The organism is Paractinoplanes pyxinae (assembly GCF_026626335.1).
Lineage (GTDB): Bacteria > Actinomycetota > Actinomycetes > Mycobacteriales > Micromonosporaceae > Actinoplanes > Actinoplanes pyxinae.
Window position 1 is genome coordinate 515,706 of sequence record NZ_JAPNTZ010000004.1, and the last position, 110,991, is coordinate 626,696.

Sequence of the window (110,991 nt, forward strand, 5' to 3'; positions counted from 1 at the left end):
CGCGGCCCTGCACGAGCACGGCATGGCCTACAGCGAGCTGGGCCGGCAGTTCGGCGCCGCCATCGGCCTGCACGTCACCGACGCCACCGCCCTGGTCGAGATCCTGAGCGCGCACGGACGCGGCGTCCCCCTGACCCAGTCCGCCCTGGGCCGCCGGATCGGCCTCACCCCCGGCGCGACGTCTTCCCTCATCAACCGCCTCGAAACGGCCGGTCGCATCCGGCGTGTCCGCGACACCGCGGACCGGCGGGTGGTCACCCTGCACGCGGGCGAGAACGTCGACGCCCCGCTCGACCACTTCTTCGCCCCGCTGGTGACCCGCATGGGCACGGCGATGCACGGTTACTCGCCCGAGGAGCTCGCCGGGTTCACCCGCCTGCTGACCGGTCTGATCGCGGCCATGACCGGCTACACGAAAGAGCTGGACGGCCGCGGAACTGCACAGACGTAGCCCCGGCGGCGTCTGAGAAAGTGTGTGCGACCACGAGGAACGGCTCCGCGAGACGATGGAGGAGCACGAGTACCTGGCCCCCGATCCGGCCACGGTCTGGGCCCGCATCGAACTGCTCTCGCAGATCTACCGCCGCCGCAGCCTGATCCTGCGCTCGGCCGGCAGCGCCGTCCTCACCGCGGGCCTGGTGGCCGGCCTGGTCCAGATGCACACCTTCATCCAGGGCGGCGTCGCGGCCCACCCCGTCGCGTCCATCTCCGAATCCCCGGCGCCTACTGCTTCTGAGCCGCCGACGCGGACGCCGACGCCGGCGCCCACCCGCTCGACGAGCCCGACTCCGTTCCCCGGCGTGGCCGAGCTGGACGCCTTTTTCAACGCCGGCTACAGCTGGACCGAGGCCGAGAAGCTGGCCCGGCTGTGGCACTTCCGCGACCCCACCGACGCCAAGATCGAAGGCGGCCGCCGCCTCCTGGCCGGCGAAGACCTCCCGGTTCGCCCGCCGCGTTAGTCCTGCTCACGGTTCTCGTGCAGGGCCACGCCGGCGACGACCAGGACGACCCCGATGATCTCTTTCGCGGTCGGGATCTGGGTGAGCACGATGACGCCGACCACGGTGGCCGTGGCCGGCAGCAGCGACACCATCAGCGCGTAGGTCGCCCGGGGGAGCCGGGTCATGGCGAGCTGGTCACTGACGTACGGAATGACCGACGAGCAGATGCCGACGCCGGCCGCAGCCGCCAGCAGCACCGGCTCGCCGAAGGCCGGCACAGCCTGGCCGACGCCCAGGGGCAGGGCGACGACGGTGGCGATCAGCATCGACAGGGCCAGGCCGTCGATGCCGTCCACCTGGCGGCTGCGCGCGACGCGATGCCCGAGCACGATGTAGAACGCGAACAACACCGCGTTGGCGACGGCGAAGGTGATGCCGATCGGCTCGGCCACCAGCCGCACGTCGGTCAGCAGATAGACCCCGGCCACCGCGGCGGCCAGCGCGGTCACGTTGCGGCCGGTGCGGGCGGCGATCGCGGCCAGCACGATGACCGGCAGGAACTCGATCGCCGCGACCGTACCCAGCGGCAGCCGGTCCACGGCCAGATAGAACACGCTGTTCATGACGGCCAGCACGGTCGCCCAGCCGGTCAGCAGCCACCGGGTCGGCCGGTCGAGGCGTGCCCACAGCCGCCACGGCCGCCGCCACACGGCGAACACCAGCGCGGCCGTCGCGATCCGCAGCCACGCCACTCCGAGCACTTCGATGCGCGCGAACAGCAGCACCGCCAGCGCCGGCCCGAGGTAGTGGAAGACCGCGCTGACCACGAAGTAGAGGTGCGGCGGCACTCGCTGCACCACCCGCGTTCCGGCCATGCGTCTATTGTCGAAAAGCGAACCGCACGAGGCCATGAGCGATCGAAGGCGAAGGCGGCCCGATATGGCACTTCCGGAAAGCACTGCGCCGCTGGACGAGGTGAATCGACGGCTGCTCGACGAACTCGGCGCCGACCCCCGGGCCACTGTGGCCGAACTGGCCCGCCGCGTCAGCATGTCCGCTCCCGCCGTACGGGAAAGACTCGCCCGCCTCGAGCAGAGCGGCGTCATCCGCGGCTACCGGCTGGACGTCGACCCCGCCGCGATCGGCCTGCCGGTCGCCGCCTGGGTCCGCATCCGCCCCGGCCCCGGTCAGCTACCGAAGATCGCCGACCTGGCCGGCCGCACCCCTCAGGTCAGCGAGTGCCACCGCATCTCGGGCGAGGACTGCTTCCTGCTCAAGGTCCACGTCCCCGCCATCGAAGACCTGGAAGCGGTGCTGGACCAGTTCCTGCAGTACGGCCAGACCCACAGCTCGTTCATCGTGGCCACCCCGGTGGAGCCGCGCACACCCGCGGTCAGTCGCCGCGCAGCGCCTTGATGAGCTGGTCCTTCGTCATGGTGGAGCGGCCGGGGATCTTCTTGCGTTGGGCCTCGGCGTACAGCTCTTTCTTGGCGGCCTGAGGTTTCGGCTTGTCGGAGGAGCGGCGGGCCTTCGAGGGCTTGCCGAGTTCTTTCCAGCTGCTCTCGGTCATGTCCACGCCGAACTTAGCGGCGGCCTTCTTGATACGGGTGAAGGCCTCGTCGCGTTCCTTGTCGCTGACGTCTCGCACCTGGTCGAAGCGGGCGATGGCGTTGCGCACGTGGCGGGCGTCGTTGAGGGGCTCCTTGCGGACGCGGGGGAACGCGAAAGTGCTGTCCGGCATCGCGTTCCGGTCCTCGGCGTCCAGTGGTTTTCCGGTGGCCATGTTTATTGGATACCCCGCAGGTAGGCGGCAATCACCTCGTCGGCGTTGTCGACGCGGGAGCCGGCCACACGGTCGAACAGCAGGCCGTCGACCAGGGCGATCAGGCCGGGAGCGTGTCGTGCGGGGTCGGCCACGCCGGCCTTGGCCAGGGTCGATTCGGCCGCGGCCAGGAACTGGGCCCGGGCCGGCGACTCGGTGGTCAGCAGCGGATGCAGTTCGGGGTCGTCGGCCAGGTCGACCAGCAGGGCGTAGCGCACCCGGTGGTCGGCGGCCCGCGCGGCCAGCCGGTCCAGCAGGGAGGCCGGTCCGGAGGCGGGGGCCATGTCGGTCACTGTGCGGTTGGCCAGCCGGTGAACCATCAATTCGATCAACTGCCTTCGCGTACGGGCGTAGTACGACGTCGATCCGGCCGGGAGTTCCAATGTGCGGTCGATCGCCCGATGCGTCAGCGAGCGCAATCCTTCGGCCGCGACCAGGGCGATGGCCGCGTCGGCGATGGCCTCGCGGCGATCTGTGTTCGGTGACACCTTCACAGCGGTGACTCTACACGCGTAGAGTCCTCTACATGAGTAGAGTCGCGATCATCGGGGCCGGCATCGGCGGCCTCACCACCGCCATCGGCCTGCAGCGACGCGGCTGGGACGTGTCCGTCTTCGAGCGTTCCGGCGCGAACTCGCAGGTGGGGGCCGGTCTTTCGCTGTTCGGCAACGGCTTCCGGGCACTCGACGCGGTGGGTGCGGGCGATGCCGTACGGGCCATCGCCGGCCCGCCGCAGCGCCTGACCACCGGGCAGCGCCGCCGCGACGGCCGCTGGCTGGCCACTACTGCGCATTCGCTCATCTCCGAGCTGCGCGTCGTGCATCGGGCCGACCTGCACCGCGTGCTCACCGACGAACTCGAGCCGGGCACGGTGACGTACGGGAAAGAAGTTGACGGGCCTTTGGACGGCTTCGACGTGGTGGTGGCGGCCGACGGGCTGCGGTCGCCGACGCGCGGAACGGCCATCCGGTACAGCGGCTACACGAGCTGGCGCGGGGTCACGACACGCCCGGTCGACCTGCTGGGCGGCGCGGGCGAGTCGCTGGGACGCGGCGAGCGGTTCGGTCTGGCCCCGCTGCCCGACGGCCGGGTCTACTGGTTCGGCGTCGTCTCGATGCCGGCCGGCACGCCTTTCCCGGACGAGTTCGCCGAGGTGCGCCGCCGTTTCGCGAGCTGGCACGCGCCGATCGCCGAGGTGCTGGACGCCACCGACCCGGCCGCCGTCGTGCGCACCGACATCCACGACCTCGCGAAGCCGCTGCCGTCCTTTGTGATGGGCAGTGTCGTGCTGCTCGGCGACGCCGCCCACGCCATGACCCCCGACCTCGGCCAAGGCGCGAACATGGCCATCGAGGACGCCGCCACGCTCACTTGTGTGCTGTCGACACTGCCGATCAAAGACGCAATTGCGGCGTACGACGAAATCCGCCGCCCGCGTACGCAGGCGGTCGCCCGCAAGGCCCGCCTGATGGGCCGCCTGCTGCAGAGCCGCAACCCTTTGCGCGACGTGCTGCTCCGCCTGACCCCGCCGTCGGTGACCGCCCGCCAGCTGACCGCCTTGCAACAGTGGTCACCACCGGAAGTGACGCTCGCCGCCTGAACGAAGTTGCACGATTGGACAACGCCGGCCATGACGGCCGCCGGTTGAGCGAAGTTGCCCGTATGGGCGGTGCCGGCCGTTGCGGCCGCTGGTTGAGCGAAGTTGCGCGTATGGGCGGTGCCAGCCGTGGCGGCCGCTGGTGAGCGAAGTCGCGCGAATGGACACCGTCGGACAGGACATTCGCTCGTTGAGCGAAGTTGCGCGAATGGACAACGCCGGCCGTGACGGCCGCCGGTTGAGCGAAGTTGCGCGAACGGACACCGCGGAATGGCGGCCAGCAGCTAATCGTCCGGCGGGGGTGGTCACAGCCGGCGGGGCAGTCCGGTCCTAGCTGACATGACCGTCAACCACTGCCTCAGCCTGGTTCGTGCCGTCGACCGGCCCACCGCGGCCGCTCGCTACGGCCGCATGTTCGACGGGCTGGAGCCGCTGGGCACCGACCCGCAGATGCTCATGCGGGCCGGCGACGCCGGCGGGGTGTGCGACGCCGCCGCCGTGCTCGACCAGCTCGCCCCGGACGGGGACGACGCCGCCGGGGCCGCCGGATGGCCGTTCTTCGGCCAGCTGATCGCGCACGACATCACCGCCGACCGTTCGGCGCTCATGGGCGGCATCACGACCGACGCTCTCAAGAACGCCCGCGCGCCCATGCTCAACCTGGAGATGATCTATTCGGACGGCCCGGTCGGCTCGCCGTTCCTGTTCGACGCGAACGATCCGGCCAAGTTCCTGCTCTCTCCGGACGGCCACGACGTGCCGCGCAACCAGCAGGGTGTCGCGCTCATCGGCGATTCGCGCAACGACGTGCACCGCTTCGCGCTCACCCTGCACGTCGCGCTGCTCAAAGCGCACAACCGCATCGTCGACTACTTGCGCACTTATGAGCGAGCGCCCGAGTCAGAAGTGTTCGATCGTGCACGTATTGCGCTCACTTGGCACTACCAGTGGACGGTTGTGCACGATTTCCTGCCGAGGCTGGTCGGCGCCGAACTGGCCAAGGAGGTTCTGGCCGAGGGCGGGCGCTGGTTCCGGCCGAAGACGCGCGAGGCGTTCATCCCGCTCGAATTCGCCGACGCCGCCTTCCGTTACGGGCACGGCCAGATCCGGCACACCTACCAACTGGTCGAGGGAGGCCCGTACGTGCCGCTCTTTCCCGACCTGGTCGGCTTCGGCCCGCTCCGGCCCGAGCAGCGCATCGACCTGGCCCGGATCTTCGACGTGCCCGGCCGTCCGCCCGCGCAGCGCGCCAAGCGGCTCGACGGCACGCTTGCGGCCAGCCTGATCGGGCTGCCGCACCAGGTCACCGGCGACGTGGACACCGGCGCCTACCGCTCGCTGGCCGTCCGCGACCTGCTGCGCGGCGAGACGACCCAACTTCCCAGCGGCGAGGCCGTCGCCCGGCTGATGGGAGTGCCGCCGCTCGAGCTGGCTGACTGGCCGGACGGCACACCGCTCTGGTTCTACATCTTGAAGGAGGCGGAGAACGGCGACCGGCTCGGCCCGGTGGGGGGCCGGATCGTGGCCGAGGTGCTGCTGGGGCTGCTGCGGGCCGACCCGGCGAGCTACCTGAGTCTGGAACCTGACTGGCAACCTCTGCTTCCGGCCCGCGAAAGCTCCTTCGGCCTGGCAGACTTGCTCGACCCCTGATCAGGAATCGAGAAGCAGGTTGTCACACCCCCTGCCTAAGGTTTCCAGGGAAGCCGACGAACGAGGGAGCGGGGATGCACGACGCCGACAGCCACGACATGATCCGCGTGCACGGCGCACGGGTGAACAACCTCAAGGACGTCAGCGTCGAGATCCCGAAACGGCGTCTGACGGTGTTCACCGGCGTCTCCGGCTCGGGCAAGAGCTCGCTGGTCTTCGGCACGATCGCCGCCGAGTCGCAGCGGCTGATCAACGAGACGTATTCGGCTTTCCTGCAGAACTTCATGCCCTCGATGGCCCGCCCCGACGTCGACGTGCTGGACGGTCTGACCACGGCCATCCTGGTCGACCAGGAGAGGATGGGCGGCGACGTCCGCTCCACCGTCGGCACGGCCACCGACGCCAACGCCATGCTGCGCATCCTGTTCAGCCGGCTCGGGAAGCCGTACATCGGCTCGCCGCAGGCCTTCTCGTTCAACATCGCCTCGGTGAGCGGGGCCGGCGCCGTCACGCTGCAGAAGGGCGGGCGCGAGGTCAAAGAGAAGCGCACGTTCAGCCTGCTGGGCGGCATGTGCCCGCGCTGCGAGGGGCGCGGCTCGATCAACGACATCGACCTCTCCCAGCTGTACGACGAGGAGAAGTCGCTCAACGAGGGCGCCATCACGATCCCCGGCTACAGCATGGAGGGCTGGTTCGGCCGCATCTTCCGCGGCGTCGGCTACTTCGACCCCGACAAGCCGATCAAGAAGTACACCAAGAAAGAGATGGACGACCTCCTCTACCGCGAGGCGACCAAGGTCAAGATCGAGGGCATCAACCTCACGTACACGGGCCTGATCCCCAACGTCCAGAAGTCGTACCTGTCCAAAGACATCGACGCCGTGCAGCCGCACGTCCGGGCCTTCATCGAACGCGTCGCGGTCTTCAAGACCTGCCCCGAGTGCGACGGCACGCGGCTGAGCGAGGCCGCCCGCTCCTCCAAGATCAAGGGCATCAGCATCGCCGACTGCTGCGCGATGCAGATCAGCGACCTGGCCGACTGGGTGCGCAAGCTCAAAGAGCCTTCGGTCGCGCCGCTGCTCACCGCCCTGGGCGAGACGCTTGATTCCTTCGTCGAGATCGGGCTCGGCTATCTCTCGCTCGACCGTCCCTCGGGCACGCTGTCCGGCGGCGAGGCCCAGCGTACGAAGATGATCCGGCACCTCGGCTCGGCGCTCACCGATGTCACGTACGTGTTCGACGAGCCCACGATCGGGCTGCACCCGCACGACATCCAGCGCATGAACAATCTCCTTGTCCAGCTGCGCGACAAGGGCAACACGGTGCTGGTGGTCGAGCACAAGCCCGAGGCCATCGCGATCGCCGACCACATCGTCGACCTCGGCCCGGGCGCCGGCAGCGGCGGCGGCCAGGTCGTCTACGAGGGCAGCCTGGACGGGTTGCGGGCCAGCGACACGCTCACCGGCCGCCACCTGGAATACCGGGCCAAGCTGAAAGAGAAGGTGCGCCAGCCCTCGGGCACGCTCGAGGTGCGCGGCGCCGACAGCCACAACCTGCGCGACGTCGACGTGGACATCCCGCTCGGGGTGCTGACCGTGGTCACCGGCGTGGCCGGCTCGGGCAAGAGCTCACTGATCCACGGCTCGGTGGCCCCGCGCGAGGGTGTCGTGGCGGTCGACCAGGGGGCGATCCGCGGCTCACGGCGGAGCAGCCCGGCCACGTACACGGGACTGCTGGAACCCATCCGCAAAGCCTTCGCCAAGGTCAACGGCGTCAAGCCGGCGCTGTTCAGCGCGAACAGCGAGGGCGCCTGCCCCAACTGCAACGGCGCCGGCGTCATCTACACCGACCTCGGCGTGATGGCGAGCATGGCCACCACCTGCGAGGTGTGCGAGGGCAAGCGGTTCGACGCGTCGGTGCTCGAGTACAAGTTCGGCGGCAAGGACATCAGCGAGGTCCTCGAGATGCCGGTCAGCGAGGCCGCCGCGTTCTTCAAAGAGGGCGAGGCGAAAACGCCGGCGGCGGCCACGATCCTGAACCGGCTGGCCGACGTCGGTCTCGGCTATCTCAAGCTAGGGCAGCCGCTGACCACGCTGTCCGGCGGCGAGCGGCAGCGGCTCAAGCTGGCCACCCGCATGGGCGAGAAGGGCGGCGTCTACATCCTCGACGAGCCGACCACCGGTCTTCACCTGGCCGATGTGGAGAATCTGCTCGGCCTTCTCGACCGGCTGGTGGAGTCGGGCAAGTCGGTGATCGTGATCGAGCACCACCAGGCGGTCATGGCCCACGCCGACTGGATCATCGACCTGGGCCCGGGCGCGGGCCACGACGGCGGCACGATCGTCTTCGAGGGCACCCCGGCCGACCTGGTCGCCGCCCGCAACACCCTGACCGGCGAGCACCTGGCGAACTACGTAGGATCCTGACTCAACATGGAGAGCATCACCAAGAACCGGCAGTCGCTCGACAGCCTGCGAGCGATGGTGGCGCGTGCCTACGGTGACGACCAAGTTCCTTCCGGTACGTCTTCCGAGGGCGACTGGGTGCAGGAGCTCGGCCACGGCTGGTTCAACGTGGCCTACCGGCTCCGGCTGCGCGACGGCTATCAGGCCGTGCTGAAGGTCGCGCCGCCGGCCGGGGTCGAGGTGATGACGTACGAGCGCCAGGCCATGGCCAACGAGCTGACGGCGCTGTCGCTGCTGAAGCAGACGGATGTGCCGGTGCCGGTGGTCGACTTCGCCGACAGCTCCGGCGAGCTGGTCGACGCCGGCTGGTTCATGATGCGCTACGTGGATGCCGACAACTACGGCGTGATCCGCTCGACGTTGTCGGCCTGCGAGCAGGACAAGCTGGACGTGGCCGTGGGCGCCGCGACTCGCTCGCTGAACGCCCTGACCGGTCCCGCGTTCGGCCCGCTGAACGGCCCCGGCGTGCCCTCGTGGCGACAGTGCTTCCTCGGCATGGTCGCCGACGTCCTGCACGACGGCGAACGGCGCGACGTCGACCTCGACTATGCCGGCATCCACACGCTGGTCGCCGCCCACGCCGGCTACCTGGACGAGGTCACCGAGCCCCGCTTCGTCGAGTGGGACCTGTGGCCCAGCAACGTCCTGATCCGCGACGGCCGCATCGAATGCCTCATCGACCACGAGCGCGCCTTCTACGGCGACCCGCTCATCGAGGCGGGCTTCGTCGCCACCCAGCAACCCGCCTTCGGCAACCCCACCGCTTTCGTCCGCGGCTACGGCAAGGTCACCTTCACCGAGAACGAACGGATCCGCCGCCGCCTCTACAACCTCTACCTGACCACCACGATGGTGATCGAGGCCGTCTACCGCGGCCGCACCGACCCGGACCGCAACGCCTGGGCCCGGGCCCGCCTCGCCGAGGCCATGGCCCGGCTCAGCTGACGTGCGGCCCGCCGCTAGGGCTGGTCGGTGACCGCCGCGGCTTCCTCTTCCTGGACGGGGGAGCCGGTGAGGAGCTCGACCTCCCAGCGCTCGCTCAGGGTCTCGCTGTCGTCCTCGGCCTCGAGGTAGCTGCGGACCCGGACGCCCAGGCCGAGCTGGTTCGCGGCCCGCAGGTGCTCGGTCACCTCGTCGATGCTGGTCAGGTAGTACGTGGCGATCAGGTCGGTCTGCGCGGTGGTCTCGTCCAGGTCAGTCACCGCATCAGGGTATGAGGGGTGCGCGGGCGGCTTCGGCGTGGGGGCGCGGTCAGGCGCCGAGGCCGGACTGGTAGGCGAAGACGACCAGCTGGGCCCGGTCGCGGGCGCCCAGTTTGGTCATGGCCCGGCTGACGTGGGTGCGGGCCGTGGCCGGGCTGACCGTCAGGTGGGCGGCGATCTCGTTGTTGTTCAGGCCGCGGGCGACCAGGGCGACGATCTCGCGTTCCCGCTCGGTGAGGCGGGACAAGTCGGGGTGCGGGGTGAGCGGGCGGGGCGGGGCGGCGGTGAACTCGCGGATCAGCGTGCGGGTCACCGACGGGGCCAGCAGGGCGCCGCCGTCGGCCACCGTGCGGACGGCGTCGAGCAGGGCGGGCGGGCTGGTGTTCTTCAGCAGGAAGCCGCTCGCACCCGAGCGGAGGGCCGTGAAGACGTACTCGTCGTGCTCGAACGTGGTCAGGACCAGCACCCGGGTGGCGGCCAGGGCCGGGTCGGTGACGATGCGGCGGGTGGCCTCCAGGCCGTCGATGCCGGGCATCCGGATGTCCATGAGGACGACGTCCGGGCCCGTACGGCGGGTCTCGGCCACCGCGGCCAGGCCGTCGGCCGCCTCGGCGACCACCGAGAAACCGTCGGACGCCTCGAACAGGGCGCGCAGCCCCAGCCGTACGAGTTGCTGGTCGTCGGCCAGCAGCACGGTGATCATCGCGGGATCACCGCGTGGACGGCGAACGTGCCCGCCTCGGCCTCGGCGGTCAGGGTGCCGCCGGCCTGTTCGACGCGGCGGCGCATGCCGGTGAGCCCGAAACCGTCGACGTGCCCGGTGATCCGCGCCGGGTTGGAGACGTGCAGGCCGACGCTGTCCGGCCGGTGCTCGATCGTCACCCGGGCCCGCGGGTCGGCGGCGTGCTTCACCACGTTGGTGAGCGCTTCGCGCAGCACCCGGTAGGCGGTGGCGGGCAGCGGCACGGGCTCGCCGTCGACGACCAGGTCGACGTCCACCCCGGCCCGGCGGACACGGGCGCACAACTCCTCGGCCTGGGCCGGGTTCGGCGTGTCGGCCAGCCCGGCCAGGGTGGCCCGCAGCTCGTTCAGCGCCTCGGAGCTGGCGGCGCTGATCGCGGTCAGCGCCTCGACGGCCATCTCGGGGCGGGTGTCGCGCAGGTGCAGGGCGATGTCGGCCTGCATCTGGATCGCGGCCAGCCCGTGCCCGACGACGTCGTGCACCTCGTGGGCGACGCGCAGCCGTTCGGCGTCGGCGATGTGCCGTTCGGCCTCCGCCCTCTCGCGGGCCTGCGCGTCGGCGACCTGGCGGCGGGCGACCCCGATCGTGAACGGGACGACCACCCACGCGATGCCGGGCGCCAGACCGGAAAGCGAGTCTTGGAACAGGTGCAGGAGCAACACGACCAGGGCAGGAACGGACCAGGCGGCGGCGGTCCGGACGGGCCGTGCGCGGGCGACCCCGTACACACAGACGGCGAAGGACAGCAGGATCGGACCGTACGGAAAACCGATTATCAAGTACGCCGAGGTGGTGCCGGCCGCGGCGAGCACAGTGGGACCGGGCCAGCGGCGCCGCAGCATCGTGAGCGTGGCGGTGACGATGATCAGCGCGGGGGCGAGCCCGTCGACCGGCCGGTCGGTGGCCGACAGATCGTCGAGCACGGGCAGCGTGGCCAGGCCGGCCGCCACCAGGGCGACGGGAACGGCCAGGTCGCGTGCGCGCATGGAGCTACCGTGCCATGAGCGGGGCCGCGGCGCGTACGTCAGCGGGCGTACGACCGTGCCCCGACGTCACGGCCCGGCGCGCCGAGCATCCTGAAGCGCATGGTGCCCGTACATCGTAAATTCTGGCTCGTCCTGCACATCGTCTCGGCGAGCGCGTGGATCGGCGTCGACGTGATGGTGGCGGTGCTCGTCGGCGTGGGCGCATTCAGCGACGACGGCGGCCTTCGGGGCCTGGCCTATCAGGCGCTGGGGTCGTTCGTGGTGTGGCCGATGCTCGTGTCCGGGCTGATCTGCCTGGTCACGGGGGTGGTGCTGGGCCTGGGTACGAGGTGGGGGCTCGTCCGCTACTGGTGGGTCGCGGTGAAGCTGGCGCTCACCGTAGTGCTCTGCACACTCATTCTTGTGCTGCTCCGCCCCGGCATGCCGGACATTGCGGCGTACGGGGAAAGGTTGTCGGCCGGGGAGGCCGCCACCTTCGACGTGAGCAGCCTGATCATGCCGCCGATCGTGTCCCTCACGCTGTTGACCCTGGCCACGGTCCTGTCCGTCTACAAGCCGTGGGGCCGCATCCGCCGACGTCCCGTTTTCCGGCGCTCGGTGTCTCGGCGGGCGACGCCCGAACGGACAGCGACTGCCGAACGGACAGCGACTGCCGAACGGACAGCGACTGCCGAACGGACAGCGACTGCCGAACGGACAGCGACTGCCGAACGGGCAGCGACTGCCGAACGGGCAGCGACTGAGCAGGCGGCGCCGGAGCGAGCGGTCGGCGTCTGAGCCGGCGGCATCTCAGCGGGCGAGGCAGGCGACGGCGAACAGCGCGGCCAACGCGCCGTAAAGGTGGACTGTGTGGAGGCGTTCGCGCAGCAGCAACCGGTTGAGCAGCAGCGTGACGGCCGGATACAGCGAGGCGACAACCGCCGCCGGCGCGAGCGCGGCCGAGGCTGCCCCGATGAAGGCCGCGTCAGCGACGGCATCCGTGGCGCCGACGAGGAAGATCGGAACGGCGATGCCCCAGCCGAACCGCCGGGCGCCGCCGGCTCGATCGAGGCTCAACGGAGGCGGGCGCAAGCCGGGCTGTGGACGAAAGCCGACTTGTGGACAGCCCGGTTTGTCCGCTGAGTTTCGCGTAGCTTCGCCCACGTCCCTGGGTGGGCGGGGGAGGCGGTGGCGCACAACGATCATGAAAACAAGGCCAGCACGCCGCCGGTGATGCGGGCGATCGCGGTCGCCCAGATCTGGTCGGCGGCGCCGGCCTCGTGCAGCAGGACGAAATAGACGCCCAGGCCGACGGCCGCGCCCAGAGCGCACCACTGCGCCGACCGATGCGTACGGCGGTGGGCGGCGGCGACCGGCCAGCTCGCCATCGTCACGCCGGCCAGGCCGATCACCACGCCGACGCCGGCCAGGAAACCAAGTCGTTCGCCCTGGAGCAGGCCCCACACGACTGGCACCAGGGCGGCGCCGGCCGCCACCGGGGCCACCACGACCAGCGAACCGTCGCGCATGGCCCGGTAGAGCAAGCCCATCGCCGGCAGCCCGATCAGACCGGCGGCGATGCTCAGAGCCAGCCGCGGGTCATGGGGGAGGGGCACACCGCGGACGGCTATTACGACCAGCGCCAGCAGCATGGCGGCGACCTTCGAACCGATCAGGACGGTCAGCACCGGCACGCGGCGGGCCAGCAGCCCGGCCAGGAAGTCGGAGATCCCCCACGACACGGCGGCCAGCGCCGCCACGGTCATTACCAGAGCCACGACGGGGAAGGGTCCCGGTAGCCGGTGCTGGATACACAGAAGCGCATGTGGCGATGATGCCGACCGGAAAGCCGCAGGTCAGTCGCCCGCCGGAGGCCACCCGACCGGCCGACCCCGAAAGGCGGGAACGGAAACGGGCGCAGCGAAACGGCCCGCCTCCATTCGGAGGCGGGCCGTCAGATGCAGCGGATGGCGGTCAGGGCAGGGTCCAGCGCTGGTTCGCGCCGGCGAAGCAGTCCCAGATCTGCAGGCGGGTGCCGTTGGCCGACGAGTTGTTCGATGCGTCCAGGCACTTGTTGCTGCCGGTGTTGAGCAGCGTGCCGTTGGACTGGGCCGTCCACTTCTGCGCGCCGGTGCCGTTGCAGTCGTAGATCTGCACCAGCGAGCCGTTCGCGGTGCCGGCGGCGGCGACGTCCAGGCACTTGCCGAGGCCGCGGATCGTGCCGTCGGTGCCGACGGTCCAGTTCTGGGCGGTGGTGCCGTTGCAGTCGTACAGCTGCACGGCGGTGCCGTTGGCGCTGCTGGCGGCCGCGATGTCGACGCACTTGCCGGCGACGCCGGTGATCCGGCCGGTGCGGCCCGACGGCGGCGGGGTGGTCGGGCCGCTGCCGCCCATCACCGTCTCGTAGATGGCGCTGACCAGCGAGTTGGCCCCGGTCGCGTCCTGCGAGAGCTCCCAGTTCATGATGCCGCCGGCGTTGGCCAGCGCCCACTGGGTCTTGCGGCGGATCGTGGGCAGGCCGTTGTAGCACTCGCCGCTCGGGGTGCAGTCCCGGTTGGCGTTCGCCGGGTCCTGAGCGACAAGTTGCGCGTACGTCAGGTAACCGGGCCGGCTGTAGAAGGGCACACCCAGCACGGTCTTGGCCTTGGGCAGGCCCCGGTTCTTCCAGAAGTTGGCCGAGGCGATCGACCAGTCGTAGTTGGCGTGCGGGCTGCCGCCGTCGTACGCCATGATGTTGAGCCAGTCGACGTAGCCGAACACGGCCGGCTGGACGCCGTTGGCGGTGCCGCCCTCGCTGACGACGGCCGCCGTGAGCAGCTTGCCCTCGTTGTGCAGGGCGGTGCTGAGCTGCTGCATAAGCGCTGTGTAGTTGTTGCCGGAGGTGCCCGGGTCCGGGTACTCCCAGTCGATGTCGATGCCGTCCAACCCGTACTGGCGAACGGTGTTCATGACGTTGGTGACGAACGCCGTCCGGGTGCCGGAGTTCGCGGCGAGCGACTCGAAGGCGGAGTCGTTGCCGTCGTTCCAGCCGCCGATCGCGAGCGACACCTTGACGTTGTTCTGGTGGCCGAGCGTGACGAGCTGCTGAAGCTTCGACGTGTTCTCGATCGCCTGCAGGGTGCCGTTGGCGTTGGGCAGCGCGAACGAGTAGTTGATGTGGGTCAGCTTCGAGTACTGGATGCTGGTGACGCTGCCGGCCCACGACGGCATGTAGCCGACGCTCTTGAACCCGTTGGGCAGTACGGCCGCCTCGGAGGTGCCTTGGACGGCGAGTGCCGTGAGGGTGCCGACGGCGGCGACCGTGAACGCGGTCGCGGCGGCGGCCCACCGGCTTCTTCTGATTGCCATGGGGATGGTGACCCTTCGTGTCCGGCGCGGGGGATGCGCCGTGGGGATGACTCGGGTCGTTAACTTTTAGCAAGACTTACTAATAGTCGTCAATATATCTAGCGACCCCGAAAAATCGGTGAGCGTCGCTCCATGAAGGCGCGCTGCCCCTCGCGCTCGTCGTCGGAGCCCACGGTGGCCGCGATCATCTGGTGGGCGCGCGACGTCAGCGCCGGATGGGCTGCGGCTTTGATCGCTGCCTTGGCCGCCCTTACCGCGAGCGGGGCGTTGGCAGAGATCGCACTCGCCATCGCGACGACAACGGCCTCCAGTTCGGCCGCCGGCACCAGACGGTTGACGAGCCCCGCCGTCAGCGCTTCCCGATCCGCGTACGCCCGGGCAGTGAACAGCATTTCGCCGGCGTGCGCTGGCCCGACCACATGCACGAGCGTCTGGGCCAGCGCGAACGGGTAGCCGATGCCGAGCCGTGCCGCCGGTATGCCGAACGTGCTGCCCTCGGCCGCGACACGCAGGTCGGCGCTGAGCGCGAGCGCCATGCCCGCCCCGAAACAGTGCCCGCGGATCATCGCGATGAGAGGTGTGGTCAGCCCGCTCATCGTCTCGAACAGCCCGGTCAGCGTGCCCTCCCACGTCTCGCGGGCCGCTGCCGAGTCGTGGTGGGCCGCGAATTCCGAGATGTCCGCCCCGGCCGTGAAGCTCTCGCCGTCGCCTCGGAGCACGATGCTTCGAACCCCGAGGTCAAGGTCCATTTCCCGTACGGTGTTCTCGAGCGCGGCCAGCATGGCTGTCGACAGTGCGTTACGGCGGGCGGGATTGCTCATCGTCACCCAGCCGACGCCGTCACGAACCTCAGTGATGATCTCGGGCACGACGCCTGACCTTACGCGGCGGCGTTCCGCAGCGGATGGCCATCGAAGCCGCAGCCGGATTCGAACCGGCGTGATCCGCTTTGCAGGCGGCTCCCTGACCACTCGGGCATGCGACTGTGGTGCGCGTCCCTGGTGCCGACCCAGGTCTGCCATGAGGCGACGGTTTTACGGACCGCTGGACGTGCCGCCGTCCACGACGCGCACGGCTGTTCGGCTGCTGACAGCCGTCGGGTGACTGACCGGATTCGAACCGGCGACCTCCGGGGCCACGTCCCGGCGCTCTCGCCAACTGAGCTACAGCCACAGTGCCCGCACCAGGATTCGAACCTGGGACCTTCCCCGTGTGAGGGGGACGCTCTCCCGCTGAGCCATACGGACGGTGTTTCGTGCTCCGGGCTGGGATCGAACCAGCGACTTCCGCCTTGTCGAGGCGGCGCTCTCCCGCTGAGCTACCGGAACGGAGCAGGGGCGGGATTCGAACCCGCGGTTTCCGGCTTATGAGACCGGCGAGGACGACCGAACTCCTCCACCCTGCGCGTGCGCCGCCGGGGATTCGAACCCCGAACCCACGGATTAAGAGTCCGTTGCTCTACCAGTTGAGCCAGCGGCGCGTGACGTGCTTCGTGCGTGTCGCCGGGTGGGTTCGAACCACCGGCCTCCGCCTTATCAGGGCGGCGCTCCGACCTGCTGAGCTACGGCGACTGGGCCAGAATGTCTGTTCATGAGCTTGGATCTCGATGCGGCGATCTCGTTCGTGACCACCCACGCCCGCGTGCTGGAACGCCGCCGGCTGCGACACCTGCTGGGGCAGGGCTCGGCCGGCGAGGTGCTGTTCGCCCTCGACGCCCATCGCAACCCGGACGGCGGCTACGGGTGGGCACTGGAACCGGACCTGCGGTCGGCGAGCAGTCAGCCGGTGGCGGCGATGCACGCCCTCGAGGTCCTGGGTGAGGTTCGCGACACGAGTGACCGGACGGTTGAACTGTGCGATTGGCTGGCTGCGCACTCGCTCGCCGATGGCGGCATCCCGTTCGCGCTGCCCTATGCGGACACGGAGGGCAGCGCTCCGCACTGGGTCAACGCCGACCCGAAGACTTCCTCGCTTCAGATGGCGACCCAGCTGGCCGCGCAGGCACACCGGCTGGCCCGGCACCGCAAGGACGTCGCCGAGCACCCGTGGCCTCGGGCGGTGACCGACTACTGCCTGAACGGGATCGAGCAGATGTCCGCGACGCCGGCTGCCCACGAGGTGATGTTCGGGATGCACTTCCTCGACACTGTCGCGCCGGCCTCGCCTCGGGCGCGCTCGCTTCTCGACAAATTCGTTTCCCACGTACGCGTGGACGGGCCGACGCCGGTGGCCGGGGGCGCCGATGGTGAGGTGTTGCATCCGCTCGACTTCACGCCGGAAGCGGACGCGCCCTCGCGTGAGCTGTTCGACAAGGACGCCATCGCGGCCGACCTGGACCGGCTGGCCGCCCAGCAGCGACCGGACGGCGGCTGGGACGTCTCTTTCACGGCGTTCAGCCCGGCGGCCGCCCTCGAATGGCGCGGCTACGCCACCGTGCAGGCCGTCAAGGTGCTACGCGACAATTCCCGATGACGTGGACCCGGCCGGGGTCGAACCGGCCACCTCCGCTGTGCGAGAGCGGCGCTCTACCGGATGAGCTACGAGCCCTTGAAATGGTGCGTACCCGGAGCGCGATTCGAACGCGCACTGGCGCCGTCCTGAGCGGCGTGCCTCTGCCGTTGGGCTACCCGGGCGTGAGCCGGCGGCGGGACTCGAACCCGCAGCCTGCCGATTACGAGTCGGCTGCACGAGCCATTCGTGCTGCACCGGCCTGATGCTGTGCTCCTGTTGTGGTGCTGCGTTCCCCTGTGTGCGTGCTGCCCCTGTTGTGCATGCCGTGTTCCTGTCGCATGCTGCGTTCCTGTCGCAGGCTGCGTTCGTGTCGCATGCTGCGATCCTGTTGTGCCCGCCCGGCGCTGCACGGTCTGGGTCGTGCAGCGCCGGCGAGTGCCCTCGGCGCGATTTGAACGCGCACTGTCGACGTTCTCGACGTCGTGCCTCTGCCGTTGGGCTACGAGGGCGGGAAGCGGCAGGCCGGGTTCGAACCGGCGGCCTCCACCTTGGCGGGGTGGCGCTCTACCTGACTGAGCTACAACCGCATCGCTGTGCCGCGTGGACCTGGGCGGATTCGAACCGCCGACCCCCGGTCTGCCGAACCGGTGCGCTACCAGCTGCGCCACAAGCCCGCACTGAACTTCGTCCGGAGCCCCCGAGTCGAACGGGGTGTCTCACGCTCCCAAGGCGCGCGGGTTGCCGTCTCCCTCGCTCCGGATTGTTTCGTGCCATCCGCTGTGGAGTTGTCAATTAGCAATCGCACCCGGCCGCGCGGCCGGCGCAATTATCGGGGCAGCACGGAATGGCCCGCGGTGCCGTTGAATAATGATCCAGAGAAACGAAAAACCGCCGTCTCCTGTCGGGTTCGGCGGCGTGTTCTGCGCTAGCATCCGCTAGCTGCGCCACCGGGCCCGGTAGGGCTTGCCGTACAGTGCGAGGCCGCACGTCAGGACGGCACCGACATGCGGCGTAAGCAGCTGCGGTGTGATCGTGACGTTCCGCGACATCGGTCTCTCCTCTTCCCTGTCGTCCCCGGTGTGATGACTACGGTAGGCCGCCCGCCGTCGCTTGGCAACGCTATTTACTGCCACTTTCCTGGGGCCGGCTTCCGTTACTCAATAAGCTGCTCGAAGGCAACCCCGCGCCGCCGGATTGTGGATAACACGGGTCCCTGTGGATAACTCATTTCTGTCGGTCGGGCGGGATATTGTCGATCCAGCTTCCGGGCCGGCCGGCAGCCACAGGGAGGAGCCGCCGCATGAGCAGGCGTGTGTTGGTGACAGGGGCCTCGCGGGGGATCGGGCGGGCCATCGCGGTGGCCTTCGCCGAGCGCGGCGAGAGGGTGGCGGTTCACTACGGCTCAGACCGGGGCGAGGGCGAGACCACTCTTCATGCGTTGAAGGGCGAGGGGCACGTGCTGGTGAGCGGCGACCTGGGCGACCCAGCCGCGGCCAAGGCCGTGGTGCAGTCGGCTGTCGAGGGTCTGGGCGGGGTTGATGTGCTCGTCAACAACGCCGCCATCGCGCCCGGCGACAGCAATCGGCACGACATCGCCTCGGTGGATTACGAGGAGTGGCAACGGGTCTGGCGCAGCATGGTCGATGTCGACCTGCTCGGCGCGGCCAACGTGACGTACTGCGTGGCCCGGCATCTCATCGAGCGGCGGGCCGGCGGCAGCATCGTGAACGTCGGGTCGCGCGGGGCGTATCGCGGGGAGCCATCGTTCCCGGCCTACGGCGCGGCCAAGGCCGGGCTGCACGCGTTCGGGCAGAGCATGGCGGTGGCCCTCGCGCCGCACGGGATCGCGGTCGCCTCGGTGGCGCCGGGGTTCATCGGCACGGAAAGACAGCAGGCCATGCTGGACGATGCCGTGCGCGGGCAGAGTCCCTTCGGGCGGGTCGGCACGCCGGAAGAGGTGGCGGCGGCCGTCGTGCATCTCAGCTCGCCCGAGGCGGTCTGGTCGTCGGGCGCCGTCCTCGACCTGAACGGCGCCTCCTACCTACGGTGACCGTCGTTCGCCCGGTGACCGCCGTTCGCGCGGTGACCGCCGTTCGCGCGGTGACTGCCGTTCGGGCGGTGACTGCCGTTCGGGCGGTGACCGTCGTTCGCCCGGTGATCGCCGTTTGCGCGGTGACCGCGGTGACCGCGGTTCGCCCGATGCAAACAGCGGGCCGGCGCGGTTCATCCACTGGGCGGGACCGGCGGGTGGGCTGGTAGCGACGGGTCTCGATGCGCGGCTATCGTGTAGCCGGAAAGAAACTTTCACGTTTACGGGGGCTCGAGTGACTGCTGCGCGTAGGTTCGCCGCGATTTCGACGTCTGAGCCTCCGAAGGGGCAGCGGGTGCTGTTCCGGCAGGCCGTGGTGCTCGGCGGCAGCATCGCCGGGCTGATGGCGGCGCGGGTGCTCAGCGACCACGCCGAGCAGGTGCTGATCATCGAGCGGGACGACCTGGTCGAGCTCGATGTGGCCGACGAGCGGATCGCGGCCGATCCCGAGAACGCGATCGGGCCCCGGCCGGGGGTGCCGCAGGGCAGCCAGGTGCACGCCCTGCTCCCGTCGGGGCTGAACCAGCTCGAGCGGTTCTTCCCGGGATTCATCGAGGCGGCCCTGGCCGCGGGCGCGGTCAACCCGGCGCCGGACACGAACCGGTTCTACATGGACGGCAAGCTGCGCGACGATCCGCCCAGCGGGCCGGCCGCCCAGGCGCTGGTGTCCAGCCGCCCGTTTCTGGAGGCGCTGATCCGGCACCGGGTGCTGGCGCTGCCCAACGTGCGGACGGTCCACGGTCGCGCCGAGGGGATCGTGCTCGACGGGGACAGGGTCGTCGGGGTGCGCCACGGCGACCAGGAAGTGCCGGCCGACTTCGTCGTCGACGCCATGGGGCGGTCGAGCCGGCTGGGGGACTGGCTCGAGTCGCACGGCTTCCCCAAGCCGCCGATGCAGCGGATGGGCATCAAGCTGAACTACGCCACCGCCCTGTTCCGGCGGCCGGCCGACGCCACGGTGCTGACCTGCATCTCGATCGCCAACCCGGGGCCGGGCAAGGTGGCGCGGATCGGAGGATTCACGCCGATCGAGGGCGACCGGTGGACGGTGCTCGTCTCCGGGTACGACGACGACCGGCCGGGGCGGGACGCGGGCGAGTTCCGGGAGCGGTGCGTCGACGACTTTCCGTCCGAGTTCGGCGAGGTGGCCACGACGGCCGTGCAGGTCGGCGACGTCATCACCTACCACCAGGCGGACAGCCGGCGGCGGGACTTCCACAAGCTGACCCGGTTCCCGGCGCGGCTGGTCGCGGTGGGGGACGCGGTGGCTTCCTTCAACCCGGTGTACGGGCAGGGGATGACGTCGGCGACGCTGCACGCCTCAGCGTTGTCCGAATACCTGCGCGGCGGGGCGGACCTGGCCAAGCCGGCCACCTCCTACTTCGAGGATGTCAAAGTCGTCGTGGACGCGGCCTGGCAGGTCTCGACGATGGCCGACCTGGCTCTGCCGCACGTCGACGGGCCCTACCCGAAGGGCTACAAGGCCATCAGCTGGGCCAGCGGGCTGGTGTTCAAGGCGTCCATGCGGGACCAGACGATCAACCAGCGCCTGGGCCAGGTCACCACGATGCTGGCCCACCCGAGTGCGCTGACCGAGCCCCGCTTCCTGCTGCGCGCCCTCGCCATCGGCGCCCGCGCCTGACGGCGGCAGCTCGCGCCTGACGGGGTTGCCCGCGCCTGACGGGGGTTGCCCGCGCCTGATGGCGGCTGCTCGGGCCTGGCGGTGGCTGCTCGCGCCTGGCGGTGGCTGCTCGCGCCTGGCGGTGGCTGCTCGCGCTTGGCGGCTTCCTGCGCCTGGCGGCTTCCCGCTCGTGACGGCGCCTGCCCCACGCCTAAGGGTGCCTGCTCACGGCTGACGGTGGCTGCCCGCGTCTGGGAGCGCGCTCGCGGGCCGGTCGGCGATGGGCCGGCTGGGCTATGGCCCGCGCCACACGGCGTCACATCGGCTTTTGGCGTCTCGTCCTTGGTTCAGACGGATGAGACGGGTCGATGAGAGGGATGGACGCCATGAGGATCGCGGTCGCCGGAGGCACCGGCTGGGTGGGCAAGCTGGTCGTCGAGCAGGCGCGGGCGGCGGGGCACGACGTGGTGGTGATGTCGCGCTCGACGGGTGTCGACCTGATCACCGGCTCGGGGCTTGACGAGGCTCTGCGCGGCGTCGAGGTGGTGATCGACGTGGCCAACGTCGAGACGCTGAGCCGCAAGGTGGCGATCGAGTGGTTCGAGAAAGAGACCGGCCACCTGCTCGCGGCGGAGGAGAAGGCCGGCGTCAGGCACCACGTCGTGCTGTCGATCGTCGGGGTTGACCGGGTCGACTCGGGCTACTACGCGGGGAAGCGCCGCCAGGAGGAGCTTGCGCTGGCCGGGCCTATCCCGGTCACCATCCTGCGGGCGACACAGTTCCACGAGTTCGCGGCCCAGATGATCGCCCGCGTGCCGGGGCCGGTGAAGGTCGTCCCGACGATGGTGACCCGGCCGGTCGCGGCGGCCGACGTCGCTGCCGAGCTGGTCCGGCTGGCCGAGGGGCCGGCTCAGGGGCTGGGGGCCGAGATCGCCGGGCCCGAGGTTCTGAAGATGGGCGACATGATGAAGCGGATCGCCAAGGGCAAGCTGGTGCTGACCCTGCCGCTTCCGGACGCCGCTTCGCGGGCCATGGCGCACGGCGGCCTGCTCCCGACCGGCGACTTCCGGCAGGGCGAGATCACCTTCGACAAGTGGGCGGCCACCCGATGAAGCTGGGTGCCAAACGCTGGCTCGTCGCGGCGCTGGCCGTCGTGGCGGCGGTCGCGGGCACGTGGGCGGCGGCGTTTCCGATGTCCTTCTACAGCGACTTCCCGGGATTCCGCACCGGCTGGGTTTCGACGCTGGGCCCGTACAGCGAACATCTGATCCGCGACGTCGGCGCGCTCTATCTGGCTTTGCTGGTGCTCAGCGTGTGGGCCTGGCGGCGCCCCACGGCCGACGCCATGCGGGTCACCGGTGGGCCTTGGCTGATCTTCAACGCCATCCACTTCCTGTGGCACATGCTGCACCTCGAGATGTTCGCTACCGTCGACAAGGTCGGCAACGCGGTCAGCCTCGGCGGTGTGCTCGTGCTCTCGATCCTTCTGCTGCTGCCCGTCAAGAGCGGCGCGGAAGATCGGGACGTGGCATCGTCGAGGCATGGGTAACCGCGTACTCGGCCTGGTTGTTCACCCCCGCAACGACGTCAGCGAATCGGTCGCGACGGTCACGGCGCTCGCGAGCGAGCACGGCATCCGTGTCGTGGCGCGGCCGTCCGACGCCGAACGGCTCGGCCCGGGCGTCGAAGCGCTCGACGACAGCAAGTTCGCCGACGGCGTCGACTTCGTGTTCAGCCTGGGCGGCGACGGCACGATGCTCGGCGCCATGCGGCTGGTCGCCGGGCGGCCGACCCCCGTGCTGGGGGTGAATCACGGCAACATCGGCTTCCTCATCGAGGTGACGCCCCGTGAGCTGCCGCGCGCCCTCGAGAAGCTGATCGCCGGCGACTTCAGCCTCGAACCGCACAGCTGCCTCGAGCTGACCGGCCACGGCGACGCCGCGCTGGCCTTCAACGACGTGGTGCTCACGGCGACCACCCCGTGGACGGCGGTCAGCCTCGACCTCGAGATCAACGAGGTGCGGCACGGCTATTTCCGCAGCGACGCCGTGGTCGTCTGCACTCCCACCGGGTCGACCGCCTACAACTACGCCGCCGGCGGCCCGATCATCTCGCCGTCGGCGCCGCTCATCGGCCTGACCCCGGTGGCTCCCATGGCGGGGATCAGCCGCCCGATTGTGCTCGGCGGCGACGAGACCGTGCTGCTGCGGGCACCCGGCCACGAGACCCGGCTCTCGCTCGACGGCGCCACGATCCTCACCGTGCCGGCCGAGACGGACATGGTTCTGCGCATGCGCCCGAACGCGGCCAACGTCGTCCGCTTCGACCAGAGCACGCACGGCGCACGGGCCCGGGTCAAGCTGAGCGTGCTCGACCTGCCTCTGCGCCCCGACCAGCTGGTCGAGCTCGTCCCCGAGGAGCTTCGGGACAGGGCCCGTCATCTGACTGATGTAGCGGAGGACAAGCAGGCCTAACGTCGGTCGTATGACCGAGACCAGGATCCAGGTGCCCGTCGAGCGGGTCACCTTCACGACCACGAAGACGTTCGACGACGTGCTGGCCGGGATCTACGAGGGCGTCTCGCGCCCCGACCTGCCGGCCACCGTGAAGGGCTGGAACACCGCTTCCTCGTACGAGGAATTCGAGGAACTGGCGACGAAGGCGGCCGGCCCGTCGGGGTTGCTGCAGTTCCTTCGGCTCGACCAGGACGCGGTGCTCAACAAGATTCCCGGCCGGACCCCGCAGCGGCTGGTCCGCCTGCTCGTCGGCAATCCGTACACGATGACGCTGATGACCCGGCACATCGCCGAGGCCGGTTCCTACGCGCCGGTCACTCTGCTCGTCTGGGAGGACGGCGACGAGGTGCGGGTCGCCTATGACACGACGGCGAGCCTCCTCGAGCCGTACGGGAACGAAAGCGCTCTCCAGGTCGCGCGCGAGCTCGACGACAAGGTGATCACCCTGCTGCGGCGGGCTTGCGCCGGGTGACCGGCGACGGGCCTGTCCCGAGGCGGAACAGGCCCGGCCCCGATCACACGACGACGCCGCCCTGGATGACAGTCCGCCCCGAAGGCCCGCCCCAAAGCACCGACGGCGAAGACAGCGGATCGCCGTCGACGATGAGCAGGTCGGCCACCGCACCCGGCGCCACCCGGCCCAGACCCTCCCGGCCCAGCAACGCGGCGTTGACCGAGGTGGCCGACTTCAGCGCGGTCAGCGCCCCGTCCACCTCGACCTGCAGGCGCAGCCCGTTGAGCTGCTCGTCCTCCAGGACGCCCATCAGGTCGGTGCCGAAGCCGACGCGCACGCCGGCCTCCCGCGCGAGGACCACGGCCTGCCGTCCCGCGTCCAGCACCTCGCGGTTCTTGGCGCGGGACACGGCGGCCATCCCCAGCGATTCGCCGCGCCGGTCCATGGCGTCGTACGCGGCCAGCGTCGGCACCAGGAACGCCCCGGCCGAGGCCATCGCGGCCGCGGTCGGCGCGTCGAGCAGGTTGCCGTGCTCGATCGTGCGCACCCCGTTCTCGATGGCGTGCCGGATCGACTCGGGGGAGTAGGCGTGCGCGGCCACGTAACTGCCGCGCCGCGCCGCCTCCGACGTGACCGCCCGGATCTCCTCCGGCGAGTACTGCGGGATCCGGATCGGGTCGGTCAGCGACACCACCCCGCCCGACGCCATGATCTTGATGGCGTGGGCGCCCCGCCGCAGCCGCTCGCGCACGGCCACCCGCAGGTTGTCCACCCCGTCGACCACCTCGCACGTGTGCGCGTTGCAGCCGCACACGTCGGAGTCGGCCGCCCGGAAGTCGCCGTGCCCACCGGTCTGGCTGAGCGCCGCCCCCGTCCACAGGTAGCGCGGCGCCGGCAGCAGCCCTTCGCGGATCGCCCGGTCCAGCCCCGCATCGCCACCCGAGGGGTCACGCACGGTGGTGAAGCCCCGCGACAGCGCCGCCTGCAGACGACGGGCCGCCACCAGCGCGACATAGCTCAGCGGGCGCGACTCGATCTCCAGCATGTTGAGACCGATTCCGTACGCGTGACAGTGCGCATCGATGAGGCCGGGCAGCACAGTCCGCCCGCGCGCGTCGATGGTCGTGTCCGCCGCCTGCGGGGCGCCGCCGACGTCCGTGATCCGGCCGTCGACGACGTGCACCGCGCCCTCGGTCAGCTCGTCCGACACCCCGTCGAAGATCGCGGCGTTGACGATCGACAGCGACGTCATGCGCGCGAAGCCTCGAACGTTACCGGGTCGACCACGACGCCGTAGTCCTGCAGGGCGGCCGAAACCGAGACGAAGCCGTTGCGCACATCCGCGGCGACGAGAGAGACGGAGCGCTCGAACGGGTTGCCGTAACCCCCGCCCCCACCGGTGTTGTTGACCAGCACGTCACCCGTGTCGAGCAGGTTGTAGCTGCCCCCGGTGACCTTCTCGCGGTCGGTGCCCGGGTTGAGCACGATGTGGTTGTTGTCGCCCTCGGCCCCGCCGTCGATCGACCACGGCTTGGTCTTGGTCTTGTAGACGATGCAGATGCCGGTCGACGGGGCCGTGAACCGGTACGACCGCTGCACGCCGACGCCGCCCCGGTTGCGCCCGGCGCCGCCGGTGTCGGGCCGGTAGCCGTACGACTCGATGAACATGGGCGACTTGGTCTCGAGCACCTCGACCGGGTTGTTGCGGCAGCCCGGCTCCGAGATGTGCATGATCCCGTCGGCCCCGTCGCCGCCCGCGTGCCCGCCGAAGCCGACCGCCTCGTTGGTCGCCTCGAGCCAGGCCTCGCCGTTGCGCGGGTTCACGCCCAGCCCCATCATCGAGCAGACGTCGCCGCCCGAGCAGGCCGGCACCAGGTCGGGCATGCCCTGGGCCAGCGCCTTGAGCACCACCTCGCCGCCGAGCAGCCCGGTCCACAGGGTGAAGGTCGGCATCGGCGGTACGGCGTGCATGACCGAGCCGGGCTCGGTGATCACCCGCAGCGGCCGGAAGTTGCCCGCCACCACGGGGGTGTCGGGCGTGGTCAGCGACTTGAAGATGAGGCTGCAGAACGCCTCGGTCTGCCCCACCGGCAGGTTGATCGGCCCGCGGACGTCCTTCTCGCTGCCGGTCCAGTCGACGATCATCTCGTCGTCGGTGACGGTCACGGTGACGTTCATCTTGATCATGCGGTCGAGGTCGACGCCGTCCTGGTCTACGAAGTCGTACGCCGTCCAGGTGCCCTTGGGCAGCTTGGCCAGCGCGATGCGGGCCAGGCGCTCGCCGTGGTCGTTGATGGCGGCCATCGCCTCGGTCAGCGTGTCCGCTCCGTACTTCGCAGCGATTTCCTGCGTACGCCGTACGCCCGAGAAGCACGCCGAGACCTGGGCCTGCAGGTCGCCGATGGTGCGCTCCGGCATGCGGCTGTTGAACTTGACGACGTTGAAGATGTCCTCGTTGATCTCCCCCTCGCGGTACAGCTTGGCCGCGGTGAAGAAGATGCCCTCCTGGTACATGTCGGTGGAGTCGAGGACGTAGCCGGCGTCCTTCTGCTTCAGGTCGAGCACGTGGATCCGGCACGAGGTGAAGCCGATCAGCTCGCCGCCGGCGCTGTGGACGGGCGCGAACACCAGCGGGTCGAGCGTGTGGGCGGACGACCAGTACGGGTAGTTCAGCAGGATCACGTCGCCCGGCCGCAGCTTGTCGCGGCCCAGGAACTCGACGGCCTTCTTGATGCCGTGGTCGTTGCCGCGGGTGAAGACGGCGATGCCGGGGGCGTCGGCCACCACGTCGCCGTTCGCGTCGTGGATCCCGATGCCGTAGTCGTGAATCTCGTAGACGACCGTGTTGTAGGCCGTGCGGCACAGGTTGCGGGCCATCTCCTCGGCCGCGGCCAGCAGGCCGTGCCGGATGACCTCGATGGTGATCGAGTCGACGGTGCTCATGCCCCTGCCTTTACGGTGATGACCATTTCGCCGTGGTCCCCGACGCGCAGGGCGTCGCCGGCGTGGATGACGGTGGTCGCGGTGTGCTCGTGGATGACGGCCGGTCCGGCGATCTCGTCGCCGGCCAGCAGCTCCTCGCGGGTGTAGAGGGCGTACGGAACCGCGGGCTGGTCGGCCGAGACGTAGACGTCCCGGGTGCCCTCGGCCTTCAGTTCGTCCGAGCCGCGGGTGGCCAGCGCCGGGAGCGTCGGCTTGTCGACCTGGCCCGAGGCGCGCAGCCGCAGCGTGGTGATCTCGATCGGGTCGGTCATCACGTGCCCGTAGTGCCGTTCGTGCAGCTCGGTGAACTCCCGCTCGACAACTGCGGCGACCTCGGTCGTACCGGCGGGAACCGGAACCGTGACCGTGTGCTCCTGGCCGGCGTAGCGCACGTCGACGCTGCGGGTCAGCACCTGCTTGTCCGGCGCGAAACCCTCGGCCCCCAGCGCCTCCGCGGCCTCGGCGGCCATCTCGGCGTAGCTCGCGGCGACGGCGGGCGAGTCGAGCTCGGCCAGCGAGGTCACCGCCGTACGGGCGAAGTCGTGCTGGACGTCGGCGAAGAGCATGCCGAAGGCGGAGAACGCGCCCTGCCCCGGCGGCACGATCACCGTGGGGATGCCGAGCTCGTGCGCCACGTCCACCGCGACCAGGCCGCCACCGCCGCCGAAGGACAGCAGCGCGAAGTCCTTGGGGTCACGGCCGACCTCGACCGTGATGGCCCGGACGGCGCCCATGATCTTCGTCGTCGAGATCCGGATCATGCCCCGGGCCAGGCCGAGCGGGGTCATGCCGAGCTTCTCGGCCAGCGGTTCCAGCGCGCCCAGGGCGAGCCGGTCGTCCAGGCTGAGCCGGCCGCCGAGCGCCGCCGTGGTGCCCATGTAACCGACCGCCAGCGCGGCGTCGGTGAAGGTGGGCTGGGTGCCGCCCTTGCCGTAGGACGCGGGACCGGGGTCGGCGCCCGCGCTCTGCGGGCCGACCTGCAGCGCGCCCGCGTCGTCGAGCCAGGCGATCGAGCCGCCGCCGGCGCCGATGGTGTGGATGTAGAGCGATGGCGTGTTGATCGGCAGGTTCTCGAACTCGGCCCCCTGGTGCAGCACCGGCTCGCCGTCGATCACCAGCGACGCGTCCAGGCTGGTGCCGCCCATGTCGATGGTGATCAGGTTGGGCTGGCCGATGAGCTCGCCGAACGCGGTGGCCCCGATGACGCCGCCGGCCGGGCCGGAGAGGATCAGGCTGACCGGTTGCTCCCGGGCCGAGCTGGCCGTCATGGCGCCGCCGCCGGAGCGGGTCATCAGGAACCGCCCGCCGAAGCCGCCGCCGGCCAGTTCGCCCTCGAGGCGTTCCAGATAGCGGCGGACGATCGGCTTCACGTAGGCGTCGAGCACGGCGGTGCTGGTCCGCTCGTACTCGCGGTACTCGCGGGACAGCTCGTGCGAGACGGTCACGACCACGTCCGGCGCGACCTCGGCCAGAATCTCGCGCATGCGCGCTTCGTGGGCCGGGTTCGCGTACGAGTGCAGGAACGCCACCGCGACCGAGTCGTAGCCTCGCTCGGCAATGGTGGCCGCGACCGTACGGGCGGCTTCCTCGTCCAGCGGCCGGTGCACCGAGCCGTCGAACAGGCTGCGCTCGGGCACCTCAAAGGTGTCGTAGCGCTCGACGAGCGAGGCCGGCTTCTTGTACGTGATGTCGTAGTTGGTGCGGCGGTCGGTGCGCCCGAGCAGATAGACGTCCCGGAAACCGGCGGTGCCGATCACCGCCGTACGGGCCCCGGTGCGGGTCAGCAGGGCGTTGAGCCCGAGCGTGGTGCCGTGGGTGAACATCCCGACCTCGGCCATCGGCGCCTCGGTCGTGCCGAAGGCGTCCAGGACGCCCGCCGTGGGCTGGGACGGCGTGGTCGGCACCTTGCCGAACCGGATCTCCCCGGTGTCCGCGATGAGTTCGACGACGTCGGTGAAGGTGCCGCCGACGTCGATCGCGACGCGGCTGTTGGTGGTCATCGTGAGATCGCCTTTCGCCTTTCCGCTCTGTTTTCCGCGCGCGGCAGCTCGCGTACGGAAAACGCGGAAGTGACAGCTGACAGAGACGGCCCGTTGTCCGGCGGGCGGATCAGCTGGATGGACGTCGCCGGTTGGCGTCGGCGAGGCCCCGAACCTGTCACAGCCGTTTCTGGGGTGTCAATCGGCGCTGGTGAGGTGGCCGGCCGGCGTGAACAGGCGGTTGCCCGGCGCTGCACAGCGAGCCGCGCCGCCGCTGTGCTGAGCGCACATCCGTGGCGGAACGGCCACCGTCAGCATTTGCCAACTCCAACCACCCGAGACACCGGGGGTACCGATGGTTCGCAGCGTCCTCACCCTTCAGGCAGCCGCCGGCCTCGGCGGCGCGCTGGAAGCCTTCTACGCGGATCAGCGGATTCTGGAGCGGTCCCGCGCTTTCCCCGGGTGCCGCGCCGCCGAACTGTTGCGATCCGTCGACGACAGCCCCGCGACCCACCTGGTCATAGCCGACTGGGACTCGGCCGCGGACTACCGCAACTGGGTCAACGACCCGTGGCGAGCCTCTTTGTCCGAGGGGCTCTTCGCACTGCTTGACAAAAACGACGACGAGCCGCTCGTTGGCGGAGTTTTCGAGCTCGTCGAGCCTCTTTCGCGGAACTCAGAGGAGCCCCAGTGATACGAGTAGCCCGACCCCTCGCCGTCGGCCTGGCCGCCGCGGTGGCCCTGACCGCCTGCAGCAATCCCAACAACAGCGACAACGCCGCCGGCGGAGCGGCCTCGGCCGCCCCGGCCGACAAGAAGCTCAGCATCGGGTTCTTCGGCTTCGCCAAGGCGAACTCGTTCGCCCAGGCCACGTGGGCCGGCGTGCAGGAGTACGCGAACGCCAACAACGCCGAGGCGACCTTCCTCGACTCCAACTTCGACGGGCCGACCCAGGTCAACCAGCTGCAGGACGCCGTGACGTCCAAGCGCTACGACGTGGTGATCGTGCAGGCCAACGACGGCACGGCGATGGTCAACCCGGTCAAGCAGGCGGTCGCCGCCGGCATCACCGTGGTCGTCGAGTTCACCCCGGTCGGCGGCAAGTACGACACCATCGAGCCGCAGGTGCCCGGCACCGTCAACATCATCGACCCGCCCACGGTCAACGGCGACGGCCTGGCCAAGATGGCGCTCGAGGGCTGCAAGACGGTGACCGACGGCGCCTGCAAGGTCGCGTACTTCCAGGGCTTCGCGAACTACCCGCTGGACACCGCCCGCACCGAGGCCGCGGTCAACGCGCTCAAGGCGGGCGGCGCGGCCGAGGTCATCTCGAACTTCGTCGGCGGCTACACCCCGGACAGCGGCCGCGGCGCCATGCAGAATCTGCTGCAGGCCCACCCGGACGTCAACGTGGTGATCGGCTCGTCCCAGGCGCTGCAGGGCGCGACCCCGCTGGCGGCCGGCAAGAAGATCACGTTCGTCGGCAACGGCGGCTCGCAGCAGGCCTACGACTTCGTCGAGAAGGGCACCTGGTACGGCACGTACGCGATGCCCGAGAAGGCCCAGGGTTCCAAGGCGGCCGAGCTCGGCATCAAGAAGGCCCGCGGCGAGAGCGTCCCCGAGGCGACCGACGCGTGCTCCACGCTGACCGACTACGCGTGTCTGGGCACCAAGGACAAGCTGGCCGGCAAGACGGCGGACTACTCGGACTGACGGCGCGGGCGCCGGGGAGCTTCCCTCCCCGGCGCCTTCGGTGGTGAGGAGGGCTGATGAGCAGTCAGAAAGCGCCGTCGATCGCGGTGCGCGGCGTCGGCAAGAGCTACAGCGGCGTCTCCGTGCTGCGCGACATCGACCTGGACATCGCGCCGGGCGAGGTGCACGGGCTGGTCGGCGAGAACGGCGCCGGCAAGAGCACTCTGCTGAAGATCCTGGGCGGGGCGATCAGGGCCGACGCCGGCACGCTGAGCTTCGACGGCGAGCAGGTCACCGTGGGCAGCCCGCGCGACTCGATCGCCCACGGCATCAGCCTGATCTCGCAGGAGGGCGCCCTGGTGCCGGCGCTCTCGGTGCTGGACAACGTGTTCCTGGCCCGCTGGTCGCACCGTGGCGGCCTGGTCAGCGCCCGCTCCGACCGCAAGCGCCTGGCCGCGCTGCTCGAGACGACCGGGTTCTCGGTCGACCCCGACGTCCGGGTCGACACCCTGCCCATCGGCGTCCAGCAGCAGGTCGAGATCCTGCGCTCGCTGGCCCGGGGCGCCCGGGTGATCGCCATGGACGAGCCGACCGCCGTGCTGGCCGAGCACGAGAAGGACAACCTGCTCGCGCTGATCCGCAAGCTGGCCGCCGGCGGCACCACGATCATCCTGGTCTCGCACTTCCTGGAGGAGGTGCTGTCGGTCGCCGACCGCATCACCGTGCTCCGCGACGGGGCCCTCATCCGTACGGTCGATGCCTCCGATACCTCGCCCCGCGAGCTGGTCGGGCACATGGTCGGGCGCGAGATCGACGTGCTCTACCCCGATCCGCAGCCGGTCCCGGAGGGCGCGCCGGTGGTGCTCTCGGCCCGGAACCTCAGGCGCGGGCTGGTCAACGGGGTCGACCTGCAGGTGCGCTCGGGCGAGATCCTGGGCATCGCCGGGCTGGTCGGCAGCGGGCGCACGGAGACCCTGCGGCTGCTGTTCGGAGCGGACAAACCGGTCGAGGGCGTCGTCGAGGTGGACGGCGCCGCGCTGGCCGCGCACACCCCACGCGCGGCGATGGCGGCCGGGGTGGCGATGGTGCCGGAGTCCCGCAAGGAGCAGGGCCTGGTCATGCAGCGCTCGGTGGCCGAGAACGTGGCCCTGTCGTCGCTGTCCGGCCGGCGTTCCGGCCCGTTCGTCAAGCGCCCGGCCGAGAAGACGGCGGTCGGCGAGATCTCCAAGTCGGTCGACATCCGGGCCGCCAACCCCGAGGCCCCGATCGAAACCCTCTCCGGCGGCAACCAGCAGAAGGCCCTGTTCGCCAAGTGGTTGCTGCGCAAACCCAAGGTGCTGCTCATCGACGAGCCCACGCGCGGCGTCGACGTCGCCGCCAAGACCCAGATCCACCACCTGATCACCGGGCTGGCCGCCGACGGCATGGCCGTCGTCTGCGTGTCGTCCGAGATCGAGGAACTGCTGGCGCTCTCGCACCGGGTGCTCGTGCTGCGGCACGGCGAACCGGTGGGGGAGTTCCCGCGCGGCACCACACCGGAGGTCGTCGTCGCGGCCGCGTTCGGTTCGCATGAAGGAGAACCCAGTTGAGCGTCGACACCACGCCCCAGACCGCGGCGGCGCGCACGCCGGCCGCGGGCAACATGTCGCGCCTCGCGTTCCGGATGCGCGACTACGGCATCGTGGCCGCCCTGGTGATCATCGTGATCGCCCTCTCGGTCAGCACCGACACGTTCCTGACCAGCGGCAACCTGGTCAACCTGCTCGACCAGACGGCGGTGCTGGGCCTGCTGGCCACCGGCGCCACGATATGCATCATCAGCGGCGTCTTCGACCTGACGGCCAGTGCCACGCTGGCCCTGTCGGCCATCATCGGCGTGCAGGTCGGCCGGGTCACGGATGTGTACGTCGGTTTCGCCGCGGCCGCCGTGGCCGGGGCGCTGCTCGGCTTCGTCACCGGCACGGTGGTGGTGCGCAGCGGCGTCAACTCGTTCGTCGGCACGCTGGCCACCAGCCTGGTCTACCGCGGCCTGGCCGTCATGGTGACCGGCGGCGCGATCGTCTACCCCCTCACCCAAAGTGCCGAGACCTTCGGCATGCTGACCTGGCCGTCCCTGTTCGGGCTGACCTCCGCCACGATCATGTTCGTCGTGGTGGTCGCGATTCTGGCGGTCGTTGTTTCCCGTACGACGTTCGGCCGCCGCCTTTACGCGGTCGGCGGCAACGCGGAGGCAGCCCGCCTGTCCGGCATCAGGGTCGGCTCGATCCACGTCACCGCCTTCATGATCAGCGGCGTCTGCTCGGCGCTGGCCGGGCTCATCCTGGCCTCGCGGGCCGGCTCGGCCCAGTCGACGATGGCCACCGGCATGGAGCTGACCGCGATCGCGGCCGCCGTGGTCGGCGGCACCAGCATCCTGGGCGGCGAGGGCGCGGTGTGGCGGGCCCTGGTCGGCGCGCTGCTGCTCACTCTGATCGGCAACGGCTTCAACCTGCTCGGCTGGGACACGATCTATCAGCAGGTGCTGCAGGGCCTGCTGATCCTGTTCGCCGTCACCATGGACCGCTGGCTGCGAAAACGCACCCGCTGACCCGAGTACGATCATCAAATGCCTGCTCAGGGCGAGGATGTCGCCCACATCGGGGTGACCCTGCGGCCGCATCGGGCGCACGCCGCGGTGGTGCACGGCGCGACCGTCCTGCCGGTGGAACCGGTCGCGCCGGCCCGCACCGACCTCGAGGGCGTGATCGCGGCGGCGGTCGGGGTGGCGCTGCGGGCCGCACCCGGCGGCGCGGGCGCGGTCACCGTCGACCTCGCCCCGCTGCTGCTCGACACCCTCGTACGGCCCGAAGCCGAAGTGCCGCCGGTGGCGGTGGTCCGGATCGTGCCGCGTGCGGCCACCGACCCGGCCCTGGCCCGCTCGCCGGCCGAACGGGTCGAGCGCCGGATAGCCCGCCGCTGGACCGTGGCCGGCGGGCACGACCTGCTCGGCAACGAGCTCTCCCCGCTCGACCGGGACGGACTGGCCCTGCTGTGCGAGGAGCTGGCCGGCACCGGCATCCGGCACGTGGCGATCGTGGCGGCCGGCTCGCAGGCCCGGCCGGCCCACGAACGCGAGGTGGCCGACGCGATCCTGGCCGCGGTGCCGGGGGCGCGCATCTCGGCCGCCAGCGACTACGGCGGGCAGGGACTGGTGGCCCGGGAGGCGACCGTGGTGATCGACAGCGCGCTGACCGCGCTCACCGAACGGGTGCTGGACCGGTGCGAACGTACGCTGGCCCGCCTGCCCGGCTCGCTCGAGCTGCGCGTGGCCCGGGGCGACGGCGGCTACAGCACCCCCTCGCGCATCCGGGTCACCCCGGTCATGGCGTTCGGCGCCACCGACAGCCTGGAGCTGTGCGGCGCCGCCCACCTGGCCGGGCTGGACGACTGCCGTGTGCTGCTGGCCCGCGACGGGCGCCCGGTGGCCGGCGAGGTGCGGCACGGCCTGGCCGTGGTGCGCCCGGCCGAACCGCCCGGCCTCGGCACCGAGCTGGTGGTGCCGATGGCCGTGCTGACCGCGGTGCCGGAGGCTTCCCTCGCCGACAGCGCCGACGTGCCCGTCATCCGGCCCGACGCGCCGCCGCACGTGCTGGCCTGCGTCGGCGCGGCGATCAGCCAGCCCGCCTCCTGGCTCGACGAAGTCGCCTTCATCGAGTCGGCGGCCGAACTCGACCACGTGCGGCGCGAGGCCGAGGAGAGGGCCACCGCGATGGTGATGGCCAACGGCGCTGCCCCCGGCTCGACCCGGGTCGCCGAGGTCTCGACCGTGGCCGTGCCGTACAGCCCGTCGGGCACGATCCGCATCCGGGTGCGGGTGGCCGGCTCGCCCGACACGTCGCTGGCCCGCCGATGACCGGGCAGCCCGGCTACATCGGCGCCAGCTCGTCGATCACCGCCGAGGACGTGCCCGCGCTCTACGAGGGGGCCAAGTTCTACTCGCCCGCGGTGGGCGACGCCAACCGCTCGTCGATCACGTCGTGGCTGGCCGGGCTGCTCGACCGCAACGGCCCGGTGCCGCTGCTGCGGGTCGAGGGCGTCCCGCCCGAGACGCCGTGCGTGTCGGTCTGCGTGCTGGGCTCCGGCTCGGCGATGGCCGACCTGCCGCCGGCCGGGGACGAGTTCGAGATGGCCGTCCGGCAGATCGAGCGGCTGCAACGGGTGTCCTTCGGGGCCGTCTATCCGCTGGCCGCGGCGACCATCAGCGCGCTGGTGGCGGTGGTGACTGCGGCCCAGCTGCGGGTGCCGCTGCTCGACGCGGACGGCATGGGCCGGACCTTCGCGCTGATCCACCACACCGCGATGCACCTGTCCGGGGTGTCGCCGACCCCGCTGGCCGCGGTCGGCCCGACCGGCGAGAGCGTGCTGGTCGAGGTGCCGGACGGGCCGCGGGCCGACCGGATGTTGCGGGCCAACGTGGACACCGTGGGCGGCTGGGCCGCCCTGGCCGCGTACCCGACCACCGCGGGCGTGCTGCGCCGGGCCGCCCTGCCCGGCACGGTGTCCCGCATCGCCAACGTGGGCCGGCTGCTGCTCGACAGCACCGACCCCGACCTGCTGGTCACCCGGCTCGGCGCGATCACCGGGTGCCGCCGCCCGGCCCGCGGCCGCATCGTCGAGCTCGAGCACCTGAGCCGGCCCAGCGACGTCACCATCCCGGCCCACCCGTCCAGCCTGGTCGTCGAGGAACTGGGCGGGCTCGGCCGGCAGCTGCGCATCGAGCTGCGCAGCGAGATCGTGGCCGTCTTCGCCGACGGCGCGCTCATCGCCGGCGCGCCCGACCTGATCAGCCTGCTCGACGTGTCCCGCGGCGTGCTGGCCACGCTGGACAGCCTGGAACCGGGCGACCTGGTCGACGTGCTGGTGACCCCGGCCGACGCGGTCTGGTACTCGCCGCGCGGGATGGAGATGGTCGGCATGGGCTCGCACGGCATCCCCCTGGCCCATCCGCGGCGCCGATGAAACGCTCGTCGACCCTCCCCATCACGCTGGGCGAGCTGGCCCGCATCCAGCCCCTGGCCGGCGCCGAGGCGCACCTGGCCGACCCGTCCCGCCAGGTCGTGCAGGTGGTGCTGGCCGAGACGTTCGACCGGCTGCGCCGCTGCACCCCGCACAACCTGGTCGTGCTGCACGACGAGGCGGCCACCGGCGGCTGGTCGCTGGCCGCCGCCCTGCACCTGGCCTGGGAACGCAACCTGTCGGCGGTGGTGGTCTCGCGGTCGGTGGCCGGCGGCTCCAGCGTCGCGCTGGCCGAACGCCTGCACATGTCGCTGATCGTCATCGACGACGACCCGATCGAGGTCGCCCTGCAGCTCGCCGGCCAGGTCAGCGCGCCCGCCGCGGCCCGCGCGCTGCGCCAGGCCCGGCTGGCCGAACAGCTGGCCGAGCAGACCGGCATCCGCGGGGTGCTCGGCGTGCTCAACCGCGAGCTGCAACAGGTGCCGGTGGCGCTCGTGGTGGGCGGCGTGGTGATCGGCGGGCAGAGCGCGGCCCTGACCGAACGCCCGCAGGTGCGCCAGATCGAGGTCGAGGTGCACGCGCCGGGCGAGCGCTCGGCGGCTCGCCTGGTCGCCGCGGTGCCCGTGCCCGGCCCGGCCTCGGTGGAGCAGGTGGAGTCGCTGCTGCGCCTGGCCCGTCCCTCGCTGCAGGCGGCGTGGGCGCAGAGCCGCCTCGACACGGCCACCCGGGCCGCCCACGAACAGGCCGCGTTCGACCTGCTGCGGCGCCTGCCGTCCGCGCCGTCCCCGGCCGACGTCGAGGTGCCCGGCTGGACCAACGAGCTCGGCTGGCAGGTCGGTGAGGCCAACCGCGCGGTGTGGCTGGCCCCGCTGCGCCCGTCCGGCGAGCCGCCGCCCGAGATCACCTACCTGATCCGCGCCTCCTGGCAGCGCGGCCACACCACCTGGCCCCTGGTGGCCGAGGGCGACGGCTGGATCAGCTGGCACAGCGGCGCCGACCCGTCCGAGGTGACCGCGCTGCGCCGCGCCCTGGCCGCCTTCCGTGACTCGGCGGTGGCCCACCGCCTGGTCATCGGGGTCGGCCGCGCCCACGCCGGGGTGGCCGGCCTGATGCGCTCGGTGGCCGAGGCCCGCCTGGCCGCCCACGTGGCCCGCGAGGAAGGCCCGGGCGCCGTGCAGTGGTTCGACCAGGTAGGCGCCAACGCGGCCCTGGCCTGGTTGCCCACCACCGAGATCGCCCAGGTGGCCGACCTGACCCTGGAGGAGTTGATGGCCGCCAAGGACAGGGCGGCGCTGGTGCAGACGGTGCTGGCCGTCCTCGACTCGGGCGGTTCCCTGAGCCAGGCGTCACAACGTCTCGGCGTACACCGAAACACGGTCCTGGCTCGGCTGGCCCGGGCCCGCCAGCTGGGCCTCACCTACGACGAACCCGGCCAGCGCCTGGCCCTGCACGTCCTGTCGTACGCCCTGACCACCCTCTGGAGCGACACCACAGCCGACTGAGAGCGCGTCACTCGCAGACGACGCCGTCCTTGTCCCGGTCGGGATACCACGAGTACTCCGGGTCCTCGCCGCGGTAGTACGGGCCGTAGCCGGCCTTCTTCGCCTTCGCGCAAGTGGAGAACTGCGGGTCGAGGCCGCCCTCGTCGTCGCCTTCGTCCTCGTCTTCGTCAGCCGGGGCGGGCGGAGTGGTGGCGGCCGCCTTCGTGGGCTTCTTCGTGGCGGGCTTCGGGTTGTCGTCGCCGTTCGGCTCGCAGGCCTGGCCGTCACCGTCGCGATCGAGGGCGACCCGGAAACCCGGATCGGTCTGACCCAACGGGGCCGCCCCGGCGGCGGCGACCGCCGCGCAACTGGCGTAGTACACCGGCTTCGCGCTCGGCGAGGACGCGGCCGACGTCGCTGGTGCAGCCACGATGTCCTCATCGACGTTGTCGGTTGTGGACGAGGTGACTGGTGCGGCGACGGCCGCCGGCTGCTCGGCCGGACCGGCGCTGTTGTCCTCGGTGAGGGCGCCGATCGTGATGCCGACGACGGCGAGCACCCCGAAGACCCCGAAGACGACCATGCCGATCCGCCGCTGCCGAGCCTCCTCGGCCTTGCGGTGAGCCTCCTTCTCGCGGCGCTGAGCCACCACGTTCCACCACGGCGCGGAGCTGGCCACCGGCGCCACCGGGGCGCCCACGACGGTCCACCACCACTGCCGCGTCGCGGTGACGCGCCTGTTCCACCACGTTCGAAGGCCGGCGGCCGGCATCGCCCCGGTCGGCGGCGGATAGTGCGGCGGGTACGGGTTCTGCGGGGGCACGCCGGGCGCTTGCGGCCACGGATCTTCAGCCGGCGGATGTGACATGGCCCGGAGTTTGCCTGACAAGATCAACTGACGGTCTAGGTCGAACGGATCGTCAAGATCGACATCAAGTGCATCACCAGACCCGATCGGACCTGACCTGACCCTGGAAGAGCTGATGCCCATCGCCGCCGAGGCGGCGCACCGGCAGGCTTCGGATGTCGTGACGACATCGCCGCCGGCGGCGCACCGGCAGGCGTCGGAGAAGCTGGAGCAACGTCGGGCGGCCGCAGCGGCGGCGAAGCTGGCGCAGGAGCAGACGAAGCGGCATGCGGCCGCTGTTGCCGCACGGGAGGCCTAGACCGGCTGGGCCGAGAAGGCCATCGAGGTCGACGAGATCGACTCGTGGCTGGCCGATGGCTCGGACGGCAAGCCGGTCAGCATGGGGTCGGCCGTTTTCGCCGCCGTCCTGGGCGTCGTAGCTGTCGCTTCGATGGCGCCGGCAGCGCGTCGTGGCGCTGCTCGGCGGCATCGCGGCTTGGGCGCTGTGGACAGTGGGTCGTAGGTACCGCCAGCACCAGCGTGCCCGGTGGCGACTGAAACGCCATCGCCTGATGCAGGCCCGCGGATGCGGCGCACCGGGCTGTTCCCGGTGCGCCGTCAGATGAATCCCGGGTGGTCCGAGCCGCCTATGATGTCAGGCGGTTGGGGTCAGGCCGAGCACCTGGGCCAGGACGTCCACCTGGGCGGGGTCTCCGGCCCAGCAGTACAGGACTAGTTCGTCGGCGCCGAGGGCGCGGTAGGCGGCCACGGTGTCGGCAAGTTCGCCGGGGTCGGTGATCGGAATGCCCCAGTCCTCTCGGCCGTAGTAGGCGGCCAAAGCTCGTCGGGCCGGGGTGGCGGCTTCGCCGAGGGCCACGTTCACCTGGCCGACGATGCGCGGCCGGCCGGTGCGGCCGGCGGCGGCCCAGTCCTCGCGGACGGTTCGGATCAGCCGGCCGGCCCAGGCGAGAGGGGCCGCGCACAACAGGCCTCGCCGTGGCGGGCCACCCGTCGCAGGGCGGCCGGGGCGAAGGCGCCGATCAGGATGGGCGGCCCGGCCGGCGTGGCCGGTCGTGGGCCGATGCGGCCGTCCCGCCAGATCTGCCGGAGCTCGGTGAGCTGAGCGTCCAGCCGGCGGCCGCGGGCGGTGAAGGGCACACCGGCCGTGGTGTAGTCGTCCTCGCGTACGCCGATGCCGATCCCGAGGGTGAAGCGGCCGCCGGACATGACGTCGAGGGTGGCGACCTGCTTGGCCAGCAGGGCGGAGGCGCGCAGCGGGCCGAGCAACACCTCGGTCTGCAGCCGGATGCGGGACGTCGCGCCGGCCAGGACGGACAGGGCGACGAGGGGTTCCGGGTTGTCGTGGACGAGCCGGTCGAGCAGCGCGAGCGTGTCGAATCCGCACGCCTCGGCGCGTCGCGCCCAGTCGATGAGCAGGCGCGGATCGGTGATGGGCAGGCCTAGGCCGAAGTGCATGGGGTGCTCCTACGGAGATGGGCAGCGTTCAACGGCTGTCGCCCTCTCCTCCCGCGTATGGGGCGGGCCCCGGCTCTTCTGCGACGCGTTTCCCGAGCCGGGAGGTGGAGTTCCGGGTCGAAGGTTACTCCCCCCGCGTACCTGGGGAACAAGCGCCTGCCGGGTGGCGCTGCACGAAAGGTGATCAAGCCTGACCTGCGCCTTTCGTTGCTCGACCGGTCTCGTACTCGTGTGGGGGAAGCGGAATCGGCGGGGGTCCGGGGGACGGTGGCGCGGGCCGCTCGGGTGGAGCGGCTGGGGTACGACCGGTTCTGGGTGGCTGAGCATCATGGGGTGCCGGGAATCGCGGGGGCGGCGCCGGCTGTGCTGTTGGCGGCTGTTGCGGGAGCCACGTCGACCATTCGTATCGGGTCGGCCGGGGTGATGTTGCCGCATCATCAGCCGCTGGTGGTGGCTGAGCAGTTCGGGACCTTGTCGGCCTTTGCGCCGGGGCGGGTGGATCTGGGGCTGGGGCGGTCGCCGGGGTTCACGCCGCCGGTGCGGCGGGCGTTGCGGCAGGTTGATCGGGACTTCGCCGTCGACCTCGGGGAGCTGCGGGGATATCTGGACGGGACGTCCGAGGTGGGGCTGCATCCGCGGCCGGACGGGGCGGTTCCGCTTTACGTGCTGGCCACCGGTTCCGGGCTGGAGATCGCGGCCGAGCTCGGGTTGCCGGTGATCGTGGGCGGGCCGCTGCTCGGAGTGGGTGGTGATCCGGCGCGGGGGCTGGAGGCGCTGGCCGGGTATCGGCGGGCCTTCCGGCCGTCGGCGCAGCTGGCGGAGCCGTGGGTGGCGGTCAGCCTCGACGTGCTGGTCGCCGACACCGCGGACGAGGCCGCCGACCTGCTGCTGCCCGAGGCTTGGGCGATGGCTCAGAGCCGTACGACCGGGGTCTTCCCGCCCTTGCAGTCGGTGGCCCAGGTGCGGGCCGCCGGCAAGACCGCGCGCCAGCAGCAGTACCTCGAGCAGACCGCCGCGGCGGCGATCGTGGGGGCGCCGAAAGACGTGGAGAGCAGGCTGGGCGAGCTGCTGGACCGGACGGGCGCGGCCGAATTGGTCGCGGCCGGCAGCACCTTCGACCGGGACGCGCTGGCCGCCTCGGACGCGGCGCTGGCGGCACTGTTCGGGCGGTGAGCAACTACCGTGCAGCCATGCCCGAGTCCGTGGACCTCTCGAGTCCGGCTGCCCGCCGTGAAGTGCTGCGAAGCGTGGACGTCGACGACCCACGGCCGCACCACGACGTACTCAGAAGGATTTTCGACCTGGAACGGGACTGGCGGGAAGGTCGAGATCACGGCGAGGACGACGAGTTCGAGCAGATCTACCTGGCGGCCTTCCTGCTGTTCCTGATCGGCGACCCGGCCGACTCGCCGCGCCTGTACGCCGCGAAGTTCCGCACCGGCGACATGGACCTGGGCATCGGTTTCGACGCCCAGGCCATCTTCGGCGCCGGCCGGAGCGAGACGCTGGACTGGTTGCGGGCCAACGGCCACACCGACGAGTACGACCATCTCGTTCGGTGGCTGGCCGAGTCCGAGGATCCGAGGATCGAGGACTGGTCCCGGTACCGGCGCGAGTACTTCTATTCAGCGGACGGCGTGCTGGAGCTGGACGAGTTGGGCGGCCCTCACGGGAGCTCGGCCGCCGCGTCGTAACGGCGGCGCACGTCGGCCATCTCGGACTCGGTCAGGGCCTCCCGGGCGGCCAGATCGGCGTACTTGGGCGGGAACAGCTGACGCAGGCGGTCGGCGTACGTGACGTCGGCCGTGGCCTCGACGGCCTGGATGCCCGGCGGGTTCGTGGCGAGGTCGAGGATCACCGGGCCGGCCAGCTTCACCGCCACGTCCCAGGGGCGCTTCGGCTCGGCCACCCCGCACAGGTGGAAGCCGTACACCGTACGCACCTCGGCGAGGGTCGCGGCGTCGGCGGCTTCGTGACCGTAGACGCGGACGCCGCAGATCACGGGGGCGGGCGTGGCCGGCTGGGCCGAGTGCCCGGCGTGGTTGTGCTGCCCGGGGTCCGAGCTTTCGAGGGTGGTCCGCATCAGGCTCACCACCTGCGCGTCCACGTCCGGTTCGGGGTCGCCCGGGTTCGCCAGAGCGGCGGCGCCGGCCGACACCGCCAGCAGGATCGCCGCCACTCCGACGTACCGACTTCTGATCATGTTCGCCTCGTGCTCGTGTTCGCCTCGCCGGTTCAGGTGAAGGTGACGTCGCTGCACCACATGTAGGCCTGGTCCTGGTGGGAGGCCTGCCAGATGACGAACAGGATGTGGTGGCCGGTGTAGCCCGAGGTCGAGACGTTGAACGAGATGTTCTGGGCCGGGGCGTAGCGGCCGGTCTGGGTGATGAAGTCGAGGTTGCCCCAGCCCAGGCTCTGGGTGGCCGGGTTGAACCCCTGCTTGCTCACGTAGACCCGGAAGTAGTCGGCGCCGTGACTGGCCTGGTCGTACATGTTGACCGTGAAGTTGCGGCCCAGGTTGGTCGTGCGCCAGGCGCCGGGGCGGTTCAGGCTGTTGTTGCGGGTCAGGCCGTTGCTGCACAACTGCCCATCGGGCGTACGGGCCTGGAACTGGCCGCCGAGCCCGTCGCGCAGGGCGCTCATCCAGTTCCACATGGTGTCCGGGTTGGCCTGGAACGCCTGCCAGCACATCGGGTCCTGCTGCTGCATGGCCGGGTTGGTGTGCTGGCTGCCCCAGGCCTGCCAGCACTGGTAGGCGCGGGTCGCGGGGCCGACCACGGTGCCGTGGGCGTGAGCGGCGCCGGCCGAGGGCAGCAGGCCGGCCGTCAGGGCGAGCAGCACGACGAGCACCTGAGTGATTCGAGATCGCACGGTGTCTCCTCCGTTGTTCGGGGATCGGGGGATTGGGAGCGCTCCCATCGAGGGTCGCACCGATGTGCCGAAATATCAACGGTTGTCTATTCAAGCCGGGTTTCTTCAGATCGGGGTGTGACACTGGGCCGTCCGACGACAGGTAGAGGGTGTGAACCGCGACGACGCCGCCGAGCAGCGCTTCCGCGCCCTGCACGCGGCCACCTACACCGATCTGCTGCGCTTCGTGAAGCGGCGGATCCCGGACGACGACGCCGACGACGTCGTGTCGGCCGCCTTCCTCATCGCGTGGCGGCGCCTCGGCGAACTGCCCGGCGACGCGAGGCCCTGGCTGTTCGGCATCGCCCGCAACATCCTGGCCAACCAGGCCCGCTCCCGGCTGCGCCGCGGCGCCGTCGACGTCCGCATGGTGGCCGACCTCAGCACCGTCGAGGCCGACCGGTCGCCCGGCGTCGAGACCCGCATCGACCTCGTACGCGCGTGGTGGCAGCTGAGCGCGGCCGACCGCGAGGTGCTGGCGCTGGTCGCCTTCGACGGCCTCACCGACGTCCAGGCGGCGGCCGTGCTGGGCTGCCGCCGCGCCACGTTCCGCATGCGCCTCAACCGAGCCCGGCACCGACTGCGCGCCGCTCTGGAGCCGGCCACCGAACCCACTTCCCCCCTGAAAACCTGGAGCGAAGCATGAGCAGGCCGAGCCTGAACGAGCTGGACCAATTGGCCGCCCTCGACCCGATGCGCGACTTCGAACCCACCCCGGAGCGCCGCGCCCGAGCCACCGCCGCCCTCGACGAGACAATGCGTCTTGTCCCGACGTCGCACGTCGAGCGGCGAAAGATAGCCTCCGCCGGCCTCCGCGAGAGGATGCGTCTCGTCTTCGCGGCCCGTCCCGCCGGTCTTCGCGAGACGGCCCGTCCCGCCGGTCCTCGCGAGACGGCACGGTTCGTCTCGGGTTCGGCGCGCCGGCCGGTCGGACGGCGGCTGGTGTTCAGCGGCGCGGCACTGGCTGTTGCGGCGACGGTCGCGGTGGCTGCCGTGCAGTTCGTGCCGGGCGAGGACGGCAACCGGGCGTACGCCTGGACGGCCACCCCGAAGGCCGTGCCCGACGCCGACGCCCTGGCCCAGGCGAGGCAGTGCGCGGCCGGCTGGAGCGACGGGCGGCCCGCGCCGACCGCGGCTGACATCGTGCTCTCCGAGCGGCGCGGCACCGCGACCTTGCTGCTGGTGAAGAACGGCGCGGAACTGACCAGCTGTTTCGTGCTCGACCCGGCCCAGGGTCCGGCCGGCGGCGACCTGCTCGACACGTCGGCCGAGCCTCCGGCCGCCGGTCGGGTGCTCAATGACTCGATGGGCGCGACCGAGGGCAGCCAGGGGTGGTACTCCAGCCTCATCGGGCGGGCCGGGGCCGGCGTCGAGAAGGTCGAGATCGAGCTGCCGGACGGCACGAAGGTGCGCGCGAGCCTGAAGAACGGCTGGTGGGCGGCTTGGTGGCCGGGAGCCGAGGGAGGTAAGGCCGACGGCGTCAAGATCGTCGTGGACGCCGACGGCAAGACCCGCAGCTTCAAGCCGTCCGAAATCTTCGCGACCCAGCACCCCTGACCGGACCCGCGACGCGGCTCACCGGCCGGCGCAGACCAGCGCGCTGCCCATCGGCGCGGCCTTGCTCAGCGGCGTGGGTCGCGGCGCGGCTCTGGTCAGCGGCGCGGCTCAGATCGGCGTCGCGGCGAGGCCATCGGCGCGGCTCTGGTCAGCGGCGCGGCACCTATCAAAGCCGCGGCTCGAAGAGTGCGGCGCGTGTCAGGTCAGCAGGGCGAGCAGCGTGCGGGCGCCGAAGCCGGTGGCGCCGTCGATGGAGGCGTTGCCGGACCAGGCGGGGCCGGTCATGTCGCAGTGGACCCAAGGGACGGTGCGGGGGACGAACTCGCCCAGGAACAGGGCGGCTGTGATCGCCCGGCCGGAATCGTGCAGGGGGTGGTTGCGTACGCCGGAAGCGGTCCTGACCTGGTTCAGGTAGCGCTCGTCGTAGGGCAGGCGCCACAGGGGCTCGCCGGAGCGGGCGCCCGCGGCCAGCAGGCGGGTGGCGGCCTCGTCGTCGCGGGCCAGGACGGCGGCTATCTCGGGGCCCAGCGCGATCTCGGCCTGGTAGGTCAGGGTGGCCAGGTCGATCAGCAGGCCCGGCTCGGAATCGGCGGCCAGGGCCAGGGCGTCGGCCAGGATGACGCGGCCCTCGAAGTCGGTGTCCAGGATCTGGATCTCGGTGCCGTTCCAGGCGGTGACCACGTCGCCGGGGCGGGCGGCGCCGGGACCGGGCAGATTCTCGGCGAAGGGCAGCACCGCGCGTACGGGCACCGTGCAGCCCGCGCGGCGCAGGCCGGCCATCACCGCCAGCACCGTGGCCGCGCCGGCCACGTCCAGCCGCATGCTCTGCATCGCCGCGGGCGACTTGAGCGACAGGCCGCCGCTGTCGAAGGTGATCCCCTTGCCCACCAGCGCGACCTCCGGACCACCAGCTTCCGGCAGGTGGTCCAACGTGACCAGGTACGGGCCGTCCGAGGACCCGCCGCCGATCGCCGCGAGCGCGCCGAAGCCCTGCGCCCGCACCTCGTCCGGCCCGAGCACCGTGCAACTCAGTCCCGCGTTGTCCGCGATCCGGGTGGCCCAGGCGGCCGCCGCGCTCGGGGTGAGCAGGTTGGCCGGCGCGCTCACCAGCAGGCGGGCCAACCGGGCGACGTCCGCCGCCAACTGACCGCGTACGGCGGAAGGCAGTTGACTTTCGTCGACGAGCAGGGTGACCTCGTTGCCGGGCGGGGCGGCGGTGATCAGCCCGTCGATGATCGGCTCGATCAGCGCGGGCGGCGCCGAGACCGCGACCGGACCGCCGCTCAGCCGAGCCCCGGCGGCAATGGCGACCCGGCGGGCCGTCTCGACGGTCGGGGCGTCGCCCAGTTCGACCAGAAGCGTGTCGCCGTCCACCGCTGTGCCGTCGGCCACCGACCAGCCGCTCACGGGCGCCGAGGGGACGAACTCGATGCGGCGGTCCGCTTTTCCGGCATCGACAATCACCGGTCCCGTTCCGGTCACCACGGCGTCGGCGGCGGCCGCGATCTCGGCCGCCCGGTCCCGCTTGTCGCTGCTGGTCACAGAGCCTCCCAGGGGGTCACCGGTGTCCGGCCATCCTCCCGGAGGCGCCGGGAAGCCGATCGTGCGCGCCGCACCTGCGGCCGCCCGGGCGCTATGCCGTCCGCACACTCCCCGCCCACCGCCGCCCCCTAACTTGCGCCTTACCTGACCGGCCTGCACGCGAGGGAGATCACATGGGGCGGTATCGAGTCGCGATGGACATCGGTGGCACGTTCACCGATGTCGTGACGTACGACCAGCGGAGCGGGGCGTTCGCGGCGACCAAGGCCTCGACCACGCCCGGCGATCTCAGCGAGGGCGTGCTGGCCGGCCTGGACGCGGTGGTCGACGAGCCGGCCGGCATCGACTTCCTCGTGCACGGCACCACGCAGGGGCTCAACGCTTTCCTCGAGCGTCGCGGCGTGCCTGTGCTGCTGCTGGGCACGGCCGGGCTCGAGGACACGTACCACATCGCCCGCGGACCCCGGACCCGGCTGTACGACCTGCACTACCGCAAGCCGACGCCGCTGGTGCCCCGGCGCGACGTGCTCGGCATCGGCGGCCGGATCGCCGCCGACGGCTCCGAGCTCACGCCGCTCGACGAGGACGCCGTACGCGCCGCCGCTCGCACGGCCCGCGCCGGCGGACACGGCGCGATCGCGGTGGCCTTCCTGTTCAGCTACAAGAACCCGGCCCACGAGCTGCGGGCCCGCGAGATCCTGCAGGAGGAGCTGGGCGACGACGTCACGGTGTCGGTCTCGCACGAGGCGGCCAAGGAGTGGCGCGAGTACGAGCGCACCTCGTCAGCTGTCGTCGAGGCGTACACCGGGCCGATCGTCCGCAATTATCTGCTCGACCTGGAGGGCCGCCTCGACGACCGGGGGCTGCGCGTGCCGCTGCACGTCATGCAGTCGTCCGGCGGCATCCTGACCGCGGAGTCGGCCCGCCGCCGCCCGCTGCAGACGCTTCTGTCGGGCCCGGTCGGCGGCGCGATCGCCTGCGCCGAGCTGTCCCGGCAGACCGGCCGCCCGCACCTGATCGGCGTCGACATGGGCGGCACCAGCTTCGACGTGTCGCTGATCGTCGACGGCGAGCCCGACGTGTCGGCCGAGGCCCAGCTCGAGGGTCTGCCGATGCTGATGAGCGTGGTCAACATCCACACCGTGGGGGCCGGCGGCGGCTCGGTGGCCTGGGCCGAGGCCGGCGGCCTGCGGGTGGGTCCGCGCTCGGCCGGCGCCCGGCCCGGTCCGGCCTGCTACAACCGCGGCGGGACGGAACCCACGGTGACCGACGCCAACCTGGTGCTGGGCCGCATCGACCCGGACGGCTTCGCCGGTGGGCAGATGACGCTCGACGTCGGCGCGGCCGAGAAGGCGGTCGACGGGCTGGCCGAGGTGTTCGGCATGACCACCACGTCGATGGCCGAGGGCATCTGCGACGTCGCCAACTCCAAGATGGCGCAGGCGATCCGCACCATCACGGTGTCGCGGGGCATCGAGCCGCGCGACTCGGCCCTTGTGGCGTTCGGCGGGGCGGGCCCTATGCACGCGGTGTTCCTGGCTCGCGAGCTGGGCATCGCCGAGACCGTGGTGCCGCGGTTCCCGGGCGCGTTCTCGGCCTGGGGCATGCTGCAGACCCAGATCCGGCAGGACTACACCGAGCCGTACTTCTTCCTCGACCAGGACCTGGACCCGGCCGACATGGCCGCGCAGCTGGCCCGCCTGGAGAAGGACGGGCTGGACGGGCTCGGCCACGAGGGGGTGGCGGGGGACGCGCGGCACGCCTCGCACGCGGTCGACATCCGCTACGCGGCCCAGGAGTACACGCTGACCGTGCCGCTGACCGGCGCCGACGAGCCGCTGGGGGAGACGTTCCTGGCCGATGTGGCGCAGCGGTTCGCCGACCTGCACAAATCCCGGTACGGGCACGCCAACCTGGGGGCGCCGATCGAGTTCGTGGCTCTGCGCACCGCGGCCTTCGGTGATCTGGGCCGGCCGTCACCGCAGCAGTGGCCTCGCATGGAGAAATCGGACTTCGATCACGAGGTGCGGTCCGTGATCTTCGACGGTTCGCCGCAGCAGACCATCGTCGTACGCCGGGACGACCTGTTCGTCGGCCACACCTTCGCCGGACCGGCCGTCGTCATCGAGGACACCGCGACCACCGTCGTGCCGCCCGGCTACACGGTGCGCGTCGACGAGATCGGCTCGCTGGTCATCCGCATCGTCAGTGAAGGGGACACCCTGTGATCGACCCGGTAACCGTCGAGATCATCCGCAACGCGCTCAACGCCGCTGCGGACGACATGAACGCCACGCTGATCCGCTCGGCCTACACCCCGATCATCTACGAGTGCGGCGACTGCGTGGTCGCCCTGCTCGACGCCGACCACCAGGTGCTGGGCCAGTCGGCCGGCCTGCCGATCTTCCTGGGCAACCTGGAGACGTGCACGCTGGCCACCGAGGAGCGGTTCGGCCGTGAGGTGTGGCAGCCGGGCGACGTGTGGATCCTCAACGACAGCTACCTGGGCGGCACCCACCTCAACGACGTCACCATCTTCGGCCCGGTCTTCGTCGACGAGACGCTGGTCGGGTTCACCGCCTCGCGGGCGCACTGGATCGACGTGGGCTCGAAGGACCCGGGCGGCTCGATGGACTCGGTCAACATCTTCCAGGAAGGCCTGCGCCTCGGGCCGCAGAAGCTGGTCTCGGGCGGCGTCGAGGAGCGCTCGGTCACCGACACGATCGCGACGAACGTACGGTTCCCGTACCCGACCACCGGCGACATGCACGCGATGATGGCGTGCATCCAGATGGGCGAACGGCGACTGCAAGAGATCGTACGGCGTTTCGGGCTGAGCACTCTGGAGCAGGCGCGCGACGAGATCTTCCACCAGACCGAACTGCTGGAGCGCGCGGTCATCGCGAAGATCCCGGACGGCGTCTACAGCGCCGAGGGTGTGCTCGACAACGACGGCGTCGACCTCGACACCCCGGTGCCGATCCGGCTGCGGATCACGGTGTCCGGCGAGGAGATCGACTTCGACGTGACCGAGTCGGCCGACCAGACGGTGGGCCCGGTCAACTGCGGCGTCTCGCAGGCCGTGTCGGCGCTCCGGGTCGGCTACAAGCTGCTGGTCAGCCCCGACCTGCCGGGCAACGGCGGCTCGTTCCGCTCGATGACCACCCAGGTGCGCGAGGGCTCGGTGCTCGGCGCGAGGTCGCCGGCCGCCTGCCAGTGGTACTTCTCGCACCTCGGCCTGCTGATCGACATGGTGGCCCGGGCGCTCGCCCCGGCCCTGCCCGACCAGGTGGCCGGGGCCAGCCACGGCGACTCCATGATCATCCTGTCCGCCGGCACCGACCCGCGGGTCAAGCGCGAGTTCGTCAGCCTCGAGGCCACCGTGGGCGGCTGGGGCGGCTGGAACGGCTCGGACGGTGAGAGCGCGCTGATCAACAACGTGAACGGGTCGCTCAAGGACATCCCGATCGAGGTGCACGAGACCCGCTACCCGTGGCGGATCAACGAGTACCGGATCCGGCCCGACTCCGGCGGCTCGGGCAAGTGGCGCGGCGGCAACGGCGTGATCCGCGAGTACGAGGCGCAGACCGACCTGACCGTGTCGCTGTGGTTCGAGCGCTCGCGGCAGCCGGCCTGGGGGTTGTTCGGCGGCGAGGACGCGGTCGGCCCCGAGGTGATCATCAATCCGGGCCGCGAGGACGAGCGGCGGATCCTGAAGATCAACGGGATGCCGCTGAAGAAGGGCGACGTGGTGCGCTGCGCGACCGGCGGCGGTGGCGGCTACGGCGACCCGACCGAGCGCGCGGCCGACGACGTGCGGGCCGACGTGCTCGACCGCAACATCACGGCCGAGGCGGCCCGCAACCGCTACGGCATCGGCGCCTGAGGCGGTTCGGTGAAAGCTGGGCCCGGGGCAGCGTCGCCCCGGGCCCGGCCGCCATTTACTGAATTCTGATGCTGCTGACCCGCTCGAACCAGATGCCCATGTTCGGAACCTGCTGATGCAGACCGAGATTGATCGTGAACTTGCCGGCGCCGTCGTCGCAATTCTCCCAGTCGTACACGGTCAACCTTTTGCCTGTGCCGGCGGCGTTGTCCGCGAAACTGGTCGCTGAATTGTTCACAGTGGTTCCGTTGTTGAACGTGCTGCCCGACAGATTCCAGCAGGTGCCGGTGGGCCAGTTATTGACATTCGTCTGCCATTTGCCGTGTTCCCAGCCCACCCAGTCGTACAGGCAGAGGATTCCGCTCAAGCAGTCGAGGTCGACCGCGGCCTGGGCCGTGCCCGCATCCAGCGAGCCGGTCAAGCCCGTCTTGAACTTCATGCTGCGGACCTCGTGGTACCAGCCGATGTCGTTCAGATTGAGCGCCCGGTAGTGACCGGAGTCGAGTTCCGTCTCGTTCCACTGCTCGGTGTTGGAGCCGGTGCAATTGGAATTCGAGTACAGAACGATGTTGTTGATCGAGTCGTCGCTGTTGGTGTTGTTGATGAGGCTCGCCGACGTCCCGGCGACGACATCGCCGTCGGTGTACCGGCTGCCGTTCAGATTCACGCACTTGTCCTCGAGGATGCCGTCGTTCTCGATCTGCCAACGACCACCCCCCTGGTCGACCCAGTGGTAGAGACAGAAGAAGTTGTTCGGGCAGGCCGTTGCGGCCTGGGCCGGATTGGCGCCGGATACGGTGCCCAGCAACACCAGGGCAACGACGGCAAGAGCGCTGAAAATTTGCCTGAATCGGTGCGGCATTCCGCCCTCGTTTCGGTAGCAGCACAAGATCAGGGATCCCGCGATCACGCTAATCGATGATCCACGATGGAGCAATGATCGTGCGCCGAACCGGCGAACAGGCATTTACGGTGATCTCCGCCTTTACTCCGCAGGGGTTCCGAAGGCGCGGAGCGACACCTCCTGCCACTCGCGCCAGGTCTGCAAGCGGGACTCGTAGATGGCTTCGACCTCGGGCAAGACGTCGCCCAGGATGAGGCGGCGGGGCGGGTTCGGGTGGTCGACGAGAGTGAGGATCGCGGGGACAGTGGCGTCGGGGTCGCCGATGCGGAACTCCGGCGATTTCGTCGCGCGCGTGCCGTCGTACGCGGGAAGCTCTTGACTTGATTTGAGGCCCCGCGCGGCGAAATCGGTGGCGAACGGGCCGGGCTCGACGCAGGTGACGCGGATGCCGAAGTCCTCGACCTCTTGCGCCAGCGCCTCGGTCAGGCCCTCGACCGCCCACTTCGAGGCGTGGTAGGCGCCGAAGCCGGGGTACGCGCGGACGCCGCCCTCGCTGGTCACCTGCAGCAGATGCCCGGCGCCCTGGCGGCGCAGGACCGGCAGCACGGCTTGGGTGACCCAGACGGCGCCGAAGAAGTTGGTCTCGAGCTGCTCGCGCAGCTCACGCTCGGTCACCTCCTCGACCATGCCGACGTGGCCGTAGCCGGCGTTGTTGACCACGACGTCGAGGCGGCCGAAGCGTTGCGCCGCGCGCTCGACCGCCTCGAACACGGCCTCGCGGTCGGTGACGTCCAGCTCGAGCGGCAGCACCGTCTCGGGGAAGCGCTCGACCAGGTCGTCCAGCTTCTTGGTGGTACGGGCGGTGGCGACCACGCGGTCGCCGCGCTTCAGAGCGGCCTCGGCCCACAGGCGCCCGAAGCCGCTCGACGAACCGGTGACGAACCAGATTTTGCTCATGCCATCGAGTCTGGCCGCGATCCCGGTATGCCACCAGCGAATGATCGTAAAGTCAGGTATTCCTTGATGGCATGGATGTTCATCCGCAACTGCTGCGCGCACTGCGCGCTGTGCTCGAGACCGGCTCGCTGACCGCCGCGTCCGAACGGCTCGGCTTCACGCAGTCGGCGCTCTCCAAGCAGATCGGCACGCTGGAAGCCGCCGCGGGTGTGCAGTTGCTGCGGCGGGGGCCGCGCGGGGTCGAACCGACCGAGGCCGGCCACCGGCTGGCGGCGCGGGCGGCGTCGATCCTCGACCAGTACGACGCGGCGCAGCGCGAACTGGACGACCTGGCGGCGCCGCTGGGCGGGCGGGTGGCGCTCGGCGGCTTCCCGACCACGGCCATGCGACTCGTGCCGCGGGCGATCGCCCGGGTCCGAGCCGAGCACCCGTCGGTGGCGATCGACTTCCAGGAATCGTCGACGCCCGTGCAGATCCGGCGGTTGCGGGCCGGGCGGCTCGATCTGGCGTTGCTGTCGTCCGGTGAAGGGCTGCCGGAATGGGATCTGACCGGCGTCGAGGTGGAGCCGTTGCCGTCCGGGCCGCTGCTGCTCGCGGTCGCGCGGCAGCATCGGCTCGCACGCGCTTCCGAGCCGGTGCCGGTGACCGAGTTGGCCGGCGAGGACTGGATCGCGGGGCGCGGCGCGCGCGGGGAGCCGCAGTTCGGGGCGTGGCCGACCTTGGCGCGGCCGCGGGTGGTGGCCGAGCTGGCCGACTGGTCGACCCGGCTCGGGTTCGTGGCCGCCGGGATCGGGGTGACGACGGTGCCGGCACTCGCCGCGGGTGCGCTGCCCGAAGGCGTCGTCAGCCTCGAGGTCGACGATCCGGAGTGGACGGGGCGCCGGTTGCTGCTCGCCCGGATCGGCGCGCTGGGCGGGCCCGCGAACGCCGTACGCGCGGCCTTGGCCAAGGAGGCGCGAGCCGTCGCCGAACGGGGCAGCGGACCGCGATAGGAATCGATACCTTTGGATTCATGAGAGCACTCGTCGCCGCCACCGTCCTGCTTCTCACCACGGGGAGCCCCGCCTACGCTCAGGAGCAACGCGCCGCCGAGCCGTGCTCCGGCCAGATCCACCCCAACCCTGGATTCGAGCGCGGCACCACGGGCTGGACGGCCGGCCCCCGCATCGTCGTGCTCGGCGACGCCCACAACGGCCGCGCCTACGCCAGCCTGGCCGGGCTCGACGTCACCCACACCGACTCGCTGCGCACCACCGTGACGGTGCCCGCGAACTGCAATCTGACGGTCAAATTCTGGGTACGCACCACAGCCACCGACACGAGCGTCACCGACTCGATGAACGTGAGCTTCGTGGTGACCGGGGTGCCGCCCAAGACCTACTTCGCGCTGCGCTCCGACGGCTCGCCCGACTGGTACCAGTACAGCGGTTCGACCGGAACCGCAGCCACCGAACGATCCGCCACCGTCATCTTCTACGCCAGCGAAACCGCCGGTAACGGCGTGGCCGCCTTCGACGTCGACGACGTCCGTTTCACGCTGAGCTGACTACCCGGCAAGACGCAGCTCGGCGAGGCGGAGCCCTTCCCAGAACAGGGCGCTCAGCGTCGTGGCGGCGACCGTCGCGCCGAGCAGAACGGGCCAGGCCCGCCACAGGCGGTGGACGGTGGCGAGCCAGGCCAGCACGACGAGTGGCAGGACGGCTCCAGGTAGCCAAGGGGTCGGGAAATGCTGCCAGGCCTGGCCTGACAGCAACCCGCAGGCGGCCCCCGCGGCCAGCGCGGCGGTCGGCGTCCGCGCCGTGCGGGTCAGATGGCCCAGCAGCCCGAACGACGGTCCGGCGACGGCCGACACCACCAGCCAGGCCGCGGTCATGAGCGCCACCGACCGCAGTCCGTGCCAGTCCGCCGGGGACCCGTCGAAGAGCATGCCGCCACTCCAGCGCCGGCTGAGCACGAGGATCAACAGGTAGTAGACGAGGGTGGCCGACGTCAGCAGCACGGTCGCGTCCACCACCGCCCCGCGGCGGTCGGCGGCCGTCCGCCCCATCAGCAACGCCGCCGTCCCCCAGGCGAAACCGCTGCTGACCAGAGTGATCACGACCTGCCCGGCCATGCCCTCCACGCTGTCGGCCGCGAACGCCAGCAAGCCGAGCGCCACCGCGGCCCCTACTACCTTTCGGGCCGGACGCTCCACAACGGCATTAACCACGCTCGACCTCCCCGGGGCCGGTCACGCTACCAGCGAGGTGGTTGTTGGTGGCGACGACGTCCGGCCGGCCGGCCGTCAGAGGTTCGCTACCGCAGCCTCGATCTTCTTCGCCAGTGACGGTTTGACATTGCCGCTGACCCGCACGAGCCCGGTCCCGTCGGCAGTGCGGTAATGCCACTCGGTGCCCAGGATCGGGCTCTCCGCCTGCAGGCCCTTGATGTAATCGCTGCGTCGCTGGGCCAGGTCCGCGGTGTCGAAGACCTCGACGACCAGGCCCCGGTCGACCGAGTACTTCTCGCCGGCCTTGTCGCCGCCAGGCAGCTCGGCCGAGGCGCGCGTGGCGTAACCGTTGGGCCGGCCGAGCAGGTTGTTGGGATCGGTGTCCTCCGTTTGAGCGACGCCATGGGTGAGCCCGAGCTTGGCCGTCTGCAATTTCTTGACGATCGCCTCGGCCGTCAGCGGCTTGCGCGCGACCGCCGGCGGGGCGGTCGTCTGCACCGCTTCCTGGTGAGTCGCCGGCGTGGCCGGCGCCTGCGGCGTCGTGGTCGAGTCGCCGCCACAGCCGGCGGCCGAGCCGATGAGGGCCGCGGTGACAACAAGCAGAACGGTTTTGCGCATGCGGGCAGGCTAATGGTCGGTAAGGCAGCCGATCACCCGAGCGCCGGTCGACCGATAAGGCGATATTGATGGGGGCGCAAAGCGCTCGACCGGGCATTTGTCATCTCGCTTCAGTCCGAATCGAAAGCGGGCCGAAGTCGCTGCGACAGCCGAAGGCGAGAGCGAGGTCACTCCGATCACGCGAATCCGTCCGCGCCGGGTTTCCGCGATGGCGGCAACGGGTCCGCCGGGAGGGTGACGTCTGGGTTATATCGGGTCGGGCGGCTGCCCGCGATGGTTAGCGTCGAGTCCGGGGAAAGTGCCGGCGCGGCCGGACGTTCCCATTCGCTATCTAGGAGCTTTGAGTTGACCGCCACCCTCAGGTCCGTGGACATGCCGGACGGCACGACCGCCCACGATGAAACGCTCGACCGCTGGTACGTCAAGAAGCCGGCCGGGCTCTTCCCGTGGCGGGCGCCCAACGGCGAGAAGCTGACCGACTTCGAGGTCGACAACTTCCTGCGCACCGGGCGGATCAGCGTCACGCTGCCGTTCTAGCGCCGGGGTCGCGCAGGGTCCGGAACATCAGCCAGCTCACGGCCGGCATGAGGATCAGCGGCGTGAGCGCGGTGCGCAGCGAGGTCGCGTCGGCCAGGGCGCCGATGGCCGGGCCGGCCAGGCCGCCGATGCTGACGGTCAGGCCCAGGGTGATGCCGCTCGCGGTGCCGACCCGGCTGGGCAGAAAGTCCTGGCCGAGGGTGATCTGCAGCGAGAACGGGACGTAGAGGCCGGCCGAGGTCAGCGCCACGAACAGGTAGAGGGCCGGGCCGGGCGCCCAGACGACGCCGGCCACGGCGAGGACGGCCATCGCGTACGCCCAGCGGGACACCGCGACGCGGCCCCACCGGTCGGCGGCCGAGCCGCCCAGCAGGGAGCCGCCGACGCCGCCGAGGTAGAGCACGAACAGGGCGGCGGTTCCCGCGGCGGGGCTGCCGTCGAGGCGCTGCTGGGCGTACAGGGCGATGAAGGTGCTGAGCCCGACGAAGGTGATCGACCGGAACACCACCGCGACGGTCAGCCGCAGGAACGAGGGGATGTCGTCGCGTCCGGCCGTCGAGGTCTTCGCAGTAGAACCCTTAGGACGCAGAGCGTGCAGCACGGGCAGTGCCGCGGCGGCGCCGGCCAGCGCCGGGATCAGGAGCAGCGGGGTCCGGTTCAGTCCACTGAGGGCGGCGACCAGCAAGGGCGCCAGCGCGAACCCGATGTTGCCGCCGGTCGAGAACCAGGCCATGGCGGTGTGGCTGCCGGCGCTGGCTTCGCGGGCGAGCCGCGCCGACTCGGGGTGGTAGGCGGCCACGCCGATCCCGGCCAGCGCCACGAAAACCAGGGTGAGGGCGTAGTGGCCGCTCAGCCCGCTCAGCGCGATGCCGGCCCCGCTCAGCAGCGTGCTGACCGGCAGCAGCCACGGCATCGCGAAGCGGTCGGTGAGGACGCCGAACAATGGCTGCGCGACCGACGACAGCAGCGACGCGGCCAGCACGATGCCGGATGCGGCGGCGTACGTGTAGGCGCGCTCGGCCACGAACAGCGGCACCAGCGCCGCGACCGCGCCCTGGTAGACGTCGACGCAGGCGTGGCCGGCCGAGAGCAGCGCGATGGAGGTCTTCTTGCGCACAGCCCGATCGTCGCGGGCGTGGCCCCTGTCCGGCTTCCGATAACGTGACAGACGATGCCGGAAATCCGCCACGTGACGGTGGCCCCGACCCGCAGCCAGTGGCTGGCCTCCGGGGCCGGGATCGACGCGCATCGGCACGACGACCACCAGATCGTCTACGCGGCCCGGGGCGTGCTGAGCGTGACGACCGAGGCGGGGTCGTGGGTCACGCCGGGCACCCGGGCGATCTGGGTCCCGGCCGGCACGGTTCACGCCCACCGCGCGTACGGCGAACTCGAACTTCACCTGGTGGGGCTGCCGGCCACCAGCAACCCGCTCGGCCTCGGCGCCCCGACCGTGCTGCTGGTGCCGCCGCTGCTGCGCGAGCTGATCATCGAATACACCCGCGAGCCCGGGACGGAGAGCCCGGAGCGCGACCGTTTGCGGGCCGTGCTGCTCGACCAGGTGCGGGCCTCTCCGCAGCAGCCGTTGCACGTGCCGGCGCCCGCCGATCCTCTGCTACGGGCGGTGTGCGCCCTGGTGCAGGCCGACCCGGGCGCCAACCGTACGCTGGCCGACCTCGGCCGCGAGGTCGGCGCCAGCGATCGCACCCTGTCCCGGCTGTTCCGCCGCGATCTGGGCCTGAGCTATCCGCAGTGGCGCACCCAGGTGCGGCTGCACCAGGCGCTGATCCTGCTGGCCGGGCGGACGCCGGTGACCGCGGTGGCCCACCGGTGCGGCTGGTCGTCGGCCAGCGCGTTCATCGACGTCTTCCGCCGCACCTTCGGCCACACTCCCGGCGCCCACCCCAGGAACTAGGCGAGCGAACCCCAGGCGGCGGATTCGCCGGCCGGGGAGTGGTGCTGCGGGACGTTCCACGGGTTGTCGTCGCGCAGCGGGAGGGGCAGCAGGAACTGCGGGCAGTCCTGATAGACCACCGGGCGCAGGAAGCGGCCGATCGAGGCCGTGCCGACCGAGGTGGTGGTCGGGTTGGTGGTGGCCGGGAACGGGCCGCCGTGCTGCATGGCCGGGGTCACGGCCACGCCGGTGGGCCAGCCGTTGAACAGCACCCGGCCGGACAGCGCCTGCAGGTCGGTGACCAACTCGTGCAGCCAGGGGGAGTCCTCGGCCGAGCCGATGTGCAGGCCGGCCGTCAGCGAGCCCTCGATCAGGTCGATCAGCGCCGCGCCCAGGGGCTCGCCGGGGGTGTAGCGCACGACGATCGACAGGGGGCCGAACGCCTCCTGCAGCAGGGTGTCGCGGTGCTTGAGCAGGGTGGCCAGGTCGGTCTCGACGAGGGTGGGCGTCACACCGTCGTCGGTCACCGCGCCCTCGACCGTGACTGTCACGCCGGCCGTCTGCAGGATCTCGGTGCGGCGGTGGGTGTAGCCGTCGACGATTCCCGGGTGCAGCAACGGGTGCGGGGCCACCGACTGGAACGCCTCCGCGGCCGAGGACGCGAACTCGTCGGGGACGAACAGCAGGCCCGGCTTGGTGCACAGCTGGCCGGCCGAACCGGAGACGCTGGCCGCGAAGCCTTCCGCGATTCCGGCGGCCCGCTCGGCCAGCGCGGCCGGGGTGACCACGACCGGGTTCAGGCTGCCCAGCTCGCCGTAGAACGGGATGGGGCGCGGCCGGGCGGCGGCGATCTCGGCCAGGGCCCGGCCGCCGGCCAGCGAGCCGGTGAAGCTGGCGGCGGCGATGCGCTCGTCGCGCAGCGCGGCCACCCCCTCGTCCTGGCCGTGGATGACGGTCAGCGCGCCCGCCGGCAGCGCGGCGCCGACGATCTGCGCCGTGCGGTCGGAGAGGCGCGGGTGACCGGGGTGCGCCTTGACCACGACCGGGCAGCCGGCGGCCAGGGCCGAGGCGGTGTCGCCGCCGGCCACCGAGAAGGCGAACGGGAAGTTGCTGGCCGCGAAGTTGAGCACCGGGCCCAGCGGAACCAGGTAGCGGCGCAGGTCGGGCCGGGGGCCGAGCACGAATTCGGGATCGGGGGCGTCCAGGCGTACGTCAAGGAACTCGCCCGCCGCCGCGACGTCGGCGAACAGCTTGAGTTGCACCGCCGTCCGCTTGATTTCGCCGCGCAGGCGAGGCTCGGCCAGACCGGTCTCCTCCATGGCCAGCGGGACGAGTTCGTCGGCGGCGGCCAGCAGCGCGTCGGCGGCGGCGACCAAAGCCTCGGCCCGCTGGCGGGGAGCCATCTCGGCCAGGACGGGAGCGGCCGCAGTGGCGGCGGCGAGTTCAGATTCCATGCGAGAACACCTCAGAAAGCGAAGCCGGTCGGGTACGGGTCGGACGGGTCGAGCAGATACTGCCCGAGGCCGGTCACCCAGGCCCGGCCGGTGATGGTGGGAACGACGGCGGGACGCCCGGCCACTGTCGTCTCCCCGATGAGGCGGCCGGTGAAACGGCTGCCGATGAACGACTCGTTGACGAAGTCGGCGCCGACGGCCAGTTCGCCGCGGGCCCACAGCTCGGCCATGCGGGCCGACGTGCCGGTGCCGCAGGGGGAACGGTCGAACCAGCCGGGGTAGATGGCCATGGCGTGGCGGGAGAGCCGGGCGTCGGAGCCGGGCGCGATGAACTCGACGTGGTGGCAGTGGTCGACGCCGTCGATGAGCGGGTGCTTGGGCGGGTCCTGCGTGTTGATGGCGTCCATGATGGCCAGCCCGGCGTCGAGGATGTCGCGTTGCCGCGCCCGGTCGAACGGCAGCCCGACCGCCTCGAGGTCGACCATGGCGTAGAAGTTGCCGCCGAAAGCCAGGCTGTACGGCACCGCGCCGAGGCCTGGCACCTCGATCGTGGCGTCGAGGCGTTCCGCGTACGCGGGAACGTTCTCCAACGTCACCGAGTCGGCATGCCCGTCCTTCACCTGAACCGTCGCCACGACGAGCCCGGCCGGGGTGTCCAGCCGGATGGTGGTGACGGGCTCGGTCACCGCCACCATGCCGGTCTCGACCAGTACGGTGGCCACCCCGATGGTGCCGTGCCCGCACATGGGCAGGCAGCCCGACACCTCGATGTAGACGACGCCGAAGTCCGCGTCGGGGCGGGTGGGCGGCTGCAGGATCGCGCCGCTCATCGCCGAGTGCCCGCGCGGCTCGTTCATCAGCAGCAGCCGGATGTCGTCCAGGTGCTCGATGAAGTGCAGGCGCCGCTCGTTCATGGTCGCCCCGGGGATGGTGCCGAGGCCCGCGGTGACGACCCGGGTCGGCATGCCCTCGGTGTGCGAGTCGACGGCGGTGAACATCCGCGAGGCGCGCACGTCAGCGTCCCAGCGCTTCGACGGCCCGCTTGGTCTCGGCCTCGACCTGGGCCCGGTGCTCGGGGGTGAGCGGGCCGCGCGGCGGGCGGCACGGGCCGCCGTACCGGCCGATGAGATCCATGCTGAGCTTGATGGCCTGCACGAACTCCGTCCGGGAATCCCAGCGGAACACCGCCACCAGGTGCTGGTACAGCTCGCGGGCGTCGGACACCTTCCCGGCCAGCATGAGGTCGTAGAGCCGCCGCGACTCGGCCGGGAAGACGTTGGGGAAGCCCGCGAACCAGCCCACCGCGCCGTCGACCATCAGCTCGAACAGCACGTCGTCGGCGCCCGCGATCACGTCGAGGTCGCACTTCTCGCGGATCTCGAACAGCCGCCGCACGTCCCCGCTGAACTCCTTGATCGCGACCACCTGGGGGATCTGCGCGATCTCGGCCACCAGCGACGGCACCAGGTCGACCTTGGTGTCGAACGGGTTGTTGTAGATCATGATGGGCAGCCCGGCCTCGGCGATCCGGGTGTAGTGCTCGACGACCTGGCTGTCGCTGGCCCGGTACATCGTCGGCGGCAGGGCGAGAACGCCGTCGGCGCCGTCCTCACCGGCGATCTCGGCCCAGTGCTTGGCCTGGTGCCAACCCGGCCCGTGCACGCCGGCGATGACCTTGCCGCGGCCGGCCACCGCCTCGACGGCCACCTGCACCACCCGGCGGCGCTCCTCGTCGGTCAGCGACGAGTACTCGCCGAGCGAGCCGTTCGGGCCGACGCCGTGGCAGCCGTTGCTCATCAGCCAGTCGACGTGCTCGGCGTACTTGTCGAAGTCGACGGCCAGCCCGGCCGGGGCGGACGGGTCTTCCTTGTACGGCAGGGCGGTGGCGACGACAACGCCGCGCAGGTCGGTGGTCACAGGGGCTCCTTCTCTTCGGCGGCGGCCAGCTCGCCCAGCCGGACGAACGCCGCGAGGGGGCGGCTCTCGGTTCGTCCGGGATCGAGCAGGCCGCCGGTGTGGCGGTGCAAGAGTTCTTCGACGGTGCGCCCGCAGACGCGGCCCTGGCAGACGCCCAGGCCGGCGCGGGTGCTGAGCTTGAGCGAGCGCAGGCCGCGCGAACCGGTGGCCTCGGCCCCGGCGCGCAGGTCGCCCGCGGTGACTTCCTCGCAGCGGCAGACGAGCGTGTCGTCGCCGAGCCAGCCGGTCCAGCCGGGCCGGATGCCGTGGGCGGCCTCGAGGCGGGTGGCGAAACGCTGATTTTCCGTACGCTGCCGGCGTTGCACTTCCGAGGCGGAGCCCCCGGCGGCGGCGAGCCCGGCCACGACACCCTCGGCCAGGGCCAGATCGGCGCCGCCGATGCCGGTGATCTCGCCGGCCGCGTAGACCCCCGGGACGGTGGTGCGTCCGTCGTGGTCGGTCACCACGGCGCCGTACGCGTCGAGCCCGCACCCGGCCGACACGGCCAGCTCGACCCGCGGCACGAAGCCGTGGCTGACACAGACGGCGTCGACCGCCACCTCTCGAGCGGTGCCGGAGATGGGCGCCCATCGGTCGTCGAGCCGCGCGACGGTGACCGAGGTGACGCGGTCGGTGCCGTGCGCGGCGACGACGGCGGTGGCCGCGCGGTAGGGGATGCGGTGGCGGGCCAGATCACGGAGGTAACCGGCCAGCTCGCCCGCCTTGTGCCGGGTGGCGAGCAGTTCGGCGGGGCGGCGGCTCCACGCCTTGGCCAGACGCGGCCAGCCGTTGGCCTCGAGCACGGCGACCACCCCGGCGCCCGTACGCAGAAGGCTCGAAGCCACCGGAAGCAGGAACGGACCGGCCCCGGCGACCAGCACCCGGCGCCCGACGGCGATGCGCTCGGCCTTGGCCAGGGCCTGAGCGGCGCCCGCGGTGAAGACGCCCGGCAGATCCCAGCCCGGGAAGGGCAGGGTCCGCTCGTACGCGCCGGTGGCCAGAACCAGAGCTTTCGGAGCGAAGGTCCTTCGTACGCGGTCACGCCCGTCCGCCGGCCCGACGAGCACATGCAGCGTGGGCGGGCGGTCGTCGTGGCGCTCGGCCAGCCAGACCTGCGCGTCGGTCAGCACCTCCTGGCCGCGCAGGGCGGTGAAGCGATCCCAGCCGTGGTGCAGAATCCGCTCGTCGGCGGCCGGCCGCTGAGCCGGAAGGTGCCGCCAGTACTGCCCGCCCGCGTCGCCCGCCGCGTCGAGCAGCACCACCTGAGCGCCGGCTTTCCGGGCGGCGTCGGCGGCGGCCAGCCCGGCCGGCCCGGCCCCGACGACAAGGACGTCAGGCGTCTCGACGGTCATGCCTGCTCCTCGGTCGAGATGGTGTCGCCGTCGGCCGCCCGGCGCTGGCAGGCGCGCACATCGGGCAGCCCGTTCACGGTGACCAGGCAGTCGTGGCAGACGCCGATGCCGCAGAAGACGCCGCGCGGCCGCCCGTGGCGGGTGGTGCGCCAGGTGAGCCGCCCGGCCCCCATCAGCACCCCGGCAACCGTCTGCCCGTCCACGCCCGGCACCGGCACCCCGTCGACAACCAGCGTGATCGACGCCGCCGGCCTCGGCCGCACCGGGTCGCGGTGCGGTTCCAGGCCAGCCGGTCCGGTCGTTGTCACGCCAGTAGTATGTCACACACTACAGCCGCTGACGAGAGCTCTTACCTGCGGAACTTCACGCGAGCGGGCCGAGCCGGTTCTTCTTCCCAAGCGCCCGATCCCTGCGGGCGATCAACGGATGGAGATCGCGGTGACATCGAGCGAGCGCACCCTCACGCTGATCAACGGAGTCCTGGCCGGCCTCGGCGGAGTGTTCCTGCTGACCGGGTCGGTGCCGGTCACCGCGATCGCGGCCGCGGCCGCCGTGCTCATCGCGGTAGGGTCCGCGCTGATCGGCCGCCGGGCAGCGCCGACCGATGCACCCTGAACGCGCGGGAGGGCGACGTGGCCGGGAGGGCCGAGCCGTTCGAGGTCTTCTTCAAGCGCATGTACGAGCCGCTGCTCGCCTTCGCGATGTTCTGGTGCGGCGACTACCACGACGCCGACGACGCCGTGGACACCGTCATGGCGGCCATGTGCGAGAGGTGGGGCGAGATCAGGAACCCGGCGGCCTACGCGCGGCGGGCGGTCCCGCGGACGATCATCAAGATCCGCCGTGATCGCGGCGACCACCGCTTCGTCACCGTGCCGCCCGACCGGCTGCCCGAGCTGGGCGACCTGGTCCCGGACGTCGACCGGATCACCGGCGACCAGTGGGTGGAGGAACTGCTCGGCACCCTGCCGCCGATGCAGTACGCGGTCGACGCCGCCCGGGAGGCCGCCCGCAGCCGGCTCGAGGGGTCCGAACTCGACCGTCGCTACCAGCGGGCGATGCGGCGGGCGGCGGGAGACACCAGGCGCCCCGGCGGGGCCGGGCGGCCGCTCGAGGAGCTCGCCGGCATCTGGGAGGCGGCCACGGTGGATTTGGCCGGCGACGCCGAACAGTTGCTCTGTCTGCTCCTGCCGGTCACCCGGTTGAGCGAGTTCCGGCCGGCCCCGCCGATCGAACCCCAGCGGCTGGCCGCGATCCTGCTCGACCACTACGTCGCGTCCGGCGACGGCGACACCGTCGACTCGTACGCGGTCTCGGCGGCTTTGTCTCTGGCCACCCTCGAGTTCGTCTCGACCTCCGGCGTTCAGCGACCGGACCTGCGGGAACGAGCGAGCGCCCGGCTCACCGCGGCGCTGACGGGTCTGGTGCACGGGTTCCGCGTCACTGAGTTCGACGCCGATTCCCCGGCCGGGCGGGCGTTGCTGGCCACGGTGAATCAGCAGATGCGCCCCGAGCGGCAGGTGATCGCCGAGTTGCGGGAGACCCTCGGCGGATCCGGACCGGAGGCCGATCTGTTCGAGTGCGGCTGGGCGCCCGATCTCGCCGCCACGGTCGCCGCCCTCGACGCGATCGAGGACCTGCTGTCCGAGCGGACGCGCCTGCTCGGCCTGCTCGACGAGGAACAGCAGCGACTTTCCCAGGCACTGCAGCTGTACGCCGAGCGGACCCGCACCTACTGGACCGTGGTCGCGACGTTCGGGACGGGCCGGTGGCCGCTGGAGGACGTGCCGTGGCGTTCCTCGGGTGGGGAGTCCGGCTATCTGACCCTGCTGGTGGCCTCGATCGCGATGAAGGGCCTGGCGTACGGGCCCGGCTTGGTCCGGGTCGGCCGCGTGCTGACCGAACTGGCCCGGGCCGGCGACTACGGCCCGCTGCTGCTGCAGCGCACCGCCGAACTGGCCGGCCTGGTCGATGACGCCTACGAACGCGATCGGCTTCTCGCGACTGTGGACGAGCTGTGGAACCGCCTGCCGGCTGAGGCGTCGTGGCGTGAGACCGCCCGTGTCGTCCGGGCTCTGGTCGCCCTCGCGAGCGTGCTGGGCTGGCCGCCGCCCCGCGGCACCCTTCTGGCCGCGCGGGCCGCGGACCTGCTGAACGAGGCCGAGCAGCTGTACGACCGGGAGCTGGCGATGGGCAGCGGGCCACTCCGCCAGGACCAGTTGCAGGTGCTCGGCGCCACCCTGAGCCGGGCCCGGGCCGTCCTGAGGGATCGGCCCGGGGCGGCCACCGCCTTGGCGGCCGATGCGCTGCGGCGGCTTGATGCTCTCGCCGCGGAACGCGAGGCGGGACGAACCACGAAGTGACCGCGGAGCTCAGTTCTGGATGGCGGGCCAGGCGGCCTCGGGGTGGCAGCGGGCCGGGCAGGCCTGGATGTAGACCTCGTTGCCCAGGAACAGCAGAGCCTGGTTGTCGCTGGTGCCGTGGGCGTCCTTGTCGCGCATGGGCCACATGTCGAAGCCGAAGTTCTCGGGCACCTGGCACACGAAGACCATGTCGGCGCCGCACGAGCAGGTGTACATCTCGGGATACTGCGCCCACGAGGGAACGCCGCCCAGCTTGAAGCCCTGCCGGCCGCGTCCGTGCTCGCTCACCTCTTCCTCGGCGGGGTGCACGGCGAGGCGGTGCGGCTCCACGTGCGGGTCGGCCTCCGCGGCCGGGGTGCCACCGGCCGGGCGCAGCAGGAAGCGCCAGTACGGTCCGTCGTACTCGTCGGTGACCTCGTCCCAGTAGCGTTCCGGCAGCGGGTTCGGGGCGGTGGTCACGTCGTCGTGCTCCGGGCACTGGAACACCAGCAGGTGGTCGTCCCCGAAATTCGGGAGGTCGACCTGGAAGAAGAAGACCATCGGCTTGCCGCAGAAACAGGCCGGCCACGTCTCGCCCGCCGCGAGCAACGGCCATCCGCCGATGGTGTTCCGGTCACCGGCGACGGGCGGCTCGGGCAGGGTCTCGATCATGTGGATGGACATCGCGCCAACCTACTCGCGCAGGCTGGGGCGGTCGGCGGCGAAGGCGGCCGCGTCGACGTGCGGCGGGCGGTTCAGCATCAGGTCGCCCAGCAGTTCGCCGGTCGCCGTGGAGAGCACGATGCCCGCGCCCTCGTGCCCCGTCGCGTGCCACAGGCCGGGAAGCCGGGGGTCGGGGCCGATGACGGGCAGGTGGTCGGGGACGTAGGGGCGGAAGCCGCCGTACGCCCGCATCACCGCCACGTCGGCCAGGAACGGGAACAGCACCAGCGCCTTGGCCGCCACCGCCGACAGCACCCGGGCCTCGATGCGGGAGTCGAAGCCGCGCCGCTCGCGGGACGAGCCGATCAGCACGGTGCCGGCCGCGGTGGACTCGACCACGCTGGACGTCTGCAGAGCGGCGTCGTTCGAGCCGACCGCCCCCACGTAGTCGGCGTCGTACACCTTGTGGTGGATCCGCTGCCGCATCCGGGTCGTGACCAGGATCGTTCCGCGCCGGGGGCGGACGGGCAACGAGACCCCCAGCCGCGCGGCCACCTCGCCCGACCACGGACCGGCCGCCACCACCACGTGATCGCACGAGATCGAGCCGGACGACGTGACCACCCCGGCCAGTCGCTCGCCGATCTTCAGAGGGCCGAGCACTTCGACGCCCTGCTCCACGACACAACCGTGCCGCCGGGCCGAGGCCAGCAGCGCCTCGGTCGCCAGGGCCGGCTGCACCTGGGCGTCCTGCGGATAGAAGACGGCCGCGGCGTGGTCGGGGTTGAGGTCGGGCTCGTACGACAGCCCGTCCACGACCGACGACGAAACGCCGGCCGCCCTCTGCAAAGCAGCGAACTCGTGCAGTGCCGCAGCGCCCGCGGCGGTCGTCGCCACGACCAGCCCACCCTTGGCCTCGTACTCTATGTCGGAAAGATCCGACAAGAGCGAGCGCCACAGCGTCAAGGACCGCAGCGCCAGCGCGAGCTCCGCGCCCGGGCCCTTGTCCGAGACCAGCAGGTTGCCCTCGCCGGCCGACGACGTTCCCCCGGCCGACGCCGACCGGTCGAGCACGGTCACCGACACCCCGGCCACCGCCAGCTCGCGGGCGATCGCCGCGCCGACGATCCCGGCCCCCACGACGACGACCTTCACTGCTCGGCCCGCCCGCTCCACCACCCCGTGATGTGACCGAGGTGCCGGCGCATCAGCTCCTCGGCCCCCGCCCCGTCCCCGGATTCGAGCAGGTCGAGCAGCACCAGATGCTCCTCCGACGAGGACGCCAGCTCGGGTGACCCCAGCATGGTGGCCAGCCCGACCAGCCGGGTCTGCTGCCGCAGGTCGCCGACCAGGGTGACCAGCCGGTCGATCCCGGTGAGACTGAGCAGGTGCAGGTGGAACGTGGTGTCCGCGGTCAGATAGGTCGGCAGGTCGGACGCGGCCGCGCTGGTCACGATGGCCGAAGCCTCGGCCCGCAGCCGGGCCAGATCCGGCGCTCCGATGTTTCCGGCCAGCAGGCGCATCGGCGGCGCCTCGAGCCACTGGCGGATCTGCACGATCTCGGCCAGGTCCTGCTCGCTGACCTGCGTGACGCGGAAGCCCTTGTTGCGCGCGATCTCGACGAAGCCGCGTTTTTCCAAGTTCAACAGCGCTTCCCGTACGGGCGTGGCCGACACATCGAACCGGGCCGCCAGAGTGGGAGCGGTCAGCATGGTGCCCGGCGCGAACTCGCCCGAGACGATGGCGGCGGCCACGGCGTCCTCCACGTGCTGGCGGAAGCTGCCGGCGGTGCGCAGCGGGCCGATGAGCGGTGACGTCATGACTGTTGCCTCCCCTGGTGGTATGTGACATGGTACAGCGCATGATCTCGGCGGAACAGGTGAGCGCGCTCGGCTTTCCGCAGGCGATCAAGGCTCTGCGGGACGCCCTGGCCGGCGGACTCGACCCCGAGAGAGAGCCCGCCCGCTCGCGGGTCGAGCTCGGCGGCGGCGAGATCCTGATCATGCCGTCCGGCGACGACCGCATCGCCGGTATCAAACTGGTCGGCATCGCCCCGGGCAACCCGGCGCGCGGCCTGCCTCGCATCCATGGCACGTACGTGTTGTTCGACGCGCCCACGCTCGCGCCGCGGGCCGTTCTGGACGGCGCCGCCCTCACGATCCTGCGCACTCCGGCCGTCTCCGCCCTCGGCGTCGACCTGGTGGCCCCGCCGGACGCGCGTGAGCTGGTCGTCTTCGGCAAAGGCCCGCAGGCGTACGCCCATGTCGAGGCGATCAAGGCGGTGCGCCCGATTGCTTCCGTACGCATGATCGGCCGCCACGAGGGCGCCGGTGCGCACATAGAAACGGCCGACATCGTCGCCTGCTGCACCACCGCTCGCGAGCCGCTGTTCGACGGCCGGCTGCTCAAGGACGACGCCGTCGTGGTGGCGGTCGGTTCGCACGAGCCCGAGGCCCGTGAGGTCGACACCGAGACCGTCCGGAGGTGCGGCGCGCTGGTCGAGTCGCGCCAGTCCGCCGTACGCGAGGCCGGGGACCTGATTCAGGCCGGCATCAGCGAGGATGAGCTCGTGACCTTCGCCGACCTGGTCCGGGGAACCACCCCCGCCCGGCCCAGGCTGATCAAGACCGTGGGGATGGGCTGGGAGGACCTCGTGATCGCGGACGCCGTAGTGGAGGCCCTGGCATGACCGACCTGTCGGCACTCGTGCTGCCGGACCGCCACCCCACCAGCACCTGGCTGGCCGAGGTGGTCGAGGCCGAGCAGGCCGGGGTGCACGCGGTCTGGACGTACGACCACCTGACCTGGCCGCTGCTGCGCGACAACCCCTGGTACGGCTGTGTGCCGCTGCTCGCCGCGGCCGCCGGCGCCACCCAGCGGGTCCGTCTGGGCGTGCAGGTGGCCACCCCCAACTACCGCCACCCGGTGCCGTTCGCCAAAGAGCTGATGACCCTCGACCAGCTCAGCGGCGGCCGCCTCGAGGTCGGCCTGGGCGCCGGCACCGAGAGCCTGGACGCGCTGGTGCTGGGCGAGCCGCCGCTCACCCCGCGCGAGCGCATGGACCGCTTCGCCGAATGGCTCGGCCTGCTCGACCAGCTGCTGGTGGAGCCGATCGTCACCACCCGCGGCGAGCGCTACAGCGCCATCGACGCCCACCAGCTGCCCGGCTGCGTCCAGACGCCGCGTGTGCCGTTCACCGTGGCCGGCACCGGCCCGCGCTCGCTCAAGCTGGTGGCGAAGTACGGCCAGGCCTGGGTCACGTACGGCCCGTACGGTCCCGCCGTCGGCCCCGACGAGTGGTTCGCCGCCCTCGAGAAGCAGTCCAAGCAGCTCGACGCCGCGCTCGAGGGCCGCCGGATCCGCCGCATCGTCAACGTCGGCCTCGAGTCGTACTGGCCGTTCGAGAGTCGCGACCGCTACGCCGACACCGTGGGCCGCCTGGCCGCCCTGGGCTTCGACGAGGTCAGCGTCCACTGGCCCCGCCCCGACACCCGCGGCGTCCCCGCCAAGGCCCTGCCCGACGTGCTGGCCGTGCACGGCCTCTAGAAGCGGTACGGCGTCAGCCCGGCGCGGAAGAACCCGGCGGTCGGGCCGCAACGGCCGAGTTCGCGGTGGCCTAGCACCGCAACGGTCCCAAGACCTTCGACCACCCCATGGCCGGCCCGATAACCGTCACCTGCGACGCCTTCCTGGTGGCCGGGGCCGAGCTGCATGTCGCGTCACCTACACCGCAGCGACCGGTTCCGCGGACGAGCTCCGTTTCGCGCAGTTGATTCAATCCGGGCGGATACGCGCAGCCCGTGCAGGCCGAATGGTGGGGTGCAACGGTTTCGTCGCTGGTCGCGGTGGCGTGAGGAGTTACGCCGCGAGATGATCACGCTCGACTGGGAGGACGTCCGTGGCCAGCCGGCCCAGGTAGGACGAGAAGCCTAGCGGCGCCCGGCCGTCGGGGCGGGCGCTGGTCACCACCGGGCAGGTGGCGTCGGCGACCACGCGGCGGCCGGTGGCCCGGACCCGCTCGATCAGGTCGCGGTCCTCGTCGTGGTCGAGGGGCTGGAACCCGCCCACGGCGCGGTAGGTCGCGGCCGAGACTCCGAGGTTGGCCCCGTGCACGTGGGCGTCCGAGGCGGCGTACCGGCTGTCGTAGAGGCCCGGCAGCGCGGCCGGCCAGGCCGCCCAGTCGTCGACCATGACCGTGCCGGCCAGCAGGTCGGCGCCGGAGCCGGCGTGCGCCAGGTGCCACAGCAGCCATTCCGGCGCGACCCGGCTGTCGGCGTCGGTGGTGGCCAGCCACAGCCCGTCCGGGCCGTGCCGCAGCGCGTGCTCCATGCCGGCCGCGCGGGCCCGGCCGACGTTGCGGGCGTCGATGGTCAGCACGGTCGCGCCGGCCGCCGCGGCCAGCTCGGCCGTGTCGTCGGTGCAGGCGTCGGCGACCACGATGATCTCGACCGGGACGGGCGACGTGGCGTCGGTCAGGCTGGCCAGGCAGCGGGGGAGCAGGTCGTGCTCGTCGTGGGCGGGGACGACGACGGCGATCCGGTTCATGCGAGCCCCTCGCGCTGGGCCACCGAGAGCGCCTCGGGCGGCGTACGGGTGTAGACCTCGAGCAGGAAGTCGGCCTCCTCGTGCCGGGCCTGCCGGGCCAGTCCGGGGGTGGCCGCCAGCCGCTCGTGCACCTCGTCGCCGGGGCGGGCGTGCTCGTCGACCGGGCGCCGCCAGTGCACGGCCACCAGGTCGCCGCCCGGTTCCAGCGATTCCACCGCCCGCTTGATCAGCGTGTTCAGGTCGGCGTCGTCGAAGTAGTAGCCCAGTTCGGACAGCACGATCAGGTCGAACGTGTCGTCCGGCCAGTCGTGCGGCATCCGGCCGGTGCCCAGCGTGACGTGCGGGAAGGCGGCCAGGTGGGTGGCGGCCGAGGCGATCGCGGCCGGCACGGCGTCGACCGCGAACACGTGGTCGCAGCGCTCGGCCAGCCGGGCCGTGAGCATTCCGGTCGAGCAGCCGGGCTCGAACGCCGACTTGTAGCGGCGGGCGGTCAGCGAGGCCACGGTGAGCGCGTGTTTGCGGGCGTCGTACCAGCGGGTGGCGAAGCTCCACGGGTCGCTGCTGCGGGCGTACATGTGCTCGAAGTAGCTCTGGGGGGTCGTCATCGCAGCACCACCTCGAACGGGCGCGCGAACCGAGCCAGCACGTGCGGCGGCAGGATGGCCGCGTCGCCCGGCTCGGGGCCCAGGGGCGCGATCTGGCTGGGGAAGGCGTCGATGGCGGCGGCTTTCGCCTGCTGCGCGGCCGGGGTCAGCTCGATCCGGTGCGCGCGGTGCCACGGCACCCGGGTGTCGCCGGGGGAGGCCCAGTGCCACGTCCAGATCGGGTACTCCAGCAGCACCGCGCCGGTGACCTCGCACGCGCGGGCCGCGGCCCGGCCGACCGCCTCGTGGTCCGGGTGTCCGTCCTCGCGCCAGGTGGCCAGGCACCACCGGCCCGGCGCCAGCCGCTCGGTCAGGGCCTCGGCCAGCGCATCCTCGTCGATCTTGCCGTCGGGCTGGCCGAGCCGGCGTACGGGCGCGTCGCCCAGGCCGAGGCGGCGCAACGCCTCCGCCGTCTCATCGCGGCGGATCGCGGCCAGCTCGGCCTGGGTGTGCACGGTCGAGTGCGGGTGCGAGGCCTCGCCGTCGGTCACGGCGACCAGTTCGGCCCGGTCCAGCATGGCCATCAGCCCGGCCACGCCCAGGATCTCGTCGTCGGGGTGCGGGGCCACGATCAGCGGCGGCTCGGCCGCGTCGAGCGGCAGCACCGGCCATTCGGCCATGGCCGGCCACTCCCGCCAGGTCTGTTCCGGCGTGCCCTCGCCCTCGATCGGCCTCACCACGGCGACTTCTCCGTCCGTACCAGGCCGCCCAGCTGCTCGAGGTCGGCCTCGGCGTGGCTCTGCCGCAGATACACGGTGAGGTCGGCGACGCGGTGGGCGTGCCGTTCGTCGCGGCACAGCGGGCCGGCGCCGAGCGCGCGCCCGACCCGGTCGATCACCTCGGTCGCGGCCGCCTCGACGGTGGCCCGCACGCGCAGGGCGAGCCGGTGCTGGATCGCCGCGGGGTCGGCGTCGATGATCGCGGCCGCCTCCATCAGGACGGCGTGGGCCGCGCCCAGGGCGACGTCGGCCGCGCCCAGGTGGGCCAGCGTGTGCGGGTCGTCCTTGGCCGAGGTGTGCAGGGCGTCGGCGATGCCCAGGGCGCCGCCGTACCAGCACGCGGCGACGCCGATGCCGCCGTGCCAGAAGCCGGGCCGGTTCACGTAGTCGCCGGGGCCGCCGACCGGGCGGGCCGGCGCGCCGGTGAACCGGATCGTGCGGCTGTCGCTGGCCGCCATGCCGACGGCGGGCCAGGTGCCGTCGAGGGGCACGGCGTGCGGCGGCTCGTTGGCCACCGCGAACAGCCGGATGCCGTCCTCGGCCTCGGCCGTGACCAGCGCGTGGGTGCACCAGCCGGCGCCCGAGCACCACGGCCGTTCCCCGGTCAGCTGCCAGCCGCCGGCGGTGCGGGTGGCGCGTACGGACTTGGGAACCGCCGCCCAGACGCCCCAGCGCTCGCCCGCGCTCTCGCCGTCGTCGCCCAGCTCGGCGCGGATCGCCACCGCGTCGGCGTGGCCCTCGCCCAGCCGGGCCGCGACCGGGTCGGCCCGGCCCAGCTCGGCCAGCCGCCGGAGGCGTTCCGCGGTGTCACCCCGCCCCGGCAGCGGCAGGTCGGGAGTCTCGATCATGAGCACGGCCAAGCTGGTACCCGGCAACCCGCCCCTCCAACCGAACCTAGTTGCGAGGTAGCAGACGTCTCACCGCGGCGCCCGCCCCGAGCACGGTGGCGGCGAGTGCGCCGCCGACCTGGGCCCGGGTCCAGCGGCCGGGGCCGCCCTCCTCACGCGGCTTCGAGCCGAAGACGTTGCCGTCGGTGCCCTCGATCGCCTGCCGGGACAGTCCGCCGTGCCGCATGAGCGGGGTGACCAGGGCGTCGTAGATCGGCGGCATCAGCGTGAAGCCGAGCTCGATGATGCGGTTGGTGACGCCGACCGAGGCCGAGTTGCGGGGGTGGTCGGCCAGCCGCACCACCCGGCCCGCGACCAGCTCGGCCGAGTCGACCGGCGGCGGCGGGCGGCCCACGAACCCCGCGTAGTTGGCCGCGCTGGTGTAGATGGGGGTGTCGACGCTGCCGGGGGCCAGGGTGCAGATGTGGATGTCCGGCGCGTCCCGCGTCTCGTGCTGAAGTGTGCGGATCAGGCCCCGCAGTCCCCACTTGGCGGTCACGTAGGCCGAGATGTACGGGACGGTGACGTGGGCCAGCAGCGAGCTGACCGAGATCAGCGTGCCCCGGCCCTGGGCCCGGAACTGCCGCAGCGCGGTGCGCGCGACGTTGGCCGAGCCCAGCAGATCCGTGGTGATCATGCGGTCGAACACCTCGGGCGGCAGATCCTCGAATTTCCCGTACGCCATGACGGCGGCCGAATCGACCCAGACATCAACCCGTCCGTACCGTTCGACCGCCTTGCTCAGCAGGGCGTCGAGGGCGCCCCGGTCGGTGATGTCGGTGGGGACCACGAGCGGGTCGTTCCCGCAGGCCTCGGCCACCTTCTTGAGGTCGTCGGCACCTCGCGCGGCCAGCACCAACCGGTCGCCCCGGGCCGCGAAGGCGAGCGCCGACGCCCGGCCGATGCCGCTGGACGCGCCGGTCAGGACCACTACACGTGAACTCATGGCCGGACTGCATACCCGCCCGATCGCCGGGTATCCGGCGACACATGCGTGCATTGACATGGCAAGGAACCGGCAAGGTCAGCGTCGAGACCGTCCCCGACCCGGTGATCCAGGAACCGACCGACGCGATCGTGCGAATGACCTCCACCGCGATCTGCGGGTCCGACCTTCACCTGTACGACGTTCTGGGCATGTATCTCGACGAGGGCGACATCCTCGGTCACGAGCCGATGGGCATCGTCGAGGCGGTCGGCGCCGAGGTCACCCACATCAAGCCGGGCGACCGCGTGGTGATCCCGTTCAACATCTCGTGCGGGCACTGCTTCTTCTGCCGCAAGGGCTACTTCGCCCAGTGCGAGACCACCCAGGTGAAGTCGCAGGGCAAGGGCGCCTCGCTGTTCGGCTACACCAAGCTGTACGGCCAGGTGCCGGGCGGCCAGGCCGAGCTGCTGCGGGTGCCGCAGGCCCACTTCGGCCCGATCAAAGTGCCCGACCACCACCCCGACGAGCGCTACCTGTTCCTCTCCGACGTGCTGACCACCTCGTGGCAGGCCGCGCAGTGGGCCGACATCGAGAAGGGCAGCACGGTGCTGGTCACCGGCCTGGGCCCGATCGGTCAGATGTCGGCCCGGATCGCCCGCCACCTGGGCGCCGAGCGCGTCATCGCCGTCGACAGCGTGCCCGAGCGCAACGCGATGGCCGAGCGGCACGGCATCGAAGTCCTCGACTCGTCGAAGGTCGAGAACATCGGGGACGCGGTGCGCGACATGACGCACGGGCGCGGCGCCGACTCGGTGATCGAGGCGGTCGGCATGGAGGCGCACGGCACCCCGTTCCAGGCGGCGGCCATGAAGGCGGCCGGGATGCTGCCCGATGGGCTGGCCCGCAAGGCGACCGAGACGTTCGGCGTCGACCGGATGGGCGCGCTGCGCACGGCGTTCGACTCGGTCCGCCGGGCCGGCACCATCTCGATCATCGGCGTGTACGGCGGCGAGGCCGACCCGTTCCCGATGATGGACCTGTTCGACAAGGGCGTCACCATGCGCATGGGCCAGGCCCACGTGAAGCAGTGGGTGGACGACATCCTGCCCCTGCTCACCGGCGACGACGACCCGCTGGGCGTGGACGACCTGACCACCCACCGGATCCCGCTGGAAGAGGCCCCGCACGGCTACGAGATCTTCAAGAAGAAGGAGGACGGCTGCATCAAGGTGGTCCTCAAGCCGTGATCCCGGACGACCCCTGGGGCGAGCGGACCCCGTACGCCCCGGGTTCGTCGTGGCCGGTCCGGGTCGACTCGCATCGCGTCGAGGAGCCGGACCGGTGGGTCCAGTCGGCCTCGGTGCTGCACTCCAACGGCGACGGCATCGACATCGGCGTCCGCGACGGCAAGATTGTCGGCGTGCGCGGCCGGGCCGTCGACCGGGTCAACCGCGGCCGCCTCGACCCCAAGGACGTGTACGGCTGGCAGGCCAACAACAGCCCCGACCGGCTGACCCGGCCGCTCGTCCGCTCCGGCGGCAAGCTCGTCGAGGCGAGCTGGGACGAGGCGATGGGCCGGATCGTGAGCCGTTCCAAGCAGCTCACGGCCGGCCAGATCGGCTTCTACACCAGCGGGCAGCTGTTCCTGGAGGAGTACTACACGCTCGGCGTGATCGGGAAGGCCGGGCTGGGCACGCCGCACATGGACGGCAACACGCGGCTCTGCACGGCCACCTCGGCCGCCGCGCTCAAGGCCAGCTTCGGCACCGACGGGCAGCCCGGCTCGTACACCGACGTCGACCACTGCGACACGATCGCGCTGTGGGGGCACAACGTCGCCGAGACGCAGGCCGTGCTGTGGATGCGCATGCTCGACCGCCGGCACGGCTCGGCGCCGCCCGCGATGCTGGCCGTCGACCCGCGTGACACTCCGGTGGCCCGCGAGGCCGACGTGCATCTGCCGGTGCGGCCCGGCACCAACCTGGCGCTCATGAACGGCCTGCTGCGCCTGCTTCTGCGTCGCGGGTGGGTTGATTTGTCGTATGTTGCGGCAAATACGCTCGGCCTGGAAGACCTGGAACGCGTCGTGGACGCCTATCCGGTGCCGCGGGTTGCGGACATCTGTGGGGTCGCTCCCGCCGACATCGAGCGTGCCGCCGAACTTCTCGGCACGGCTGACCGGCTGCTGTCGACCGTGCTGCAGGGCTTCTACCAGTCGCATCAGGCCACCGCCGCCTCTGTCGCGGTGAACAACCTGCACCTGCTGCGCGGCATGATCGGCCGCCCGGGCGCCGGCGTGCTGCAGATGAACGGCCAGCCGACCGCCGAGAACACCCGCGAGACCGGCGCCGACGGCGACCTCCCGGGCTTCCGCAACTGGGACAACCCTTCCCACGTACGGGAATTGGCCGCGCTGTGGAACGTCGAGCTGCACACCATCCCGCACTGGTCGCCGCCCACGCACGCGATGCAGATCTGGCGCTACGCCGAACAGGGCTCGATCAAGCTGCTCTGGATCAGCGGCACCAACCCGGCCGTGTCGCTGCCCGACCTGGCCCGGATCCGGCGCATCCTGCAGCAGGACGGGCTGTTCGTAGTGGCGCAGGACCTGTTCCGCACGGAGACCACGGAGTTCGCCGACGTCGTGCTGCCCGCGGCCACGTGGGGCGAGAAGACCGGCACGTTCACCAACGCCGACCGTACGGTTCACCTGTCCAAGAAAGCCGTCGACCCGCCCGGCGAGGCCCGCGCCGACCTGGACATCTTCCTGGACTACGCGGCCCGCATGGACTTCCGCGACAAGGACGGTCGCCCGCTGATCACCTGGACCGATCCCGAGTCGGCCTACGCGGCCTGGCAGAAGTGCTCGGCCGGGCGGCCCTGCGACTACACCGCGATCACCTACGACAAGCTGCGCGGCGGGTCCGGCCTGCAGTGGGGCGGGGAGCGGCTCTACACCGACGGCCGCTTCAACACCGATTCCGATTATTGCGAGACGTACGGGCAGGACCTGAGCACCGGCGCCGAGTTCCCGGCCGAACACCACCGGGCCAAACGACCGGACGGGCGCGCGTTCCTGCTCGCCACCGACTACCGGCCCGCGCCCGAGGTGCCCAGCGACGACTACCCGCTGCGCCTGGTCACCGGCCGCACGATCTGGCAGTTCCACACCCGCACCAAGACCGGCCGCGCGCCCGAACTGAACGAGCGCGCGCCCTCGGTCTGGGTCGAGGTGCACGAGTCCGACGCGGCCGCGCTCGGCATCACCGAGGGCGCGGTGGTGCGGATCGAGTCGCCGCGCGGGGCGATCGAGGCGCCGGCCCGGCTGTGCGGCATCCGCGCCGGCACGGTTTTCGTGCCGTTCCACTACGCCGAAGAGGCGGCCAACGAACTCACCCGCACCGGCTGGGACCCGGTCAGCAAGCAGCCGATGTTCAAGCTGGCCGCGGTCCGCTTGAGAAAGACCCGCTGACATGCATCTTGCGCACTATCTAGGTCTGCTGCATCGGGCGCAGGACGTGCTGGCCGACGCGCTGCTGGAGGTCGGGCAGGCCCACGCCGACGAGGCCGACATCGCGCAGCTCTGCTCGCAGCAGGCGCAGGTGTGCCGGGAACGAGCTGAGGCCCTTCGGCCGTTCGCCGAGCACTACTCCGAGGAGGCGCCGGACGAGCCGGAACGGCTGCACTCGGAACTGTTCCGGGGCGCCCGCGAGGGTCCGCTCGGCGTGCTGCGCGACCTGCAGGACCTCTACCTGATGACGGCCGAGTGCGACATCTGCTGGACGCTGGTCGGGCAGGCGGCCAAGGGCCTGCGCGACGACGACCTCGAGAAAGTGGTCGAGGTGGGCGCGGCCGAGACGTCGATCCAGCTGCTGTGGCTGCGGGGCCGCATGAAACAGGCGGCCCCGCAGGCCCTCGTCGTCGCCGACTAGACGACTACCGGTTGATCAGGTCGAACCGCTCCCAGGAGCCGCCGATCGTGTCCCGGTTGGCGATCAGGGCGGCCGCGCCGGCGTTCTCGGCCGTGACGTACTTGCCGTTCACCGCGGCCCTGAGGCTGACACTGCCGTCGGCGTTGCGGACCAGCAGGAACCTCTCCCACGTGCCGCCGACCGTGTCCCGGTTGGCGATCAGGGCGGCCGCGCCGGCGCTCTCGGCGGTGACGAACTTGCCGTTGACGCGCGCCCGCAGCGCGATGTCGCCGCGGCCCAGGTCGAACTGGTCGAACACCTCCCACGTCCCGCCGACCGTGTCGCGGTTGGCGATCAGGGGCTTGGCCCCCGCGTCCTCGGCCGTGACGAACTTGTTGTTGACCCGCGCCCGCAAACTGACCGGGATCGCCGCCACAGCCGACAGCACCCGGAAGATCGTGCCCTGCTGGCAACTGCTCGACCCCGGAGCCGGGTATCCGGTGACCGACACCGCGGCGCCGATCTTCACCACGGCCGGGTCGCCGCCGCCCAGCTGATAGGTCGCGCCCGACGACAGCAGCAGGCAACCCTCGGCGCCCCTCGTGACCGTGCCGACCAGGGTCACCACGGTGAAGGCCTGGACGACCCGGAACCGGGTGCCCTGGGCGCAGGTGTCGCCGGCGGCCGGCGCGCGATAGCCGCTCACGTGCACGGTGGCGCCGGCCTTCACGACCGCGGCGTCGCCGCCGGCCAGGTGGTACGTCGCATCGCCGTCCCGCAGAACCAGGCAGCCGCCGGCGCCGGCCTCGACGACACCGGTCAGCTCGATGTCGCGGAACTGGTTCACCCACTCGGCCAGGCCGTCGACCCGGGTCACGGTGGCGTCCCGGGCCGTGCTGGTCTCGCGGATGCACCCGCCCTGCGAAGACTGGCTGAGCACGCCGGCCAGGCTCGAGGTGCCGTCGGCGTTCTCGCGGATCACCGGCCCACCGGCGTCACCCTTGCAGACCGTCCCGTCCGCCGTGGGCGCGATGCCGAAGTCCATCCCGGCGACGCCGCCCACCGAGAACTGCGCCGTGTGCGGCAGATCCGGCACCCACTCGGTGGCCGTGCGGCCGAAACCGAGCACCCGCAACGTTTCACCGGCCGCGGGCCCGGAGACGGACAACGGCACCTGCCCGCGCAGCCCGGTCAGCGCCTTGGCCAGCCGCAGGAGAACGAGGTTGCGGTCGTCCCGCACGAACAGGTGCTCGATCGCCACCGTCTGCACGGCCGCCCCTTGGTCGGGCCGCGTCGCCACGGTGGTGGCCACCGCCGGCGCCCCCGTCGCCTGTCCGGTTGGGAAGCACGCCTTGGCCGTCAGCACCAGCTGCGGCTCCAGACGAACCCCGGTGCAGCCGCGCTCGCCACCCACCGACACCTTCACGACGTACCCGTAGGCCGCGTCCGCCGTCCCACGCCCGACTGCCAACGCCTGATCACCGGCCGCCAGCCCGGTCAGTCCCGCCGCCACCGCCACCAGCGCCGCCGTCCAACGGCCCCGCAAGCCCCTAGCCATACCGTTTCTCCCCCGTGTCGACAGTGCACAGAGGACGATAAGACATCGACAGATCTCACGGTGTCCCTCGCCGCGCCGATGGCAACGTGATGACTCTCTCCGAAGGGGGCCCGGACGGGTGAGTGCGGTGGTGGAGGGGGGTGCGGCACTCTGGTAGGCCTGGCGGTGACGTGCGGCAAGGAGTTGATCACCATGGTGGACGTCGGGGTGTCGGCGCAGAATGTCTCCACCTCGCCGCCGGCGTGACTGCCGATATGTCTTCGTCAGGTGGGCGCGGTGACGACTACGAGGTCGATGTCGTCGGCGGGCAGGGCGTGCAGATCGGGTCCGGCAACGTCCAGAACGTCGTCGGTGTGGATCCGAGCGGGCTGCCACCGCCGCAGACCGTGGGCGCCGGGGTGACGGTGCACAACCTGCCGGCGGCGTCGGCGGTGTTCCTGGGCCGGGATCTGCGGGTGCTGGCCGATCAGCTGGGCGGCGACGACGTGGGGGTGGTGGTCGGGCAGGCCGGTGCGGTGCACGGGCTGGGCGGCATCGGCAAGAGCGAGCTGGTCAACCACTATGCCCGCGGGTATCTGGCGCGGTATTCGCTGGTGTGGTGGATCACCGCGGACAGCAGCGAGAACCTGGGGCTGGGACTGGCGGCGCTGACCCGGCGACTGCACCCGGTGGCGACGCTGGCCGACGCTCAGGCGTTCGCGGTCGGCTGGCTGCAGGCCAACACGGGCTGGCTGCTGGTGCTCGACAACGTCGAGGACGTCAACGACATCGCCGATCTGCTGGGTGTCGTCGGCGCCAACGGGCAGGTCCTGGTGACCACCCGGCGTGATCTGGGCGCGGCCCGGTGGGCGGTGCTCGGGTTGACCCCGTTCCGGCTAGGTGTGCTGGCCCGGGCGGCGTCGGTGGAACTGCTGACCCGGCTGACCGGCCGGTCCGCCGACGGCGCCGAACGCCTCGCCGTTGACCTCGGCGATCTTCCGCTGGCGCTGGAGCAGGCGGCCGCGTACATCAGCCAGCACGATCGGATGAGTTTCGACGACTACCGCACTCTCCTGAGCGGCCAGTTCGCACGGGTGGCCGGCAGCAGCGGGTTCGGCGGAAAGGACGATCGGGCCGTGGCGTCGGTGTGGACGCTGACCATGGCCGCCGTCACCGCGGAAAGTGCGCTCGCGGCACGCGTGCTGGATGTCCTGGCTTGGCTCGCGCCTGATGACCTGCCCGAAAAGGTGTTGTTCCTGGCGGCCGAGGATCCTGCCGACGTCGACGACGCCCTAGCCCTGCTGACCTCCTACAGCATGGTCAGCCGGGCCGACCGGATGGTAAGCGTGCACCGGCTGGTCCAAGCCGTCACACGGCAGAGCCTGGAGGATGCTGGCGCTGCCGAGGCGGTGCAGCAGCAGGTAGCCTGGCTGCTCAACCGTGCGATCCCGGACGATCCGATGAACAACGTGCGGGGCTGGCCTTTGTGGGCAGCTCTGCTGCCACACATCGACGCCTTCACCGCCTCGCTCGCCGAAGATCATCAGGTCGTCGACATCCTTCGGGTACTGAACCATGCCGCTACCTACCGGCAGTATCAAGGCCAGGGCGCAGCCGCGATCGATCAGTATGAAGGTGTGCTGGCCGACCGGCGACGTCTGCTCGGCGACGATGACACAGACACGTTGGCGACTCGGCACAGCCTCGCCGTCGCCTTGCGGGAGGCGGGACAGCTGGAAGAGGCGATCGACAAGTTCGAGAGCGTGCTGGCCGACGAGAGGAGGCTGCTCGGCGACGATCACACACTCACCCTGATCACGCGGAATCAACTCGCCAGTGCCTATCTAGGTGCTAAGCGGCTGGACGAGGTGATCGGTGAGTACAGCCGTGTGCTGACGGCCCAGCGGCGACTGCTCGGCGACCACCACCTGGACACCTTGATTACGCGGCTCAATCTGGCCGGCGCCTACCTCGATGACGGACGGCCGGACGAGGCGATCGATGAGTTCGAGGAAGTGCTGGCCGAGCAGCGGGCGCTGCTCGGCGAAGATCACCCGTACTCGTTGACCACGCGAACTCAGCTTGCCGGCGCTTACCAGGCCGCGGGACGGCTGGATGAGGCGATCGACCAGCTCGAGAATGTGCTGGCGGACCAGCGGACGCTGGTCGGCGAGAAACACCCGCACACGCTGATCACGCGACACAATCTCGCTGTCGCTCATTTGAAGGCGGGACGGCTGGACGAGGCGATCGGCGAGCTCGAGAATGTGCTGGCCGACGAGCGGGCGTTGCTGGGCGATGATCACCCGCAGACGCTGATCACGCGGAACAATCTCGCCGCCGCCCGCCAGGAGGCGCAGCGGCGGGGTGAGAACTGATGTGCCTTGGGGCCGCCCGGCGCGGGCGGCCCGCTGAGGCTATTTGTCGGCGGAGCCGGGCTCGGCCATCTTGCGGTGCATCTCGGCCTTGGCCTTGTCCGGGAGGACCTTGGAGGCGGCACCCTGGATCTTGGTCTTGGTGGAGCCGGCGACGACCTTTTCCTTGTCCTTCATTAGGGCCTCGAAGCCCTGCTTGGCGACCACGGCGGGGTCGTCCTTCTTGCCTGCGCCGACGTTGGTGTCGTCCATCTCGGCTCGGTGGAAGAAGTTGGTGTCGGTGGGGCCGGGCATGAGCGCGGTGACGGTGACGCCGGTGTCCTTCAGTTCGGCCCGCAGGGCCTCGGCGAACGACTGCACGAAGCTCTTCGAGGCGTTGTAGACGGCCTGGTAGGTGCCGGGCATCGTCGAGGCGATGGACGAGGTGAACAGCACCTTGCCCTCGTTGCGGGCGACCATGTCGGGCAGCACGCGCTTGGCCAGGTGGACCGTGGACGTGACGTTCACGTCGATCACGTTCAGCTCGTCCGAGAGCGTGGTCTGGTGGGTGAAGTCGCCGCCGATGCCGCGGCCCGCGTTGAGGGCGATCGCGTCGATCGGGCGGCCCGTCTCGAGGATGGCGGCGTAGAGGGCTTCGACGCCTTCGAAGTGGGCCAGGTCGGCCCGTACGGCGGTGACCTGGTTCTGCCCGTCGCGGCGCAGGGCGGTGGCCGCCTCCTGGATGCCGTCCTCCTCGGCGGTGACCAGCAGGTCGTAGCCGTGCTCGGCGAACTGCCGGGCGAGCTCGAACCCGATCCCGCTGGACGCGCCGGTGACTACTGCGAACGGATTCGTCGTGTCTGTCATGCCGTACGGGTGCCCGGCGGGGCCGAGGTTATGCCCGCGTTCAGCAGGAAGTCCACCAGCCGCCGGGCGTGGGCCGCGTTGCCGTCGGGCGGGGCGGTCAGCGCGTGCATCATGGCCCCGCCCAGCAGCGTCTCGAGCAGCAGCGTGACCGAGACGGCGGGGGAGAGCTCGCCCCGGGCCTGGCCGCGCTGGATGATCGCCCGGGCGGCCAGAATCTGCGCCTGGCGGGTGGCCGCGTAGTTCTCGGCGACGCCGGGGATGGTGCGGCCCTCGACCATGAGCCGGATGGCGGCCCGGCTCGACGGCCCGGCGTAGACGTCGAGGATCTGGGTGGCCAGCTCGATCAGGTCGCCCTGCAGGGTGCCGGTGTCGACGTCGCTGACGTGCGGCAGGCTGGCCGTCAGGGCGTCGGTGAGCAGCGCCTCTTTGGTGCTCCAGCGCAGGTAGAGCGAGGCCTTGCCGACCCCGGCCCGGCGGGCCACGGCCTCCATGGCGAAGCCGGCCCAGCCGGTTTCGCCGAACAGGTCCATGGCGGCGCGGGTGATGCGCTGATCAACTTCGGGGTCGCGCGGCCGGCCGGACGAACTCATCGATGTCACCCACATTGCTGAACGGTTACCGTCAGGATACACTGTGGATAAGTAAACGGTGAGCGTTCAGTAATCTCGTTCGAGTAGTAGTCGAGGGCGTCATGCGAGATGGTCCGAGCACGATCCTCGTGGGTGTCGACGGCTCCACGTCCTCGCTGCGCGCCGCCGCGTACGCGCTGGGCCTGGCCCGCCGGCAGGGCAGCCGCCTGATCGCCGTCTATGTGCGCACCCCGCCGTCCGCCCTGCTGCCGCTGGCCGACACCGGCGGGGCGGCGGCCACGGTGATCGACACGCAGGACGCGCTGGAGCAGGAGCTGCGCACCGCCTTCGCCGAGCGCCTGCACGGGGTCGACGTCGATGCCCGGCTGGTGGTGCGGGCCGGTGAGCCGTACACGGAACTGTGTGACGCCGCCCGTGAGGTGCAGGCCGACGCGGTGATCGTGGGGCGGTCGGCCAACGTGCTGCACCGGGTGGCCGGCTCGATCGGCAACAAGCTCGTGCGCTGCGGCCGCTGGCCGGTCACCGTGGTGCCGTGACGGGTTCCGGCACCCGCCGCGAACTGAGCACCGCCCATCCCATGCCTGCGAAAGCCAGGTCCCGTACGGTGGCCGCGCCTATCCCGAACGAGGCGGGCAGCATGGGTGTCAGCGCGTAGAGCACCATGCCGACGATCAGCGTCACGCCCGTCCAGGCCGGCAGCACCCGGGCCCGCGCCACCGCCACGCCGAAGGCGATCCCGGCCACGATCATGAGCACGGAATGCACGCCGCCCCAGGCGCCCAGCCGGTCCGAGAGCGTGTCCCAGTCGGGCACGTCGTCGATGATCGCCAGCAGGACCGTGCCGGTGAAGAAGACGTACGTGTAGGAGTAGCCGATCGCGCCGGCCAGCCCGAGCCCGTTGATGCGCGGGCGTTGCAGCGCGTACAGGCCGAGCACGAACAGCGGGATGGCCGCCTCCGCCGCGTAAGTCAGAGACAGCTGGAACGGCGAGAAGCCGCCCTGGGCCAGCTCGATCACGTCGGAGACCAGATAGACGATCGAGAACAGCAGCGCCGCCGCGCCGGTGAGGGTACGTGTGGTCATGGCGGTGAGTCTCGGCGCGGCGGGATCAGCCGGACATCAGGGTCGCACCCTCATTCGCGGTCGTGGCGTTCGACGGCGCGGGCGATCTCCACCCGCGACGACACCGACAGCTTGTGGAACAGGTTGCGGACGTGCGACTCGACCGTCTTGCGGCTCAGGTACAGCTCCTCGGCGATCTCGGCGTTGGTGCGGCGATCGGTGATCAGGCGGGCGATCTGCAGCTCGCGCTCGGTCAGCGTGGCCAGGCCGGAGCGGGGTGCGCTGCGGTGGTGCACCTGCCGATGACCCAGCCGCCGGAGCAGACGTTCGGCTTCGGCTCGGCGGCGGGGTGCGCCGCTTCGTTCGTACGTCTCACAGACCAGCCGCAGCAGCCGGACCGCAGCCTCTGTGTCACCCGCCTCGGCCAGCGCGCGGGCGGCCAGGAAGCGCGCGGCCGCCACCTCCACGACGGTGCCGTGCCGAGCCGCCGCCAGCGCCAGTTCGGCCGCTTCGCGGGGGCGGCCCTGGTGGAGAGCGACCACGGCCAGGCCCTCGGCCCGCGGGGCCCGGCCGGCGGCCAGATCGCTGCGGACGGCCGCGTCCAGAGCCATCGGCCGCAGCGGCGCCGGTATCCGGTCGAGCTCCGGGACGACGGCGGTGGCCGCCTCGCCCGATTCGACGAGCGCGACGGCCAGCGCCAGCCGCGACCACACGCCGGGGAACGTGTTCGTGGCCGGGCCGTGCGCCTCGACGCTCTCCTCGGCCAGCGTCCGCGCCAGGGCGCCCTCGCCGCAGGTGGCGGCCACGGAGGAGCGGGCCAGCAGGGTCCAACCCAGCATCGACGAGTTGCCCGAGGCGCGGGCGATCTCGACGGCCTCGTCGAGCAGCGCGGCGGCGTCCGGCAGGCGGCCCAGCGCGGCCCGCACCAGGCCGGTCCAGAACATGACGGGCACGTGCTGACGGGCCACCGCCAGGGCCCGCTCGGCGTGCCGGCCGGCCTTGGCGAGCCGCCCGGTCAGGTATTCGGCCGCGGCCAGCTGGGCCACGATCGGCTCGGGGGAGAGCTCCAGCTCGTCGTCGGCGCGGGCGTCGAGCAGGGCGGCCGCCTCGGCGCAGGCCTCGGCGGCGGTGGCTGTGTCTCCGGCGAAGGCGGCGCTGAACGCGAGGCGCATGGCCGCGGCGGCCACGCCGTTGGGCTCGCCGAGGCGGACGGCCATGTCGCGGGCCTGGCGGGACCAGTCGACGGCCCGGGTGAACTCGAGGCGGAACAGGCTGTCCTGGGCGATCGCGGTCATCAGGGTGGCCGCCTCGGCCGGGTGCGCCTCGCCGACCCGGTCCAGGGCGGTGGTCAGCCGGCGGTGGGCGGCGTCGTGCAGGCCGAGAGTGTGTTCCAGGCCGGCGCAGGCCGCGATCAACGTGACCCGGCTGGTGACGGCCGACGGAGGCATGAGCTCGATGGCTCGTACGAGGGAATCCTTGGCCTTTTCGAGGTGACCGGCGGCGCCCAGAGCACTGCCGAGCGCGGCCCACAGCTCGGGGGAGCCGGGCTGCAGATCGGTCGCGTGCTGATACCAGCGGGCGGCCTCGCCGGGAGCGCGCCTGACGACGTCGTCACCGGCCTTCCGCAGCAGCTCCACGGCGTCCGGATCGCCCGGCCGCGCGGCCTGCACGATGTGGTGGGCCCGGCCGGCGGGCGGAACACCCCGGTCGGCCAGCGCCCGGGCCAGACGTTCGTGCGCGCCGACCCGCCAGGCCCGCGGCGCGGCCTCGTACACGGCCCGGCGCAGCAACGGATGCCGGAACCGGAACCGGCGGGGCGCGTCGGTCGGGCGGACGAGATCGCGGTCGAGCAGCACGTCGAGCGCGTCGGCGACTTCCGGCTCGGACCGGTCGGCGGCGGTCGCGACCAGCTCGAGCAGGAACGGGTCACCGGCCACGGCGGCGCCCTCGAGAACCTGCCGTACGCCCCGGTCGAGCAGGGCCAGCTCGTCCGCGATGGCCACCGCGCCCCGGCGGCCGGTCCGGGCCAACTGGCCCAGATAGAAGGGGTTGCCGCCGCTCTCCTCGTAGAGGGCGACGCCGTCCGGGCCCAGCAGCTCGCGCACGTCGTCCCGGCTCAGCGGGCCGAGGTCGAAGCGGGTCACCAGCGAGCCGGCCCGGCCGAGGTCGGCGGTCAGGCGGCTCGGGGTCTGCCGGGGCCGGGTGGCCAGCCCGAGCAGCACGGGCGCGGCCGGTGGGCGGCGCAGCAACGCGCACACCAGCTCGACCGACGCCGAATCGGCCCAGTGCACGTCGTCCAGCAGCAGCACCACGGGCTTGTCCCGGGCGAGCACTTCGAGCAGGTGGCGTATCGCCCGGTGGGCGCGGTAGCGGGGATCGCCCGTCGCCGGGGCCGCCTTTCTCCACGACGGCAGCACCTCGGCCAGATCGTCGTCGTCCAGCCCGTCCGGCGGAGTGGCCCGCAGGTATTCGTCGAGGGCGTCCACGAACAGCCAGAACGGCAGGTCGCGCTCGTACTCGGAGGCGCTGCCGGACAGCACGAGCATGCCCCGGGCGTCGGCGCGGGCGCCCAGCTCGGTCAGCATGCGGCTCTTGCCGATGCCCGGCTCGCCGGCGAACACCACCACCCTGCTCGTTTTCTCGTCGAGCAGCGTGTCGACCGCGTCCAGTTCGGCGTCCCGCCCCACCAGCCCTTCCATGAGGCTCAGGGTCGCACCCCGATGTCGGCTCGCGCGAGGGGCAGCAAGCTCGGTCCGTGCCGCTCTTCCTGCTCCACAACCGACACACGGCCGGCGACTGCGGGGTCGTCTTCGCCGCGTTCCGCGGTTTCTCCAGCCCCCTGCGGCACACCGCGGCCCTGGCCACCTGCCGCGGCGGCGGCCACGAGATCTGGTGGCACACCACCGCGGCCGACGCCGGAGCCGCCCTGACCCAGCTGCCCCGCTACGTAGCCGCATCCACCACCGCGACCCGCGTCGAGCGGATCGACACCCCGTGAGGAGGCGCCGTGCTCGCCGAGATCGGACTGTTCCTCAGCATCGTGTGCGCCGGGCTGTGGTCCGGGCTGCTGCTGACCCTGACCACCATCCTGCATCCCATCTACGCCGCCCAGGACGGGCGCGGCTTCGCCCTCGAGCTGCGTGCCTTCCTGCCGACGGCCCGCAAGTCCCCGACGAACTACGCGCTGGTCGGCGGCCTGGTCCTCGCGCCGGTGCTGGCCTTGATCGGCCTCCGCTCCGCCGGACTTCCATTTGTGCTGACCGCGACCGGGCTGGCGCTGACCATCATCGGGCCCTTGCTCGTGTCCAACCGGCTGTCCGAGCCGCTGTACGACGTGATCCTCGGCTGGGACCCGGACGCGGTGCCCGCGGACTGGCGTCTCGTCCGCCGGCGCTACTTCGCCCTGAACTGGATCCGAGCCGTCCTCACCTGGGCGGCATTCCTGCTCTTCCTCGCAGCCACCTGGAGCTACCTGTGAACACCACGACCGAAGTCCTCATCGCCGGTGCCGGCCCGACCGGCCTCACCCTCTCCCGGGCGCTGACCGCCCGCGGCGTCGACCACCTGCTGCTGGACGGAGCCGCGCAAGGCGCGAACACCTCGCGGGCGGCGGTCATTCACGCCCGTACGCTGGAAGTGCTCGACGCATTGGGCGTGAGCGACGAGCTGGTGCGCCGGGGGATCCTCGTGCCCCGCTTCACCGTCCGCGACCGCGAGCGGGCCCTGTTCCAGGTGCCGTTCGGCGGGCTGCCCACGAAATACCCGTACACGCTGATGCTGCCGCAGAACGAGACCGAGCAGATCCTCGGCGAGAACGTGACCGTGCACTGGGACCACCGCGTGACCGGCATCGACCACGACAAGGTGACGGTGGCCGGCCCGGACGGGTCGGTCCAGCACGTACGGGCTCGGTACATCGCCGGCTGCGACGGCATGAACAGCGTCGTCCGTGAACAGGCGGGCATAGGTTTCACCGGCGCCCGCTACGAGGAGTCCTTCGTGCTGGCCGACGTGGCGATGACCTGGCAACTGGAACGCGACGAGGTGAACCTGTTCTTCTCCCCGCGCGGCATGGTCGTGGTCGCGCCCCTGCCCGGCGACCGCTACCGCATAGTCGCCACCCTCGACGACGCCCCCGAACACCCCACCGCGGCCGACGTGCAAGCGTTGCTGGACGAACGCGCCCCCGGCGGCACGGTGACCGACGTGGCGTGGAGCTCCCGCTTCCGCGTCCACCACCGCCTGGCCGACACCTACCGCCGGGGCCCGGTCTTCCTCGCCGGCGACGCCGCCCACGTCCACAGCCCAGCCGGCGGCCAGGGCATGAACACCGGCATCCAGGACGCGGTGGCCCTGGCCCGGGTGCTGGCCGCCGGCGACAACCTCGATTCGTACGAGGCCACCCGCCGCCCGGTCGCAGCGGGAGTCGTCGCCATGGCCGACCGCATGACCCGGGTCGCCACCGTGCGCAACCCGCTGGCCCGTTCCGCCCGCAACGCGCTGCTCACGGTGGCCGGCCGCTCCAGCTTCCTGCAGCGCAAGCTGGCCATGAACCTGTCCGAGCTGTCGGCCTGAGAGTCGTAGCGTTCGAAATTGTTTCCGGACGCGTCACAGCGTCCGGCCGAAGAAGGCTCGCAGGTCCTGGGCGACCAGGTCCGGCACCTCGAGAGCCGCGAAGTGGCCGCCCCGATCGAACTCCGACCAGTGCGCGATCCCGGTGTTGTCGCGCTCGGCGAGCGGCCGGATGGTCTGGAAGTCGTCCTTGAAGACGGCGACACCGAGCCGGCCGTGGCTGACCACTGTCTCCCGGGGCGGGTGCTGCTCCGCGTAGTGGTAGCGGACGGCGCCGGCCGAGGTGTTGGTGAGCCAGTACAGCGAGACCTGGGCCAGCACCTGCTCGGGTGTGACCAGGCTGGTGCCGTTGCCGAAGTTCTCGAACAGCTCGTTGTACGCCAGCTGGCCCACCGGGGAGTCCGACAGCGCGGCCGCGATCGTCTGCGGGCGGGTGCCGTTCATCGTGTTGTAGCCGCCGACCGACTGGAACCAGCCGGCGAACTCCAGCGCGGCGTATTCCGTTGGTCCGAACGCCTCGAACTCTGCCGGGTCGCCGGACGGGAAGGAGAACAGCTGGAGCACGTGCGCGCCCAGGAACCCGTCGGGGTCGAGCACCGCGAGCTCACGGCCGACCATCGCGCCGCCGTCGCTGCCGTGCGCGCCGTACGAGTCGTAGCCCAGCCGGCGCATCAGGGCGTCGTACGTGCGGGCGACCCGGTCCATCGTCCAGCCGCTGCCGAGGACCGGGGTGCTGAAGGCGAACCCGGGCATCGACGGGATGACGAGGTGGAAGTCGCCGGTGAGCAGCGGCGCCAGGTCGAGGAATTCGGTGAACGAGCCCGGATAGGTGTGCAGGAGCAGCAGCGGCGTCGCGTCCTCGCGGGCCGAGCGAAGGTGGACGAAGTGGATGGTCTGGCCGTCGATGTCGGTGGTGAAGTTCGGCACGGCGTTGATCCGGGCCTCCTCGGCGCGCCAGTCGAACTGCCGCCAGCGAGCGACCATGTCGGCCAGGTAGGACACGGGCGTCCCGTACTCCCAGCCGTCGCCCGAGGCCGGACTGGCATAACGGGTATTGGCGAGCCGGGTTCGCAGATCCTCGAGAGCCGGCTCGGGGATCGCGACGGTGAAGGGACGGATGCCTGTCGTGGTCGTTACGTTGGAGGTCATCAACAGCTCTCTCTTCGTCTGGTCGGCGCAGGTGTGATGATCAGGGGGCGCCGGGGTTCAGCCGGCGTGGTGTGCCGGATCCCAGCACAGGAGGACGAGCATCACCGTCACCGTGGTAGGGCTCGACGAGGCGTCGGGCGCCAACGTGCACTTCGCCGCCGGCGCGCTGGTGGAGCTGGGCAACCTCCTGCACGCGGTGCTGGCCCCCGAGCACCACGAACAAGGCGCACAGTGGGCGGCCACGCCGGCCGTGGCCGAGCTGCTTCCCGCCTTGAGGCAGTGGGCCTTCGTGGTACGCGCCATCCGCGCGCGGATCTTCATCGACGTGTCGATCGCCGGTCGAGCCGGCTGGGATTCGTGTCTGGAGGCAGTCCAGCGCCTCGACGCGGTGGAGATGAGCGACGCGCTGCTGCGTCCGCTCGGCGGTAGGGCCGGCGCGGAACGGTACCGAGGCCGCGAAAGCCTCGACGCCGCGACGGTGGCCGGCGTCCTGGCCGACCCGCAGGCGGCCCGCGAGCAATTCATCGCGTTGCTGCAGACCTGCTGGGAGCAGTTCTTCGGCGCCTGGTGGGAGCGGCGCGGCGCCGTCCTGGCCGACGAGGTGCTGCACCGGCGCCAGGTACTGCACCGCCAGGGGCTCTCCTCGGCGTTGCGAGACCTGCCCGGCATCAGCCACCTCGGCGCCGGCACGGTGGTGCTGGACAAGGTACGCGGCAAACGGCTGTCCGCAGCCGACCGCCCCGGCCTGGTCCTGATGCCCTCGACAGTGGTCGCGCCCCATCTGTACCTGGCCGACGAGCCGTCACTGCCGATCACGGTCATCTACCCGCTGACCGAGTCCCCGCCCGTCGTCGCCGGCGTCCTGCACCGGCGCCTGCAGGCGCTGGCGCACCCCGAGCGGCTGCAGGTGGCGCGGGCCATCGCCACGGAGGCCCGCTCGGCATCCGAGATCAGCCGGCTGTGGCACCTGCAGCGCAGCCGCGTGGCCCGGCATCTGCGCACCCTGCACGAGGCCGGCCTGGCCACCCGCCAGCGGAACGGTCGGTCTGTGCTCTACCGCCTGGACCTGCCCGTCGTCGACGCCCTCGGCACCGACCTGTCCCAGGTCCTGCTGCGCTGAACACCGCGGGAACCGGGGTTCGGGCGGGGTGGACGGGGCATCATCGGGGCGTGATGAGCGAGGACTTGCTGCGCGCCGGGGTCGGGGAGTTGGTGCGGCGGGAGCCGGTCTTCGCTGGGGTGGTGGAGCGGTTCGGGGTGCCGCCCACGTGGGCCCGGCCGCCGGGGATGGCGTCGCTGCTGCACATCATGTTGGAGCAGCAGGTGTCGTTGGCTTCGGCCAAGGCGGTGTTCGATCGGCTCCGGGTGCTGGCCGACCCGTTGACTCCCGAGAATCTGCTGCGGTTGGACGACGTACAGCTGCGGGAAGCGGGTTTCAGCCGGCAGAAAGCTCGCTACGCCCGGGCGGTGGCGAGCGCCGTGCGGGACGGGACTCTGGACTTCGGGAAGCTGGACGGGCTGAGCGACGACGAGGTGGACCGCCTGCTGCAAGCCGTACCGGGAATTGGGCCTTGGTCGTCGGCGATCTATCGGCTGTCGGTGCTGGGGCGGCCGGACGCTTGGCCGGCCAGTGATTTGGCGATTCTCGTCGGCGTCAAGGCGTTGTGGCGGCTGCCGGTGCTTCCGACGACGACCGAGGTGACGGAAAGGGCTGAGGCGTGGCGGCCGTGGCGGGCGGTGGCTGCTCGCCTGATCTGGCAGGACTACCTCGGCGTACGCGGGAAACGGGGTTGACTTGCGGATCTTTGCTTTCATCGGCCGGTGACCACCCGGATCCTGATCGCCGAGGACAACGCCAAGCAGGCGGAGCTGGCCGTCGCCTATCTGCGGCGGGAAGGACACCTGGTGACGCGGGTGGAGGACGGGCCGGCGGCACTCGAGAAGCATCGTGAGCTGCGGCCCGACCTCGTGGTGCTGGACGTGATGATGCCGGTCCTCGACGGGGTCACGGTGTGCCGGGTGCTGCGGGCCGAATCGGACATATTGATCCTCATGCTGACCGCGCGGACCGGGGAGGACGACGTCGAGCGGGGGCTGGACGCGGGCGCCGACGACTACCTGACCAAGCCGTACAGCCCGCGGGAGCTCGCGGCCCGGGTGCGCGCGCTGCTGCGACGCTCGGGGGTGCTTCGCGACAAAGACCAACCGGTTCTGCGTACGGGTGATCTGGAGGTCGACGTCGGGCGGTTCGAGGCACGCGTGGCCGGCCGCCCCGTCGTGCTGACGGCCAAGGAGTTCGGCATTCTCGAGGTGCTGGCCGGGACGCCGGGGCGGGCCTTCACCCGGGCCGAGATCATCGAGAAGGCGTTCGGCTTCGACAAGTACGTGCTGGAGCGCACCGTCGACGCGCATGTGCGCAACCTGCGCCGCAAGCTCGGCGACAACCCGGACGACCCGAGATACGTGCAGACCGTGTACGGGCGTGGCTACCGGCTCGCCGACCCGTCATGAGTTTCCGCGTACGGGTCTTCCTGCTGGTCGCCTTCGTCGCGCTCGGCGCCACGGGAGCCACCGCCGCCCTCATCCTGCGTCAGGCCGGCAGCCAGGTCCGCGAGGCGGCGACCGCCTCCCAGGAGACCACCGAGCTGATCCGCTCGACGCTGCGCGAAAAGGCAGTGCGCGACGGCACCTGGCAGGGCGTCGACATCACCGTGTCCGACCTGCGGGCGAAGACCGGCCAGCGGATCCGCCTGGTCGACCCGTTCGGCACCGTCGTCGTCGACAGCGACCACCTCGACGGGCGGGCCGGCCGGCCGCCGGGGCCGATCGTGGACGTGGTCGACCCGTCCCCGACGCTGGTCTTCGCGGCCGGCGACACCGCCCCGCAGAGCACCACGCTGAAGGCCATCCACGACTACCGGCAGGAGGTCCTGCTCGCCGCCTGCCTGCACAGCGGCGGGTACGGGTTCGCCGTCGTCACCGGCCCGGACGGCCTGCCCCGCCACCGCCTGGACGGCCTCTACAAGCTGGCCGACATCGGATGCAACCCGGAACCGGCCGACAAGACGCAGGAGCGGGAGGACCGTCGCGAGGTTCAGCAGTGCGGCCCGGGCGGCTCGGCCGCGGTGACGACCTGCCTGCAGGCCACGTTCCGGCAGCAGCTCGACGCCACGGCGGCCGGTCCGGAGCCGCTGACCCTCACGATCGGGGCCGGCGACGAACCGCCCGACTACCTCGACCCGGCCCCCATCCTGCTGATCACCCTGGTAGTGGCCGTGCTGGTGACCGGGGGCGCGCTGCTGATCAGCCGGCGTGTACTCAGCCCGATCGGCACCCTGACCGAGGCGGCCCGCAGCCTGGGCAGCGGCGACCGGTTCGGCCGGGTGCCCGACACCGCCCGCGACGAGCTGGGTGAACTCTCCCGGGCGTTCAACCAGATGGCCGACTCGGTGCGCGCGGCCGAGGCCGACCAGCGCCGCCTGATCGCCGACGTCGCCCACGAGCTGCGCACGCCGCTGGCCAACCTGCGCGGCTACCTGGAGGCGATGCAGGACGGCGTGCTCGAGCCGACGCCGGAACTGTTCGCCTCGCTGCACGACGAGGTCATCCACAACCAGCGCATCGTCGACGACCTGCAGGAGCTGGCCCTGGCCGAGGCGGGCGCCCTGGTCTACCACCGGGCCCCGACCGATCTGGCCGAACTGCTCGAGACTGTGCGTACGGCGTACCGGACCGACCTGGTGGTCGAGGCGCACGGTCCGCTGGTGGCCGAGGTCGACGCCGACCGGATCCGGCAGGCCGTCAGCAACCTGGTCGCCAACGCGCTGCGGGCCACCGCGGACGGCGGAACGGTCATCCTGCGGGCGCGGGCCGACGGCGACCAGGCGGTGCTCGAGGTGGCCGACACCGGCACCGGCATCGACCCCGAGCATCTGCCGCTGGTCTTCGACCGGCTGTGGCGGGCCGACCCGGCCCGCGGGCGCGACTCCGGCGGCAGCGGGCTGGGCCTGGCCATCGTCCGGCAGATCGTCCGCGACCACGGCGGCGAGGTTTCGGTGCGCAGCACGCCCGGGGAGGGCAGCACCTTCGCGATCAGCCTGCCACTAGCGACTTGAGCCGCGGCGCCAGCGGTCGCTCCACGAACCGGTGCACCAGCCAGGCGACCCCGAGCAGCAGCGCCACGGTGGCCGCGATCAGCAGCCAGGCCGGCAGGCCGGTGTGCTGGTGCGCGTTGCGCAGCAGGCTGTAGCCGATCCGCTGGTGCAGCAGATAGAAGGGGTAGGTGAGGGCGCCCGCGGTGGCCAGCGCGGGCACGTTCCAGCGGTCGGTGCCGCCCAGCGCGATCGCGGTCAGGACGGCCACGGCCAGCGTGAGGATGATCAGTGCGGGCGCGGCCGGCACCTCGAAGCCGGGCCGCAGATCGGCCACCCGGGCCGCCATCCGGGGCAGGGCGAGCAGCCAGCCGCCGATCACCAGCGCCCACAGCCAGAGCGTCGGCCCGTACCGCCGCATCAGGCAGAGCGCCACCCCGATCGCGAAGTAGGGCGCGAACGCCGGCATGACGATCTGATCGGTCCAGTCCGGCAGCAGGGGCCCGGCCGACGCCGCCACGAGCCAGACCGTGGCGAAGGCGGCCACCCGCTTGTAGGTCAGCCCCCACAGCACCAGCAGCCCGAACAGCAGATAGAAACGCAGCTCGGCCCAGAGAGTCCAATAGACGGTGTCGACCAGCCGCACCCCCGCCGGCTCAGCCAGCATGGTCAGATTCACGGCGATTTCCCGTACGGAGGGCACGCCGCTCACCGGCACCCCGGTGCTCACCGGCAGCACCGTCACGACGCCCGCCGTGATCACGACGCAGGCCCAGAACGCCGGATAAAGCCGCGCGATCCTGGCCGCCGCGAACTGCCGGGGCGTCCGATCGAAGGCGCTCATCCCGATCACGAACCCGCTGATCAGGAAGAACATCTCCACACCGAGAAACCCGTAGATCAACACATGACTGGCCGAAGGCAGATGAAACGCCGGCGCGTGCACCCCATCCAGCCGCCACGACACCGAGTAGTGGTAGCCCGCCACCCCCAACGCGCACACGAGCCGAAGCCCGTCCAACGCATGAAGCCGGGCCGCCTTCGTGGCCACCGGCCGGTCCACGACCATGCTGCTTGTCATGGCCGGGACCCTGAGCCCAACCTGTGCAGAACCGATGAAGACCCCGCGCATATCCCGTGTCAGCCGGCGGCCGCTGCCGGCCGGGGCAACCGTTTCTGAACTCGTGCGGGGAAGTCTTACCGCGACCGGCCGACGACGCGCCGCGGCCGGCAGAAGATCAACGCGAGACAGATGAGAACCAGCGGAGTAAGGCTCAGCCAGAAGCCGGAATCGCTCTCGATCACTCCCGCCCGCGCGCCGGCGCGAAGAAGACCGGCAACCAGCAGGGCAGCGCCGATCAGCAGCCAGAACGTGGCCGCCCGACCCGCAGTGGCCCAGGCCGGCCCGCCGTTCTTCGCCACCAGCGGGCCGCCCCGGACCCAGATCCACACTCCACGCCCGACGAAGGCAGCACCACCCAGCGCGCACAGAACCACCGCGACAACGCCCACAATCAGCAACCTAGACCCAGCCTGCCGCCCCCGGCCTGCCGGCCAGAATCCCGACGTGAGTCCGGCTCAGTCATCCACGCGACTGCGTGCCCTTGTCCAGCGTCGGGAGACTGTCGCCATCGCCGTTGCCACGGGAGGTCTGATGCGACCGTTACGCCCGCCGCGGGACGAGGAGGAACCGACCGGCGGTGGCGGCGCCCCGCCTCCGCCTCCGCCGATCCGGCACCTCGACATCAACATCATTCGTGTCGGCTTCGAGGATTTCACCGCCGAGGACGACGCCGAGCTGGCCAATGCGATTCAGGTGACGAGGGCCATCTACGCCAGGGTGCGATTGAATCTGCGGACGGTCACCTTCTGGCGCATCTCGGTCAGCGAGGCGGCGGAGCACGCGATCATCGACAGTGCCGCCGAGGCGGAGGACCTCACCTGGGACTGGACCGTTCCCAACGACGCCCTCGACGTCTTTGTGGTGCGGGTGATGAACGATGCCGACGGCTGGTCGGCGGTCGACGGCAGCTGCGACAAGAACTCCAAGGGCATGACGGGTTCGGTCGTGTCCCTCAACGGCGACGCCGCCAACTCGGCCAACACGCTGGCCCACGAGGTCGGCCACTATCTGGGCTTGGAGCACATCCCGGACGACGGGAACATCGTCGGGAACAACGGTAGCTCCGATGCCTTCACCGGGATCCACGCCTGGCAGGGCGTGGTGATGCGCCGCCACTGCTTCGTCAGGGCCTGACACCGCCGGAGGGGCGCGATGCCCGATCGACTCGATGATGTGTTCCACGCGAGCCATCGACTGCCGCCGGACGCGGCGTCCCGGCTCTCGGCCGACGACCTCTCACGGCTGCGGGCTCTGGCCACCGAACCCGGACGACAACGCGTGCCGGCCATGAACGCGCTGGTCGTCGCCGGGGATCCGGGGGTCGTCGACCTGCTCGCCGTGACGCTGCGGGACTCCGGCGCCGATCCGGCGGTGCGCGCCGCGTGGGCGATGCAACTGGCCGCGACCGGCCGGCCCGACGCGGAGGACGCGCTGGTGCGGGCGTTGCCGGAGGCCGGGCCGGCCGTTGTGCGGGCCCGGATCGCGGCTGCTCTGGCCCGGATCGGCAGCCCCTTCGTGCTGGACGACCTGGCCCGGCTGGCCGGCGACCCCGATCCCGCGGTCGGCCGGGTGGGCGCGTTCGCGCGGCACGTCGTCGCCTACCGCCACGGGATGCCCGGATTCGAGGTGCCGAGGCCGGACGATCAGGACCTGCTCGAGGTCGACGACGACCATGCCCCGCCGATGGCGGTGGGCCGGGCCGGCCCCGAGGAGAGCGCCGCGACGCTGGTCAGCCTGCGCAACGACACTTTCGGCCTGGCCCTTTCCGAGGACACCGGCCTGCGGATCGACTGCGGCGTGCGCCGGATGGTCTTCCTTTACTCGCAGGACTTCCTCCGCCGTGGCGCCGGCGGCCCGTTACGGCTGCCGATGATGCCCGGACTGATCGCCCAGCGAGGGCCGGACGGCAGCTACGCGACCCGGCTGGTTCTGCTCGCCGGCCCTCAGGACGGCGAGAGCTTCCATCTCGCGCTTTACCGCACGGACGGATACCAGATGATGGCCGGCGCGGCGACCATCGACGGCGAGGGAGCGGTGTTCGAGCTTCGCGGCGTCGGCGGTGTGCGCAACAAGTTGCCGGCGCTGCTCCGTGGCCGGATCCAGGGTGGCGAGTTCGTGCTCACGTCGGCAGCGGAGGCTCGTGCGGTGCCCGAGGCGTCGCACCCCACACCCGACTCGTTGTGAGTAGGCCTTACCGGCGGGGGATCAGGGTGGCCAGCAGCATCGTGGCGGCGCCGGCGGTGGCGATGGCCAGGGCGGGCGAGCTGGCCTCGGCGAGGACGCCCAAGGCCAGCGGGGCCAGGCCCTGGAAGGCCATCATGCCCGTGGACAGCAGGGCGAACAGGTGGCCCTGGCGGCCGTCGGGGGCGGCGGCCAGGAAGGCTCGTTGCAGGCCCAGGGCGTACGCGAAACCGAAACCGGCCACGACCAGGAGCGCGCAGACCAGGGGCAGGGCGACGTCGGCCAGGAGCACCAGCAGCGGCGCTCCCAGCAGCAGGACGAAGGCCGCCGAATAGCGTTCGCGCAGGCTGGGGCGTAGGAAGCGGCCCACGATGAAGTTGCCGGCCAGCATGCCTACTGCGGGGGCGGCCATCAGCAGGGCGGCCGCGCCGGCGGGGAAGCCGCGGGCCGCCCCGTACGAGACCAGCAGCGCCTCGGCCCCGGCGACCAGTGCGGACGGCAGCCACTGGGCCAGCAGCAGGCGGCGGACCACCGGGTCGGAGAACAGCACGGCCGTGCCGTGGAGGCTGTCGCGGACGGCGTTTCCGGGCTGGGCAGCTCCGTGGGTGGACGCGGAGAGGCCACGCCAGACGATGAGGGCGGCCACGGCGTGGCACGCAGCGGCGAACAGCAGGGCCTTCTGCGGGCCGAGCGCGGCCACGGCCACGCCGCCGCCGGCCAGGCCCAGCAGCTGCGCGGCCGAGGAGGACATGTTGGTCAGGGAGCGGCCCAGCACGTACGCGTCACCGGTCAGGTTTTCGGCGATGACCCGGGCTGCCGCGCCCGCGAACACCGGCGTACCCAGTGCCACCAGGCCGACCAGCAGCAGGCTGACCGCCACCGGCAGGTCGGCCAGGCCCAGCGTGGCGGCCAGCGCGGTCTCGACGGCGTACCCGGCCACGATCAGCGGCCGGGCCCGCAGCCGGTCGGTCAGCGAGCCCAGCAGCAGGCCGCCGAACAGCTGGGGCAGGAAGCCGGCGGCGAAGGCGAGCGCGCTCAGCAGCGGCGACCCGGTGCTCGCGTAGACCAGCACGGACAGCGCGAAGATCTGCAGCGAGGTGGCGCTGATGGCGAAGGTGCGGGCGACGAACAGAGCCCGGAAGGTGCGCTCGGCGAACACCTCGCGATAGGTGGCCGGACGGTCGGCGACGGTCATGCCATCAGGGTCGGGCAACCGGCGAAGGCCGACGAATGTTTCGCTCAGCGGCGTAAGGTCTCGTCCGATGCTGCGGTTTCTGGTCGGCGCCGAGGACCTGTTGCGCACCAGGTTCGCGCTGTCGCCCGTCTTCGAGTTGCAGCACCTGATCCAGGCGCTGGCCGGGCCGAACCGGCAACGCGTGCCCCGGGCCTGGCTGAGCCGGCTGCGGCCGCGCTTCGAACCGCTGCGGGCCGACCCGGCTCTCGAGGCGATGCTCGCGCTGTTCCTGCCCGGGCTGGGCGCGACGCTGCTGGCCCCGCCGCCGCGCCGCTACGGGCAGACGATCGCCGACGACCTCGAGGCGGTCCGCGAAGCGCCGGCCGACGCGGCGCGCAACGAGATCGACTTCTATCTGCGGCGGCGGCCCGACGTGAGCCCGGCGGCCCGCGCGATTCTCACCTCGGCCGACTCTCCCGGGCGGCTAGCGGATTTTCTTGGTACGGCGTGGGAGTCCCTGCTGGCCGAGGACTGGCCGATGCTGCGGCTGTTGTGCGAGCGGGACGTCGTGCACCGTACGGGCGAACTGAGCCGCGGCGGCTGGGCCGGCGCCATCGGCGGCCTGCACTCGCAGGTGCGCTGGCGCAACGGGGGCATCGACCTGCTCGGCCGGCCCGGCGGCGAGGTCGACCTGGGCGGCGCCGGTCTGCTGCTCGTCCCGTCGGTCTTCGTCTGGCCGGGGGTGGCCGTCTTCGCCGACGAGCCGTGGCCCAAGGCGATCGTCTATCCGGCCCGGGGCGTCGGCACCCTGCTCGAGAGCGGCCCGCCCGACCCGCCGGGCCACCTGTCGGCGCTGCTCGGCCGGTCCCGGGCCGTGCTGCTGGTCGCCCTGGCCCACCCGGCCAGCACCAGCCAGCTGGCCCGCGCCTTCGCCATGTCGACCGGCGCCGTCGGGGACCACCTCGCCGTACTGCGTCATTCCCGATTGGTCGAGCGGGCCCGGTCCGGCCGCTCGGTGCTCTACCGCCGCACGGCGCTAGGCGACGCCCTGGCGCGTCCGGGCGGACCAGAAGTCGCCGACGTCGTTGGCCATCCATAGCGGGGCCGGCGTCAGCGCGTCCCACAGGAACACGCCCGGCCCGCCGTCGCGCGGCACGCAGAACGGGCCGCCGGTGCCGTCGTCGCCGAACGCGACCAGCTCGCGCCGGCGGGGGCCGTCCTTGGCCCAGTCCATCTCGTTGCGCCCGGGCAGCCAGGCCAGCGGCCAGATGACGAACCACCGGCCGCGCTCGTCGTAGACGCCGTCGCTGACCAGGTACAGCCGCCGGAGCTGCAACGGCAGGCTCGCCTGCAGCCTCTCCTCGAACCGGGCCAGGTCCTCCTCGGTGGCCGCCGCCTGCAACTTGAAGCCGACGGCGGTGGTCAGCAGGCGGTGCCAGTCAGTCAGAACCATGCCCGAATTGTCCCACTTCTCGCCCGAGAAGCCGATCAAGCCATGCGCGAGCTCTCTACGTGGTGGCGGCCGAGCGGCAGCATCAGCGGCTTTCCTGACGTGGGATCGGTGATCACCTGGCTGTCCAGGCCGAACACCGCCCGTACGCAGTCCTCGGTCAGCACCGACGCCGGGTCGCCCGCCGCGTGCAGCTTGCCGTCGGCCAGGGCGATCAGGTGGTCGCTGTACCGGGCGGCCATGTTCAGGTCGTGCAGCACCATCACGATGGTCGTGCCCCGGTTCCGGTTCAGGTCGGTCAGCAGGTCGAGCACCTCGACCTGGTGGCTGACGTCGAGGAATGTGGTCGGCTCGTCGAGCAGCAGCAGGTCGGTCTGCTGGGCCAGCGCCATGGCGATCCAGACCCGCTGGCGCTGGCCGCCCGACAGCTCGTCGACCGGGCGGTCGGCCAGGTCGGCCGTGTGCGTGGCGTCCAGCGCGGCCGCCACCGCCTCATCGTCCTCGCGGCTCCAGCGGGACAGCAGCCGCTGGTGCGGGTTGCGGCCGCGGCCGATCAGGTCCGCCACGGTGATGCCCTCGGGGGCGATCGGCGACTGCGGGAGCAGGCCGAGCGTGCGGGCCAGCTCCTTGGCCGGCATCTTGTGCACCTCGCGGCCGTCGAGCAGCACGTGCCCGTGCCGGGGCGCCAGCAGCCGGGACATCGAGCGCAGCAGCGTCGACTTGCCGCACGCGTTGGCCCCGACGATCGCGGTGATCCGGCCCGGGGGCACGGCCAGGTCGAGCGACTCGATGACCGTGCGGTCGCCGTAGCCGAGCTTCAGCGACTCGACGAGCAGGGTGTGGGTTGCGGTCACAGCGAGCCTCCCGCGCGGTTGGTGCGGATGAGCAGGTAGACGAGGTACGGCGCGCCGAGCACGCCGGTGACGACCCCGACCGGGTAGCGGGTGTCGAACGCGTACTGGCCGATCAGGTCGGCCCCCAGCACCAGCAGGGCGCCGACCAGGCCGGACGGCACGAGCAGGGAGCCGGCCGAGCCGATGATCCGGGCCGCGATGGGGCCGGACAGGAAGGCCACGAAGGCGATCGGGCCGGTGGCGGCGGTGGCGAACGCGAGCAGCCCGACGGCGGCCACGATCACCACGATGCGGGTGCGTTCCAGCCGTACGCCGAGGGCCGCGGCGGTGTCGTCGCCGAGTTGCAGCATGAACAGGTTGCGGGCCTGACCCAGCAGCAGCGGCCCGAGCACGAGCAGAGCCAGCGCCACCTGCAGCGTCTCGTCCCAGGTGGCGCCGTTGAGGCTGCCGGTCAGCCAGCGCTGGGCCTGCTGCAGATCCCACTGGGCGGCCTGACTGAGCACGTACGCGGTGGCGCTGTCGAGCATGGCGGCGATCCCGATGCCGATGAGGATGAGCCGGGTGCCGGCCACCCCGTCGCGGAACGACAGCGTGTAGACGACGATGGCCACGCCGAGCCCGGCCACGATGGCGAACACCGACACCCCGGTCTCGGTCAGCCCGAGCACCACGATGGCGAAGGCCGCCGCCGCGCTCGCGCCCGAGGTGATGCCGATGACGTCGGGGCTGGCCAGCGGGTTGCGCAGCATGGTCTGGAAGGTGACCCCGCCGATGCCGAAGCAGAACCCGGCCAGCGCGGCCAGCGTCGCCCGGGGCAGCCGCAGCTCGCCCACGGTGAACGACGCGCCGGGCACGGTCTCGCCGAGGACGACGCGCCAGATCTCGGACAGGGTGTAGAAGGTCTCGCCGACCATGAGGGACACGACGTAGACGGCGACGACCAGAATTGCCAGTACGCCGATCACGAGCACGCGGCGGCGGGAGCGCCGCACCCGGTTGTGCACGACGGCCTGCGGAGTGGTGGTCACAGTTCGCGCACCTTCTGCCGCCGGACGAAGTAGATGAAGAACGGCGCCCCGATCAGCGCCGTGATGATGCCGACGTCGATCTCCTGCGGGCGCGCCACGATCCGGCCCACCACGTCGGCCGCGGTCAGCAGGGCCGCGCCGACCAGGGCCGACGAGGGCAGCAGCCAGCGGTGGTCGAGCCCGACCAGCAGCCGGCAGAAGTGCGGCACGACCAGGCCCACGAAGGCGATCGGCCCGGCCACGGCGGTGGAGGCGCCGCACAGCAGCACCGCGCCCAGGGCGGCCACGCCCCGCACCACGGCCACGCGTTCGCCCAGCCCGGCCGCGAGCTCGTCGCCCAGGGCCAGCGAGTTGAGCGCCTTGGCCGAGAGCAGCGAGACGACGAAGCCGACGACGAGGAACGGCAGCACGTGCCGCAGGCTGTCGTACGAGGCGCCGCCGACCCCGCCGATCATCCACGACTGGAAGCCGGTCGCGATGTCGCTCCGGGGCAGCACGAACGCGCTGATCAGCGAGGCCAGGGCGGCCGAGATGGCGGCGCCGGCCAGGGCCAGCTTCAACGGCGTAGCTCCGCCCCGGCCGAGGGAGCCCACGGCGTACACGAAAACCGCGGTGACCGACGCGCCCAGGACGGCCACCCAGATGTAGCCGGTGGCGGTGGACAGGCCGAACGAGACGATGCCGGTGACCACGGCCAGCGAGGCGCCCATGTTGACGCCGAGGATGCCCGGATCGGCCAGGGGGTTGCGGGTGACGCCCTGCATCACGGCGCCCGACAGGCCGAGCGCCGCGCCGACCAGGACGGCCAGGAACGTACGGGGAATGCGCTTGACCACCGACGCCTGGCCCAGGTTGTCGTCGTGGCCCTGGACGCCGGCCACGATGTCGGACCAGCCGACGATCCGCGAGCCGAACGCGACCGACGCGATCATGATCAGCGCGAGCGCGACCAGGCCGGCCAGGATCCACAGCGTACGCACCCGTGCCGGGCGCCGCCGGGATGCGGCGGGACCCGGCACGGAGCGGGAGGCGAGCTGCGTCATGACACCTTGTCGGCGGCGGTGGCGAGCAGGTTGACGTAGTCGTCGAGCACGTACGGGATGGCCAGCACGGTCGGGTTGGCCGCGGTGGCGAGCGGGGTGCTGCCGACCAGGCTGACCACCGAGCCCCGCTCGAGCGCCGGGATCTTGGACAGCAGCGGGTCGGCCTGCAGCTTGGCCAGCTGGTCCTCGCTGTCGGCGTACATCACGATGACGTCGACGTCGTCGAACGCCTGGATCTGCTCGGAGCTCTTGTTGAGCGTGAAGGCGTCGGTGCCCTGCGAGTCCTTCTCGACCACGTCGGCGATCTTGAGGCCGAGATCGCTGAAGAACTGGGTCCGGGTGTCGTGCGAGGTGTAGTAGCCGATCTTGCTGAGGTCGGTCGGGTCGATGTGCGTCACGAACATCGTCTGCTTGCCGGCCAGCTGCGGCTTCTTGGCGGCCGCGTCCTTCATGGCCTTCTCGGTGTTCGCGATCAGCTCGTCGCCCTGCGCCTGCAGGCCGAGGGCCTGGCTGGAGAGCTTGACGATGTCGCGCCACGGGGTGGCCCAGGGGGCGTCCGGGTAGGCGATGACCGGCGCGATCTTGCTCAGCGTGTCGTAGTCCTGCTGGGTGATGCCGGAGTACGTGGCCAGGATGACGTCGGGCTTGGTGTTCGCGACCGCCTCGAACGCGATGCCGTCGGTCTCGTCGAACATGACCGGGGTCTGGCCGCCGAGCTCCTTGATCTTCTCGCCGACCCACGGCAGCATGCCGTCGCCGTCGTCGTCACCGAAGTTGGCCTTGGCCATGCCGACCGGGACGATGCCCAGCGCCAGCGGCACCTCGTGGTTCTCCCACTGCACGGTGGCGACGCGTTCGGGCTTCTTCTCGATCGTGGTGGTGCCGAGCTTGTGCTTGATCGTGATCGGGAACGAGGCGGTCGCGGCGGAGCTGCCGCCGGCGGCCGGCTCGCCGGTCTCGTCGGAACCGCCGCCACAGGCGGCGAGCGCCAGCGTGGCCGCGGTGGCGACAGCGGCCGCCAGCAAACGGTGAGCGCGCATGCGCGTTCTCCAGTCTTCAAATCTTCAAGTAAGGGGTGCCTAACCTAACAACGAAGTCTGAGGGCATCAAACCGCCTCGGCAACTCAGGGGCGCAGGTCACGGCCGGTCGAGGGCGTCGCGCAGGGCCGCCCGCGATCTGATACCGAGCTTCGCGAAGACGTGATGCAGGTGGAACTGGACCGTCCGGGGCGACAGGAACAGCCGGGCGCCGATCTGCTTGTTGGACAGTCCGGCCGCGGCCAGCCGGGCGATCTCGCCCTCCTGCGGGGTCAGCGCCGAACCGCCGGGCCGTTCGGGCGCCGTCGCGCGCAGCTCGGCCGCGGCCCGCTGCGACCACGGCTCCGCGCCCAACCGCTCGAACGTCTCGGCCGCTTGCAGCAGCTCGGCCCGGGCGGCGGTCACCGCGCGCATCCGGCGCAGGCGCTCGCCGTGCAGCAGCCGCACCCGGGCCAGGTCGAACGGCCACCGGTCGGCGCCGGGCGCGGCCAGCGCGCGTTCGAACAGGACGGTCGCCCGGTCGTCGGGGGCGGTGACGGCGGCCGCCGCGTCGGCCAGCAGGGCCAGGCGGGGCGAGACGTGCCGGGTGCCCGCGGTCCCGACGGCCGCGACGTGGGCCGCCGCCTCCTCGGTGCGGCCGGCCCGGGCGGCCGCCTCGACCAGGTCCAGTTGCGTCTGCACGGCCCACGGGACGTGCGAGGCCAGCGTCCCGGCCGGGCTGATCCGGCTCGCGTGCAGGTAGGCCTGCTCGAAGTCGCCGCGGCCGAGGGCCACCACCGTGCGCACCTGCCAGGCGTACGTCCGGACCAGCCCGACCCCGCGCGGCGTGGCCCAGTGCAGCAGTTCGGCCGCGATCGCGAGCGCCGTCCGGTCGTCGCCCCGGGCGGCCGCCACCTGCGCCTGCACGTGCCGGCCGGGCAGGGCGAGCAGCACGTACCCGTGCTCGCGGCACCGCGCGGCGGCGTCGTCGGCCAGCCGCTGCGCCTCGTCCCAGCGGCCCCGGGCGTACGCGTGCCGGGCCAGCAGCATCTGCGCGTTCAGCCCGACCGCCAGCCCGTCGCCCTGCGCCACCCGCTCCAGCGCGTCGTGGCAGGCGTCCTGCCGGTCGGTGACCTGGGCGACCAGCCCGAGCCGGATGATCCAGGCCGGGTCGGTCTCGCGTGGCAGCCCGGCCAGCGCGGCGTCGAGCCGGTCGAGCACGCCGGGCGTCAACCGGGCCGGGTCGGCCAGGACGTCGTGGCTGAGCCGCACGATCTCGGAACTGTCGTCGTCGAGGGCGGCCCGCAGCGGCTGCCACAGCGCGGGCCGGCCGCCGAAGAAGCACACCGACACCAGCGTGTAGAGCGCCTCCTCGACGGCCGCCCGCCCGGCGTCCTTCATCGTGCGGTCGTCGGCGAGCGCCCCGGCCAGCAGCCGGTGGGCCGTGTCGATGTCGCCCTCGCCGTTGAGCAGCACGTGGGCGGCGGTCACGGCGATCTGCAGCGAGCCGCGGGGGACGGGGAGCGCCTGCCGGGCCGGCGGCAGCCGCCCGATCGAATGGGCCCCGACGTACGCCGCCGCCGCCCGACGCCGGCTGCGGTCGGCCGGACCGGGGGTGAGCTCGGCCGCCCGGGTCAGTGCGGCCACTGCCCCGACGGTGTCGCCCCGGTCCAGCACCGAGCGCGCGGACCGCTCGAGGCGGGCGGCCACGCTCTCGTCGGGCCAGACGGTGGCCTCGCCCAGGTGCCGCGCGCTGCGGTCGGGCTGGTCGGCGAACAACTCGGCCAGCCGCTGGTGGGCCCGGCGCCGCTCGGCCCCGGTGGACAGGTCGATCGCCGTCGACCGGATCAGCGGGTGCCGGAACACGAGCCGGCCCGTGGCGTCGTCGAGGTGCAGCAGCCGGGCGCGTTCCAGGTCACCGAGAGCTCCGGCGTCGGTGACGAGCCGCCGGTCGCCGGTGGTGTCGAGCGCCGCCAGCAGCAGCAACCACCGGGCCGGCTCGGTCAGGGCGCGCACGTGCGGCGCGAACAGCTCGCGCAGGCGCCGGCTCGGACCGGTCGGCAATTCCAGCAGCGCCAGCGGGTTGCCCTGTGCCTCGGCCAGCACCCTTTCCCGCTCGGCGGCGGGCAGGGCGGGAAAACGTTGACGCAGAAGGCGATCGGCCGCCTCGCCGGTGAGGGGCCGGATCTCCCGTACGGGCATGTCGCCGTACCGGAAAAAGCTGCCCAGCCCCAGCCGCGCCGCCCCCAGAAACGCCACCTCGCGCGCGACCACCTCGAGCACGGCCGCGCTGGCCCGGTCGATCCACGACAGATCGTCGACGACCAGCAGCACCGGCCGTTCCGCCCGGCGCAGCAGCGCGAGCACGGCCTCGGCCACCACCGCCCGCTCCGGCATGTCACCCTCGGCGCCGCCCAGCGCGACCTCGAGCACGTCGTCCCACCCGGCCCGCAGCGGCAGCAGAAGCTGGTGCAGCGCCGAGAAGGGCAGATCGGCCTCGAGCTCGACCCCGGTGGCGCGCAGCACGAGCCGCCCGCGCTGCCGGGCCCGGGCCGCGGCCGCGTCGAGCAGCGTGGTCTTGCCCACCCCGGGCTCACCGGTGACCAGCAGCGCGCCCAGGTCGTCGACGAAAGCCTCGCTCACCCTTTCCGACCGTAGGCCCTCTAGCACGTTCACGCGATGCCCCGGGGCGGCCCGATCGGGGATCCTGGCCGCATGGCCGGTGAGATCGCGACCGCCCTGCTGCCCGTCTTCTTCGTGCTGGCGCTCGGCTACGGCGCGGGCAAGCGCGGGCTGGTCGACAACACCAATGTGGACACGCTCAACACCCTCGTCATGTCCATCGCGCTGCCCATCGCGCTGTTCACCAGCCTGGCCGCCGGGCGCCGGGACGCGGTGCTGGCGCGCTGGCCCCTGGCCGTGAGCTTCTTCCTGGCCATGGCGGTGGTCTACGCCGGGACGTACGTGGTGCAGCGGCGCATCCATGGGCTGAAGCCCGGTGAGGCCGCGTTGCAGGCGCTCACCGTGGCCTTCCCGAACCTGGCCGCCGTGGGGTTGCCGCTGGTCGGCTCGGTGCTCGGGCCGGACGCTGTGCTCAGCGTGGCCGCGGCGCTCGGCATCGGGTCGATCACGCTCACGCCGTACACCATCGTGGTTCTGGAACGGGAACGCGGCGGCGCGGTGGGCCGGGTGATCCGCAAGTCACTGCGCAACCCGGTCGTGCTGGGGCCGCTGCTGGGCCTGGCCTGGTCTCTGTCCGGCCTGCCGCTGCCGGACGTGTTGCGGGCGACGCTGACGGCGATCGGCTCGGTGACCGGCGGGGTCGCGCTGTTCCTGACCGGCCTGGTGCTCTCGGCCCAGGCCGTCGAGTTCAGTCGCAACGCGTACGTGTCAACGGTCGTCGCCGCTGTCGTCCGGCCCGGTCTGGGGTATCTCGCCGTCCTCGCCTTCGGGCTCACCGGGCCGCTCGCTCAGGAGACGGTGCTGCTGCTGGCCGTCCCGCCCGGCTTCTTCGGCGTGCTGCTGGGGATCGGCTACCACGTGCGGCCGGCCGTCGCCGGCACGACATTGCTGTTCGCGACGCTGGCCTCGGCCGTCACGCTCAGCGCCGTCATCGCCCTTCTTCCGCGGTTCTAGCCTTCTCGGCGAACACTTCGGCCGCGATGGCGTAGCTGTCGAAGGCCCTCGCCACTCCCGCGTAGACGGCGATCTGGATGAACGCCTCCACGATCTCCTCCGGCGTGACGCCGCTGTTCAGCGCGATCCGCAGCTGCCCGCGCAGGGGTTCGAGAATGCCCAGGCCGGCCGCGATGGTGACCGAGACCAGCGCCCGGGTGCGGGTGTCCAGGAATTCGGTGCGGGGCCAGGCGTCGCCGAAGGCGTGCTCGGTGGCGATCCGCTTGAAGTCGGCGGCGTTGGGCGGCTCGCCCTCGCCGGCCCCGAGAAAGCGTTCGAGCCGGAAGCCGAGCAGCTTCTCGGCGGTGTCCAGGGCGCGGGCGTAGTCGCTCATGTCTCTCTCCTAGGAATTGTCGCGGAGCTCGTGCGCGAGCTGCACCCGCGAGCGGATGCCGAGCTTGGTGAAGACGTTGCGGACGTGGGTGTTCACGGTGTGCGGCGACAGGTGCAGCTCGCCCGCGGCGCGACGGTTGGTCGCCCCGGCCGCGACCAGGCGGACCACTTTCAGCTCGGCGTCGGTCAGGCTTTCCCAACCCTTTCCCGTACGGGTGGCAGCCGGCCGCCCGGCGCCGTGCTCCCGCAACGACCGGCGCACGCGCTGGACATCGGCCTCGGCGCCGGCGTCGGCGAACCCGGCCAGCGCCTCCTCGAGCCGGCGCACGGCCTCGTCCCGGTCGCCGGGCGGCAGCGCAGCAGCCGCGTCCTCCCGGGCGCCCGCCGCGAGCAGCGGGCGACCGGCGGCGGCCTGCAGCTTGGCCGCGGCCGACAGCTGCTCGGCGTCGCCGGTGAGCAGCCCCTGCACGTGAGCCGCGACCGCCGAGCCGGCCCGCGACGAGACGACCAGAAGCCGCTCGCGCAGCCCTTCGTCGCCGGCCGCCGCCGCGATGCGACCGGCCGAGACGAGGAAGGCGAAGTCCACCGGCAGCGGCGGCGTGACTCCGAGGAGCGGATCGTCCCGGAGCAGCCGAGCCGCCTCGTGGGCATCTCCGCGGCCGGCGGCGGTCAGGGCCGGCACGCGCGCGGCCCAGCGGCGGCCGGCCGGGCTGTCGCCGGTGCGCAGCTTCCGGGCGGCCCGTCCCAGCGCGGCGTCGCCCAGGTGCTGGGCCAGGAAGGACAGGGTGATCATGCGGAGCAGGTCGTTCCCGGCGTCCGGCTCGGCCGGCGTCCGCGCTTCGGCCTGCGCTCGCGCCTCGGGCAGGTGCCCGCCGGCCTGCGCTCGCGCCTCGCTCAGGTGCCCGCCGGCCAGCGCCCGCGCTTCGGCCAGGCGCCCGCCGGTCAGGTGCATCATCGCGGAGAGCTGGACGCCCCGCGCGAGCAGCGGCGCATCTCGTTCGGCGCGGGCCCGGCGCAGGCACTCGGCCAGGGTGGCCTCCGCGTCCCCGATTCGCCCGAGGTGGTGCAGCACCACGGCGGTGAGCAGGTCGCGCGGCCCCGCGTCCGGATCGCCGGGATCGGCCGTGCTGAGCACGCGGTCGACTATGGCCGCGGCAAGCGCCCCCGACCCGCGCGCGCTGTGCACCCCGGCCAGTACCAGCCGGGCCATGTCACAGCTGTCGGGCGAGGCCACCGCCACCCGTTCCGCCTCGCCCAGCTCCCCGTCCTCGAGCAGGTTGAAGGCGAGCCACGCCGAGTGCCGCGCCCGAACGGCCAAGGGAACGCCGCGCAGGGCAAGTCCCGCCTTGTTCTCGGCGGCGCGCTCGGCGGCCGGGCGGTCGAGCAGGGTGGACAGGACCAGCCGGACGGCGGCCCCCTCAGCCATCGGCAGCAGGCCGCCACCCAGCACCCGGCCGGCCAGGTCCCGGGCCCCGCCCGCGTGGCCGGCCCGGCGCAGCTGGTCCAGCGCCTCCAGGGCCACCTCGCCGCGGTCCCCGTCGCCCGGCGGCAGCAGCTCGAACGCCCGCACCAGCATCCCGGCCGCCGCCCCGGGATCGCCGACCGCCCGCGCCGATGCCCGCAACGCCGCGATCGCCGCCCGGTCATCCGGCCGGGCGCTGCCGGCCAGCAGCGCCGCCACTTCGGCCGGGGCCGCCCCGGTGCGCAGCAGCACATCGGCCGCCTCGCGTTCCAGCGCCCGGCGCAGCGAGTCCGGCAGCGTGGCGCGGGCCGCCCGGCGCAGCAAGGCCGGATCGAAGCGGATGTCCCCACCCTCGACGGCGAACAGCCCGGCCCGCACCACCTCGTCCAGCGGCTCGATCAGGTCGGCCGGCCCGCACCGCAGCAGCCCGGCCAGCTGCGCCGCGGTGAACCGAGCCGGCAGCGCGCCCGCCACCCGTACCGCCCGCCGGGCCGCCGGCGTCAGTGCACACATCCTCTCCACCAGCGCCACCGTGACCCGCCGCGGCACGGCGGCCTCGAAGCCCTCCTCGTCCACCCCTCGAAACAGCTCCGCCGTCATCCGGCGCGGCTCGGCGGTGCCCGGATATTCCTCGCGCAGCCCACGGCCCGGCTCGGCCGTCATCCGGCGCGGCCCGGCGGCGTTCAGACCGTCCTCGCCCGGCCCGCGGACTGGCTCCGCCGTCATTCGGCGCGGCGCTGGGGCGGCTGGGCCTTCTTTGTGCAGTCCGTGGGCCGGCTCGGCCGTCAGTCGGCGCGGTCCGGTGGCGGTCAGGCCCTCCTCGTGCAGGCCGCGGACCAGCTCGGCGGTCCAGAACGGATGGCCGCCGGCGATGTCGGCTGCGGCGCGCAGGGCCGGCCCGGCCGTGGGCACCAGGTCGGTGACCAGGATGGCCCGGGCCTCGGCGGATAGCGGGCCCAGCCGCAGCACCTCGGCGTCCGCCCGTTCCAGGTGGGTCATCAGCTCGCCGGCGGCCGGGCCGGCCTGGCCGCGCCGGCCGGCCAGCAGCCACAGGATGCGTCGGTCGCGCAGGCGGGCGATCAGGCTCCGGATCGCCGTGGCGGTGTCGCCGTCCACGGTGTGCAGGTCGTCGAGCACGAACACCAGCGGGGTGCGGGCCGCCGCTCCGGCCAGGGCGTCGCCCAGGTCGTGCACCATCCAGAAACCGGGCTCGGCCCGGAAGGCGCGCGGCTCGGCCTCGAGCACCGCGGCCGGCAGCGGCCCGAGCCGCCCGCGGGCGCCGGCCCGCAGCACCCGCATCCCGGCCCGGTCGCCGCGGGCGGCGATCTCGCCGGCCAGCGCGGTCTTGCCGATGCCGGGCGGGCCGTCGAGCAGCAGCACCGAGCCCTCCCCGGACCGGGTCGCGGAGAGGTGGTCGTCGGCGATCGCGATCTCGCAGCCGCGGCCGCGAACGCCGGTCATCGTCGTCGGTGAGCGGACCTCCATGCCGCCAGCCTGATCGTCCGGGCCGCCCGGGACATCCCTCAGCCGACCCAGACCCGCCGTGGCCTGCCCCACGTGCCGCCGCCCACGTCTTGACCAGCGACGTCACGGCCGATTGAGTCATTTGGCAGACGACACGCGAGCGGGGGTGACCTTCGTGGACTTCGGAGCCGCCCTGCTGGTCACCGGGGACCCCGGCGCGGGCAAGACCACGTACCTGAGGGCCCTGGCCGAACGCGCGGACGGCGCGCGGGTGTTGTGGGCGCACGGCGGCGCCGCCGACTACCAGGCGCTCGACCAGTTGCTGACGCCGCTGCACGACGAGTTGGGGCCGGACGACCCCCTGCGGATCGCGCTCGGCCTGGCCGGTGGCCCCGAGCCGGCGCTGATGCGGGTCTCGCACGCGACCGTCGCCCTGCTGCGCCACGCGGCGGAACGGCAGCCGCTGCTGGCGCTGATCGACGCGGGCGAAATCCTGGACGAGAAGAGCGCGCGGGTGCTGACGTTCGCCGCGCGCCGCCTGGCCGGCAGCCGGATCGCCATGATCTTCGCGGCGCGGGCCGGCTCGCCGCACGACCTGCTGCTGCGGGCCGGGCTGCCCGAGCACCGGATCGAGCCGCTCGACGCCGGGGCCGCGGCCCGGCTGATCAGGGAAAGGCACCCGGCGGTGGCCGGGCACGTGCTCGAGCGGATCGTGGCCGAGGCCGGCGGCAACCCGGGCGCCCTGCTCGAACACGCGGCCGCGCTCACCGCCGGGCAGCTGTCCGGGGCCGAGCCGGTGCCGTCGCCGCTGCCGGTGGGGGAGGGAGTCCGGGCCCGTACGGCCGCCCTCCTCGCCGGGTTCCCGGCGCCCACCCGTGAGGTGCTGCTGCTGGCCGCCCTGGACGAGACCGGCGACCTGACGGCCGTCCGGGCCGCGGCGGGCGGGGCCGACGTCCTGGCCGCGCTGGCGCCGGCCGTCGAGCGCGGCTACCTCCGGGTCGACGAGCGCGCCCGCATCCTGCGGTTCGGGCCGGTGCTGCCGCGGGCGGCGGTCGTCGGGCACGCGGCCGACCCGCAGACCCGGCGGGCCCACCGGGCGCTGGCCGCTGTGTGGGCGCACGACCCGGACCGGCACCTGCGGCACCTGGCCGCCGCCGGGGGCAGCACGAACGCCGAACGGGCGGCCCGGCTGCGGACCGCCGCCGAGTCCGCGATCCTGCGCGGCGGGACGGGGGCCGCGATCGAGTCCCTGACCCGGGCGGCCGAGCTGACCCCGGACGCCGGATTGCGGGCGCGGTGGACGCTCGAGGCAGCGTGCCTGCGGGCCGGCCTCGACGACGATCTCGCGGCGGCGCACCGGCAGCTGGTTGCGGCCATTGAGACGTACGGGAAAAAGCTGGACCCGGCCCTGGCCGGCGCGCTGCACACCTTGGCCGTCACCTGCTGGCTCTCGGGCGACCCGGCGCAGTGGCAAGCGTTCGAGCGCGTGACGGCCCGTTGTGATCCCGGCCCGCCGGTCGGCTTGCGGATAGTCGCCGCCGGCCTCGGCAACCCGGTGGCGCTGACCGCGGAGCTGCTGGACGAGATCGACGCGGCCGCCGCCCGGCTCGACGACGAAGATCCGGTCACTATTACGCGTACGGCGTTGGCCTGCATTTATGCCGACCGGCTGGCCGCCTGCCGGGTGCCGCTGGCGCGGGTGATCGACGGCGGCCCGGCGGCCCTCGCTTCGCCCGCGACCGTCCCGGCCGGATTCGACCGATGGCACTCCGGGCAGTGGGACGAACTGCTCGACCTGACCGCGTCCGGAACAGCCGGGCGCGACCGAGCCGTCCTCGGCTCCCTACGGGCGCTGGTGGCGGTGGCCCGGGGCGACGCGGCGCCGGCCGAGCTTCCCGGGACGGCCGTCGGCGAACAGTTCGCCAACCAGGTGTGGGCGCTGGCGGCGATCGGGGCCGGGGATCACGCCGAGGCCTACCGGCAGGCGGCCGCGATCAGTCGGGCCGGCACGCTCGCGCCGTACACGCCGCACGCCCTGTGGGTGCTGTTCGAACTGGTCGAAGGGGCACTCGGCGCGGGCCTGCGCAAGGAGGCGGAAGCCCACGTCGAGGCGATGCGACGGGCGGGGCTGGCGGCTGTCTCGCCACGGCTCGCTCTGGTGGTGGGCGGCTGCGCGGCCATGGTGTCGGACGACCCGGACGCGTACGCGGCGGCGGTGGCCGTGCCCGAGGCCGAAAGGTGGCCGTTCGACCTGGGCCGGGTCCACTTGGCGTACGGGCGGCACCTGCGCCGCCA

The 110,991-nt window shown here is 71.8% G+C and carries 108 protein-coding genes and 13 tRNA genes (2 of these 121 running past the window's edge); 54 read left to right on the top strand and 67 right to left on the bottom strand.

Annotated features, from left to right (window positions below):
• Together OWR29_RS13520 and OWR29_RS13525 are read left to right on the top strand one after the other, a co-directional pair.
• Window positions 1-451, top strand: partial view of a MarR family winged helix-turn-helix transcriptional regulator gene (locus OWR29_RS13520; RefSeq protein ID WP_267563102.1) — the 3' portion only. Its footprint begins 38 nt before the window's first position; 451 of the gene's 489 nt are visible here — the last part of the coding sequence; its start codon lies off the left edge, out of view; its stop codon occupies window positions 449-451.
• Window positions 452-473: 22 nt separating this feature from the next.
• Entirely contained in the window at window positions 474-959 is a 486-nt protein-coding gene (locus OWR29_RS13525; protein ID WP_267563103.1) for a hypothetical protein, read from the top strand.
• On the opposite strand, the gene OWR29_RS13530 is transcribed toward OWR29_RS13525, so the two are convergent.
• Window positions 956-1,816, bottom strand: a complete 861-nt coding sequence (locus OWR29_RS13530) for an EamA family transporter (protein ID WP_267563104.1) — start codon at window positions 1,814-1,816, stop codon at window positions 956-958. The two genes, OWR29_RS13525 and OWR29_RS13530, sit on opposite strands and share 4 nt — an antisense overlap.
• A gap of 64 nt (window positions 1,817-1,880) precedes the next feature.
• On the opposite strand from OWR29_RS13530, the gene OWR29_RS13535 reads away from it, so the two are divergent.
• Window positions 1,881-2,357 (top strand): Lrp/AsnC family transcriptional regulator, encoded by a 477-nt coding sequence (locus OWR29_RS13535; protein WP_267563105.1) that lies wholly within the window; start codon window positions 1,881-1,883, stop codon window positions 2,355-2,357.
• Here the strand turns inward: OWR29_RS13535 and OWR29_RS13540 are convergent.
• The gene (locus tag OWR29_RS13540; RefSeq protein ID WP_267563106.1) at window positions 2,335-2,724 is read right to left on the bottom strand and encodes a DUF6582 domain-containing protein; all 390 of its coding nucleotides are present in this window, start codon (window positions 2,722-2,724) and stop codon (window positions 2,335-2,337) included. The two genes, OWR29_RS13535 and OWR29_RS13540, sit on opposite strands and share 23 nt — an antisense overlap.
• 2 nt (window positions 2,725-2,726) lie before the next feature.
• Complete coding sequence (locus OWR29_RS13545; RefSeq protein ID WP_267563107.1) at window positions 2,727-3,257, bottom strand: TetR/AcrR family transcriptional regulator; 531 nt, start codon at window positions 3,255-3,257, stop codon at window positions 2,727-2,729.
• Window positions 3,258-3,289: 32 nt separating this feature from the next.
• Here OWR29_RS13545 and OWR29_RS13550 point away from each other — a divergent pair, with 32 nt between their 5' ends.
• The 4 genes from OWR29_RS13550 (at window position 3,290) to OWR29_RS13565 (ending at window position 9,420) form a co-directional block, all read left to right on the top strand.
• Window positions 3,290-4,363: an FAD-dependent oxidoreductase gene (locus OWR29_RS13550; protein ID WP_267563108.1), complete on the top strand. Its 1,074-nt coding sequence runs from the start codon at window positions 3,290-3,292 to the stop codon at window positions 4,361-4,363.
• A gap of 336 nt (window positions 4,364-4,699) precedes the next feature.
• A complete protein-coding gene (locus OWR29_RS13555; RefSeq protein WP_267563109.1) occupies window positions 4,700-6,010 on the top strand; it encodes a peroxidase family protein in 1,311 nt (436 codons plus the stop codon).
• Window positions 6,011-6,084: 74 nt separating this feature from the next.
• A complete protein-coding gene (locus OWR29_RS13560) occupies window positions 6,085-8,436 on the top strand; it encodes an ATP-binding cassette domain-containing protein (protein ID WP_267563110.1) in 2,352 nt (783 codons plus the stop codon).
• Between the two features lie 6 nt (window positions 8,437-8,442).
• Window positions 8,443-9,420 carry a phosphotransferase family protein gene (locus OWR29_RS13565; protein ID WP_267563111.1) on the top strand — a complete coding sequence of 326 codons (978 nt, stop codon included), beginning with the start codon at window positions 8,443-8,445 and terminating at the stop codon, window positions 9,418-9,420.
• Window positions 9,421-9,434: 14 nt separating this feature from the next.
• On the opposite strand, the gene OWR29_RS13570 is transcribed toward OWR29_RS13565, so the two are convergent.
• Genes OWR29_RS13570 through OWR29_RS13580 form a run of 3 tightly spaced genes read right to left on the bottom strand, consistent with a single transcriptional unit; the run spans window position 9,435 to window position 11,405 of the window.
• Window positions 9,435-9,677 (bottom strand): phospholipase D-like domain-containing protein, encoded by a 243-nt coding sequence (locus OWR29_RS13570; RefSeq protein ID WP_267563112.1) that lies wholly within the window; start codon window positions 9,675-9,677, stop codon window positions 9,435-9,437.
• Between the two features lie 49 nt (window positions 9,678-9,726).
• Window positions 9,727-10,380: a response regulator gene (locus OWR29_RS13575; protein ID WP_267563113.1), complete on the bottom strand. Its 654-nt coding sequence runs from the start codon at window positions 10,378-10,380 to the stop codon at window positions 9,727-9,729.
• On the bottom strand, window positions 10,377-11,405 hold the full coding sequence (locus OWR29_RS13580; protein ID WP_267563114.1) for a sensor histidine kinase: 1,029 nt from the start codon (window positions 11,403-11,405) through the stop codon (window positions 10,377-10,379). Before OWR29_RS13580 ends, OWR29_RS13575 begins: the two co-directional genes overlap by 4 nt.
• 99 nt (window positions 11,406-11,504) lie before the next feature.
• Between OWR29_RS13580 and OWR29_RS13585 the strand changes: the two genes are divergently transcribed.
• Complete coding sequence (locus OWR29_RS13585; RefSeq protein WP_267563115.1) at window positions 11,505-12,182, top strand: hypothetical protein; 678 nt, start codon at window positions 11,505-11,507, stop codon at window positions 12,180-12,182.
• Window positions 12,183-12,194: 12 nt separating this feature from the next.
• On the opposite strand, the gene OWR29_RS13590 is transcribed toward OWR29_RS13585, so the two are convergent.
• The 11 genes from OWR29_RS13590 to OWR29_RS13640 all read right to left on the bottom strand — a co-directional run bounded on the left by OWR29_RS13590 (window position 12,195) and on the right by OWR29_RS13640 (window position 16,303).
• Entirely contained in the window at window positions 12,195-12,461 is a 267-nt protein-coding gene (locus tag OWR29_RS13590) for a hypothetical protein (protein WP_267563116.1), read from the bottom strand.
• 125 nt (window positions 12,462-12,586) lie between these two features.
• Window positions 12,587-13,162 carry an EamA family transporter gene (locus tag OWR29_RS13595; protein WP_267563117.1) on the bottom strand — a complete coding sequence of 192 codons (576 nt, stop codon included), beginning with the start codon at window positions 13,160-13,162 and terminating at the stop codon, window positions 12,587-12,589.
• 196 nt (window positions 13,163-13,358) lie between these two features.
• On the bottom strand, window positions 13,359-14,732 hold the full coding sequence (locus OWR29_RS13600) for a glycosyl hydrolase family 18 protein (protein WP_267563118.1): 1,374 nt from the start codon (window positions 14,730-14,732) through the stop codon (window positions 13,359-13,361).
• A gap of 98 nt (window positions 14,733-14,830) precedes the next feature.
• Complete coding sequence (locus OWR29_RS13605; protein ID WP_267563119.1) at window positions 14,831-15,601, bottom strand: enoyl-CoA hydratase-related protein; 771 nt, start codon at window positions 15,599-15,601, stop codon at window positions 14,831-14,833.
• Between the two features lie 45 nt (window positions 15,602-15,646).
• Window positions 15,647-15,717, bottom strand: a tRNA-Cys gene (locus OWR29_RS13610).
• 114 nt (window positions 15,718-15,831) lie between these two features.
• Window positions 15,832-15,905: transfer RNA gene (locus tag OWR29_RS13615), tRNA-His, on the bottom strand.
• Window positions 15,906-15,907: 2 nt separating this feature from the next.
• Window positions 15,908-15,979: transfer RNA gene (locus tag OWR29_RS13620), tRNA-Val, on the bottom strand.
• Window positions 15,980-15,988: 9 nt separating this feature from the next.
• Window positions 15,989-16,060 (bottom strand) — tRNA-Val (locus OWR29_RS13625).
• A gap of 1 nt (window position 16,061) precedes the next feature.
• Window positions 16,062-16,137: transfer RNA gene (locus OWR29_RS13630), tRNA-Met, on the bottom strand.
• Window positions 16,138-16,139: 2 nt separating this feature from the next.
• A tRNA-Lys gene (locus OWR29_RS13635) sits at window positions 16,140-16,212 on the bottom strand.
• A gap of 17 nt (window positions 16,213-16,229) precedes the next feature.
• Window positions 16,230-16,303 (bottom strand) — tRNA-Ile (locus tag OWR29_RS13640).
• A 19-nt stretch (window positions 16,304-16,322) separates the two neighbouring features.
• On the opposite strand from OWR29_RS13640, the gene OWR29_RS13645 reads away from it, so the two are divergent.
• Window positions 16,323-17,204, top strand: a complete 882-nt coding sequence (locus OWR29_RS13645) for a hypothetical protein (protein ID WP_267563120.1) — start codon at window positions 16,323-16,325, stop codon at window positions 17,202-17,204.
• A 2-nt stretch (window positions 17,205-17,206) separates the two neighbouring features.
• Here the strand turns inward: OWR29_RS13645 and OWR29_RS13650 are convergent.
• From OWR29_RS13650 to OWR29_RS13675, 6 genes are all read right to left on the bottom strand, one after another.
• A tRNA-Ala gene (locus OWR29_RS13650) sits at window positions 17,207-17,279 on the bottom strand.
• Window positions 17,280-17,292: 13 nt separating this feature from the next.
• Window positions 17,293-17,365, bottom strand: a tRNA-Leu gene (locus OWR29_RS13655).
• Window positions 17,366-17,368: 3 nt separating this feature from the next.
• Window positions 17,369-17,442: transfer RNA gene (locus OWR29_RS13660), tRNA-Thr, on the bottom strand.
• 177 nt (window positions 17,443-17,619) lie between these two features.
• Window positions 17,620-17,692, bottom strand: a tRNA-Leu gene (locus tag OWR29_RS13665).
• 4 nt (window positions 17,693-17,696) lie between these two features.
• A tRNA-Gly gene (locus OWR29_RS13670) sits at window positions 17,697-17,770 on the bottom strand.
• A 14-nt stretch (window positions 17,771-17,784) separates the two neighbouring features.
• Window positions 17,785-17,857, bottom strand: a tRNA-Ala gene (locus OWR29_RS13675).
• Between the two features lie 626 nt (window positions 17,858-18,483).
• Here OWR29_RS13675 and OWR29_RS13680 point away from each other — a divergent pair.
• From OWR29_RS13680 to OWR29_RS13705, 6 genes are all read left to right on the top strand, one after another.
• Window positions 18,484-19,233: an SDR family NAD(P)-dependent oxidoreductase gene (locus OWR29_RS13680; RefSeq protein ID WP_267563121.1), complete on the top strand. Its 750-nt coding sequence runs from the start codon at window positions 18,484-18,486 to the stop codon at window positions 19,231-19,233.
• Between the two features lie 334 nt (window positions 19,234-19,567).
• Window positions 19,568-20,914 (top strand): FAD-dependent oxidoreductase, encoded by a 1,347-nt coding sequence (locus OWR29_RS13685; protein WP_267563122.1) that lies wholly within the window; start codon window positions 19,568-19,570, stop codon window positions 20,912-20,914.
• 365 nt (window positions 20,915-21,279) lie between these two features.
• On the top strand, window positions 21,280-22,005 hold the full coding sequence (locus OWR29_RS13690) for an SDR family oxidoreductase (RefSeq protein ID WP_267563123.1): 726 nt from the start codon (window positions 21,280-21,282) through the stop codon (window positions 22,003-22,005).
• Entirely contained in the window at window positions 22,002-22,442 is a 441-nt protein-coding gene (locus tag OWR29_RS13695; RefSeq protein ID WP_267563124.1) for a hypothetical protein, read from the top strand. The genes OWR29_RS13690 and OWR29_RS13695 overlap by 4 nt, the downstream gene beginning before the upstream one ends.
• Complete coding sequence (locus OWR29_RS13700; RefSeq protein WP_267563125.1) at window positions 22,435-23,367, top strand: NAD(+)/NADH kinase; 933 nt, start codon at window positions 22,435-22,437, stop codon at window positions 23,365-23,367. The genes OWR29_RS13695 and OWR29_RS13700 overlap by 8 nt, the downstream gene beginning before the upstream one ends.
• 10 nt (window positions 23,368-23,377) lie before the next feature.
• Complete coding sequence (locus OWR29_RS13705; protein ID WP_267563126.1) at window positions 23,378-23,881, top strand: DUF302 domain-containing protein; 504 nt, start codon at window positions 23,378-23,380, stop codon at window positions 23,879-23,881.
• A gap of 43 nt (window positions 23,882-23,924) precedes the next feature.
• On the opposite strand, the gene OWR29_RS13710 is transcribed toward OWR29_RS13705, so the two are convergent.
• From OWR29_RS13710 to OWR29_RS13720, 3 genes are read right to left on the bottom strand one after another with little or no spacing between them, the layout of a single operon-like run.
• Complete coding sequence (locus OWR29_RS13710) at window positions 23,925-25,115, bottom strand: metal-dependent hydrolase family protein (RefSeq protein WP_267563127.1); 1,191 nt, start codon at window positions 25,113-25,115, stop codon at window positions 23,925-23,927.
• On the bottom strand, window positions 25,112-26,806 hold the full coding sequence (locus OWR29_RS13715; protein WP_267563128.1) for a hydantoinase B/oxoprolinase family protein: 1,695 nt from the start codon (window positions 26,804-26,806) through the stop codon (window positions 25,112-25,114). The genes OWR29_RS13710 and OWR29_RS13715 overlap by 4 nt, the downstream gene beginning before the upstream one ends.
• On the bottom strand, window positions 26,803-28,845 hold the full coding sequence (locus OWR29_RS13720) for a hydantoinase/oxoprolinase family protein (RefSeq protein WP_267563129.1): 2,043 nt from the start codon (window positions 28,843-28,845) through the stop codon (window positions 26,803-26,805). Before OWR29_RS13720 ends, OWR29_RS13715 begins: the two co-directional genes overlap by 4 nt.
• Window positions 28,846-29,179: 334 nt before the next feature.
• Here OWR29_RS13720 and OWR29_RS13725 point away from each other — a divergent pair, with 334 nt between their 5' ends.
• From OWR29_RS13725 to OWR29_RS13755, 7 genes are read left to right on the top strand one after another with little or no spacing between them, the layout of a single operon-like run.
• Complete coding sequence (locus OWR29_RS13725) at window positions 29,180-29,518, top strand: antibiotic biosynthesis monooxygenase family protein (RefSeq protein WP_267563130.1); 339 nt, start codon at window positions 29,180-29,182, stop codon at window positions 29,516-29,518.
• On the top strand, window positions 29,515-30,537 hold the full coding sequence (locus OWR29_RS13730) for a sugar ABC transporter substrate-binding protein (RefSeq protein WP_267563131.1): 1,023 nt from the start codon (window positions 29,515-29,517) through the stop codon (window positions 30,535-30,537). Before OWR29_RS13725 ends, OWR29_RS13730 begins: the two co-directional genes overlap by 4 nt.
• Before the next feature lie 56 nt (window positions 30,538-30,593).
• Entirely contained in the window at window positions 30,594-32,105 is a 1,512-nt protein-coding gene (locus OWR29_RS13735; protein WP_267563132.1) for a sugar ABC transporter ATP-binding protein, read from the top strand.
• Window positions 32,102-33,103 carry an ABC transporter permease gene (locus OWR29_RS13740; protein ID WP_267563133.1) on the top strand — a complete coding sequence of 334 codons (1,002 nt, stop codon included), beginning with the start codon at window positions 32,102-32,104 and terminating at the stop codon, window positions 33,101-33,103. The genes OWR29_RS13735 and OWR29_RS13740 overlap by 4 nt, the downstream gene beginning before the upstream one ends.
• A gap of 18 nt (window positions 33,104-33,121) precedes the next feature.
• The gene (locus OWR29_RS13745; protein WP_267563134.1) at window positions 33,122-34,408 is read left to right on the top strand and encodes a hydantoinase/oxoprolinase N-terminal domain-containing protein; all 1,287 of its coding nucleotides are present in this window, start codon (window positions 33,122-33,124) and stop codon (window positions 34,406-34,408) included.
• Window positions 34,405-35,514, top strand: coding sequence for a DUF917 domain-containing protein (locus OWR29_RS13750; RefSeq protein ID WP_267563135.1), 1,110 nt, complete (start codon window positions 34,405-34,407; stop codon window positions 35,512-35,514). The genes OWR29_RS13745 and OWR29_RS13750 overlap by 4 nt, the downstream gene beginning before the upstream one ends.
• Window positions 35,511-37,013, top strand: a complete 1,503-nt coding sequence (locus OWR29_RS13755) for a PucR family transcriptional regulator (RefSeq protein WP_267563136.1) — start codon at window positions 35,511-35,513, stop codon at window positions 37,011-37,013. Before OWR29_RS13750 ends, OWR29_RS13755 begins: the two co-directional genes overlap by 4 nt.
• 7 nt (window positions 37,014-37,020) lie before the next feature.
• On the opposite strand, the gene OWR29_RS13760 is transcribed toward OWR29_RS13755, so the two are convergent.
• Entirely contained in the window at window positions 37,021-37,860 is an 840-nt protein-coding gene (locus OWR29_RS13760; RefSeq protein WP_267563137.1) for an excalibur calcium-binding domain-containing protein, read from the bottom strand.
• A 115-nt stretch (window positions 37,861-37,975) separates the two neighbouring features.
• Here OWR29_RS13760 and OWR29_RS13765 point away from each other — a divergent pair, with 115 nt between their 5' ends.
• Window positions 37,976-38,158, top strand: coding sequence for a hypothetical protein (locus OWR29_RS13765; protein ID WP_267563138.1), 183 nt, complete (start codon window positions 37,976-37,978; stop codon window positions 38,156-38,158).
• 336 nt (window positions 38,159-38,494) lie between these two features.
• Here the strand turns inward: OWR29_RS13765 and OWR29_RS13770 are convergent, their stop codons facing one another.
• Together OWR29_RS13770 and OWR29_RS13775 are read right to left on the bottom strand one after the other, a co-directional pair.
• Window positions 38,495-38,824: a F420-dependent oxidoreductase gene (locus tag OWR29_RS13770; protein WP_267563139.1), complete on the bottom strand. Its 330-nt coding sequence runs from the start codon at window positions 38,822-38,824 to the stop codon at window positions 38,495-38,497.
• On the bottom strand, window positions 38,788-39,315 hold the full coding sequence (locus OWR29_RS13775; RefSeq protein WP_267563140.1) for an LLM class flavin-dependent oxidoreductase: 528 nt from the start codon (window positions 39,313-39,315) through the stop codon (window positions 38,788-38,790). Before OWR29_RS13775 ends, OWR29_RS13770 begins: the two co-directional genes overlap by 37 nt.
• A gap of 180 nt (window positions 39,316-39,495) precedes the next feature.
• Here OWR29_RS13775 and OWR29_RS13780 point away from each other — a divergent pair, with 180 nt between their 5' ends.
• Both OWR29_RS13780 and OWR29_RS13785 read left to right on the top strand, forming a co-directional pair.
• Entirely contained in the window at window positions 39,496-40,488 is a 993-nt protein-coding gene (locus OWR29_RS13780) for an MsnO8 family LLM class oxidoreductase (protein ID WP_267563141.1), read from the top strand.
• 17 nt (window positions 40,489-40,505) lie between these two features.
• Window positions 40,506-41,009 (top strand): hypothetical protein, encoded by a 504-nt coding sequence (locus tag OWR29_RS13785; RefSeq protein WP_267563142.1) that lies wholly within the window; start codon window positions 40,506-40,508, stop codon window positions 41,007-41,009.
• On the opposite strand, the gene OWR29_RS13790 is transcribed toward OWR29_RS13785, so the two are convergent.
• Window positions 40,982-41,518 carry a hypothetical protein gene (locus OWR29_RS13790; protein WP_267563143.1) on the bottom strand — a complete coding sequence of 179 codons (537 nt, stop codon included), beginning with the start codon at window positions 41,516-41,518 and terminating at the stop codon, window positions 40,982-40,984. The two genes, OWR29_RS13785 and OWR29_RS13790, sit on opposite strands and share 28 nt — an antisense overlap.
• Window positions 41,519-41,550: 32 nt before the next feature.
• Window positions 41,551-42,186 (bottom strand): lytic polysaccharide monooxygenase auxiliary activity family 9 protein, encoded by a 636-nt coding sequence (locus tag OWR29_RS13795; RefSeq protein WP_267563144.1) that lies wholly within the window; start codon window positions 42,184-42,186, stop codon window positions 41,551-41,553.
• A 151-nt stretch (window positions 42,187-42,337) separates the two neighbouring features.
• Between OWR29_RS13795 and OWR29_RS13800 the strand changes: the two genes are divergently transcribed.
• Together OWR29_RS13800 and OWR29_RS13805 are read left to right on the top strand one after the other, a co-directional pair.
• Window positions 42,338-42,871: an RNA polymerase sigma factor gene (locus OWR29_RS13800; RefSeq protein ID WP_267563145.1), complete on the top strand. Its 534-nt coding sequence runs from the start codon at window positions 42,338-42,340 to the stop codon at window positions 42,869-42,871.
• The gene (locus tag OWR29_RS13805; RefSeq protein WP_267563146.1) at window positions 42,868-43,782 is read left to right on the top strand and encodes a hypothetical protein; all 915 of its coding nucleotides are present in this window, start codon (window positions 42,868-42,870) and stop codon (window positions 43,780-43,782) included. Before OWR29_RS13800 ends, OWR29_RS13805 begins: the two co-directional genes overlap by 4 nt.
• Before the next feature lie 198 nt (window positions 43,783-43,980).
• Here OWR29_RS13805 and OWR29_RS13810 read toward each other — a convergent pair whose 3' ends face one another.
• The gene (locus OWR29_RS13810) at window positions 43,981-45,324 is read right to left on the bottom strand and encodes a M17 family metallopeptidase (protein WP_267563147.1); all 1,344 of its coding nucleotides are present in this window, start codon (window positions 45,322-45,324) and stop codon (window positions 43,981-43,983) included.
• Window positions 45,325-45,497: 173 nt separating this feature from the next.
• Here OWR29_RS13810 and OWR29_RS13815 point away from each other — a divergent pair, with 173 nt between their 5' ends.
• Complete coding sequence (locus OWR29_RS13815; protein WP_267563148.1) at window positions 45,498-47,552, top strand: hydantoinase/oxoprolinase family protein; 2,055 nt, start codon at window positions 45,498-45,500, stop codon at window positions 47,550-47,552.
• Window positions 47,549-49,210 (top strand): hydantoinase B/oxoprolinase family protein, encoded by a 1,662-nt coding sequence (locus OWR29_RS13820; RefSeq protein ID WP_267563149.1) that lies wholly within the window; start codon window positions 47,549-47,551, stop codon window positions 49,208-49,210. The genes OWR29_RS13815 and OWR29_RS13820 overlap by 4 nt, the downstream gene beginning before the upstream one ends.
• A gap of 55 nt (window positions 49,211-49,265) precedes the next feature.
• Here OWR29_RS13820 and OWR29_RS13825 read toward each other — a convergent pair whose 3' ends face one another.
• Together OWR29_RS13825 and OWR29_RS13830 are read right to left on the bottom strand one after the other, a co-directional pair.
• A complete protein-coding gene (locus OWR29_RS13825) occupies window positions 49,266-50,072 on the bottom strand; it encodes a peptidase inhibitor family I36 protein (protein WP_267563150.1) in 807 nt (268 codons plus the stop codon).
• A 123-nt stretch (window positions 50,073-50,195) separates the two neighbouring features.
• Window positions 50,196-51,011 carry an SDR family NAD(P)-dependent oxidoreductase gene (locus tag OWR29_RS13830; RefSeq protein ID WP_267563151.1) on the bottom strand — a complete coding sequence of 272 codons (816 nt, stop codon included), beginning with the start codon at window positions 51,009-51,011 and terminating at the stop codon, window positions 50,196-50,198.
• 71 nt (window positions 51,012-51,082) lie between these two features.
• On the opposite strand from OWR29_RS13830, the gene OWR29_RS13835 reads away from it, so the two are divergent.
• Both OWR29_RS13835 and OWR29_RS13840 read left to right on the top strand, forming a co-directional pair.
• Window positions 51,083-52,003, top strand: a complete 921-nt coding sequence (locus OWR29_RS13835) for a LysR family transcriptional regulator (RefSeq protein WP_267563152.1) — start codon at window positions 51,083-51,085, stop codon at window positions 52,001-52,003.
• Window positions 52,004-52,023: 20 nt separating this feature from the next.
• Window positions 52,024-52,557, top strand: a complete 534-nt coding sequence (locus tag OWR29_RS13840; protein ID WP_267563153.1) for a hypothetical protein — start codon at window positions 52,024-52,026, stop codon at window positions 52,555-52,557.
• On the opposite strand, the gene OWR29_RS13845 is transcribed toward OWR29_RS13840, so the two are convergent.
• Both OWR29_RS13845 and OWR29_RS13850 read right to left on the bottom strand, forming a co-directional pair.
• Complete coding sequence (locus tag OWR29_RS13845) at window positions 52,558-53,169, bottom strand: hypothetical protein (protein WP_267563154.1); 612 nt, start codon at window positions 53,167-53,169, stop codon at window positions 52,558-52,560. It abuts the gene before it with no gap.
• A gap of 126 nt (window positions 53,170-53,295) precedes the next feature.
• Complete coding sequence (locus OWR29_RS13850; RefSeq protein ID WP_267563155.1) at window positions 53,296-53,838, bottom strand: hypothetical protein; 543 nt, start codon at window positions 53,836-53,838, stop codon at window positions 53,296-53,298.
• A gap of 366 nt (window positions 53,839-54,204) precedes the next feature.
• On the opposite strand from OWR29_RS13850, the gene OWR29_RS13855 reads away from it, so the two are divergent.
• The gene (locus OWR29_RS13855; protein ID WP_267563156.1) at window positions 54,205-54,375 is read left to right on the top strand and encodes a hypothetical protein; all 171 of its coding nucleotides are present in this window, start codon (window positions 54,205-54,207) and stop codon (window positions 54,373-54,375) included.
• Here OWR29_RS13855 and OWR29_RS13860 read toward each other — a convergent pair.
• A complete protein-coding gene (locus OWR29_RS13860; protein ID WP_267563157.1) occupies window positions 54,359-55,492 on the bottom strand; it encodes an MFS transporter in 1,134 nt (377 codons plus the stop codon). The two genes, OWR29_RS13855 and OWR29_RS13860, sit on opposite strands and share 17 nt — an antisense overlap.
• Before the next feature lie 54 nt (window positions 55,493-55,546).
• On the opposite strand from OWR29_RS13860, the gene OWR29_RS13865 reads away from it, so the two are divergent.
• On the top strand, window positions 55,547-56,290 hold the full coding sequence (locus tag OWR29_RS13865; protein WP_267563158.1) for an AraC family transcriptional regulator: 744 nt from the start codon (window positions 55,547-55,549) through the stop codon (window positions 56,288-56,290).
• On the opposite strand, the gene OWR29_RS13870 is transcribed toward OWR29_RS13865, so the two are convergent.
• The 5 genes from OWR29_RS13870 to OWR29_RS13890 are packed head-to-tail and all read right to left on the bottom strand — an operon-like array spanning window position 56,287 to window position 61,339.
• Entirely contained in the window at window positions 56,287-57,723 is a 1,437-nt protein-coding gene (locus OWR29_RS13870; protein WP_267563159.1) for an aldehyde dehydrogenase (NADP(+)), read from the bottom strand. The genes OWR29_RS13865 and OWR29_RS13870 overlap by 4 nt on opposite strands.
• Window positions 57,724-57,734: 11 nt before the next feature.
• Window positions 57,735-58,736, bottom strand: a complete 1,002-nt coding sequence (locus OWR29_RS13875) for a proline racemase family protein (protein WP_267563160.1) — start codon at window positions 58,734-58,736, stop codon at window positions 57,735-57,737.
• Between the two features lies 1 nt (window position 58,737).
• Complete coding sequence (locus OWR29_RS13880) at window positions 58,738-59,640, bottom strand: dihydrodipicolinate synthase family protein (protein ID WP_267563161.1); 903 nt, start codon at window positions 59,638-59,640, stop codon at window positions 58,738-58,740.
• On the bottom strand, window positions 59,637-61,031 hold the full coding sequence (locus OWR29_RS13885; protein WP_267563162.1) for an NAD(P)/FAD-dependent oxidoreductase: 1,395 nt from the start codon (window positions 61,029-61,031) through the stop codon (window positions 59,637-59,639). The genes OWR29_RS13880 and OWR29_RS13885 overlap by 4 nt, the downstream gene beginning before the upstream one ends.
• Window positions 61,028-61,339 (bottom strand): (2Fe-2S)-binding protein, encoded by a 312-nt coding sequence (locus tag OWR29_RS13890; RefSeq protein WP_267563163.1) that lies wholly within the window; start codon window positions 61,337-61,339, stop codon window positions 61,028-61,030. The genes OWR29_RS13885 and OWR29_RS13890 overlap by 4 nt, the downstream gene beginning before the upstream one ends.
• A gap of 130 nt (window positions 61,340-61,469) precedes the next feature.
• On the opposite strand from OWR29_RS13890, the gene OWR29_RS13895 reads away from it, so the two are divergent.
• Window positions 61,470-61,646, top strand: coding sequence for a hypothetical protein (locus OWR29_RS13895; protein ID WP_267563164.1), 177 nt, complete (start codon window positions 61,470-61,472; stop codon window positions 61,644-61,646).
• Between the two features lie 17 nt (window positions 61,647-61,663).
• Entirely contained in the window at window positions 61,664-63,394 is a 1,731-nt protein-coding gene (locus OWR29_RS13900; protein ID WP_267563165.1) for a sigma factor, read from the top strand.
• 9 nt (window positions 63,395-63,403) lie between these two features.
• Here the strand turns inward: OWR29_RS13900 and OWR29_RS13905 are convergent, their stop codons facing one another.
• The 3 genes from OWR29_RS13905 to OWR29_RS13915 are packed head-to-tail and all read right to left on the bottom strand — an operon-like array spanning window position 63,404 to window position 65,856.
• A complete protein-coding gene (locus tag OWR29_RS13905; protein WP_267563166.1) occupies window positions 63,404-64,057 on the bottom strand; it encodes a hypothetical protein in 654 nt (217 codons plus the stop codon).
• Between the two features lie 9 nt (window positions 64,058-64,066).
• Window positions 64,067-65,176 (bottom strand): NAD(P)/FAD-dependent oxidoreductase, encoded by a 1,110-nt coding sequence (locus OWR29_RS13910; protein WP_267563167.1) that lies wholly within the window; start codon window positions 65,174-65,176, stop codon window positions 64,067-64,069.
• Between the two features lie 11 nt (window positions 65,177-65,187).
• Entirely contained in the window at window positions 65,188-65,856 is a 669-nt protein-coding gene (locus tag OWR29_RS13915; RefSeq protein ID WP_267563168.1) for a GntR family transcriptional regulator, read from the bottom strand.
• A 41-nt stretch (window positions 65,857-65,897) separates the two neighbouring features.
• On the opposite strand from OWR29_RS13915, the gene OWR29_RS13920 reads away from it, so the two are divergent.
• Both OWR29_RS13920 and OWR29_RS13925 read left to right on the top strand, forming a co-directional pair.
• Window positions 65,898-66,725: an ornithine cyclodeaminase family protein gene (locus OWR29_RS13920; RefSeq protein WP_267563169.1), complete on the top strand. Its 828-nt coding sequence runs from the start codon at window positions 65,898-65,900 to the stop codon at window positions 66,723-66,725.
• Complete coding sequence (locus OWR29_RS13925) at window positions 66,722-67,582, top strand: LLM class flavin-dependent oxidoreductase (RefSeq protein ID WP_267563170.1); 861 nt, start codon at window positions 66,722-66,724, stop codon at window positions 67,580-67,582. Before OWR29_RS13920 ends, OWR29_RS13925 begins: the two co-directional genes overlap by 4 nt.
• 312 nt (window positions 67,583-67,894) lie before the next feature.
• On the opposite strand, the gene OWR29_RS13930 is transcribed toward OWR29_RS13925, so the two are convergent.
• The 5 genes from OWR29_RS13930 to OWR29_RS13950 are packed head-to-tail and all read right to left on the bottom strand — an operon-like array spanning window position 67,895 to window position 71,777.
• Entirely contained in the window at window positions 67,895-68,581 is a 687-nt protein-coding gene (locus OWR29_RS13930) for a glycosyltransferase family 2 protein (RefSeq protein WP_267563171.1), read from the bottom strand.
• Window positions 68,578-69,186, bottom strand: coding sequence for an SAM-dependent methyltransferase (locus OWR29_RS13935; RefSeq protein ID WP_267563172.1), 609 nt, complete (start codon window positions 69,184-69,186; stop codon window positions 68,578-68,580). Before OWR29_RS13935 ends, OWR29_RS13930 begins: the two co-directional genes overlap by 4 nt.
• On the bottom strand, window positions 69,183-69,905 hold the full coding sequence (locus OWR29_RS13940; RefSeq protein ID WP_267563173.1) for a PIG-L deacetylase family protein: 723 nt from the start codon (window positions 69,903-69,905) through the stop codon (window positions 69,183-69,185). Before OWR29_RS13940 ends, OWR29_RS13935 begins: the two co-directional genes overlap by 4 nt.
• Complete coding sequence (locus OWR29_RS13945; protein ID WP_267563174.1) at window positions 69,899-70,792, bottom strand: acyl-CoA dehydrogenase family protein; 894 nt, start codon at window positions 70,790-70,792, stop codon at window positions 69,899-69,901. The genes OWR29_RS13940 and OWR29_RS13945 overlap by 7 nt, the downstream gene beginning before the upstream one ends.
• 46 nt (window positions 70,793-70,838) lie before the next feature.
• Window positions 70,839-71,777, bottom strand: a complete 939-nt coding sequence (locus OWR29_RS13950; protein ID WP_267563175.1) for an SDR family NAD(P)-dependent oxidoreductase — start codon at window positions 71,775-71,777, stop codon at window positions 70,839-70,841.
• A gap of 44 nt (window positions 71,778-71,821) precedes the next feature.
• Between OWR29_RS13950 and OWR29_RS13955 the strand changes: the two genes are divergently transcribed.
• Genes OWR29_RS13955 through OWR29_RS13965 form a run of 3 tightly spaced genes read left to right on the top strand, consistent with a single transcriptional unit; the run spans window position 71,822 to window position 75,691 of the window.
• Window positions 71,822-73,006, top strand: a complete 1,185-nt coding sequence (locus OWR29_RS13955) for a zinc-dependent alcohol dehydrogenase (RefSeq protein ID WP_267563176.1) — start codon at window positions 71,822-71,824, stop codon at window positions 73,004-73,006.
• A complete protein-coding gene (locus tag OWR29_RS13960) occupies window positions 73,003-75,231 on the top strand; it encodes a molybdopterin oxidoreductase family protein (protein ID WP_267563177.1) in 2,229 nt (742 codons plus the stop codon). Before OWR29_RS13955 ends, OWR29_RS13960 begins: the two co-directional genes overlap by 4 nt.
• Before the next feature lies 1 nt (window position 75,232).
• Window positions 75,233-75,691 carry a hypothetical protein gene (locus OWR29_RS13965; protein WP_267563178.1) on the top strand — a complete coding sequence of 153 codons (459 nt, stop codon included), beginning with the start codon at window positions 75,233-75,235 and terminating at the stop codon, window positions 75,689-75,691.
• Window positions 75,692-75,695: 4 nt separating this feature from the next.
• Here the strand turns inward: OWR29_RS13965 and OWR29_RS13970 are convergent, their stop codons facing one another.
• Window positions 75,696-77,228 carry a trypsin-like serine protease gene (locus OWR29_RS13970; protein WP_267563179.1) on the bottom strand — a complete coding sequence of 511 codons (1,533 nt, stop codon included), beginning with the start codon at window positions 77,226-77,228 and terminating at the stop codon, window positions 75,696-75,698.
• 254 nt (window positions 77,229-77,482) lie between these two features.
• Here OWR29_RS13970 and OWR29_RS13975 point away from each other — a divergent pair, with 254 nt between their 5' ends.
• Window positions 77,483-79,585, top strand: coding sequence for a tetratricopeptide repeat protein (locus OWR29_RS13975; RefSeq protein ID WP_267563180.1), 2,103 nt, complete (start codon window positions 77,483-77,485; stop codon window positions 79,583-79,585).
• A gap of 39 nt (window positions 79,586-79,624) precedes the next feature.
• Here OWR29_RS13975 and OWR29_RS13980 read toward each other — a convergent pair whose 3' ends face one another.
• Both OWR29_RS13980 and OWR29_RS13985 read right to left on the bottom strand, forming a co-directional pair.
• Window positions 79,625-80,428 (bottom strand): SDR family NAD(P)-dependent oxidoreductase, encoded by an 804-nt coding sequence (locus tag OWR29_RS13980; RefSeq protein WP_267563181.1) that lies wholly within the window; start codon window positions 80,426-80,428, stop codon window positions 79,625-79,627.
• Window positions 80,425-81,018 carry a TetR/AcrR family transcriptional regulator gene (locus OWR29_RS13985; RefSeq protein ID WP_267563182.1) on the bottom strand — a complete coding sequence of 198 codons (594 nt, stop codon included), beginning with the start codon at window positions 81,016-81,018 and terminating at the stop codon, window positions 80,425-80,427. Before OWR29_RS13985 ends, OWR29_RS13980 begins: the two co-directional genes overlap by 4 nt.
• A gap of 101 nt (window positions 81,019-81,119) precedes the next feature.
• Here OWR29_RS13985 and OWR29_RS13990 point away from each other — a divergent pair, with 101 nt between their 5' ends.
• A complete protein-coding gene (locus OWR29_RS13990; RefSeq protein WP_267563183.1) occupies window positions 81,120-81,554 on the top strand; it encodes a universal stress protein in 435 nt (144 codons plus the stop codon).
• Here OWR29_RS13990 and OWR29_RS13995 read toward each other — a convergent pair.
• Together OWR29_RS13995 and OWR29_RS14000 are read right to left on the bottom strand one after the other, a co-directional pair.
• Window positions 81,538-82,101 (bottom strand): hypothetical protein, encoded by a 564-nt coding sequence (locus OWR29_RS13995; protein WP_267563184.1) that lies wholly within the window; start codon window positions 82,099-82,101, stop codon window positions 81,538-81,540. The genes OWR29_RS13990 and OWR29_RS13995 overlap by 17 nt on opposite strands.
• 50 nt (window positions 82,102-82,151) lie before the next feature.
• Window positions 82,152-84,779, bottom strand: a complete 2,628-nt coding sequence (locus OWR29_RS14000; protein ID WP_267563185.1) for an ATP-binding protein — start codon at window positions 84,777-84,779, stop codon at window positions 82,152-82,154.
• A 56-nt stretch (window positions 84,780-84,835) separates the two neighbouring features.
• On the opposite strand from OWR29_RS14000, the gene OWR29_RS14005 reads away from it, so the two are divergent.
• The 3 genes from OWR29_RS14005 to OWR29_RS14015 are packed head-to-tail and all read left to right on the top strand — an operon-like array spanning window position 84,836 to window position 86,655.
• Window positions 84,836-85,078, top strand: coding sequence for a hypothetical protein (locus tag OWR29_RS14005; protein WP_267563186.1), 243 nt, complete (start codon window positions 84,836-84,838; stop codon window positions 85,076-85,078).
• 9 nt (window positions 85,079-85,087) lie between these two features.
• Window positions 85,088-85,558: a hypothetical protein gene (locus OWR29_RS14010; RefSeq protein WP_267563187.1), complete on the top strand. Its 471-nt coding sequence runs from the start codon at window positions 85,088-85,090 to the stop codon at window positions 85,556-85,558.
• On the top strand, window positions 85,555-86,655 hold the full coding sequence (locus OWR29_RS14015) for an FAD-dependent monooxygenase (RefSeq protein WP_267563188.1): 1,101 nt from the start codon (window positions 85,555-85,557) through the stop codon (window positions 86,653-86,655). The genes OWR29_RS14010 and OWR29_RS14015 overlap by 4 nt, the downstream gene beginning before the upstream one ends.
• A 33-nt stretch (window positions 86,656-86,688) precedes the next feature.
• On the opposite strand, the gene OWR29_RS14020 is transcribed toward OWR29_RS14015, so the two are convergent.
• The gene (locus tag OWR29_RS14020) at window positions 86,689-87,801 is read right to left on the bottom strand and encodes an epoxide hydrolase family protein (RefSeq protein WP_267563189.1); all 1,113 of its coding nucleotides are present in this window, start codon (window positions 87,799-87,801) and stop codon (window positions 86,689-86,691) included.
• Between the two features lie 100 nt (window positions 87,802-87,901).
• Between OWR29_RS14020 and OWR29_RS14025 the strand changes: the two genes are divergently transcribed.
• From OWR29_RS14025 to OWR29_RS14040, 4 genes are read left to right on the top strand one after another with little or no spacing between them, the layout of a single operon-like run.
• The gene (locus tag OWR29_RS14025) at window positions 87,902-88,921 is read left to right on the top strand and encodes an ArsR/SmtB family transcription factor (RefSeq protein ID WP_267563272.1); all 1,020 of its coding nucleotides are present in this window, start codon (window positions 87,902-87,904) and stop codon (window positions 88,919-88,921) included.
• Window positions 88,922-88,974: 53 nt separating this feature from the next.
• Complete coding sequence (locus tag OWR29_RS14030; protein WP_267563273.1) at window positions 88,975-89,595, top strand: DNA-3-methyladenine glycosylase family protein; 621 nt, start codon at window positions 88,975-88,977, stop codon at window positions 89,593-89,595.
• A gap of 27 nt (window positions 89,596-89,622) precedes the next feature.
• Window positions 89,623-90,312: a response regulator transcription factor gene (locus OWR29_RS14035; protein ID WP_267563190.1), complete on the top strand. Its 690-nt coding sequence runs from the start codon at window positions 89,623-89,625 to the stop codon at window positions 90,310-90,312.
• The gene (locus OWR29_RS14040) at window positions 90,309-91,916 is read left to right on the top strand and encodes a sensor histidine kinase (RefSeq protein ID WP_267563191.1); all 1,608 of its coding nucleotides are present in this window, start codon (window positions 90,309-90,311) and stop codon (window positions 91,914-91,916) included. The genes OWR29_RS14035 and OWR29_RS14040 overlap by 4 nt, the downstream gene beginning before the upstream one ends.
• On the opposite strand, the gene OWR29_RS14045 is transcribed toward OWR29_RS14040, so the two are convergent.
• Both OWR29_RS14045 and OWR29_RS14050 read right to left on the bottom strand, forming a co-directional pair.
• The gene (locus OWR29_RS14045) at window positions 91,894-92,973 is read right to left on the bottom strand and encodes an acyltransferase family protein (RefSeq protein WP_267563192.1); all 1,080 of its coding nucleotides are present in this window, start codon (window positions 92,971-92,973) and stop codon (window positions 91,894-91,896) included. The two genes, OWR29_RS14040 and OWR29_RS14045, sit on opposite strands and share 23 nt — an antisense overlap.
• A gap of 116 nt (window positions 92,974-93,089) precedes the next feature.
• Window positions 93,090-93,404: a hypothetical protein gene (locus tag OWR29_RS14050; RefSeq protein ID WP_267563193.1), complete on the bottom strand. Its 315-nt coding sequence runs from the start codon at window positions 93,402-93,404 to the stop codon at window positions 93,090-93,092.
• A 142-nt stretch (window positions 93,405-93,546) separates the two neighbouring features.
• Between OWR29_RS14050 and OWR29_RS14055 the strand changes: the two genes are divergently transcribed.
• The gene (locus tag OWR29_RS14055; RefSeq protein ID WP_267563194.1) at window positions 93,547-94,149 is read left to right on the top strand and encodes a zinc-dependent metalloprotease family protein; all 603 of its coding nucleotides are present in this window, start codon (window positions 93,547-93,549) and stop codon (window positions 94,147-94,149) included.
• Window positions 94,150-94,167: 18 nt separating this feature from the next.
• Window positions 94,168-95,199, top strand: a complete 1,032-nt coding sequence (locus tag OWR29_RS14060) for a HEAT repeat domain-containing protein (protein ID WP_267563195.1) — start codon at window positions 94,168-94,170, stop codon at window positions 95,197-95,199.
• Window positions 95,200-95,206: 7 nt separating this feature from the next.
• Here OWR29_RS14060 and OWR29_RS14065 read toward each other — a convergent pair whose 3' ends face one another.
• Window positions 95,207-96,391, bottom strand: coding sequence for an MFS transporter (locus tag OWR29_RS14065; protein ID WP_267563196.1), 1,185 nt, complete (start codon window positions 96,389-96,391; stop codon window positions 95,207-95,209).
• A 67-nt stretch (window positions 96,392-96,458) separates the two neighbouring features.
• Between OWR29_RS14065 and OWR29_RS14070 the strand changes: the two genes are divergently transcribed.
• Window positions 96,459-97,469 (top strand): ArsR/SmtB family transcription factor, encoded by a 1,011-nt coding sequence (locus tag OWR29_RS14070; RefSeq protein WP_267563197.1) that lies wholly within the window; start codon window positions 96,459-96,461, stop codon window positions 97,467-97,469.
• Here the strand turns inward: OWR29_RS14070 and OWR29_RS14075 are convergent.
• The 6 genes from OWR29_RS14075 to OWR29_RS14100 all read right to left on the bottom strand — a co-directional run bounded on the left by OWR29_RS14075 (window position 97,407) and on the right by OWR29_RS14100 (window position 104,405).
• A complete protein-coding gene (locus OWR29_RS14075) occupies window positions 97,407-97,823 on the bottom strand; it encodes an SMI1/KNR4 family protein (protein WP_267563198.1) in 417 nt (138 codons plus the stop codon). The genes OWR29_RS14070 and OWR29_RS14075 overlap by 63 nt on opposite strands.
• Before the next feature lie 35 nt (window positions 97,824-97,858).
• A complete protein-coding gene (locus OWR29_RS14080; protein ID WP_267563199.1) occupies window positions 97,859-98,674 on the bottom strand; it encodes an ABC transporter ATP-binding protein in 816 nt (271 codons plus the stop codon).
• Window positions 98,671-99,702 (bottom strand): FecCD family ABC transporter permease, encoded by a 1,032-nt coding sequence (locus OWR29_RS14085; RefSeq protein ID WP_267563200.1) that lies wholly within the window; start codon window positions 99,700-99,702, stop codon window positions 98,671-98,673. The genes OWR29_RS14080 and OWR29_RS14085 overlap by 4 nt, the downstream gene beginning before the upstream one ends.
• A complete protein-coding gene (locus OWR29_RS14090; protein ID WP_267563201.1) occupies window positions 99,699-100,745 on the bottom strand; it encodes a FecCD family ABC transporter permease in 1,047 nt (348 codons plus the stop codon). The genes OWR29_RS14085 and OWR29_RS14090 overlap by 4 nt, the downstream gene beginning before the upstream one ends.
• Window positions 100,742-101,785: an iron-siderophore ABC transporter substrate-binding protein gene (locus OWR29_RS14095; RefSeq protein ID WP_267563202.1), complete on the bottom strand. Its 1,044-nt coding sequence runs from the start codon at window positions 101,783-101,785 to the stop codon at window positions 100,742-100,744. Before OWR29_RS14095 ends, OWR29_RS14090 begins: the two co-directional genes overlap by 4 nt.
• 97 nt (window positions 101,786-101,882) lie before the next feature.
• Entirely contained in the window at window positions 101,883-104,405 is a 2,523-nt protein-coding gene (locus OWR29_RS14100) for a helix-turn-helix transcriptional regulator (protein WP_267563203.1), read from the bottom strand.
• Window positions 104,406-104,477: 72 nt separating this feature from the next.
• Between OWR29_RS14100 and OWR29_RS14105 the strand changes: the two genes are divergently transcribed.
• Window positions 104,478-105,398 (top strand): AEC family transporter, encoded by a 921-nt coding sequence (locus OWR29_RS14105; RefSeq protein WP_267563204.1) that lies wholly within the window; start codon window positions 104,478-104,480, stop codon window positions 105,396-105,398.
• Here the strand turns inward: OWR29_RS14105 and OWR29_RS14110 are convergent.
• Together OWR29_RS14110 and OWR29_RS14115 are read right to left on the bottom strand one after the other, a co-directional pair.
• Window positions 105,373-105,771 (bottom strand): carboxymuconolactone decarboxylase family protein, encoded by a 399-nt coding sequence (locus OWR29_RS14110; RefSeq protein ID WP_267563205.1) that lies wholly within the window; start codon window positions 105,769-105,771, stop codon window positions 105,373-105,375. The genes OWR29_RS14105 and OWR29_RS14110 overlap by 26 nt on opposite strands.
• A gap of 9 nt (window positions 105,772-105,780) precedes the next feature.
• Complete coding sequence (locus OWR29_RS14115; protein ID WP_267563206.1) at window positions 105,781-108,717, bottom strand: LuxR C-terminal-related transcriptional regulator; 2,937 nt, start codon at window positions 108,715-108,717, stop codon at window positions 105,781-105,783.
• Between the two features lie 58 nt (window positions 108,718-108,775).
• Between OWR29_RS14115 and OWR29_RS14120 the strand changes: the two genes are divergently transcribed.
• On the top strand, window positions 108,776-110,991 hold the 5' portion of the coding sequence (locus OWR29_RS14120; RefSeq protein ID WP_498371631.1) for a helix-turn-helix transcriptional regulator. It continues 334 nt past the right edge of the window; 2,216 of the gene's 2,550 nt are visible here — the first part of the coding sequence; the start codon lies at window positions 108,776-108,778; the stop codon falls past the right edge of the window.

Coding starts and splice junctions, on each gene's coding strand:
- OWR29_RS13530 (WP_267563104.1), bottom strand. CDS start 1,816: ATGGCCGGAACGCGGGTGGTGCAGCGAGTGCCGCCGCACCTCTACTTC.
- OWR29_RS13535 (WP_267563105.1), top strand. CDS start 1,881: ATGGCACTTCCGGAAAGCACTGCGCCGCTGGACGAGGTGAATCGACGG.
- OWR29_RS13540 (WP_267563106.1), bottom strand. CDS start 2,724: ATGGCCACCGGAAAACCACTGGACGCCGAGGACCGGAACGCGATGCCG.
- OWR29_RS13550 (WP_267563108.1), top strand. CDS start 3,290: ATGAGTAGAGTCGCGATCATCGGGGCCGGCATCGGCGGCCTCACCACC.
- OWR29_RS13555 (WP_267563109.1), top strand. CDS start 4,700: ATGACCGTCAACCACTGCCTCAGCCTGGTTCGTGCCGTCGACCGGCCC.
- OWR29_RS13560 (WP_267563110.1), top strand. CDS start 6,085: ATGCACGACGCCGACAGCCACGACATGATCCGCGTGCACGGCGCACGG.
- OWR29_RS13565 (WP_267563111.1), top strand. CDS start 8,443: ATGGAGAGCATCACCAAGAACCGGCAGTCGCTCGACAGCCTGCGAGCG.
- OWR29_RS13575 (WP_267563113.1), bottom strand. CDS start 10,380: ATGATCACCGTGCTGCTGGCCGACGACCAGCAACTCGTACGGCTGGGG.
- OWR29_RS13580 (WP_267563114.1), bottom strand. CDS start 11,405: ATGCGCGCACGCGACCTGGCCGTTCCCGTCGCCCTGGTGGCGGCCGGC.
- OWR29_RS13585 (WP_267563115.1), top strand. CDS start 11,505: ATGGTGCCCGTACATCGTAAATTCTGGCTCGTCCTGCACATCGTCTCG.
- OWR29_RS13600 (WP_267563118.1), bottom strand. CDS start 14,732: ATGGCAATCAGAAGAAGCCGGTGGGCCGCCGCCGCGACCGCGTTCACG.
- OWR29_RS13645 (WP_267563120.1), top strand. CDS start 16,323: ATGAGCTTGGATCTCGATGCGGCGATCTCGTTCGTGACCACCCACGCC.
- OWR29_RS13680 (WP_267563121.1), top strand. CDS start 18,484: ATGAGCAGGCGTGTGTTGGTGACAGGGGCCTCGCGGGGGATCGGGCGG.
- OWR29_RS13690 (WP_267563123.1), top strand. CDS start 21,280: ATGAGGATCGCGGTCGCCGGAGGCACCGGCTGGGTGGGCAAGCTGGTC.
- OWR29_RS13695 (WP_267563124.1), top strand. CDS start 22,002: ATGAAGCTGGGTGCCAAACGCTGGCTCGTCGCGGCGCTGGCCGTCGTG.
- OWR29_RS13700 (WP_267563125.1), top strand. CDS start 22,435: ATGGGTAACCGCGTACTCGGCCTGGTTGTTCACCCCCGCAACGACGTC.
- OWR29_RS13705 (WP_267563126.1), top strand. CDS start 23,378: ATGACCGAGACCAGGATCCAGGTGCCCGTCGAGCGGGTCACCTTCACG.
- OWR29_RS13710 (WP_267563127.1), bottom strand. CDS start 25,115: ATGACGTCGCTGTCGATCGTCAACGCCGCGATCTTCGACGGGGTGTCG.
- OWR29_RS13715 (WP_267563128.1), bottom strand. CDS start 26,806: ATGAGCACCGTCGACTCGATCACCATCGAGGTCATCCGGCACGGCCTG.
- OWR29_RS13720 (WP_267563129.1), bottom strand. CDS start 28,845: ATGACCACCAACAGCCGCGTCGCGATCGACGTCGGCGGCACCTTCACC.
- OWR29_RS13725 (WP_267563130.1), top strand. CDS start 29,180: ATGGTTCGCAGCGTCCTCACCCTTCAGGCAGCCGCCGGCCTCGGCGGC.
- OWR29_RS13735 (WP_267563132.1), top strand. CDS start 30,594: ATGAGCAGTCAGAAAGCGCCGTCGATCGCGGTGCGCGGCGTCGGCAAG.
- OWR29_RS13745 (WP_267563134.1), top strand. CDS start 33,122: ATGCCTGCTCAGGGCGAGGATGTCGCCCACATCGGGGTGACCCTGCGG.
- OWR29_RS13750 (WP_267563135.1), top strand. CDS start 34,405: ATGACCGGGCAGCCCGGCTACATCGGCGCCAGCTCGTCGATCACCGCC.
- OWR29_RS13755 (WP_267563136.1), top strand. CDS start 35,511: ATGAAACGCTCGTCGACCCTCCCCATCACGCTGGGCGAGCTGGCCCGC.
- OWR29_RS13760 (WP_267563137.1), bottom strand. CDS start 37,860: ATGTCACATCCGCCGGCTGAAGATCCGTGGCCGCAAGCGCCCGGCGTG.
- OWR29_RS13765 (WP_267563138.1), top strand. CDS start 37,976: ATGCCCATCGCCGCCGAGGCGGCGCACCGGCAGGCTTCGGATGTCGTG.
- OWR29_RS13775 (WP_267563140.1), bottom strand. CDS start 39,315: ATGCACTTCGGCCTAGGCCTGCCCATCACCGATCCGCGCCTGCTCATC.
- OWR29_RS13785 (WP_267563142.1), top strand. CDS start 40,506: ATGCCCGAGTCCGTGGACCTCTCGAGTCCGGCTGCCCGCCGTGAAGTG.
- OWR29_RS13790 (WP_267563143.1), bottom strand. CDS start 41,518: ATGATCAGAAGTCGGTACGTCGGAGTGGCGGCGATCCTGCTGGCGGTG.
- OWR29_RS13805 (WP_267563146.1), top strand. CDS start 42,868: ATGAGCAGGCCGAGCCTGAACGAGCTGGACCAATTGGCCGCCCTCGAC.
- OWR29_RS13815 (WP_267563148.1), top strand. CDS start 45,498: ATGGGGCGGTATCGAGTCGCGATGGACATCGGTGGCACGTTCACCGAT.
- OWR29_RS13825 (WP_267563150.1), bottom strand. CDS start 50,072: ATGCCGCACCGATTCAGGCAAATTTTCAGCGCTCTTGCCGTCGTTGCC.
- OWR29_RS13830 (WP_267563151.1), bottom strand. CDS start 51,011: ATGAGCAAAATCTGGTTCGTCACCGGTTCGTCGAGCGGCTTCGGGCGC.
- OWR29_RS13835 (WP_267563152.1), top strand. CDS start 51,083: ATGGATGTTCATCCGCAACTGCTGCGCGCACTGCGCGCTGTGCTCGAG.
- OWR29_RS13840 (WP_267563153.1), top strand. CDS start 52,024: ATGAGAGCACTCGTCGCCGCCACCGTCCTGCTTCTCACCACGGGGAGC.
- OWR29_RS13850 (WP_267563155.1), bottom strand. CDS start 53,838: ATGCGCAAAACCGTTCTGCTTGTTGTCACCGCGGCCCTCATCGGCTCG.
- OWR29_RS13865 (WP_267563158.1), top strand. CDS start 55,547: ATGCCGGAAATCCGCCACGTGACGGTGGCCCCGACCCGCAGCCAGTGG.
- OWR29_RS13870 (WP_267563159.1), bottom strand. CDS start 57,723: ATGGAATCTGAACTCGCCGCCGCCACTGCGGCCGCTCCCGTCCTGGCC.
- OWR29_RS13885 (WP_267563162.1), bottom strand. CDS start 61,031: ATGACCGTCGAGACGCCTGACGTCCTTGTCGTCGGGGCCGGGCCGGCC.
- OWR29_RS13905 (WP_267563166.1), bottom strand. CDS start 64,057: ATGTCCATCCACATGATCGAGACCCTGCCCGAGCCGCCCGTCGCCGGT.
- OWR29_RS13915 (WP_267563168.1), bottom strand. CDS start 65,856: ATGACGTCACCGCTCATCGGCCCGCTGCGCACCGCCGGCAGCTTCCGC.
- OWR29_RS13920 (WP_267563169.1), top strand. CDS start 65,898: ATGATCTCGGCGGAACAGGTGAGCGCGCTCGGCTTTCCGCAGGCGATC.
- OWR29_RS13925 (WP_267563170.1), top strand. CDS start 66,722: ATGACCGACCTGTCGGCACTCGTGCTGCCGGACCGCCACCCCACCAGC.
- OWR29_RS13930 (WP_267563171.1), bottom strand. CDS start 68,581: ATGAACCGGATCGCCGTCGTCGTCCCCGCCCACGACGAGCACGACCTG.
- OWR29_RS13935 (WP_267563172.1), bottom strand. CDS start 69,186: ATGACGACCCCCCAGAGCTACTTCGAGCACATGTACGCCCGCAGCAGC.
- OWR29_RS13945 (WP_267563174.1), bottom strand. CDS start 70,792: ATGATCGAGACTCCCGACCTGCCGCTGCCGGGGCGGGGTGACACCGCG.
- OWR29_RS13950 (WP_267563175.1), bottom strand. CDS start 71,777: ATGAGTTCACGTGTAGTGGTCCTGACCGGCGCGTCCAGCGGCATCGGC.
- OWR29_RS13955 (WP_267563176.1), top strand. CDS start 71,822: ATGCGTGCATTGACATGGCAAGGAACCGGCAAGGTCAGCGTCGAGACC.
- OWR29_RS13965 (WP_267563178.1), top strand. CDS start 75,233: ATGCATCTTGCGCACTATCTAGGTCTGCTGCATCGGGCGCAGGACGTG.
- OWR29_RS13970 (WP_267563179.1), bottom strand. CDS start 77,228: ATGGCTAGGGGCTTGCGGGGCCGTTGGACGGCGGCGCTGGTGGCGGTG.
- OWR29_RS13975 (WP_267563180.1), top strand. CDS start 77,483: ATGTCTTCGTCAGGTGGGCGCGGTGACGACTACGAGGTCGATGTCGTC.
- OWR29_RS13980 (WP_267563181.1), bottom strand. CDS start 80,428: ATGACAGACACGACGAATCCGTTCGCAGTAGTCACCGGCGCGTCCAGC.
- OWR29_RS13985 (WP_267563182.1), bottom strand. CDS start 81,018: ATGAGTTCGTCCGGCCGGCCGCGCGACCCCGAAGTTGATCAGCGCATC.
- OWR29_RS13990 (WP_267563183.1), top strand. CDS start 81,120: ATGCGAGATGGTCCGAGCACGATCCTCGTGGGTGTCGACGGCTCCACG.
- OWR29_RS13995 (WP_267563184.1), bottom strand. CDS start 82,101: ATGACCACACGTACCCTCACCGGCGCGGCGGCGCTGCTGTTCTCGATC.
- OWR29_RS14000 (WP_267563185.1), bottom strand. CDS start 84,779: ATGGAAGGGCTGGTGGGGCGGGACGCCGAACTGGACGCGGTCGACACG.
- OWR29_RS14020 (WP_267563189.1), bottom strand. CDS start 87,801: ATGACCTCCAACGTAACGACCACGACAGGCATCCGTCCCTTCACCGTC.
- OWR29_RS14030 (WP_267563273.1), top strand. CDS start 88,975: ATGAGCGAGGACTTGCTGCGCGCCGGGGTCGGGGAGTTGGTGCGGCGG.
- OWR29_RS14040 (WP_267563191.1), top strand. CDS start 90,309: ATGAGTTTCCGCGTACGGGTCTTCCTGCTGGTCGCCTTCGTCGCGCTC.
- OWR29_RS14045 (WP_267563192.1), bottom strand. CDS start 92,973: ATGACAAGCAGCATGGTCGTGGACCGGCCGGTGGCCACGAAGGCGGCC.
- OWR29_RS14055 (WP_267563194.1), top strand. CDS start 93,547: ATGCGACCGTTACGCCCGCCGCGGGACGAGGAGGAACCGACCGGCGGT.
- OWR29_RS14060 (WP_267563195.1), top strand. CDS start 94,168: ATGCCCGATCGACTCGATGATGTGTTCCACGCGAGCCATCGACTGCCG.
- OWR29_RS14065 (WP_267563196.1), bottom strand. CDS start 96,391: ATGACCGTCGCCGACCGTCCGGCCACCTATCGCGAGGTGTTCGCCGAG.
- OWR29_RS14070 (WP_267563197.1), top strand. CDS start 96,459: ATGCTGCGGTTTCTGGTCGGCGCCGAGGACCTGTTGCGCACCAGGTTC.
- OWR29_RS14075 (WP_267563198.1), bottom strand. CDS start 97,823: ATGGTTCTGACTGACTGGCACCGCCTGCTGACCACCGCCGTCGGCTTC.
- OWR29_RS14090 (WP_267563201.1), bottom strand. CDS start 100,745: ATGACGCAGCTCGCCTCCCGCTCCGTGCCGGGTCCCGCCGCATCCCGG.
- OWR29_RS14095 (WP_267563202.1), bottom strand. CDS start 101,785: ATGCGCGCTCACCGTTTGCTGGCGGCCGCTGTCGCCACCGCGGCCACG.
- OWR29_RS14105 (WP_267563204.1), top strand. CDS start 104,478: ATGGCCGGTGAGATCGCGACCGCCCTGCTGCCCGTCTTCTTCGTGCTG.
- OWR29_RS14110 (WP_267563205.1), bottom strand. CDS start 105,771: ATGAGCGACTACGCCCGCGCCCTGGACACCGCCGAGAAGCTGCTCGGC.
- OWR29_RS14115 (WP_267563206.1), bottom strand. CDS start 108,717: ATGGAGGTCCGCTCACCGACGACGATGACCGGCGTTCGCGGCCGCGGC.